Raw genomic sequence first — 115343 nt, 5'->3', positions numbered from 1 at the left:
AATGGCTTCTTCTTAATGCTTGATGATTTCTTGTTAATGCCTTCAGAGTGACTGCTGCGACGCCATTTCCTTACTGATCTTGGTGCGCATGTCCATCAGCCGAATGGCTGATTCACGCAATTCCCGGTCGTGCTCGGTGGTGGGTATCCACTCGGGCACCTCCACCGGAGTGCCATTTTCATCGACAGCGACCATAATGGCGATACAGTGGGTAGTGAGCTGTTTTTCGGTGGTGGTGGGGTCGCCAGCGCGCACTTCAATGCGCAGGTGCATGGAGGTGCGGCCGGTGTAGATTACTTGTGCTTCCACCTCGACCATACTGCCCACCAGTACCGGCTTTACGAAACGCATGCCGCCCACATAGGCAGTAATGCAGTACTTGCCACTCCAGGCGGCGGCACAGCCATAGGCGGCCAAATCGATCCACTTCATCGCCGCCCCGCCGTGGACCTTGCCACCGAAGTTGACATCTTTGGGTTCGGCTAAAAAACGCAGCGTCAAAATTCTCTCGGTGCCTGCCATGGTTAAATCCTCGTTGTTAATGGGGAGAGCGGCGCGCGGATCTTTTATGGCCTCTATTATGGCCGTTATGGTCGCCAGTCTTGTTACCCTCGGGCGGGGAACCGCTGCGGGACCCGATAAGACAGATAATAGGCAATATCGGCGCCGGGGAATAGCCCTTTATCGGGTGCGGCCGGCGCCAGCGTCGGCTTCTGCAGTAAGGATCGGCTGACGGCAGGGCGCTGGAGCAGGGTGGTGATAGCGGCGGCAGTATCAGGCCGCTCTCACCACCGATAGCGAATTATCGCCCCGCCGCTGTAACAAAACCTTCTCAATTGGGTTGTGGCTCTCTATGATCGGCAACTTGTCCACAGTTGTCGCTGATTTCACTATGAGTTCTTTTCTGCAAACCCTGGCGTTCTCTTTTTCCATTACCGGCCCGATCTTTGTGGTGCTGGTGCTGGGTATCTTTCTCAGCCGTCGCCAGATGATCAACGACAACTTTATCGATGTCGGCTCGCGGCTGGTGTTCAATGTGACCCTGCCGGCACTGCTGTTTATCAGTATCAGCCGCACCAGTATCGAGCAGTCGGCCAATTTACCCCTGATCGGTGCGGGCCTGTTGTTGACCGTGGTCGGTTATGTGTTACTGGAACTGTTGGCCGCGAAAACGGTGCAGCCTGCCGCCGATCGGGGGGTGGTGGTGCAGGGTGGCTTCCGCTCCAATATGGGTATTATTGGCCTGGCCTATTGTTTCAACGCCTACGGTGATGCCGGGCTGGCGGGGGCCTCGCTGTATCTGGGGGCGGTCACAATCCTCTATAACGTATTGGCGGTTATCACCCTGAGTCGCTCGTTAAACCGCGATCAGGGACTCGGCCCCACGCTCAGGGGGATTGCGCGCAACCCGCTGATCATTGGTATCCTGCTGGGGGTGCCATTTGCCTGGAGTGGGGTGCAGTTGCCGCAATTGGTGGTGCGCACCGGTGAATATTTTGCCCAGATGACCCTGCCACTGGCGCTGCTCTGCGCCGGGGCGAGCCTGAACTTCCGGGCCATGCGCAGTGACATGAGAAGCGCCTTGATTGCCTCCGCCGGCAAGTTATTGCTGGTGCCACTGCTGACGATTGGGGCAGGTATAGCGCTGGGCTTTCGCGGCCTTGAGCTGGGCATTTTGACCCTGATGACATCGGCGCCCACCGCGGCGGCCAGCTATGTGATGGCGCGCGCCATGGGCGGGAATGCGCCGTTGGCGGCGAATATTGTGGTGATGACGACTCTGGGGTCACTGCTGACCACCAGCCTCACGGTAACGCTGCTGCACGGTCTCGGGTTGATCTAGTGTAGTGCCTCGTATCTGGCCCTTTAGCGACTTGCTGAATGTACACGTTATACGAGGCACTACACTAGGCAGCCTCAGGTTTGTTCAAGCTAACCTGAGGCTGCCACAGCCCGGTCGGGCTGCGCTGCCAGATTGGTGCGAGTTACAGGTCCATCTCGATAACGTCGTCGGGCACCACCAGTTCGCCGGCGGTGAGGCGCACGATCTCCTCGATGCTGACCCCCGGCGCGCGCTCGCGCAGGATAAAGCGGCCGTCTTCGATGTCCAGCAGGGCCAGGTCGGTCAATACCCGCTTGATACAGCCTTTGCCGGTCAGGGGCAGGGTGCATTCCTGCAGTAATTTTGACTCGCCGTGCTTGGAGGCGTGGGTCATGGTGACGATGATATTGTCAGCACCGGCCACCAGGTCCATGGCGCCGCCCATACCCTTGATCAGCTTGCCGGGAATCATATAGGAGGCGATATTGCCCTGGGTGTCCACTTCAAAGGCGCCCAGTACGGTCAGGTCGACGTGGCCACCGCGGATCATGGCGAAGGAGTCGGCGGAGGAAAACAGTGAGGCGCCCGGTGCCATGGTAACCGTTTGCTTGCCGGCGTTGATCAGGTCGGCATCGATCTCGTCCTCGGTGGGAAACGGACCCATACCCAGCAACCCGTTTTCCGACTGCAGCATTACATTGACGCCCGGGGGGATAAAGTTGGCGGCCAGGGTCGGGATACCGATACCGAGGTTGATGTAGTCGCCGTCGCGGAATTCCTGGGCCACGCGCTGGGCCAGTTGATCTCTTGTCAAAGCCATGGTCCGTTCTCCTATTTATTGTTGCGCACGGTGCGCTGTTCGATCACTTTTTCGAAATTGCCCTTGATCAGGCGGTCGACGTAGATACCGGGCAGATGGATTTCATCCGGGTCCAGTTCGCCCACTTCGACAATTTCTTCCACCTCTACCACGGCAATCTTGCCGGCAGTAATGGCCATGGGGTTGAAGTTGCGCGCGGTTTTCCGGAACACCAGGTTGCCGTAGCGATCGGCCTTCCAGGCTTTAGCGATGGCGAAATCGCCCTGGATGGACTCTTCCAGGATATAGTGACGGCCATTAAACTCGCGCACTTCCTTGCCCTCGCCCACGGGAGTACCGTAGCCAGTGGCGGTGTAGAAAGCGGGAATACCGGCACCGCCGGCGCGCATTTTTTCTGCCAGGGTGCCCTGGGGAGTGAGTTCCACTTCCAGTTCGCCGCTCATCATCTGTTCTTCAAACAGCTTGTTTTCGCCGACGTAGGAGGCCACCATTTTCCGGATCTGCTTGTCTACCAGCAGAATGCCGAGCCCGTAGCGATCGGTACCGCAATTATTGGAGACCACGGTCAGGCCAGTGGTGCCCTTGCGCTTGATTTCCTTGATCAGGTTTTCCGGAATACCGCAGAGGCCGAAGCCACCGGCGATAACGGTCATATTGTCTTCGAGGCCGGCCATAGCCTCCTCGTAACTGCCTACTACTTTATCGAACCCGGACATAGTGGTCTCTCCAGTGCTAGCCGATTTGTTATTGGTGGCTGGGCGCTGCCAAGCGCTGCGCAATTAGTGTTTGCCCAGAATGCGCCACTGGCTTATATTTGTCCAATTTAAATAATTTCATTATTAATAAATATTATTCATGAGTTGTAGCTATGAATGTAACAGTCAGGCAGTTACAGATATTTGTCGCGGTGGCGAAGTGCCGCAGCTACGCCGAAGCCTGTGACCTGGTGCACCTGTCGCAGCCGGCATTGAGTATTTCCATCAAGAACCTGGAGGAGGCGCTGGGCGGCAAGCTGTTGCTGCGCACCACGCGCTCGGTGCTGCTGACACCGGAGGGGGAGGAGTTCTACCCCATAGCCCAGCAGTTGTTGTCGGACTGGGACGTATCCCTGGAGGACGCGCGCAATCGCTTCGCCCTGCGCCGCGGCCGGCTGGTGATCGCCGCCATGCCTACCTTCGCCAGCAGCCTGTTGCCGACGATACTGGCGGAGTTTCATCGCCGCTACAGCGGCATCAATGTCACCGTGCAGGATGTGGTGGCTGAGCAGGTGGTGGATATGGTGCGCAACGGTCGAGTGGAGCTGGGCATCAGCTTTGATCCGGGCGAGCTTGAGGACATTCATTTCCAGCCACTGTTCCGGGATAAATTTGTGGCGCTTTTCCCGCCCGGGCACCCGCTGTTGGACAAGGCGCGGATCAAGTGGACCGATTTGCGTGAGTTGTCTTTTATTGCGCTGCAGAGGCCGTCCAGTATTCGTGGCCTGATTCAGCAGACCATGCAGGAGCAGGGCATGAACCTGGCCCCGGAATTTGAAGCCCATCAGCTGGCGGTGGTTGGGCGTATGGTGGTGGAGGGGCTGGGGGTCAGTGTTATCCCGGCCTTGAGCGGCGACCAGATGCGGGAGATGGGGGCCGTATGCCGGCCGATCTACCCGGAAATCAGCCGCCATGTGGGCATCATAAGCCACCGCCGGCGGCCGGTGTCACGGGTGACCGAGGCCATGACGGAGGTCATACTGGGCTGGTCGAAAACGGCGCCGCAGGGCTGAGCGCCGCTGGTTACTGTGTTCAGGCGACCTTGGCGGCTGTGGTTTGGCTGTCCAGGTACTCATCGTAGGTACCCTGAAAGTCCACCAGCTGCTGGTCCTTGATCTCCAGTACCCGGGTCGCCAGGGAAGAGACGAACTGGCGGTCATGACTGACAAAAATCAGGGTGCCGTCATAGAGCTCCAGGGCCTGGTTGAGGGCCTCGATGGCTTCCATGTCCAGGTGGTTGGTGGGCTCATCCATAATCAATACATTGGTATCCAGCATCATCAGCTTGCCAAACAGCAAGCGGTTCTTTTCCCCGCCGGAACAGACCCGGGCCTTTTTGTTGAAATCGTCGGCGCTGAACAGCAGGCGCCCGAGCATGGCGCGCACCATCAGGTCGTCGTGTTTGGGGGTGCGCCACTGTGACATCCAGTCAAACAGACTCAGGTCGCAGTCGAAATCAGCACTGCTGTCCTGGGGGCAGTAGCCGATGGCGGCATTCTCCGACCACTTAATGGTGCCGCTGTTGACCTGCAGGTCGCTGATCAGGCAGCGCAGGAAGGTGGTTTTGCCGACCCCGTTTTCACCGATAACCGCCAGCTTGGCGCCGGCCTCGAGGATCAGGTCGCCGTCGCGGAACAGGGCTTCATTGTCGAAGCCGTGACCCAGGCCTTCCAATACCAGCGCCTGGCGATGCAGCTTTTTGTGCTGTTTCAAGCTGATCGAGGGGGTGGCACGGCTGGAAGACTTGACCTCGTCGAGGACAATTTTGTCCATTTTCTTGGCCCGCGAGCTGGCCTGCTTGGCCTTCGAGGCATTGGCGGAGAAGCGATTGACGAACTGTTGCAACTCTTCCAGTTCGGCACTTTTTTTGGCGTTCTCAGTGAGCAGCTGCTCGCGGATCAGCGACGATGCCGCCATATAATCTTCGTAGTTGCCGGGGTAGATGCGCAACTCGCCGTAGTCGATATCGGCCATATGGGTGCAGACCGAGTTGAGGAAGTGGCGATCGTGGGAAATGATGATCATGGTGCACTTGCGCTGGTTGAGCACCGTTTCCAGCCAGCTGATGGTGTGGATGTCGAGGTTGTTGGTGGGTTCGTCCAGCAGCAGGATGTCCGGATTGGCGAACAAAGCCTGGGCCAGCAACACCCGCAATTTCCAGCCGGGGGCCACTTCCCGCATCAGTCCAAAATGGAACTCTTCCTCGATGCCGGCCTGCAGCAGGATGTCACCGGCCCGGCTCTCGGCGGTGTAGCCATCCATTTCCGCAAATTCAATTTCCAGCGCAGCTACGCGCATACCGTCCTCTTCCGTCATCTCCGCCTTGGCGTAGATACGGTCACGCTCCTGCTTCACTCGCCACAGGGCGACATCGCCCATAATGACAGCGTCGACCACGCTGTAGTTTTCGAAAGCAAACTGGTCCTGGCTCAGCGTGCCGACCTTTTGGCCCGGGGTTATGGAGACGTTACCCGAGGTAGGCTCCAGGGCACCGCTGAGAATCTTCATAAAGGTCGACTTGCCACAGCCGTTGGCGCCGATCAGGCCGTAGCGGTTGCCGTTGCCGAACTTGGCGGAAATGTTTTCGAACAGCGGCTCAGCGCCAAACTGCATGGTGATATTTGCGGTGGTAATCAAGGACGTATTCCCGGGGGCCTGGAGTTAAATGGGGAGGTAAACCAGCAGCACCCTGAAAACGGTATGAAGATGGTTGCAAAGGGGGCGCACTTTAAAGAATTGGCGGGCAAATGTCGAGCCGGTCTGTACGTTAATCGTACAGTGGCGCGGGCCGCCCCCATTACATGATCATACGGGTCCGGTACCGGGTGTGCTGCTCGGTGGCCACGGACTGATCCAGGTTCTGCAGGATTTCATCAATCTCGCGGCTGATGCGCACGGAGTTCTTGATCTGGTCCAGTTTGGGCCAGGTGGCCCGTTGTCCAGCGCGAATCAATTCCTGGATTTCATTTTTCTGGTAGACAAAGCGGGTGTTGCCCCGGGATATACTGGCGCCATCGAGCACAATATTGATATCGCCGACATAGTCCTGGTTGACCAGGTGGTGCAGGGTGGCAAACGCCGGATCGAACAAGCCCAGGGTTACCGGCGATAGCCAGCGACGGGTGGTTTGCAGGGCCTCCTTAAAGGCGACGTTGACCAGGGTGCGAGCGGAGTGGGACAAGCTGCCAGTGCCTGTGCCGGAGTCGGCGGCGAGGAACGGAGTCGCCACTGGATTGATCATACTGACGATATAGTGATTGACGCCGTACATACGGGACAAACGCTTGAACGGCAGGTCCTCAGCCATTGAGCCGTCATACCAGCGGCGGCTTCTCAGGTAGGGTTTGACGCGACCGCGGGAATCCTTGGCCTCCAGCTCAACCGGGTCGAGCAGGCCGGGAATGGAGGAGGATGCTTTTACCGCTGAGCGGATGGTCACGTTGGGCGAGGCAATCGCGTTGAGCAGGCGCGAGCGCTGGTGCCGTTCCACCGGGGCGACGGAGATGTTGATGTAGCGACCGGTGTGCTCGAAGGCCTCCTGGAAGGTCAGGTTATCGACAAAGGAATCAATCACATCGTCGCGCGCGTTTTCAATATCGGCGCGGCCTCTGCCCCGGGCGACGCCGAACACCTCTTTCAAGCTGATGCCCGAGTCCATCTCGTAGCGCTTGTTTATAAAGTAGTCTTTCAGTTCGGCATCGCTGCGAGTGCCGATTTGGGCAGCCATCCAGGCGCCGGCACTGGCGCCAGAGAGGACGTTGGGCAGGATTTCATGTTGCAGCAGGGTGTCGACCACACCGTGGTGGAAGTAGATCAAGCCGGCGCCACCGCTCAAGCTGAGGGCGGAGCGGCCGTAGCAATGGCTGGCCCGGCGGAAGAAAGCCAGTTTGTCATCGGTGTGGATTGCTGACTCGGGCGCATCAGCAATCAGTTTCAGGGCCGTGATAATCAGGTTTACGTAGTTATCAATCAGTGACTTGGTGCCCAGCTTGGACTGGCGGTAGAGCGCCGTTGAGCCCATGCCGCCCATATTGCCGTGAATGCCTTCATTGAGTGCAAACAGCACTTCTTCCAGGTCGCCTTCACTGATCGTGAGCTGCAGGGCTTTGTAGCGCTTCTTGATTTGCCGGGCATCGTACAAGTCACAATGCTCGCGCAGTTTCCACTCTTCCGCACCAGACACACGATCGTGCTGGCAGGCGTACTTGTGCCACTCGCTATAACAGCTGGCGTTGGCCATATTGCGTTCAAGCTGCTTTAGCTTCCAATAACGACCTATAGAATACCTGTTCGCCATTTTGCACCTGCAATATTGCCGGAGAGTCTCCGTGGACCAATATCATGGAATAATCCTGGTACGGAATAACCCTAGTATAGAAGAGGCTCGTTGCGCATGATAGCGGGGCCGGGATTTTTACTTGTGGTGCTGGCCGCACCGGCTTGCCTCCCGTGGGCGAATTCGGGTATACAGGCGAAGGCTGCGTGCCGCCCTGCGCTGAAAGTATAATTGCAGCCGCCGGGGCAAGTATTATTATGGCCCGACCCGAATCTATAATGACTTTATAGACACATATCTATATAGCTACACGAGCACTTCCGCTACTGAGGATATAAATAATGGCCAAACGCGTTTACATGTTCAACGAGGGCAGCAAGGACGACCGCAATTTACTCGGCGGTAAGGGTGCCAATCTCTGTGAAATGACCAACCTGGGCTTGCCGGTACCGTTTGGCTTTGTCATCACCACGCCCACTTGCCGCGAATTCTTTGAGGCCGGTAACCGCTTGCCCAACTTGTTGGAGCAGGAGTACCGGGTGGCGCTGGACCTGGTGGAAAAGAAAATGGGCGCGCGCTTTGGCGACCCGGATAACCCGCTGCTGTTTTCGGTGCGCTCCGGCGCCCCGGTGTCCATGCCAGGCATGATGAACACCATTCTCAACCTCGGCCTTAACGATGAGATTGCCGCCGGGCTGGCACGCAAGACCGACAACCCGCGCTTTGCTTACGATTGCTACCGGCGCTTTATCCAGATGTTCGCCGACGTTGTGCTGGGAGTGGATGGTGAGAAATTTGAGCACGAGATCAGCGCCTACAAGGCCGCCCACAACAAGAAACTTGACGTCGAAATGAGCGCCGAGGACTGGCAGGCCATCATCGCGGCGTTTAAAAAACTCACCAAATTCCCCCAGGACCCCTTCGAGCAGCTGCGGCTGGCGGTGGAAGCGGTGTTTATGTCCTGGCACACGCCGCGGGCCAATGTCTACCGGGAGATGAACAATATACCCGATACCCTCGGCACCGCGGTCAATGTGCAGGCGATGGTATTTGGCAATTTCGGCGACGATTCCGGGTCCGGGGTGGCGTTTACCCGCAACCCCTCCACTGGCGAGCATACGTTCTTTGGCGAGTTCCTGTTCAATGCCGCCGGTGAGGATGTGGTGGCCGGCACCCGCACTCCGGAGCCTATTGAGGCCTTGAAAAGCAAGCTGCCGGAGGTCTATCAGGAACTCTACCAAACCCAGTTGCTGCTGGAAAAACACTACCGCGATATGCAGGACATCGAGTTTACGGTGCAGGAGGGGCGCTTCTATATGTTGCAGACCCGCAGTGGCAAGCGCACCGGGCGGGCCTCCATCAAGATCGCCGTGGACATGGTCAACGAGGGCCTGATCAACGAGAAGGAGGCATTGCTGCGGGTGTCGCCGGAGCATGTGGAGGCTTTCCTGCACCCGATGATCGATCCCCAGGCCAAGACCGATGTGGTTGCCACCGGGCTGCCCGCCAGCCCCGGCGGAGTCAGCGGCCAGGTGGTTTTTTCCGCCGACGAGGCGGTTGAAGTGGCGGCCACAGGCAAGCCCGTGGTGCTGGTGCGGCGGGAAACCACCCCCGAGGATATCCACGGTATGAATGTGGCCGAGGGCATTCTCACCGAGCTGGGCGGTATGACCTCTCACGCAGCGGTGGTGGCGCGGGGCATGGGCGTTTGTGCCATCACCGGTTGTGACGGCCTCAGCATCGACTATGGGGCGGGCACGGCCACCACCCGCGAGGGGGTGGTGATTCGGCGCGGTGACGTCATCACCCTGGACGGCTCGGCCGGGGAAGTGATGCTCGGGGATATCCCCAAGATCGAGGCCAGCGCCAGCGACGATTTCCAAACCTTGCTGTCCTGGGCTGACAAGCACCGCCGGCTCAAGGTGCGGGCCAACGCCGAGACCCGCAAGGACGCGGCCAAAGCGCGCGAGTTGGGCGCCGAGGGCATCGGCCTGTGTCGCACCGAACACATGTTTTTCGAGGCCGAGCGAATCGATGTAATGCGCGCCATGATCCTCTCGGAGTCCCGCGCGGAGCGAGAGCAGTACTTGCAGCAGCTGCTAAAATTCCAGCACGCGGATATGCTGGATCTGTTCCAGGTCATGGACGGCTTGCCGGTAACCATTCGCCTGCTGGACCCACCGCTGCATGAGTTTCTACCCCATACCCTGGAGGATATGGAGTTGCTGGCGGCCAATATAGGTAAGCCGGTGGAGAAAATTCGTGAAATCACCGAGCATCTGAGTGAGGTCAACCCGATGCTGGGCTTCCGTGGCTGCCGCTTGTCGGTGGTCTATCCGGAAATTACCGAGATGCAGGTGCGCGCCATTATCGGTGCGGCGGTGCAGGCGGCAGAGCAGGGCGGGCGACCGCTGCCAGAGATTATGATCCCGCTGGTGGTCAACGTGCGGGAGATTCGCCTGATCACTGAAATTATCGAGCGGGGCATCCGCGAGGTGTTAAAAGAGAAGTCCGTCTCGATTCCCTACAAAATTGGCACCATGATGGAAACCCCGCGCGCCTGCCTGGGTGCTGACCGGTTGGCACCGGCCGTGGAATTTATGAGCTTTGGTACCAACGACCTGACCCAGATGACTTATGGCTTCTCCCGCGATGACGCCGGCAAATTTATCCCCCAGTATCTCAACAAGAAGTTGATCGAGAACGACCCGTTTGTATCGCTTGACCAGCGAGCGGTGGGGCGATTGATGGAAATGGCGGTGAAAGAGTCCAGGGCGCGCAAGCCGGGTATCAAGTACGGTATTTGTGGGGAGCACGGGGGGGATCCGCGCTCCATCCAGTTCTGCCATGATCTCGGTCTTGAGTACGTGTCCTGCAGCCCCTATCGGGTGCCGGTGGCACGTATTGCCGCGGCCCAGGCCAGCGTCGGTAAAGAGTTGGCCAATTAGGCCGGCACTCGCGCAGCGCTGACTGCCTTTTCTGTTGCTGCCTGTTCCTGTGTCGGGGGCGGGCAGTGGCGGCGTCACAGCTAATTCGATTTTACCGATATCTAAATTCTTTATATTCTGATTTTCCGTAACTAAAGCAGGGTGTAACCTGACTCGCAGTTCAGTGGACGCCAGCTAAAAAAGGCGGAATAGGATGACAGGAAACACGTATGGCTGATTTTGATGTATTTAATGGTGATGCCGATGGCATCTGTGCGCTGCTGCAATTGCGCAATGCCGACCCCAGGGAAAGCAAGCTGATAACCGGCGTCAAGCGGGATATCTCCCTGCTCAAGCAAGTCAGTGCCGGGCAGGGCGATCGCGTTACCGTACTGGATATCTCCATGGAGAAAAACCAGGCTGCCCTGGCAGCGACCCTGGAGCAGGGGGCGGAGGTCTTCTATGTGGACCATCATATGCCCGGTGACATACCGGTACACGCCAACCTGCAGGCCATTATTGATGAATCGCCGCAAACCTGCACCAGCCTGCTGGTCAACAAACACCTGGACAATGCCTTTGGCCTGTGGGCAGTGACCGGCGCTTTCGGTGACAACCTGCGCCAGAGTGCACTGGATTTGGCGACTGAACTGGAGGTTGCCGAAGACCTGTTGGTGAAGCTGGAAAACCTGGGTATCTATATCAATTACAACGGTTATGGCAGTGAGTTGCAGGATCTGCACTTTCACCCGCAGGAGCTGTTTACCCTGCTGCGCCCCTACGCCAATCCGCTGGACTTTATGAAGGATGGCAAGGAGACGTTCGAGCGGCTGGAAACCGGCTATCACGAGGATATGGGCAAGGCGGCAGCCATGCGGCCGGAAACCGCAACCGCCAAAACCGCGGTGTTTATGCTGCCCAACGAGCCCTGGTGTCGGCGGGTCAGCGGTGTGTTTGGCAACGCCTTGACCAACGATTTTCCCGAGCGGGCGCACGCCATCATCACGGAAAACAAGGATGGCACTTTTGTGGTCAGCGTGCGGGCAGCACTGAGCAATCGCACCGGCGCCGGCGAGCTGTGCAAGCAGTTTCCCAGCGGCGGTGGACGGGCGGCGGCGGCGGGCATCAACCAGTTGCCCGGCGATCAGATCAGCGCCTTTGTGGATGCCTTTACCAGCTATTATAAGTAGTCGCCTGGTTTCAGCTGGGGAAAGGGCACCTGTAATTTACCGGTGTTTGGGCCAATTTCAGCGAATAAGTTGATTTTGGCCGCAGAGTGTCCGAAGCTCGCTAAAACTTCAAACGTTAGCGAGATTTATGTACGACGAAATTATCAAGCATAAAAACCACCTGCAAGACCAGCTCTGGGTGCAGGACCTGGCCGGTTATTCCCGCGGCCGTCGTTTCCTTATTCATACGCTGCGACTGTTGTATGTGGTGGTGCGGGAGTTGAGCGTTGGGCAGCTAACCCTGCGCGCCATGAGCCTCGTCTACACCACCCTGATCTCTCTGGTGCCGCTGCTGGCGGTGAGCTTTTCGGTGCTGAAAGCCTTTAAGGTGCAGGACCGGGTCGAACCGTTCCTGTTTGAATTTCTCACCCCGTTGGGGGAAAAGGGTGAGGAGATTGGCACCACGATTATCAGCTTTATCGACAATATGAACGTCGGGGTGCTGGGCGCTGTCGGCCTGAGTGTCCTCTTCTATACCGTTATCTCCCTGATTCAAAAGATCGAACAAACCTTCAACTATATCTGGCATATCGGCGATGTCAGGAGCTTTGTGCGGCGCATTGCTGATTACCTGAGCGTGTTGATGATCGGCCCGGTGCTGGTGGTGAGTGCCCTGGCGGTAACGGCTTCGATGGTCAGTTCGACCTTCGTTCAATACCTTATTGCCATAGACCCCTTTGGGGCCCTGTTCTATTACGCCGGCTTGACCGTTCCCTACTTGCTGATCATCACAGCGTTTACCTTTATGTACATGTTTATCCCGAATACCAGCGTGAAAGTGGGGCCGGCACTGACCGGCGCCACGGTGGCAGGTATCCTCTGGAAAACCGCCGGTATGCTGTTCGCCTCTTTTACTGCCGGCTCCACCAAATACGATGCCATCTACTCGGGTTTTGCCATCCTGATTATGTTTATGATCTGGCTGTACCTCAGTTGGTTGATCTTTCTGCTGGGGTCGCAAATTGCTTTTTTTCGCCAGTACCCCGAGTATGTGCGCCCCTCCCGGGGGGCGATCAAATTGAGCAGTCAGCAAAAGGAAAAGCTGGCGCTGATGGCCATGTACTGGATTGGCAAGCACCATTACCAGGGGCATACCCCCTTGACCCTGGCCGAGTTAAGTGCGCACCTGGGCGTGCCGGCGATTATCCTGGCGGAAGTGTTGGATGTGCTGCAGAAGAATAATTTTATCGTTGAAGTGGTTGATCCCGCCGAAAGCTATCTGCCCGCCAAGGATCTGGATGCTATCCTGCTGCGAGAGTTACTGGCGGTGATACGCAGTGCCGGGGATGACAGTATCGTATTTGGGGTTGGTGCCCATTCCCAGGCGCAGACCGATGATGTGCTCTCGCGCCTGGAGCGGGCCTGCAGTGCAGAGCTGGGTGACCTCACGGTCAGGCAGTGGATACAGTAGCGACGGCAGTGTCGTAGCGGTTGCGGCGCCCGAACTGCCTGTTGACAGCTCGGGCGCGGCGAGGGAGCGGCGTCGGCCTTGCCTTTACTTGCCACCCGCCGCGGTAGTGCTGGTATTACTGGTGACGAATAAACCACAGCAACCGCAGGACAAATCGCTGCACCAGCTCCGGCGCCGCATTGATGTCCATTTTCTCGCCGTTGATGACCACTTCGCCGCTTAAGACCACCTCCCCGTTGATGACTTCACCGGCCACCTTGATCAAGCGCAGGGAGTGGTGTAGCGGCGACAGTTTACGGAAGCCGCCATTCAGCTCCAGACGGCTGGCAGCGCTGTCCGAATCGACGATATGCTGGCCGCGAAAGCGCACTTTACCGCTGCTGCGATAGCTGATGGCACCATCGGCGTCGCGGCTGGCATCGTCCAGTTCCATACTGCCCAACTCCTCCGCAGTGGTGTCGTTACTGAGGGCGTCTGCCGGGTCGACGTCACGCACCAGCCGGACTGCGACATCGGACACGGTCACCAGGCCGCTGCTGCGAAATCCCGCCTCCCGCTGGCCGCTGACATTCTTTTGTACGGTGATAACGCCGCCGTAATTGCCGGTATAGACTTTCATGGTGCCGACGGTCGCCGCCTGTGCGCCGGTGACGAGTCCGACCGCCAGGCCGATAGCTAACAGTAATTTTTGCATAATTTTTCTCCGCTTTGGATTTGTTGTTCTGCAGTTTGAATTTGATCTACGCACAAACTCCTCGTGCATTAACTGATAACGCACGAGCTTTAATCCGGTTGACAGGGGAATGGCTCGGTTGCGGAAATGATTCTCAATAATTGGCGGCAAAAATATTTGACTATTTTTATGGCTAAGCGGTAATTATCTATAGAAATGCACCGGGCATTAGTGGTAGTGTGCGAGCGTGCAAGTTTCGTAACAACGAACAAGCAAAACAATCAAAAAGTTTTCTCAAGGAGTCATTAATGAAGTCCATATTTAAAGCACTGCCCATCGCTGCACTGGTTCTTGTTACTGGCTGCGCCAGTAATTCCCAGTTGGAAGCTATCGAAGCGAAAGCAGATCGCGCCCTGAGTGCTGCTGAGCAAGCCAATGCCGCTGCAGCCAGAGCCCAGAGCTCAGCCGACCGCGCTATGCGTGCCGCTGAGTCAGCGCAAGCTACTGCCAACCAGGCCAACGAGAAAGTGGATCGCGCTTTCAAGAAAGCCATGGAAAAGTAAGTAGAGCTTTTAAGGCTCTAGAGCCGGTGGCCTGCTTGGGTCACCGGCTTTTTTTTGCCTGGAATATCGTCGCTGATCGCTGTGGTGGGGCCCGGTGCGCTGCTTGCGAGCGTCGTTTGAGAACGCTGTTTTGGAGCGTTGATTTAAGGCGGTGTTTGAGGGCGTCGTTTGAGAACGTAGCCTGAGAGCGTCACTTGAGGGTGTTGCTTGCAGGCCTTGGATGTCACTATCGCCCAACAGGAAAACTTATTCTCATTTTTCAATGAGTTGGCCCGCAGAGTGCCAAGTTGCGGGCCAGCGACGCAGCACTGCCTGTGCTGCGTCGCTTCCATTAGCCCTCGTCCAGCACCAGGGTTTTGGTCGGTTGCGGGCGCTGCCCCACCAGTGTGGGTAGGCCTGTTTCGGCGGTCACCACCTGGTCCACCTTGTCCCAGTTAATGGTTGTGTCCGGGTAGTCTTTGGTCGCCTGAACCAGGGCCTTGACCGCGGTATTCAGCTTGCCTTCTTCTATTACCGACATGGTTTCCAGGGCTGGATGAATTTCGAGGTAGAGCTTGCCGTTGTGCCAGCCGGTTTTTACGGTCTGGTTGATAATGGTCACCGGCGTGTTATTGGGCACCGCTTTGGTGAGTTGCTCGATGTCCCGCCCGTACATGCGAATGCAGCCGTGGGTAACCTGCATGCCAATGCCGAATTTCTTGTCCGTGCCGTGAATAAAATAGCTGGGGATGCCCAGGCTCAGCAGATAATTACCCAGCGGGTTATTGGGGCCCGGGGGCACGACTTTGGGCAAAATATCGCCGCGCGCTGCGTGCTCCTTGCGGATTGACTCAGGCGGGTACCAGCTGGGGTCCTTGGCTCGGCCCGTGACTCGGGTGCGGGTAAGAGGCGTGCTCCACTCCCGGCGGCCGACGCTGATGGGATAGACATAAACACTGCGGGCGCCCTCGCTTTTTAGCGTCGGGTAGTGATACAGGCGCATTTCCGCCACGTTGATAACGATGCCCTCGCGGGCGACAGTGGGCAGCAGGGTTTGTAGCGGCAGCAGTACCTCGGTGCCCTCACCGGGAAGCCAGGCGTCTACTTCCGGGTTGGCGGAGCGCAGCACGTTGTAACCCAGGTGATGGCGAGCGGCGACGTCAATCAGGGTGTCCGCTGCCGACAGCCTGGCTGTTTGGTTGGCGCCTACCAGGTCATTGCCCGGGGTGGGAAGCGGGTAGTGGGGCACAAAATCTGCCGGGTCAGCCTTGGCAGCTTCTTCGGCAGATGCCTCAGCTGTGCCTTCGGCAGCATTTTGGGCAGTACCTTTTACAGTGGTTTGGCCAGTGGTGCTTTGGTCTTTGGCAGGAGTCGCAGCTTGGACGACAGCCCCCTGGATAACGGTACCCTGAACAGTATTTGAATGGCTGACGGCAGACAATGCCAGCAGGTGAAGTGTCAGCAGTAGCCTTGGCAGCAGGGAGCAGCGTCGTTGCATGGCGCGTAGTTTTAGCATGGTATGGGTCGGATAGTGATTCAGGGCAGGATGTCGATGGGGGTGCCCAGTTCGACGGCGAGCCAGATTTTATCCATTTCCTGGTTGGTGACTGCGATACATCCGTCAGTCCAGTTGAATTGTTGCACGATAGAAGCGGGCAGGGTGGAGTCGTTGGGGAGACCGTGAATCATAATAAAGCCACCCGGGTCGACATCATTCAAAGCTGCTCGCATGGAGTCTTCAGCATTGGGATAGGATATACGGATGGATTTATAAAACTTGCTGTCGGCATTTTTAAAGTCGAGTACGTAACTGCCTTCCGGCGTGCGCTCATCCCCACTGGCCTGCTTGTGTCCGCGGGGCCTGGGGCCAAGGGCAATATTAAATTTCTGGTATGGAATACCATCCTTGATGAGATAGAGGGCTCGTTCCGACTTTTTTACCAATACACGATCGGCCCGGATCGAGGCGTCAGCCAGGCTGGCAGCGGGTAACAGCAGTATCAGTATCAATAAGGATAAAAATGCTTTCATAGGAGTCAACACACAGACCCCTTAAGCATAAAAGACCTGCGCTTCTATGTCTATAGACGGTGGGGTCTATAGATGGTGGGGTCTATAGATGTAGGGGGCTATTGATGTTCGGGCCCTGCAGCTGGACTCACCGCTAGCGCTCAGTGCTCGTGGCGGGTGACCTTGTCCAGTATGCCCATGGCAAAGGCGGAGAGCACAAAGGTGATGTGAATCACCACGTACCAGAGCAATTTGTCATTGTCGATCTGGGGGGCGTTCATAAAGATCTTCAGCAGGTGGATGGAGGAGATGGCCACGATGGAGGCCGCCACCTTGTTTTTCAGGCTGCCGGTATCCAGCTTGCCGAGCCAGTTGAGCTTGTCGGCGTTGTCATCGAGGTCGAGCTGGGAGACGAAGTTTTCGTAGCCGGAAAACATCACCATAATGATGAGGCCGGCCACCAGGGAGATATCCACCAGCGACAGTACCAGCAACACCAGGTCCATTTCCGAGACGCTGAAGATGTTGGGCAGTACGTGCAGCAACTCGGTAAAAAACTTGATGCCCAGTGCCAGCAGGGCGAGGCTCAGCCCCAGGTAGATCGGGGCCAGCAGCCAGCGGGTGGAATACAGGGCGCGTTCAATGATTTTTTCCAGCATAAATCGAGATCCTTAACGTCATCTCCGCCAGGGCGGAATTTACAGGTGTACCAGGGTGAAGTTACTGGCTAAAACCGGGGTTGCGAGTACAGCTTTCGGTTTTCAGGAGCCGGTCAGTGATTGCAGGAACCGGGGCACCAGTTGACTGGCCGGGCCGTACAGGGCCCGGTCAAAATGGGAACCCCGTGCCGACGGCTCCAGGTTTAATTCCACCGCGGTTGCACCGGCGCCCTTGGCAACCTGGAAAAAGCCCGCGGCGGGGTAGACATTGCCAGAAGTACCGATGGAAATAAACAGGTCGCAGTCGCTGAGGGCCTGCTCAATCTCCTCCATATACAGTGGTATTTCCCCAAACCAGACCACGTGGGGGCGCAGGTTGCCCATTTGCCCGCAACAGCTGCAGGCCTGGTCGCTGGCCACCGGTTGCCGGCAGGGGAACAGTCGACCGCTTTTGCGGCAGCGGATTTTCAACAGTTCGCCGTGCATATGCAACAGGTTTCGGGAGCCGGCGCGCTCGTGCAAGTCGTCAATATTCTGGGTGACCAGGGTGAATCTACCTTTCCAGGTGCGCTCAAACTCGGCCAGGGCCAGGTGTGCCGGATTGGGTTTAATGCCGTTCAACAGCTGGGCGCGGCGTTCATTGTAGAAGCGTTGTACCAGTTGCGGGTTGCGCTCGAAGGCCTCCGGGGTAGCGACGTCTTCCACCCGGTGGTTTTCCCACAAGCCGTCCGCGGCGCGAAAGGTGTTGATACCGCTTTCCGCGGATACGCCGGCGCCGGTCAGGACCACGATGTTGTTGTATCGACTCACTTGGCTATTTGTTCCCACTGTCGGAGTTTAACTGCAGCGCATCAGCATGGCGTAGCCGCCATCGTCGGCCAGTTGCAAGTCGGTGGGCAGGGGGATGCGCACCTTGTGGCCGGAGCCCGGTGCCACCTCGATGGCTTCGCCGCGCTTGTTCTGCATGTGTTCCAGGTTGAACTGCAAATTGCCCCGCGGCGTTACCAGTTCCAGCAGGTTGCCGGTTTCAAAGCGATTCTTGACCTCGATATCCAGCCAGCCGCTGTCGGCATCCCAGCCGCTGGCCTCGCCCACAAACTGCTGGTTATTGCTGGGGTTGCCGTCGGCGTAGTTCTGGTATTCGCTCGGTACGTGGCGACGATAGAAGCCCTCGGTATAGCCGCGATTGGCGAGGTGATCCAGTTCTTGCATCAGGTTCATGTCAAAGGGCTTGCCGCTGCTGGCGTTGTCGATGGCGCGTCGATAAACCTGGGCGGTGCGGCCGACGTAGTAGTGCGATTTGGTGCGGCCCTCGATCTTCAGCGAGTGTATGCCCATGTTGACCAGCCGCTCCACGTGTTGCACTGCGCGCAAATCCTTGGAATTCATAATGTAGGTGCCGTGCTCGTCCTCGTAGGCGGGCATATATTCGCCCGGTCGGCTGCGCTCCTGCAACAGCATGGCGATCTCATCTTTGCCGCCGCTGCTTGCCACCTGCGGGTCGAAGTTGCTGACGGCGGCAACCGGCTCCTGTTGCACCGGTATCAGTTCGCCGGTGTCGCTCTCGGTGGCGGCGTGGGCATTGTATTGCCAGCGGCAGGAGTTGGTGCAGGCTCCCTGGTTGGAATCGCGGTGGGTCATATAGCCCGACAGCAGGCAGCGGCCGGAGTAGGCGATGCAGAGGGCGCCGTGGACGAAGACTTCCAGCTCCATTTCCGGGCAGCGCTGGCGGATCTCCTCGATTTCGTCCAGCGACAGTTCGCGCGACAGGATAACGCGTTCGATCCCCTGGCGGTGCCAGAATTTGACCGTGGCGTAGTTGACGGCATTGGCTTGTACCGACAGGTGTATTGCCATCTCCGGCCAGCGTTCGCGCACCAGCATGATCAGCCCCGGGTCGGACATGATCAGCGCATCGGGCTGCATCTCGATCACCGGCTCCAGGTCGCGCAGATAGGTGCGCACCTTGTCGTTGTGGGGGGACAGGTTGCTGGCCAGGTAAAACTTTTTACCCTGGCCATGGGCTTCCTGCACCGCTGCCGCGAGGTTCTCCAGGCGGTTGAATTCGTTGTTGCGTACCCGCAGGCTGTAGCGCGGTTGGCCAGCGTAGACCGCATCGGCGCCGTAGGCAAACGCGTAGCGCATACTCTTGAGGGTGCCGGCGGGGGACAGGAGTTCTGTTGTCATAGAGTGAGCAATTCCGGGTGCAGCGATTTTAAGTGCCAGCCGCACATGACAGCGGCAAAAAACCGACTAATATTAAAAGCGGCATTTTACAGAATTTTGGCGGTTAGATCAGTTAAAGTGTCGCCGGGTGAGCCAGTATCCTCGTGAGCGGGAAATTAATCGATAATATGTCTCAATTGCAATTCGAAAATCTGAAGCTGAAGAAGACGGTAAAGTCCCTGCTGTGGCGCATCGAAGACAACCAGCGTATTGACCGGCACTTCCAGGGGTTTGAGTTCAAGCTGCTCAATAGCAACCGCCTGACGGACTTACTCCAGCTGCTGTTACTGGAGGCGCGGGGCTATTTTGACCTGGCAGACGTGGGCCTGATTTTGGTGGACCGGGACTTCTCCATCCGCGAACTGCTGAGGAGCCTGGGGCTGGGCAGCTACCAGAATCGTTTGCAGTTGCGCAACAGCGATGATTTCGCGTTCTCGCTTTACTCGGGCAAGTATCGAGTGGTGCTGGGGGAGCAGGATGCACTGGCCACCAGTCGCCTGTTCCCGAACCTGAAAAGCCTGGGTTCGGCCGCTCTGTTGCCGCTGATGCGCAACCAGACACTGATCGGCAGCTTGCATTTTGCCAGCCCGCTGCCGAACCGCTTCACCCCCGATAAAGCCTCGGATTTTATGAATCACCTGGCCTCCATTGCCGCGGTTTGCCTCGACAACTGTCTCGCCCACGAGCATTTACAGCGCCACAGCCGCATGGATATGTTGACCCAGGTGAGCAATCGGCTCAACTTTGAAGAGGAATACGCCAAGGAGCTGGAGCGCAGCGAGCGCAGTGATGACCCGCTCAGTTGCATGTTTGTCGATGTCGACCACTTCAAGAAGATCAACGATACCCATGGCCACCAGGCAGGGGATCGATGCCTGAAAGAGGTGGCCGCTGCTATCCGCCAGGAGTTGCGCAAAACCGACATTCTGGCCCGCTATGGTGGCGAGGAGTTTGTGGTGATTCTGCATCGCTGCGAGCACAGCGAAGCCCTGGTTATCGCCGAGCGGGTGCGGGCGGCGGTGGCCAGCCTGGCCATAAATGTTGATGGCCAGCGCAAGGTGCAACCGACGGTTTCAGTCGGGTTGGCCAGCTGGCAGCCGCGGGGTAAGCGCTCGCCAGACCTGGCGCAGTTGGGGCAGCGGCTGTTGAGTTGTGCCGACGCCGCCATGTACACAGCCAAGCGAGACGGGCGCAACCGGGTGGAGTTCAAGCCGTTTGTGCCGGCGCCTGCGGGCGCAGCCGCCAGCCTGGTGTAGGCCGCAAGCTCTCAGGTCTGTACTCGCCGCTCCTGTCCGTGTCCCCGCCAGGCCCTGCGTGGGGCCTTATGCTTGCCAGCACTCCCCTCTGTCAGCCTTCAGGGCGGCAGCAATTGCAACAGGTAGCGGCGTTGCCAGCGCTTGCCGGTCACCCACAAACCATTGAGTTCCTCATCCCAGGCAATACCGTTGAGCACGTTTTCCCGGTTGTGATTCAGTTCCGCCGCCGCCAGTTCTGCCAGGTCCAGCTCCGCCACCACCTCGCCCGTGGTCGGGTGGATGGCAATAAGCCGGGTTTGCTGCCAGATATTGGCCCAGATCAGGTCACCCTGGACGGTCAGGTCGTTGAGTCGGGCAACCGGCCGGCCCTGTTCCGTCACCGTCAGGCGGCGCCGCACTTCGAAGTTGGCCGGGTCGCGCCAGCTCAGCTCGGCGCTGCCGTTGCTCATCACCAGTTGGCCGTCCAGTTGTGCCAGCCCCCAGCCCTCGCCGCGATAGTTGAGGGTGGCTCTATGGGCCAGGGTGATTTTATCAAACAGCAATACCCGGCCGGCTTTCCAGCTCAGGCAGTAGAGATCATCGCGGTGAATGGCAATGCCCTCGGCAAACAGGCGCGCGGGAAACCGGGTGCGGGCGCTGGTGGCGCCGGTCTCGCGCTGGTAGCGGCGGATAAAAGAGCGCCCGTAGAGGCCGCTGCTTTCAATCAGGGCATCGCCATCGACAACCAGTCCCTGGGTAAAACTGCGGGGGTCGTGGGGCAGGGTTTGCAGCAGGCGATAGCTGTATTGCTCGATGGCGGGCCTGGCGCTGGCCGCGGTGGTCCACTGCAGCGCCATTATGAATAGCGCCCATATTAATAGTACTTTTTTCGCCAGTAGTGTTGCAGGCGGCAGTGCTGCTGTGAGGCGCCCGGCCCGTGGGGCAGGGTAAATTCGCGCTGGCTGTGGCCGGGGTGCGGGCGGTGTCATGTTGGCGCTCACAGCCGCCGCCGAATCAGGTTGCGAATCCAGAAGCGGGCCGGGTGCAGGGCGGTCTCCAGGTCGCGCCCCCCCGCACTGGGCTCGGCGCTGATGCGGGCGGCCAGCAGCTCGGCGCACAGGGGGGTGTAAGCCAGCCCGCGGGAGCCGTGGCCGACATTCACATACAGGTTTTCCCACACTGGGCCGCGCAGGGGAATATTGGCGCGGGCATTTTTGCGCAGTAATTGAAACTGCTCCAGGTACTCGGCGAAGCGCGGCACCGGGCCCAGCATCGGCAGGTAATCGGGGGTAGTGCAGCGCAGGGCCGCGCGGCCACCTCGCACGGCCGAGGCCTGCAGTGCCTGGCCCAGCGCGGGTAATTGCCGGGCGAGGGTGGCCAGGTTCTGTTGATGCTCCTCCGGCCGCAGGGCGAGATCCTGGTTGTCCGGGCTAAAGGTCGCGCCGAGGCAGTGCAGCTGTGTCCGCGCCGGGGTCATGTAACCGTCGCCGCAGAGCACGGTTTTGAGATTGGCGGATGCCTCGCTGGCGGCGAGATAGGAGACTTGGCCGCGTATGGGCTTGACCGGTAGCTCGGCAGTTTGGGCAAAGCCCTGGATGGCGTTAGCGGTGCAGAGCACCACCAGGTTGCTTTCCAGGCTGCTTTCGCGGCTGCTTTCCAGGCTGGTCTCCGGGCTCGTTTCCGGGGATGAATTTGCATCCTCCCGGGGAGCGCGGCTCTGGCCCAATTGTATACGCCAGTTGCCGCCCTCGAGCGACTGCAGCGCCAGCACCTCGACACCAGTGCGCACCTCGATATTGGGGTGGCGGGTCAGTTCGTGGCACAGCGCTACCGGGTCGAGCCAGCCGGCATCGGCAAAAAACAGTCCGCTGTGCTCCAGCGGCACGCCACTGGTGGCACTGGCGGCAGTGGCTGACAACGGCGTAAACAGGTCCTGGACGCCGAAGTGCCGGACCAGTTGCGCCTGTAGGCGCTCGCTGTTGTCAGTGTCGGCCAGCTGCAGTACCCCGCAGCGATCGCCAATGGCCGCCGCGCCGCCAGCGCTTGCGGTCCAGAACGGGCGGTAACTGCGCAGGGCGAATTGCAGTGCCAGCAGGTTGAAGTCGGCCAGGGTTTCCGAACGGTGCGACAGCTTGGCGTAGAGTGCCGCCTGGGGGTTGCCCGATCCCTCGCTGGCGAGCCGCGGGTGTCGTTCCAGCAGGGTCACCTGCCAGCCGCGTCGGGCCAGGGCTGCGGCGGTGTGACTGCCGGCCAGGCCGCCACCGACGATCACTGCCTGTCCTGGGGTGGTCGTTGGGGTGGTCGCAAGGTTGGCTGCAGGGTTGGTCGCAGGGCAGGCGGGAGGGTGTTGCTGGCGCTGCTGCGGGGTTTGACTGTGTACCATCCAGGCCAGTGGATAGGGCGAGTTGAAGCTGTTGTGGGGAAACTCGCTCCAGCTCGGCCGGGCAGCGGTTTGCGCCAGGGTGGCGCGCAGCATTTCGCGCTTGCGGCCAAAGCCGGGGACTTTTTCGACCTCAAATCCCTGTTCTTGCAGGCCGCGCCGCACTGCACCAGCGGCGGTAAAAGTGGCCAGGGTGGTGCCCTTCCAGCTCAGTTGCCCGACTAACCGGAACAGTGCCGGCTGCCACATGTCCGGGTTTTTAGCCGGCGCGAAGCCGTCCAGGAACCAGGCGTCCACCGGACGGCGGGGTTGGCAGTAGGCGGGATGGGTAGATTCAAGCAGTTGTTCAAACCCGCTGTGGGCATCGTCAATGATCAGGGTCAGGTTGACCTGGCCGGCGTCGAAGTTGAGCTTGTGAAAGCCGCGATTGAGAACCGCCGGGTAGTGTGCCAACAGCTGCTCGCTGAGCGGTTGCAATTCGGGCCAGAGCCGCAGGGCCTGCTCCAGGTCGGCCCGGGCCAGCGGGTATTTTTCCACCGACAGGAAGTGCAGTCGAGCGTCTGGGGGAGCGCTCTGGCGCCACAGCTGCCAGCAGGCGAGAAAGTTGAGGCCGGTGCCAAAGCCGGTTTCGCCGATAACAAAGGTTGCGCTGCTGGCGAGGCGCTGGAAGCGCTCGGGCAGGTGGTTGTGGGCGAGAAATATAAATCGGCTCTCCGCCAGGCCGTTGTCTCTGGAGAAGTAGACGTCAGCGAAACTGTCGGACAGGGGTTGGCCCTGTTCGTCCCAGCTCAGTTTGGCCCGGGCGGGCAGGCTGCTGTCGCTCATGAGGTGAGGCCGAATTCCTGCAACAGTTGGCTGCACCAGCGGGCGATGCGGTCATCGGTCAGGTCAAACTGGTTTTCATCGTCCACCGCGAGGCCGACAAAATGTTGCTGGTCCGGGGTCAGGGCCTTCGATTGCTCGAATTCGTAACCCTGGTTGGGCCAATAGCCGGCGGCTGTTGCGCCGAGCTTGACCAGCTTGTGGTGCAGATAACCCATGGCGTCCTGGAACCACTCCGGGTAACCGATTTGATCGCCGAGGCCATAAATCGCGACGTGCCGGTGGTGAAAGTCCAGCTCGTCGATTTCATCCCAAATCTCCTCCCAGTCTTCCTGCAGTTCGCCGTAGTCCCAGGTGGGAATACCCATTATCAGAAACTGATAGTACTGGCTGGTGGCCAGCGGCTCATCGTGGATATTGTAAATGTCCACCAGTTCGGGACCGAGCACGGCGCCAATCTTTTCGGCGACCATCTCGGTATAGCAGGTGGAGCTGCCGTAAAACAAACCGATCGGGGCCCTGTTCATTGTGATCTCTCAATAATTGGTTTAAGCATATTTCTTTCTGTTGGCTCTGCGCCGGGCAGGTTTACACCGCGCCGTCAAAGCCCATTTGGCGCCAGGCTTCATAGATGACAACCGCCGCCGCATTGGACAGGTTCATGCTGCGGCTGCCCGGGCGCATGGGGATTCGCAGCACCTGCTCCGGCGGTAACTGCGCCAGCAGCGGCGCCGGCAAGCCCCGGGTCTCCGGCCCGAATACCACGTAATCGCCCGGCCTGAAGCCGGCTTCGCTAAAACGCGCAGTGCCTCTGGTGCTGATGGCGAAGAGCCGCTCGGGTTGGCACTGCTGGATAAATTGCTGCCAGCTGGCGTGCACTTGCATCTCCTGCCACTCTCCGTAGTCGAGTCCGGCCCGGCGCAAGCGCTTGTCGTCCAGGGCGAAGGCGACCGGTTCAATCAGGTGCAAGCGGGCGCCGGTATTGGCGGTCAAGCGAATGATATTACCGGTGTTGGGGGGGATCTCCGGTTCGTACAGAACCACGTTTAATAGTGTCTGCGGCTGGTCAGTTGTCGACTGCGTCATGTGTTCCCGTTCAACCCGGTCTGGAAATGCGCGATTATAAACCAGGGCTGGGCAAATTAGTTCGTTAAACCAGCTAACACCTTGTATTTATTGCCATTGCTGTTGCGCAAGTTGTTTCGCAGGGTCGAGCTGCTGGCACTGCAGCGGGCCGGAATGCACCCCTGGCGGGTGAAAGCGAGGTATAGTGAGGCAGCGCCGGCCGGCGCCAACAGACCAGTGCCCGCGCTTGTTAACCAGTGAGTGTTAACCGGTGAGTGTTAACCAGTGACTGTTAACCAGTAACAGGAGTGAAGGGAGGAGTAGCCGATGCGTCCCAGCCGTATCACCATGAAAGCGACCCATACCCCCGAAGCCATCGCGGAGCGGCTCGATCTCGGCCCCTCGCAGACCTATCTCAAGGACATGGTGTACGGGGCCATTGATGGTACCGTCACCACCTTCGCCATAGTCACCGGTGTCGCTGGTGCCGGCCTAAGCAGCGGGGTGGTGATTGTGCTGGGGCTGGCCAACGTGCTGGCCGACGGCTTCAGTATGGCAGTGAGCAATTACCTGGGCACTCGCTCGGAAAACCAGTATCGCAGCCGTGTGCGCCGGCAGGAGATGGCAGAGGTGGAGACCTATCCGGAGGGTGAGCGGGAAGAGGTGCGGCAATTCTACCAGCGCAAAGGCCTGCAGGGCGACAGCCTGGAGCAGATTGTGGAGGTTATTACGTCGGATAAAAACCTGTGGGTGGATACCATGCTGCAAGAGGAGCACGGCCTGTCGACGGAGGATATCAACCCGCTGATGTCGGCAGCAGTGACTTTTTGTGCGTTTTTATTGGCCGGAATCCTGCCGCTGTTGAGTTTTATTATCAACTGGCTGCTGCCAGGTACTTTTGCGGCGCCGTTCCTGCTGAGTACTGTGGTGACTGTGATTACTTTTGCCGCGGTTGGGGCTATAAAGGGCCGTTACGTCAGCCAAAACCCGCTCTGGTCCGCGCTTGAAACCACCGCGGTCGGCACCATCGCGGCGCTGCTGGCTTATGGCGTCGGCTATTTGCTGCAGGGGTTGGTGGCGCTTTGACGCCAGGCGCGGGGCCGGCAGCGGCCATGATTTTGTCCGCCGCCGGGGGGTTAGTCCGCTACCGGGCTTTCCGTTTCGCGCAGTTCGAAATCGACACCGAGCTCATCGGCAATGGCCTCCAGCTGGTCGGCCAGCAGCTCGATATCCACCGAATCCGGTACCCGCAATAAGCCGTTGGCGGTGAACATGGGGGTGCCGCTCCAGGGCATGCTGGAGCAGCTGGTGTCCAATTCCTCGAGGTTGATGCCGTGGCTGACAAAAGCCTGGGAAATCTCCCGAATTATGCCCGCCCGGTCATTGCCCATCAGGCTGAATTGCATAACTATGGTTCCGGGGCCGTTTTCCGCGCCCGCGGCGGCGGCAGTGGCAACCTGGATGCCGCGCGAACTCTGCAAGTTGCGCAGCGCGGTTTGCAGGGCCTCCAGCTGTTCTTCTGGCACCGATATGTGCAGGATTCCGGCAAACTTGCCCGCCAACTGGCTGAGCCGGCTCTCCAGCCAGTTGCCCTGGTGATCATTGATGGTTTTGGCGAGAGTTTCCACCACGCCGGGCTTGTCGTCGCTGAGAATGCTCAGTACCAGTGATTGGTTCATAGTCGCGGGGCCTTACCAGATTGCTGTATTCGTTATGTGGATTGCTTTGGTTATTGCTAGGGTGGTCATTGTTATTTTGATCATTGCTTTTGTGGTGATTGTTACTGTGATTCCCAGGGTGGGGAATAGTTGCCTTGACTGTTATCCTGATGGCCAGTTTATTATTGCCTTCGGCACCCTGTGGCTGCCAGTATAGGCGCCGCCCTGTGATGATCACAATGGTGAAGATATCAGTTAACTCCCGGGAAGGAAAATATGCAAAATTCTAAAGCACACAAGTCCGCGTCAGGCAGGTATTCTTTTCTCCGCTGTGGATGGGGGGTATTGGGCCTGTTTATGATATCCCTCTCAGCGCTGGCGGGCGCTGCGCCAAATTGTGACCAGCAATTGCTGGCGGCCATCGATAGCCCGCTGCGCTCGCCCCATTTTGCCGCTCGCGACAGCTACCGCCACCCCTGTACAACGCTGGCATTTTTTGGCCTGACGCCCTCCAGCCAGGTGGTGGAAATATGGCCGGGCGGCGGTTGGTACAGTGAAATTCTGGCACCCTACCTGGCACCGGCCGGCAAGTTCTACGCGGCTCACTTTCCAGCGGCGACCGAGGTGCAATATTTCCGCAAGTCGCGGGCCGATTTTGAACAGCGAGTGAGTGCCGAGGCGCAGCTGTTTAACGGCACCCGGATCACCGAGTTTTATCCTCCGAGCGGAGCCGTCGCGGCGCCGGCGGGATCGGCGGATTTTGTGTTGACCTTTCGCAATGTGCACAACTGGATGAAGGCCGGCTTCGCGCCGGCGGCTTTCGAGGATTTCGCGCGCCTGCTCAAGCCCGGTGGCGTGCTGGGGGTGGTGGAGCATCGAGCCAAACCCGGAACCTCGGAACAGCAAATGATCGACTCGGGCTATGTCACCGAGGCGCGGGTGATTGAATTGGCCACTGCCGCCGGCCTTATTCTTGAGGCACGCAGTGAGATCAATGCCAATCCCGCCGACAGCACCGATCACCCGAAAGGGGTGTGGACCTTGCCACCAAGCTTGCGCCTGGGCGATGAGGACCGGGTGAAGTATATGGCAATCGGTGAGAGCGACCGCATGACCCTGAAGTTCAGGAAGCCCGTGTCGGGGAGCGGCTCTTGATCATTCCCCACCAGCAGTTGTCGGCCGCCGCCCTGCAGGGGCTGATCGAAGAGTTTATCACTCGCGAGGGCACCGACTACGGCGATATTGACATGTCGCTGGCGGAAAAAGTGGCGCAAGTGATGGCGCAGGTGCAGCGTGGCGAAGTGGTAGTGGCCTACGACCAGCGCCTGCAAACGGCGACCCTGATGACCCAGGCGGATGCCCGGGCGCTGGAGCGGGAGCAGCGCCAGTCATGAACGCGGCGCCAGAGATTCCCCTGCTGTATAGCGGTCCGCCGCAACCGCAACTGGTGCTCGCCCACGGTGCCGGGGCGCCAATGGACAGCGAATTTATGGAGCGCATGGCAGTCCTGCTGGCAGAGCGGGGCATCGGCGTGGTTCGGTTTGAGTTTCCCTTTATGCGGCGGCGGCGCGAGGAGGGGGGCAAGCGGCCACCGGACCGGCAGCAAGTGTTGCTGGATCACTGGCGCCAGGTAGTGCAGCAAATAGAGGCCCAGCGAGGGGCAGGGCCAGGCCAGCAGCCCCTCTATATTGGCGGTAAATCCCTGGGCGGGCGCATGGCCTCCATGGTGTCCGATGAGCTGGCGGCAGCTGGCCTGGTGTGTCTCGGTTATCCGTTTCACCCGCCGCGCAAACCGGACCGGTTGCGGGTCGAGCATCTCGCCGATTTGGCCACCCCAACCCGCATTTTCCAGGGCACCCGGGACGCCCTTGGGAGCGAGCTGGAAGTGCGGGATTATACGCTGTCAGCGGCCATTGAACTGGTTTGGCTGGCCGACGGCGATCACGACCTGAAGCCGCGGGTGCGATCGGGATTCAGCCAACAGCAACACCTGGCTACTGTGGCAGATCATATTGCCGCATTTATCCAGCGAACATAGCTGTGCCGGCGCGAGATTGGCGGGCGTGGTTAATTTTGCAGCAGGGAAATTTTTTCCTGCTGTTCGAGCAACAGGTTTAACTCGTTCATCATGGCCTTGCGCTCATCAGAGCTGTACCAGGCGAACCAGTCACGCGAGGACTGCCACTTCGAGAGTACGAAACGACGTCGGGAATTGTTGATATCGATAAAGGTCTCACCGTTGATAAAGCCGGGTGCCTGGTAGGCGAGATGCAGGGTGCGCTTGGCGCTCGCTTCGTAGGTGGGCTCCATGTCTTCGGCAATTTGGCGTTCGATTAATACAATGATCATGTGGTGGCTCTGGCCTGAATTTGGTTGAGGCGGTCGATGTTACGCAATTCGCGTACAATCATAAAGTCGCAGCCAGCAACTTTTCGCTGCCGGTGCCGACATGGCCGGCGTCAGTGGACTGTGTCCGACGGTGGCTCGGCGCGACTGATATGCCATTCGGCCAAAGCCATCCAGTCCTTGATCAGGGTGCGCAATACCTGCAGTTGGTCCTGCTCCTGCGCCTTGTTGCGTAAACACTGTTCTCCCAGGCGGGTGAGGGCGTCGACGATTCTGCCGATTGTTTGGGCATTGAGGGTTATGCGAAAATGTTCCCGGGAGTTGCGAGCAGTCAGTTCCTCTGCCGCCAGCTCTGGCAGTTTGGTGCCTTGCAGCTGGTTTTGGATATCCAGTGCCAGGCCAAAATTAGCTTGCCGCAGCAGTTGAAAGGTGAGTTCCAGTGCGCCGCGGCTGAAAACATCCGGGCGAGAACTGAAGCGTGGTCTTTGGTACATTCTGGAATAATCCCGGTTCTGGTTGCCGGTGCTCTGTCACCTGGCGCTTGTAAGTGTAGTAATTCAATACCTAAGTGTAGCAACAGATTTGGTAAATACCCTCTCAGTTTAGTGCCAGGATGTTATGCAGAGCACATTTGACAAAATATTAGACACCAGTGGCCTGCGTTGTCCCGAGCCGGTGATGCTGCTGCACAATGAAATACGCAGATCGAAAGCAGGCGCAACCATCAAGGTAATTGCCACGGATCCATCCACCGAGCGTGACATACCCAGGTTTTGCCAGTTTTTAGGCCATGAGTTGCTGTCGATGTCGCAGCAAGAGGGGCTTTATTGCTACCTTATTCGCAAGGCGTAGCCGCGGTCTGCCGCCAAATTAACGGCGACCGCGTACAGTTGTCGGCACACTGCTTATGGCATTGGCCACCGGTGCCGAGGCTATGGCCTAGACTTCTTCCACCAGGCTGGAAATAGCCGCCAGGGCTTCCGGATCTTCGGCCTTGAGTTTATTGGCAATCTGGTGTTGAAAAAAGTAGCGAAACTCCTGTCGGCTCGGTGCCGGGTACAGGCAGTCATCGCCCGGCAGAACCGGTGTGCTCTTGATTTTCTTGGGGTCGGCCAGCATGCCGCAGAGGGTGCCATCGTAATGCAGGCGCCAACTCACCACTTCGGTCAGGGTGATGGTATGAAAGCCATTGCTGGACAGGACCGCGTGGGTACCGATGGTATCCGGAATTTCCTGCACGACGTCATTGGGGTTCTCGCATTGGAGATCGTAATACTCGGCGGCGGTTTCCAGTTCGACCACTTTGTGAATGGGGCCGTCGAAGAAGATTTCATCGATACCCGGGTCGTAGTAGCCCTCCCACTTGCCGTTCAGCGGGTCCTGGATTTCCGGCGCCGGAACGATATCGTCCAGCCAGGGCACCAGGCCGACAACCTCACCGTTGGCCCTGAGGCCCCAGCAGAGGATTTTCAGGCTGAACAGTTTGTCGGGGTTGGCTTCGTTGGAGTAGAGCATTTCCAAGCCGTCGAGCTCGGGGGAGAGGCGGATGATGCGTTGGTTGTGCAGCTCGGAAAAGGGCTGCCCGGTGAAGAAGTCGATGACGTTAGACGAGTTGTGGCCCGCAGTTGAGGTCTTCATAATACCACCTCCAAGAATGGCCCCGGGTATGGCAGGGTTTGGCAGAATGCCAAGCAGCTGTGTTTACCGATGAGGCGGATGTACTTTTGTACACCTTCACGGCATAAGGTATATCCTGATGTCAAAAAGCACAATACTTTGTGGATTTTTTTTAATAGCGTTTGATTATGAAGAAACCCGAGGGAATGAGACTTGAGTAGTTATTATTTTGCCTACGGCTCCAATATGAATCCCCAGCGCATGCGGGCCAGGCAATTGCAATTCCAGCGGGTTTTGCCCGGTCGCCTGGCCCGAGTGGCGCTGGCGTTTAACAAGCGTGCCTCCGACGCTCCCAATATGTCCTATGCGAATATCGTGCACGCCCCGCAGGGCACCGTGGAAGGTGTGCTCTATGAACTCTCCAGTGCCCGGGAAATCGCTAAAATGGACCCGTTCGAGGGCACGCCCAGGTTTTACAGTCGGGAAATCTACAGTGTGGCGACCGCGGAAGGCGATATCCCGGCCTGGGTGTATGTGGCCAATCGCGCCATGATCGCCGATGATTTGTTGCCCGCGCGCTGGTATGTGGAGCACCTGCTGGCCGGTCGCGAGTTTTTATCAGAGAGTTATTATCAAGATCTCCTGCAGACCCCATGCCGGGAAGAAGTCGAGGCGGCGTGGTGAGCCTGACGGAATCCGAAGCGCCGCCGCGCTGCTTGACACCGGAGCGCCCGCTGCCTGAAGCGATCGCGCCCGAACCGGTCAAGGTGCTGGACGCTGGCGCCATTGAGGCGGCTTTCCAGCAGGTGTTTCTGCAGCGCTACCAGACTGTTTTACAGGGTAATGGTGACGAGCCGTTGTACCTGCCGGCCAGCGGCGACAGCACCTGCCACCGCATTATCTACCGCCACGACTACGCCGCCAGCGCCCTGCACGAAGTGGCGCACTGGTGTGTGGCTGGCGCCCGGCGCCGGCAATTGGAGGATTACGGCTACTGGTATGCGGCCGACGGTCGCAGCAGCACGCAGCAGGCGGAATTTGAGCGAGTGGAAGTCAAGCCGCAGGCCCTTGAGTGGTTGTTCTCCGTTGCGGCCGGGCGGGATTTCAAGGTCAGTGCCGATAACCTGGCGGCGGGATTGGGTCCATCGCTCACTTTCAAGCAGGCGATTTACCAGCAGGTGCTGGCGTTTTGTGGTGCCGGGCTACCGCGGCGAGCGGCCGCGTTTGTGGCGGCGCTGGCGCGCCAATCCGGCGTGGGCGAGCCACTGAACCCGGCTCATTACCGGTTGCACCGGGTATGACGGGCGGCGCTGGCAGTGCTGCGCCGGCCTGTCTGCTGGACGCCTCCATCTTTATATTCCGCTATTACTTTTCCATGCCGGATCACTGGTCCAGTGTCGAGGGGCATGGCACCGGGGCGGTATACGGCTATACGCGGTTTTTGTTGCGCCTGCTGACCGAGCAGCGGCCCCGGCTTATTGCCGCCTGCTTTGATGAGAGTTTGGAGTCCTGCTTTCGCAATGAAATCTACCCCGCCTACAAGAGCAGTCGGGTGCTGCCAGACGAGGCGCTGGCGTTTCAGCTCGCTGCTTGCCAGCAGGTGACCAGGCTGTTGGGCATAGCCAGCTTTGCCAGCGATCGTTACGAGGCGGATGACTTGCTGGGCTCGCTGATGCAGCTGTTGCACCGGGTCGAGCCGGCGACACCGGTGGCGCTGTTGACCCGTGACAAGGACTTGGGCCAGCTGTTGCTGCGGCCACAGGATTGCCTCTGGGATTACGGCACCGCTGGCCGCAATTCCGATAGCCAGCCGCTGTACCGGGAACATATCCACCAGCGTTTTGGTGTCTGGCCGGAACAGCTGGTGGATTACCTGGCACTGGTCGGCGACAGCATCGACGATATCCCGGGGGTGCCGGGGATAGGCGCGAAAACCGCCGGCGCGCTGCTGCAATTTGCCGGCGATATCGAAACCCTGTACCAGCGCCTGGATGAGTTGCCGGCGCAGGGAATACGCGGCGCTAAAAGCCTGGCGACTAAACTGCTGAACTGGCGCGAGCAGGTGGCACTGGCGCAGCGACTGGCGAAAATCGTCACCGATGTGGAATTGCAGGTCGATCCTGCAGAGCTGCGGCGGGGCGGTGCTGAACGGGAGCAGTTCGCCGACTTCTGCCAGCGCATGGGTTTCGGCGGGAGCTTGCTGGCAGGTTTTGATCGGGCCGCGGAGGCTGTATGAACAAATTGAATATTGTCGCTGACGAAAACATTCCCCTGCTGCAAGAGTTCTTCGGCGAGCTCGGCCGTATTCGCACCTATCCCGGTCGCTCAATCTGCGCCGCCCAGGTGCGCGACGCGGATGTATTGTTGGTGCGCTCGGTCACCGCGGTGGGAGCCGAGCTGCTCGACCACAGTGCCGTGCAGTTTGTGGGTACCTGCACCATAGGCACGGATCACCTGGATGTGGACTATCTGCAGCGCCGCGCTATCAGTTGGAGCAGTGCGCCGGGCTGCAACGCCAGGTCGGTGGTCGAATACGTGCTCAGCGCCCTGGCGCGGGTCAAGCCCGACTGGCTCGACGCTGAATTCGGCATTGTCGGTTGCGGTAACGTTGGCGGCTTGTTGTACCGCCAGTTGCGCGCCCTGGGGCTGCCCTGCAAGTGCTATGACCCGCTGCTCACCGGGCAGCAAAACCCCGACCTGGCCAGCCTCGAGCAGGTGCTGGCGGCGCCGGTGATTTGCCTGCACGCGCCGCTGACCACAACCGGGCCCTATCCCAGTTGGCACCTGCTCGATGCCCAGGTTCTGCAGCAGCTGCGACCGGGGACGGTATTGATCAGTGCCGGCCGCGGCGGCGTGATCGATAACCAGGCGTTAAAAAAAGTTTTACAGCGGCGCCGGGATCTTACCGTGGTGCTGGATGTGTGGGAGCCGGAACCGGGCATCGATATCGACCTGTTGCAACTGGTGGATCTCGGTTCACCCCACATTGCGGGCTACAGTTTTGATGGCAAAGTGGCAGGCACCGCCCTGATCTATCAGGCCCTGTGCCGTCACCTGGGGCGCCAGCCGGAAATCACGGTGGAGCAGTTGGCGAACCCGCAGCAGGGTGCATTGGGCGAGATCAAATTGCCCAGCGGTGACCGCCAGGCCCTGCTCAACAGCGCGATTATCGCCGCTTACGATATTTGTGAGGACGACCACAACCTGCGCCAACTGCTGTCCATGACCACCGGGCGGCCGGAATACTTCGATCAGCTGCGCAAAAACTATCGCCAGCGACGGGAATTTAGCCACTACCCCGTCAGTGGTGTGCCGGCCACGACTGAAGGCGCCGCGATCGCCAGGGACCTGGCGTTGCTGGGTTTTCCCGTCGTGGGTTATTTCTAGTGCAACCGCTATAGCGACTCGCGCAACAGAACCATGGTAGATACTCATATGAGCAACAGCGATGGCGATCAATCCATCAGCCCAATTCGCCTGGGACTGATTATCAACCCGTTTGCGGGGGTCGGTGGCCCAGCCGGCCTCAAGGGCAGTGACGACCGGGAACTGGTCGAGCAGGCCCTGGCTGATGGGGCGGAGCTGCGCGCCGGCGCTCGCGCCCGGCGCCTGCTGCAGCGCTTGTTCGAGCGGGTCGGTGATAAGGTGACACTGGTCACCTGTCCGGCGGCGATGGGGCAAACGGTAGCTGAGGAATGTGGTTTTCAGGTGCAGGTGCTGCCCATGGCCAGTGCGACTCATAGCCGCGCCCGGGATACACAGTTGGCGGCCCGACTGATGTTGGCGCAACAGCCGGATTTGTTGCTGTTTGTCGGCGGTGACGGCACCGCGCGGGACATCTGTACGGTGGTGGGCGAACAGCTGCCAGTACTGGGGGTGCCGGCCGGGGTCAAGATGCACTCCGGGGTGTTCGCCATTTCGCCGGAGGCGGCAGCGGAAATCCTGCTGGCGATGATGACTGGCCAGCTGGTGGATTTACGCAGTCGTGAGGTGCGGGATATCGATGAGGCTGCCCTGCGCCGGGGGGTCGTGCAAAGCCGCTGCTTTGGCCAGATGCGGGTGCCCGAGTTCGGTCATTTTGTACAGAGCACCAAGGACGGCGGCCGCGAGGTGGAAGCGCTGGTACTGGAGGATATCGGCGCGGAAGTGCGCGAGCGAATGGTGGCCGATACGCTCTATGTGCTGGGCGCCGGGACGACTACCCGGCCGGTGATGGATGAGCTGGGGCTGCCCTCGACCCTGCTCGGTGTGGATGTGATTTGTAACGAACAGCTGCTGGCCGCGGATGTCTCGGCACCACAACTGGAAATGCTGCTGGCCCGGCACACTGGTGAAGTGGTGGTGGTGGTGTCGGTCACCGGCGGCCAGGGGGCGCTGTTTGGGCGTGGCAATCAGCAGCTGAGTCCACAGGTACTGCGGCGCGCCGGCCGGGATAACGTCTGGGTGTTGGCCACCAAAACCAAGATCAAGCAGTTGCAGGGGCGGCCATTGTTGATGGACAGCAACGATCCGCAGCTGGATCGTGACTGGTGCGGTTATATCGCGGTGATTACCGGCTACCGCGACCAGATATTGTATCCACTGGGGGCGCCGGCCGCAGCCGGGACAGCAGATCTGTGACCCCGGTGCTGGAGCGAACACGGGCGCGGCTGGCAGCGATTGCCGCGCCGGAGAGCAGTGACAGCTGCCGTCTGTTGCACGGTCGCGGGGGCTGTTATCCGGGCTTTGAGCAGGTCACCGTCGATTTTTATCATCCGATTTTACTGGCGACTTTTTTCAAGGCGTCGGCGGAGGCCGATATTGAGGCGCAGATTGTGGCGCAGCTGGCGCAGTTGGCCGAGGTTGAGGGCTTGCAGGGGGTGCTGGTGCAGCGCCGCTATCTGCCGGGGGCGCCACTGCAGTGTGCCTGGGGTGAGTTGCCGCAGCAGGTCTACGCCCGCCGGGCTGGCACGCGCTTCGCCCTGCAGTTCGGCAGCAGCCAGAATTGCGGCTTTTTTCTCGATATGGAACCGGGGCGGCGCTGGCTGGCGGCTCGCGCCGCGGGTAAAAAGGTGCTCAATTTATTTGCCTACACCTGTGCATTTTCCGTGGTGGCGCAACAGGCCGGGGCGGCGGCGGTGGTGAATGTCGATATGAGTCGTGCCGCCCTGGGTCGCGGGCGCGACAACCATCGCCTGAACGGTTTAGGCACCGACAATATCGATTTTTTGCCGCTCAATATACTCAAATCCTGGAGCCGGATTCGGCGTCCGGGCCCCTACCAGATCGCCATCATCGATCCACCGTCATTTCAGCCGGGCAGTTTTGTCGCCGAGCGGGATTACCGCAAATTGGTGCGGCGCTTGCCGGAGTTTATGCAGGCGGGAGGCGAGGTGTTGCTATGCCTGAACTCGCCGGAGCTGGGGGCGGATTTTTTACAGCAGCTGGTGCAGGAGGAGTGCCCCCGGTGCCAGTTTCTGGAGCGCCTGCCCGGCGCAGAAGATTTTCCGGATATCGATGCCCGGCGGCAATTGAAGTTGCTGAGTTTTCGGTTTCAGTGACAGGGTTTTCCCTGGATGGGCGTGCAATGCCTGCAACAAAAACGTCGCCAGCACAAATGTTCTCGCAATAAAACCGGGTGGCCGCTTCGCTAGCTAAAGTCCGGGCGGCAACCGGCACCATGCCGTCGCCGGGCAGCTTTTACCGCCGCCGCTCAGTGGTGGCGCGACTGCAGCAGCAGGTGCTGCATCACCTGGCGAATCTGTTGCGAGGCGCCGGAATTCAGGGCCTGGCGCAGTTGGTGAATGTTGGTCTGCTGGTTTTCCTGCACGGACGTGGGCAGGCTGCGGTCACTAAAGGCGTCCTCGCTGATAAAGGTGGCCCGCGCCGACAGCAGGGTAAAGGCCTTGTGGGTCAAGATGACTTGGTCCAGCCCCTCCTGACGAATGCAGTCCTGGTAGCGAATGTAACCGGACTCCGCCAGCCACAGGGCGGCGCCGAAACAGGATTGATGGCGCTGGCTGTGCAGGCCATATTCATCCGGGGTGTCGGGGCCGCTGATGTCCTCCACCAGCAACATACTTTTGCGCGGAAAGGAACGGTACAGCCACACCAGCATCTTGCCGGCGTCTTTGTAAAAGTCGTCGATATGAATGTCAGTCAGCGTTTGTTCCTCCTGTTCCGGCCATAGGCACTTCCGATCATAGGCACTGCCAAAGCGGCGCTATGGCAGTGCTTCCGGATTGCCAGCTACTGCTGGTAACGGCCGATAAACTCGGCAAATTTGGTTGTCGCGCGCTCCAGTTCGTCCACCCGCGGTAAAAACACCACCCGGAAGTGGTCCGGCTCTTTCCAGTTGAAGGCCGTGCCTTCCACCAGCAGGATTTTGTGCTGCACCAGGAAATCGAGCACCATCTGCCGGTCGTTGTGGATCTTGTGGCGGTCGAGATGAAGGCGCGGGAACAGGTAGAGTGCGCCCTTGGGTTTGACGCAACTGACCCCGGGGATGTCGTTGAATCGGCTCCAGGCCATATCCCGCTGCTCGCGCAAGCGTCCACCGGGCAGAATCAACTCATTGATGCTCTGGTAGCCACCGAGTGCGGTCTGGATGGCGAGCATGGCCGGCACATTGGCGCACAGGCGCATGGACGAGAGCATGTTGAGGCCCTCGATATAGCCCGAGGCCTGGTACTTGGCGCCACTAATGATCATCCAGCCGGAGCGAAACCCGGCCAGCCGGTAGGACTTCGACAGGCCGTTGAAAGTCACACAGAGCACATCGGTGGCGAGCCGGCCCATGGGCACAAACTCGGCGTCGTCGTAGAGGATCTTGCTGTAGATTTCATCGGCAAAAATAATCAGGTTGTGCTGCCGGGCCAGCTCCACGATTTGCTCCAGCAATGCCTGGCTGTAGACCGCCCCGGTGGGGTTGTTGGGGTTGATCAGCACGATGCCGCGAGTGCGACTGTTGATCTTCGATTTGATATCGTCCAGGTCCGGAAACCACTCGGCTTGCTCGTCACACAGGTAGTGCACGGCGGTACCGCCGGCCAGGGTCACCGCTGCGGTCCAGAGCGGGTAATCGGGGGAGGGGATAAGAATCTCGTCGCCGTTGTTGAGCAGCGCCTGCATCGACATGACGATCAGCTCACTGACGCCATTGCCAAGGTAGATATCGTCGATCTCGACATCGGGTATGCGCAGTTGCTGGCACTCTTGCATAATGGCTTTGCGTGCCGAAAACAGGCCGTGAGACTCGCAGTAACCCTGGGCATTGCGCAAGTTGGCGATCACGTCCAGAATGATTTCATCCGGTGCCTCGAAGCCGAACGGCGCCGGATTGCCGATATTGAGCTTCATGATTTTGTGGCCTTCTTCCTCCAGGCGTTGGGAGTAGTCCAGCACCGGGCCGCGAATGTCATAACAGACACCGTGGAGTTTTTCGGATTTATCAATGCGTTGCATTTACATTACCATGCGATCGAGTGGGCAAAAGTGCTGCCGCGTGCTACTTGTTGCAGGGGCCCGAAAAAACGCTGTCGCGGTTAATGACGAGGCGGCCTTGAGCAAGTAAACCAATGGGCGGCATGTTGGTCTGAATTTAAAGCAGCGCCTGCATTATTCTTTGTCGAATGTGGCAGAGGCTTCATATAACGTAAAAAGGAGCGAATTATGGCAGATCAAACACCAAAAAACGATGCCGGCAAAACGGATTTCGAGGCCGCCCTGCAGGATAACGAATACTGGCGCGACAAGCTGACCCCCGAGCAATACCATGTCTGCCGGGAAAAAGGCACCGAGCGTGCCTTTACCGGGGAGTACTGGAATACCACCACGGCGGGTCAATACCAGTGCCGCTGCTGTGGCACCCCGCTGTTTGAATCGGGCACCAAGTTCGACGCCGGCTGCGGCTGGCCCAGTTTTTACCAGCCGCTGGACGAGGCCGCGGTGGCGGAAGAAACCGATACCAGTTTTGGCATGCGGCGCACCGAGGTGATGTGCCAAAAATGCGGCTGTCATTTGGGCCACGTGTTCCCGGATGGCCCCCAGCCTACCGGCCTGCGCTATTGCATTAACTCAGCCTCGATCCTGCTCGATCCGTCCTCCGAAGACTGAGTCGGCGATGCGCAGTTTTCAGTCTGTCTATGCCACTGCGGTGCTGCACAAGGGCAGCGCTCGCGCAGTAGAGGCCGGCCTGCCCGAGGTGCGCACCAGCCAGGAGTTGTGCGAGCTCACCGATGACCGCTATTTGTCGGAGCTGAGTCGACGTATTTTTCGCGCCGGTCTGAAGCACTCCATGGTCGACGCCAAGTGGCCCGCGTTCGAACAGGCGTTTCACGGCTTTGATCCCTGGCGGGTGGCGATGCTGGCGGATGACGAACTGGAAACGCTGGCGCACAACCCGAACATTATCCGGCATTTCGGCAAGATCAAGGCGGTGCGCGCCAATGCCAGCTGGATGTTGGAAGTGAGTAAGCAACACGGCTGCTTTGGCAATTTTATCGCCGCCTGGCCGGGGGAGTCGATCGTCGAGCTGTGGCTATTGCTGAAAAAGCAGGGAGCCCAACTCGGAGGGCAGTCGGCGCCGCGGTTTTTGCGCATGGTGGGCAAGGATACCTTTCTGCTCACCGACGACGTGGTCAGTGTCCTGAAAGCGGAGGCGGTGGTCACTAAGATGCCGACTAGCAAGCGCGACCTGGCGGCGGTGCAGGCCACCTTTAATCGCTGGGCAGAGGAGTCCGGCCGCAGCCTGGCAGCCATCAGCCGAATCGTCTCCTTTACCGCCAATAGTCTGTAGTTACGCCGTTAACCCTGGTTTCACAGTTAATCATTGTTGGCTTTGCAAACCTGGTAGCGCGCCAGCGGGTTGTGATATCAACCCTGGTCCTGTTCGAGGTCGAGGCCCGATTCGCGAACCTCCGGAGAGGCCTGCAGGCGCAGCAGGGACTGGCTGATGTCGGCCAGCTGGCGGCCGTAGTGGCCGTCGCTGTTTTCCTGGCTGAGCAGTTTGTGGGCCAGGGCGTAGTGATGCACCGCGAGTTGCAGCTTGCCCTTGCTCTCGGCCCGGTGGGCGTTGAGCAGGCACTCGTCGACGGTTATCTGCAAGGCCATAATCCTGAGTTCGTTCTCGTACTGTTTCAGCAATGGCTCATCCAGCGCGCCCTTTTGCCGTTGCTGGGTGGCGAGAGTGTGCAAGTCCTGCAGCAGTGCCCTGGCCTCCCTGGCTTTTTGCAGGGAGTCGAGTGGCGTGCGGCGGCTGGCCTGGGGCGGGCGCCTGGCCGCCTCCAGGTATTCACGGTAGAGCGCCAGGTCTTCCTGGTGGGTGTTGTTGGTCTTCTCCAGTTCACACAATTGACGGCTAATGTCCACCAGGGATTGGTGCAGGAAGGTGTTCAGGCCAGTGCTGAGGAAGCCGGGGGGGAAACTGTTGAGCATACGCTTGAAATCGCGGCTGCGGGACGTCAGGGCGGTGATGATCCGCGCTCGCTGTTTGCGCTTGCGGTCCAGGGTTTGCGACACGAAGGCGTAGGCGAGGAAGGCGACTGCGAGGGCGATGATGAGCGCGATGGTGATAGTTGTCGACATTGCTATTGGTTGGTCCAAATGTTTTAGTGAGGCTCGGGCTGGTGCGGCCGAGCAACCGTTCAAACGGTATTGCTGCAGGTGGCTGTGGCTCCTTGCATACTCGCTGGCGTATTTTTGCGGTCGGCACCCACTGAGGATTTCCACGTCATATATGTCAGTATAGCCCCATCTGCAGCTATTGCCTTTATCTCCAATCCCGCACTCCTTGCAGGGCTTTGGAGGGCGCTGCCCGGCCAATTCGGGCCCCCAGCTAAGTGCTTGTTATAAAATATAAAAAAAAATAAAACTCGGTGTTGACAGAGGTGGGCTGTCTCCTTAGAATGCGCCCCGCTTCTGGAGACAACAGGTCGTCAGGAGGTCCAGGGTCCCCTTCGTCTAGAGGCCTAGGACACCGCCCTTTCACGGCGGTAACAGGGGTTCGACTCCCCTAGGGGACGCCATTGCGGGAATAGCTCAGTTGGTAGAGCACAACCTTGCCAAGGTTGGGGTCGCGAGTTCGAGTCTCGTTTCCCGCTCCAAATTATAACTGCCAGATCGGGTTTTGCCTGATCTGGCAGTTTGCGTTTAAAAAGCCGCCGGTTCTCAGTCGGGCGGGTATCGAGTTTCAGCCTTGCTATTGCTTTAGCATCCACTGTTGCCGCAGGCCTCTGCAGCCGCAACCCGTTGGTACACCAGTCGGCGCCCGATGCGGCTCAACTCGCCCGCTCGCCGGGCCGGGTTATTTTCGGCGGTTGTTATTGGGGCTCTCGCTAGTCTCAGCGCGGTAGTCTCAGTAGGAGGCGTCAAAAACCTCGATTGCGACGACAAAATCCGCTCTTGTACGTTGCATATTGCGATTCCGCAATCTATATATAAAGTATCTATCCGAACTGGCGGGGTATGCCTGGTGTGCCGCAGTCGTTCAACCGCAAAATGGACTTTGGCGCTCTCAGTATGACCCACCCCCTAAAACGTCATTATCAATACCTGCTGACCATTTGCCTGGTTGCCCTGGCCTATGTGGCCGCCGTTGGGTTAGGGCGCCTGCTCGCACTCCCCTCCGGGCTGGCATCACCATTTTGGCCGGCGGCGGGCGTTGCCTGGGCGCTATTGTTGCTCAAGGGGCGTCACTATTGGCCCGGCATCTGGTTGGGGGCATTGGTTGGCAATTGGTTGCTGGTTGACGAATCACTGCGCTTCCATTGGAGCGGCGTATTGGTGGCAACCGCTGCAACCCTGCAGGCAATATTGATAACCCTTGTAAGACAGCGCTATTTCTCGGGCTCGCTGCTCAGCTTTCCGTCGGATCGGGCCCTCTGGCTCTTCTTACTGCTGGCGGGGCCGGTAATCTGCCTGACAGGCGCCACGCTGGGACTGGCTGCACTCTACTATTCCGGAGCCATTGTCGAGGGCACACTGTTGGGTCACTGGTTGAGCTGGTGGGCGGGAGATGTACTCGGGGTACTGTTAGTTGGCCCGCTGCTGCTGATGCTGCTGCAGGGGCGGGATACCTATGCCAGCGCCAGCCTACTCAATGACACCATGGAGTTGGCGGCTGTTGCGCACTGGGCATTTGATCCGCGCAGCGGCGTTTACACTTTTAACGATCGCTTTTACGCGCTGTATGGCACCACGGTCGAGCGTGAAGGCGGTTATCAAATGTCTGCCAATACATACATCAAGCGCTTCTGCCACCCGGACGACCGGCCGCGGGTTATGGCAAACCTGGTGGCGTTTACTATTGCTGATTGCTCTGCGGAACCGGGCCAGTTCAGTCATCGGATACTGCGTCCCGACGGTGAGGCCAGGCATATGGTGGTGCGCCGGCAACTGATCAGGAATGGCGCCGGGCAGGTCAGCGCAGTACACGGTGCCAACCAGGACGTTACCGATAGAAAAGTCATTGAAGAGGCGCTGCTGGAAAGCAAGCAAAAAATCAGTGACTTTAATAAAGAGCTCGAGGCTCGGGTCGATCAGCGTACGCTTGAGTTGGAACAGCAACAAGTTTTGAATCGCTTGCTGCTGGAGAACCTGGTCGAAGCAGTTATTGCCTGCGATGAAGACGGCGATGTTTTTTTGTGCAATCAATCGGCGCGGGAGTGGTTTAACCTGGGTGACGATGAGGGCGAGGTAAACGCCGCAAAAATACTCAACCAGTTGCGGGCGCGGAGTGATTCGCGCGAGCCGCCGCAAGTGATGTTGTCCAGGGCCCTGGATGGTGAGAGCGTTAAAGGGCTGGAAGCCAGGCTTGCGGTAGCTGGCAACAAGGTTCGACAAGTTATCGCCAACGCCGCGCCCCTGGTGGATGGTTATGGCTGCCGGCGCGGGGCTGTGCTTACCATGCACGACGTTACCGAGATGCGACTATCGGAACAGGCCATGTACGAAGCGCTGGCGGTACTTGATGCCGCCGATGATGCGGCGTTTATCTTTGATCCGGATTCCCTGCAAATTACCTACGCCAATGAAGGGGCGGTCAGGCAGTTGGGTTACAGCCGGCAGGAGTTGCTGGCGATGACGCCGATGGATATAGAACCGGAGTTTGACTCGTTGGCATTTGCAAAACTGGTCGAACCCTTGTTGCAAAATCGCGGCGGCTCCCGCCATTATTCCAGCCGCAATCGCTGTAAAAATGGCTCGCTGGTGCCGGTAGAAGTCCACTTGCAGTATGTAGCCCCGGTGGGTGGCGCCCCGACTTTTATTTGCCTTGAGAGAGATATCAGTGAGCGACACCAGGCCGAGCAGGAGCTGCGACGCACGTCGGAGGAACTGCGCGCCGCTTACCAAAAAATTGATGACGAACGCAAGCGCCTGGCCGAGCGAGTCGAAGCGCGCACCCGGGAACTGAATGACACCAATCGCCAGTTGCGCGAAGCCAAAGACGAAGCCGAGCGCGCGAACCGGGCGAAATCGACTTTTCTGGCCACTATGAGCCACGAGATTCGCACGCCGATGAACGGGGTAGTGGGCATGATCGATGTGCTGGAACAAACCACGCTCAACCAGCAGCAGCGGGATATGATGCAACTGGTACGGGTGTCGGCATTGTCACTGCTGGATATCATCAATGACATCATGGATATCTCCAAGATCGAAGCCGGGGGCGTCGAGTTGGAAAGGCGCCTGTTTTGTTTGGTCGGCGTGGTGGAAAAGTCCTGCCTGATGATGGATAACCTGGCCACCGCCAAAGGCGTTGAGCTGACCATGTTTGTGGACCCCAGGCTGCCTGCGGGAATTGTCGGTGATGAAGTGCGGCTGCGGCAGATTCTGCTCAACCTGGTAAGCAACGCGGTGAAATTTTCCAGTGAGCAGGAGCACGGCAATGTCACCGTCAGGGCGAGGGCGCTATCGCAAACCGACAAGCAATTGATGTTGGAGTTGCGCGTTGCGGACAACGGCATCGGCATGGACAGTGAAACTCTGGCCGGCCTGTTTGTGGCCTACAAACAGGCGGATGGCTCAACCACCCGGCGTTTCGGCGGTACCGGTTTGGGTTTGGCTATTACCAAACACCTGGTTGATCTTATGGACGGCGATATCACGGTGCAGAGTGCGCCGGGCAGCGGCACTGTTTTCACTGTGGTCTTGCCACTGGCGATTGACGCGACAGCCGCCGAAGCTGCAGTGGAACCGCGTCTGTCGCTGGATTTGACGACTTCCTGCCTGGTGGTTGGCGGCCTCTCCAGTATGGCCGAAGACCTGGCTGCCTACCTCAATCACGCCGGTGCCACGGTGGTTCGTTGCGATGATCTGGCGGAGGCCAGCGCGCAGTTGCAGCGCTTGGGGCAAGGACAGTATATCTGTGTAATCGATACCGAAGATGAGTCCCCCCTGCCCAGTGAAGTGCGCCAGGCGCTGCGCAGGCAAAACGGGGTTGAGCTGCGCTTTGTGGTAATTGGTCGCGGTCCCCGGCGCAGCCCGCGGATCATCGAGGCGGACTATGTGGCGCTGGATGGCAATGTGTTGCGGCGCAGTGTGCTGCTGGGTGCAATAGCCTGCGTCAGCGGTCAGCCGGGGGCGGCAAATGCGGCAAGCGCAAAGCCCGCTATACCTGCCGTGGTTGCACCGGGCAGGGCTGAAGCCCTGAGCAAAGGCAGCCTGATTCTGGTGGCCGAAGACAATGAGATCAACCAAAAGGTGATTGTGCGGCAGCTGGAAATACTGGGCTATGCCGCCGATATCGCAGTCAACGGTGAGCGGGCGCTGGAATTGTGGCGCAGCGGTAATTACGCGCTGTTATTGACCGATTTGCACATGCCAGAGATGGATGGTTACCAGTTGACCAGGGTCATTCGGGCCGAGGAAAAGGTCGGGGCACATATGCCCATAATTATTCTGACCGCTGACAAAATACAGGGCAATCTCGACAAGTACATGGCACTGGGCATGGACGACTGCCTGGACAAGCCGGTGCGATTGGATGATCTGCAGGCGACGCTACAAAAATGGATGCCTGCGGAGGTGGACGAGTGCGAGCAAGCTGACACCGCCCGGGTCGAGCGGGAGCCGGCAGCGCTGCCGGTTGATATTGCCGAGTTGACGCTGTTAATAGGCGATGATTCGGATGACATTTACGAGTTTCTGCAGGATTTTTTGCGCTACGGCAGCAACGCGGTGGCGGAGATAGAGCTGGCTTACCAGCGCCAGGACATCGACAAAATCAAAGGCATAGCGCACAAGATCAAGTCATCTGCTCGAGCCGTTGGTGCTCTGCGCCTGGCGGAGTCGTTCGAGTCGATCGAGGTAATCGCCAATACCGGTAGCGCCCATAGCCTGGCGCCAGAGGTGGCCGCATGCAAGGCGGAGATGGCACGTGTGGCGACTTATATCAGGGCCCGGTAATCGGGATTGAAGGGTGTCCATCCATAAATCGCAGGTTCTGGTGGGAGCGAACCCACACAGCGGTGGAAAGTAATAAATAGTGTAAATATTCTCATCTGCGACTGGTTAGTCGTTTTGGCTGGACTACACTAATACGAGGCAAGCTGTCGCACGGCCAGGGGTAGCAGTCTGTGAAAAATATTCGGTGAAATTGCAGTCATTAGCAAAAAGGTCTGTGGCGTCTGAGGAAATGGCTGTTTGAATATATCTGTTCACAATACGGGCGATACACCCTGCAGGCGTGTGTTATTGAGCGGCTGTGGAGTGGTGGGGTTACCCAATAATTAGAGTACAGGTCTGTTAGCATGTTGATATCGGATCGCCGCATTCAGGTTGTCACATTACTGTGGCAGTTGTACAAGAGTCGGAGATTGGCACTGCAGGGTGGCGCGAGCTGGTCGCGTTGCCGGGTGCACACAAAACTGGCGATGCTGCTGTTCTCGCTGAGCGCCACCGTCTCTGCGGGTGAGTTTGACTATTCAACCCGCGACTTGCTGGATTTGAGCCTGGAAGAGTTGGCCAGCCTGGAGATCAGTTCAGTCTCCAAAAAGCCGGAAAAACTGTCTTCGGTGGCGGCCTCGGTTTTCGTTATTACCGCAGACGATATTCGCCGCAGCGGCGCGGTGAGTCTGCCTGAGGCGCTGCGCCTGGCGCCCAACCTGCAAGTGGCGCGGATCGACGCCAGTCGCTACGCTATCAGCGCCCGGGGTTTCAATTCTACCGCGGCCAATAAACTGCAAGTACTTATTGACGGTCGGATTGCCTATACGCCGCTATTTTCCGGGGTGTTCTGGGACGCGCAGGATGTGGTGCTGGCCGACGTCGAACGCATCGAAGTTGTGAGCGGGCCGGCGGCGGTGATCTGGGGCAGCAATGCTGTCAACGGTGTTATCAATGTAATCACCCGTGGGGCGGCAGCAAGCCGGGGTGATTTGCTGGTGCTGGGGGCGGGTAACCTGGAGCAGCAGTTGGTTGTGCGGCATGGCGGGGCGCTGGCCGCAGGTGGCGACTATAGGGTATATGCCAAACTGTTCAATGGCGAGGAGTCGCAATTTGCCGATGGCGCCGCTGCGGGTGATGACTGGCACCGGGCCCAGCTGGGCTTCCGGGTGGACATGGAAGTGGCAGGCCAGCTTACCTTGCAAGGCGATGTGTACGACGGCCGGGAGCAGCAGCTGGACGCGGACAACATCGAAATTCAGGGCGTCAACCTGTTGAGTCGCTGGCAATCGGAGCTTGAAAATAACTCCCGTTTGCAGCTGCAAGCCTATTACGATCACACTGAGAGGGATCAGCCTGGTGTGTTTGCCGAAACGCTGGATATTCTCGATCTGGAATTGCAACAGCAAATCGAATTGGGCGCAGCGCACGACATAGTCTGGGGCGTCAATTATCGCGCCGCCTGGGACGACGTCAGCAGCAGCCCTGTGCTGGCGTTTCTGCCGGCGCGCCGAAAGCTGGAGTGGAGCAGCCTGTTTGTTCGTGATGAAATCAGCTTGCAGGAAAACCTGAGACTCTCGCTCGGGGTTCGGTTGGAATACAACACTTACACCCACCTGGAAGTTATGCCTAATGTGCGCCTGGCCTGGGAGGTGACGGCGGACAATTTACTGTGGGCATCGGCAGCGCAGGCATTGCGCTCACCGTCGCGGCTGGACCGGGATGCGTTTGCGCCACGGGAGGACCCCCGCTTGCTGGGGGGGCCGGAGTTTGAGTCTGAGCGGCTCAACTCGGTGGAGGCCGGTTATCGCGGTTTGCTGTTACCCAATTTAACCTGTTCAGTGACCGCTTTCTATCATCAGTACGACGATATTCGCTCATTGGAACCGGTCGGCTCCGGCCAGCTGGTGTTTGCCAATGGTCTCGAGGCGGACAGCTACGGGCTGGAATTCTGGGGTGAATACCAGCCGCGTGCACACTGGCGGCTGAGCGCGGGCGGTACCTTGCTGCGGGAAGACGTGCGCATGAAAGCGGGCAGCGCGGATTTGAACGGCGGCAGGGGCGAAGTCAACGATCCTTCCCATCAGTGGTTCCTGCGCTCAAGCATGGATCTCGGTGACAACTTTCAACTCGACCTGAGCCTGCGCCATGTGGCGCAGTTGGCGACCTTCGCCGTGCCGGCCTATAACAGTTTCGACGCCAATTTTGCCTGGTACCCGACCGATGGCACCCGGGTGTCCCTGTCGATGCGCAACCTGTTTGATTCGCAGCGGCCTGAGTTTGGCAATGCAGTTATGCGCAGTGAAATAGAACGCAGCGTCTATGTACAACTATCGCAGAAATTTTAAACCGATGCTGGAGCGAATTTTATTCGCCATTTCAGCGCGCGGACGGCCGCGGCTGCTGGAGTGGTTGTTGGTGAGCTTGCTGCTGGTACCGGCCGTGACTGCAGTTGCTGCGAGTGGCACTGATGCGACCGCGGCAACGCGCCTGAAGGCGGCGTTTTTGTACAAGTTTTGCATCTACGTGGAATGGCCGGCGGCCAGCTTTGCCGATGCCAGTGCGCCGCTGGTTATCGGGGTGGCGGCCGAAAAGCGTGTCGCCGGGGAATTGGAACAGGTTGTGGTAGGGCGTCGGATTAATGGGCGCGAAGTCCAGGTGCGGCGGATCAAGTCCGGGGATGATATCGACGGCATTCATTTGTTGTTCCTGGGCCAGGCGGCCCTGGCCGCTGAGCCGGATTGGTGGAGTCGGGTACAGAACAAGCCGGTATTAGTGGTGGCCGACAGTGCGGCGGAACTGACCCCGGGTATCGGCATAAACTTTGTGCCGGAAGATGCCCGCCTGCGCTTTGATGTGGATCTGGTTGTCGCTGCCGAGCAGGGTTTGAGTATCAGTTCGCAATTGTTGCTGGTGGCCCGCCGCATCAGGAAGGTCGAGTGAAACCGAAGCGTTTTGTCACCGGATCCATTCGGCAGAAGTTGACCAAGGGGGTGATACTTATCACCCTTGCGGCGCTGTTTATTTCCGGGCTGATAAATACCTATTATGACCTGACGGACTATCGTGAACGGGTTTTGCAGGACCTCACTACCCAGGCAGACCTGATTGGCCAGGCCAGCGTTGCCACGCTGCAGTTCGATGACCCCAAGGTGGCTGGTGAGCGGCTGGCGCTGCTGACACTGCGGCCGCAAATTAAAGCGGCACGACTTTACACCCCCGGTGCAACCCTGTTCGCCGAATATACTGCCGCCGGCGTACCTGCGAATGCCGTATTTAAGTTGCCCGCCGATGGTGAATTGGAAGTGGGCAGGGAGCAGATATTGCTGCTGCAGCCAATCCTGTTTAATGGGGAGGAGGTGGGCAGTATATACATGGCGGCAGAGTATCAGTTCTTGCCGCGGCTAGTGCGCGATCTGGGCATTGTGCTCGGGGTCGCAGCGCTGGCCTTGATTGTATCGATGCTGATGTTGCGCTGGATCCAGTCGCGGGTAACCGAGCCTATACTACGCGTCACGGAATTGGCGCAGCAGGTGGTGAGGCAGCGCGATTACAGTCTGCGCGCCGAAAAAACCACAGATGATGAAACCGGATACCTGGTGGATGCTTTCAATAGTATGCTTGAGGAAATCGGTAGCCGCACCCGTGAACTGGAAAACTCCTATAGTCGTTTGTCCAGTGAAATTCAGGAGCGCCGTGATGCCGAGCAGGCGCTGCGCGACAGTGAGTTGCGTTATCGGACCCTGGTCACTACCCTGACCACCGTGGTCTGGCGGGCTAATGCCAAAGGCGAATTTATCAGCAAGCAATCCTCCTGGGAGAATTATACCGGCCAGGTGGCGGAACAATACCTGGGGCTGGAATGGCTGAACGCATTTCATCCGGACGATTTGCCCGAGCTCAAACACTATTGGAAGGTCGCCGCCGATGCGGCTCATGAATTTGAGGTTGAATTACGCTTGTGGCATGGCGAAAGCGAGGACTACCGACACGTCAGTGTGCGCGCGGTACCGCTGCTGGCGCACGAAGGTATTCCGCTGGATTGGATGGGAACTATAGAAGATGTGCACGAGCGGGTGCTGGCACAACAAGAGATCAGCCAATTGAACGCCGATCTTGAACGGCGGGTGATGGAGCGAACCCTGGAGCTGGAAAACGCCAACAAGGAACTGGAGGCCTTCAGTTACTCGGTCTCCCACGATTTGCGCTCGCCGCTGCGCTCCATCGATGGATTCGCCCTGGCACTGCTGGAAGATTATAACGACAAACTGGATAGCACCGGGCAAGATTATCTCGCCAGGGTGCGCGCGGCGGCCCAGCGCATGGGGATGCTTATTGATGACATGCTGAAATTGGCCCGTGTCACGCGCGCCGATTTCAATTCCACCAAGCTGGACTTGACCGGGATGGCGAACGAGGTCCTCCAGGATTTGCGGGACAAAGACCCGCAACGCCAACTGGATGTGCAGGTGCAGGCCGATTTGACCGCCAATGGTGATGAGCGTTTACTGCGTATTGCGCTGGAAAACCTGTTTAACAACGCCTGGAAATATACGGGCAAGTGCGAGCGCGCGCGGATTGAGTTTGGTGCCTGTAATATTGACAATGCGGGGGTGTTCTATATTAAGGACAATGGCGCCGGCTTTGACATGAACCACGCCGGGCGCTTGTTTGGCGCGTTTCAGCGCCTGCACGACGCGCGCGATTTTCCCGGTACGGGGGTGGGGTTGGCCACGGTGCAGCGTATAATTCGCCGTCACGGCGGCCACATCTGGGCTGAGGCGAAAGTGGGCCGGGGTGCAGTGTTTTATTTTACGTTATCGCCAAAGGAGAAGGCTATTGAATACTAATCCGATATTGCTTGTGGAGGATAACCCCGACGATGAAGCGTTGGCGCTGCGAGCCTTTAAAAAAAGCGGCATGACCAATGAGATAGTGGTGGCGCGTGATGGGATTGAAGCACTGGACTATCTGTTCGGAAAAGATAGCTACGCGGGGCGAAATATACAGCAGTTACCGGCGGTGATGCTGCTGGATTTGCAATTGCCGAAAATCGATGGCCTGGAAGTATTGAAGCAGTTGCGGGCCAATCCGGTGACCAAAAAATTGCCGGTAGTGATCCTGACATCCTCCAAACACGAAGAGGATTTGATCAGGGGTTACGATCTCGGCGCTAACAGCTATGTGCGCAAGCCGGTAGATTTCAACGAGTTTGTAACGGCCGTGGGTCACCTTGGAATGTACTGGCTGTTGTTGAACGAGCTGCCATATTAGCCCTCCAGGATTGGCTGGTTTCTCGAATAGCGTAAATAAGCGTGACTGATGTAGGGGAAGGTATTTTGAATAAAATCCCATTGCGATCGTTGATCATTGAAGACAATGAAGACGATGTTTTAATGCTGGTGCGGCACCTGCAAAAAATCGGCTATGAGCCCGATTACACCACTCTCGACCGGGAGGAGGATCTGCAGCAGGCGCTGGCTAACTCACCCGGTGAATGGCAGATGATTTTTGCCGATTACACCATGCCGTCGTTTTCCGGCCTGGCGGCGTTGCAGATTGTGCGCCAGCAGGACCAGGATGTGCCGTTTATCTTTGTGTCGGGGACCATGGGGGAAGACAAGGCGGTCGAAACCATCAGGATGGGGGCCCAGGATTATATTGTCAAAGGCAACCTGGAGCGCCTGTCAGTGGCGGTACCCCGGGAACTGGCGTCGGCGCAGGACCGTATTTTACGCAAGGATGTGGAGGCCAGGCTGCGCTTCAATTCGCTGTTCGACAGCCTGACCGGGCTGCCAAACTACGCGCACTTTGTCAGTCTGCTGGACAAGGCCATTAAGAAAGCTGCGCAACAGGACACGATGGTGGGGGTCATTACTGTCCAGGTGGATCGCTACCAGGAAACGGTGGATAACTTCGGGGTGGAGGCGGGCAATGAATTGTTGCGCCAGGTGACTCGCGGTTTAAAAGAGCGAATGCGCAACGGCGTGGTGGTCGCCCGTATTCCACGCGATGAATTTGCCATTATTGTGCCCGACGTAGAGTTCCAGAGTGAACTGGTGGAGAAGGTCAAAAAAATCAGCACTTATACGAGTGAGCCGATCAAGCTGTGGGGCTACGATATTGACATCAGTTCAAGCATTGGGGTCAGTATATACCCGCTGCACGGTGACTCGATTGATACTCTCTATCAAAACGCCAACCTGACCATGCGCAAGGTGAGCAAGGCCGGGGGCAAATCGTTCAAGTTTTTCTCATCGGCCATCGCCCGGGAGGCCCAGGAGCGGCTCAATATCGAAAACGACCTGCGCAGTGCCATTAATCGCCAGGACTTCAGTCTCTATTTTCAGCCCCAGGTGGATATCCTGACCGGACGGGTACACTGCCTGGAAACCTTCCTGCGCTGGAATCGCAAGGGGCACGGGGAACTGTTGCCTGAACAGTTTATACATGTAGCCGAGGAGACCGGCCTGATCCTGCCGCTGGGTGAGTGGCTGTTGAAGGAAGCGCTGCGGCAGTTCAAACACTGGCGGGTTGCCTATGGCGCGGTCCTGGACGCGCGCATTGCGGTCAAGCTTTCAGCCTACCAGCTGCGCCAGAAAAACCTCTGTGGGTGGATAGAGAAAGTGTTGCGGGAAGTCGGCCTGGAAAGCAGCTGCCTGGTATTGGAAATTGCCGACGACAGCATGGCACAAAACCCCAACATGGTATGCGAGGCAATGAACAAGCTGCATCAATTGGGTATATCCGTTTGCCTGGATAATTTCGGTACTGGTAAATTCACTTTTAACAGTTTCAGAAATACCCAAATCGATACCATAAAACTCGATCCGCAGTTTATCCGCGAAGTTCCCGGTAATCTCATTGATACAGCGCTGGTGCAGAGTATGCTGTCGCTGGCTTCGAACCTGAATATAGCGGCGGTGATCAAAGGGGTGGAAACTGCTGAGCAGCTCAACTTCGTGCGCAACCAGGGCTGCCAGCTGGTGCAAGGCTATTATTTTCAGCAGCCGCTGCCGGCGGAAGATATGGGGGCAATTCTCACCGCTCACAAGCCTTATGCAGCGCGATTGTTTTAACTGTGACCGGGCATACGAGACGGCGTTGAGGAGTAACATTTGACTGGATACCATGCTGCCCGCGATATAGAAACTGCGAGTCGGGTAAGCCTGCAGGGGGGCATAGGGGCGAGGCTGAGCATCGTTCGCTGGTGTGCGCTCGGGGTGACGAGGCTGTGCGATGGAGAAGCGGTCTATGGATGACCACAAAGACTTCAGGATTCTGGTGATCGACGATGAAGCCTTTATGCTCAAGTTGATCGGTAAAGCTTTGCACAGGCTGGGTTATTCACAGGTGTTTACCTGCAGTGGCGGCCAGTCCGGGCTGGATTTTATCAAGTCTGCGCCGTCGCCGCCGCAATTGGTGTTGCTGGACCTCAATATGCCGCAAATGGATGGCATTGAGTTTATCCGTCACCTGGCGGATGCTAACTTTACCGGCAGTATCATTCTCATCAGTGGCGAGGATGAGCGCACTTTGCAGTCGGTGGAAAAGTTGCTGACCAGCAGCAGGATTACGGTGCTCGGTTACCTGGTCAAGCCGGTCAAGCCCGCTGCCCTGAAGCTGCTTATTGAACGCTGGCGGCCGTTTGTCTCCGCTCGCCAGCAGAGCTCAATAAAAACCTATTCCGTCGAGTCTGTCAGCCGGGCCATCCATAACGCCGAGCTGGTCAATTACTACCAGCCCAAGGTCCAGGTTGCCAGCGGTGAGATCGTCGGGGTGGAAACGCTGGTGCGGTGGCAGCATCCTGCCGACGGACTGATTTATCCCGACCGGTTTGTCCCGCTTGCAGAGAACAATAATCTTATCGACGAGTTGAGCTATGCCATCATCAGGCAGGCATTAGGTGATCTCGGTGGTTGGCAATTGGCCGGATTGAGCCTGCCAGTGTCGATCAACCTCTCTATGGAGAACCTGAAAAACCTGGACTTTGCCGATGCCGTGTTTGAACTGATCGCCCAGGCGGGGCAATCCGCCGAGGACATTACCCTGGAGGTCACTGAAAGTCGCCTGGTGCAGAGTATCAAGGTTGCCCTCGATATACTCACGCGCTTCAAATTGAAACGCGTCAACCTGTCTATTGATGACTTTGGTACCGGCCACTCGTCCCTGTCCCAGCTGCGGGATTTTCCGTTTGATGAGCTCAAGGTAGACAGGGGGTTTGTCCACGGCGCCTGGGCCAATAAAAAACTGCATGCGATCTACAGTGCCAGCCTGGGCTTGGCCAGGCAGCTGGAGATGACCATCGTTGCTGAAGGGGTGGAGGATCTGGACGACTGGAATCTGCTGCGGCAGTCCGGTTGCGATCAGGCCCAGGGCTACTTTATTGCCAGGCCCATGCCGGCGCAGGACGTTCCGGCGTGGGTTGCAGACTGGGAAATTCGCCGGCGCGAGCTGGTCGCCCAAGCGTCAGAGTAGGCGCCGGCGCGCTTGTCGGCTCGGGTCTTGCCCCTCCAGCCTCCAAGGCTTTTAATTTACCCCCGGCACTGCTTGCGGGCTGGCCATGAGCGGCAGCGGCCATTATGCTGGCAGGCTTGGCCCAAGGTGCTAACTAATTACCGCCGGCGACTGCTGCCTGGCGCGCAGTTGGCGAGCAGCGGCAGAAGTTTAATTTCAGAAGTGTAAAGTAACCAGGGGTAGTTTACATGTCGATAGCCCTGTCTATCCGCAATTTACAGAAAACCTACGACGACGGCTTCGAGGCGCTAAAAGGCATTGACCTGGAGGTCAAACAAGGGGATTTTTTCGCCCTGCTCGGGCCCAACGGTGCGGGAAAATCCACCACTATTGGCATTATCTGCTCGCTGGTGCGCAAGTCGGCCGGGTCCGTATCGATTTTTGGCCACGATATCGATACCGATTTCCCCAGTGCCAAACGCGAGTTGGGGGTTGTGCCCCAGGAGTTCAATTTCTCGCAGTTTGAGACGGTGGGTAGTATTGTCGCCAACCAGGCCGGTTATTACGGCTTGAAGAAATCACTGGCTGAGCAGCGGGCAGAAAAATACTTGCGCCAGCTGGGCCTGTGGGACAAACGCGACAACAAGGCGCTGATGCTGTCCGGCGGCATGAAGCGACGCCTGATGATCGCCCGGGCGCTGGTGCACGAACCCAAATTGTTGATCCTGGATGAGCCCACGGCGGGTGTGGATATTGAGTTGCGCCGTTCCATGTGGACATTTCTGCGCGAGATCAACGCTCGCGGCACCACCATCATTCTGACCACCCACTATTTGGAAGAAGCGGAAATGCTCTGTCGCAATGTGGCGATTATTGACCAGGGCTCGATCGTGGAGAATACCAGCGTAAAAGGCTTGCTCAAGACCCTCAACAAGGAAATATTTGTGCTCGATACCCGCGAGTCCCTGGCTGCCGCACCGGCTGTCGGTGGCTACCAGCTTAAATTGGTGGAGGAGCACAGCATCGAGGTCGAGGTGGAGAAAGGGCGCTCCCTCAACGAGTTGTTTGCCACGCTCACCGAGGCGGGTATTCATGTGGTCAGTATGCGCAACAAAACCAACCGCCTGGAAGAGCTGTTTGTGTCCCGCATCCAGAACAAGAGTGCGGACGCCGTAGTGACCGAGGGGGATGCTGCATGACCCCCCAGGAGCAATGGATCGCCTTCTGCACCATCGTGGGCAAGGAGATACGGCGCTTTATGCGCATCTGGGTGCAAACGCTGGTGCCGCCGGTAATCACCATGTCGCTGTACTTTGTCATCTTCGGGCAGTTGATCGGCTCCCGCATCGGCACCATGGCGGGTTTCAGTTACATGGAGTTTGTGGTGCCGGGCCTGATTATGATGTCAGTGTTGACCAACGCCTACTCCAATGTGGTGTCGTCTTTTTACAGCGCCAAATTCCAGCGCAGTATTGAGGAGCTGCTGGTGTCGCCGACCCCCAATTACGTGATTTTAAACGGCTTTGTTATCGGTGGTGTCTGCCGCGGGCTGGCGGTGGGCCTGATCGTCACCCTGGTATCGCTGTTTTTTACCGATTTGCACATTCACAGTTTGCCGGTCATGGTGCTGATTGTGTTGATGACTTCGATCCTGTTTTCCCTGATGGGCTTTGTCAACGCGGTGTTCGCCAATTCCTTTGATGATATTTCCATTATCCCCACCTTTGTCCTGACGCCGCTGACCTATCTGGGCGGGGTGTTTTACTCGATCAGTTTGCTGCCCGAATTCTGGCAGGGGGTTTCCCAGCTAAACCCGGTACTGTATATGGTCAATGCGTTTCGCTACGGCGTGCTGGGGGTGACCGATATCAATGTCGGGCTGGCGTTTGTCGGGGTGGCGATATTTATTATCGTGCTCTATGCGGTGTGTCTGTACCTGCTCAGCAGTGGCAAGCGTTTGCGGGCCTGAGCTATGCAGGTATGTGTCCTTAAAAATACCCTTGAGTCGGGTTAAGCTTTGGTAACAGGAGAGCAACAATGACAGGCACAGATAAACCCCACGGTACCCTGCTGGGAGAGCCCACCGAGTACCGCTCAGAGTACGATGCAACTCTGTTGCAACCCATCCCCCGGCAGCAGTCCCGGGCGACATTGGGCATCGAGACGGAAAAGCTGCCGTTTAAGGGGGTGGATATCTGGACGGCCTATGAAGTCTCCTGGCTGGACAACAGTGGCAAGCCACAGGTGGCGGTCGCCGATTTCGAGTTTCCCGCCAATAGCCCGGCCATCGTCGAGTCCAAGTCCTTCAAGTTGTATTTGAACTCCTTTAACCAGACCCGCTTCAGTAGTGTTCACAGTGTGGTTGAGGTGCTGGAGCAGGACCTGTCAGCGGCCGCCGGTGCGCCGGTGATGGTAGGCTTGCATACGCTGCACAGCGCCACGCAGCGGGGCCTGGGGCATTTCGCCGGTGAGTCCATCGACCAGGAGGCGGTGACCATAGACTGCTACAGCCCCAACCCCGAGTTGCTGCGCTTGAACAAGCCCGAACGGTTTGTAACCGAGACCCTCTACAGTGACCTGCTGAAAACCAATTGTCCGGTGACCGGCCAGCCGGACTGGGGCAGCGTCATGATTCACTACCGGGGGGCAGAGATTAATCGCGGCTCACTGTTGAAATATATTGTGTCGTTTCGGCAGCACCAGGACTTTCACGAACACTGCGTCGAGCGCATGTTTATGGATATCCGCCAGTATTGCCAAACGGCGAAATTAACCGTCTATGCGCGCTATACCCGCCGCGGAGGGCTGGATATTAACCCCTACCGCTCGGATATGCCGGATGACCCCGAAAGCGTGCGACTGGTGCGGCTGGCACGACAGTGAGCCGCGCTAGAATTTTTGCTTCAGGGCCTTGGCGGCGTCTTCCAGCAGTTTGATCGCCTTGTCGCGATCGTAGTTGCGAACCTTGTCGGTATCCAGGTGGATAGAGAATCCGTCCAGGTTGTGTTCGAAGAAATTATTGTTGACCCCCATATCCTTGCGCAGCCCCATCACCTGGTAGACCTTGATGGGGTGGGAAAAGCCCTTGACGCTGATCTCGCCCTTGCAGCGGCACATAATGGTGTCCCGGCACAGTGACCAGGTCTCGTGGCTGAGCAGTATTTCCCCGGGGGCAGCCGCCGATTCCAGCCGGCTGGCCAGGTTGACGTGGGTGCCGAGCACCGTGTAGTCGAGGTGGTGGGAGGTGCCAAAGGTACCGACGGTGCAGTAACCAGTGTTGATGCCCATGCGGATCTCCAGTGGCCGTTCGACGCCCTGGTTGACCCATTCACGCTGCAGGCTCTTCATGCGCTTGCGCATAGCGATGGCCATGGAGACGCAGCGGATGCTGTCATTCTTGATACCCTGGCTGTTGAAATCGCCGAAAATCACCATCAGGCCGTCGCCGATAAACTTGTCGATGGTGCCGCCATACTGGCTGACTATTTTCGACATCTCACTGAGGTAGGTGTTGAGCAGGCCGGTCAGGGTCTCCGCCTCCAGCTCCTCCGACAGTTGGCTAAAATCCTTGATGTCAGAGAAAAATACGGTCAACCGCTTGCGGTCGGTCTGCAGGGATTTGTCCTTGTCCTCGTTGATGGCCGCCCAGACCGTGGGGCTGATATAGCGTGACAGCTTGTAGGCCTTGACCTTGTAATTGATGGTTTCCTGGACCGATTTCTGGTGGCGCCGGCGCAGGTCGCTGATTTGGGCGTAGGTGTACCAGGCGGACACACAAAAATAGGTGGACAGCCCGATCAGGCTGGAAATACTGATCTCCAGCTGGGTGGCCAGCACCCAGCGGGGGTTGTGGACGATCAAACTGACGAATATACCCACGCACAGGGCCGCATTGTCCAGGGCCCACTTCTTGCCTCCGCCGTGGAGCAGGGCGTTGAACTGGATCATGGTCACGAACAGGGCGCAGGGCAGCAGGCTGAAGTCAGCCAGCCCCAGCACGAAGCCGATCAGGCCGGCATCCATATGGCCGAGCCGGGTGGCAACCAGCTGTTGGCGCTCTTCCGGGGCGCGCTGAATCAGGCGATAGGCCACATAGACGTAAATAAAGATAAACGCCATGGTGCCAAGGCGAAGGTAGTTAACAGGGTCGAACGAATTGAAAGATGCCAGAGTGCCAGCCGCGGCAATGCAGATTAGGGCTCTGAAATAGTACTGCGACCGAGCCGAGTCAGGGTTGATTGCCACGTCGTCTGTCATCGTACTCAAAATCAATAGTCGGGTTGCTGCCGGCAAGTTCGGTCCGTTTGACCTGGAAATGCCCTCCTCTTCAGAGCGGCCCAGGAGAGATCAGGTCAGAGCTGGTCTGCGCGAGCGACTTCTGGCGTTTGGAAATAGTGCTTTGAATGAGCTGGATTATCCAATAATTAAGCTTATATAACCAGTGGCACGATTATTGGCTTTTCATGCGCAGCGCCAGGTATTTGTTTTCCAGGTCGATATATTGCTGCTGGAGCTGCTCAAACTGCTTGTTGGCGGGGTTGGCGCCGCTGTCTTTGTCGCTGCGGGCCAGGGTTTGCAGTTGTTTCAGCAGGTGGTCATTTTCCTGCTGTAATCTCCGGACAGACTCGCTGAGTTTACTGTGCTCGGCCTTGAGTGCCTTGGCTTCACTGAGGATTTGGGCGCTTTCCCGGTTGCTCAGTTCCGTCTCATCGAGCCGGGTTTGCAGCTGGGCGAGGCGGGCATTGGCGCCTTTCAGCTCCAATTCCATGTTTTGTATGCAGGCCCTGGATTCGTCCACATAGTTCAGTTGATCTTGCAGCTGCCCTTTAAGATCCTTGATGACGGCGTCTTTTTCCAGGTTGGAATAGGCCCTGGCCAGGCGCTGCTGGAGCTCGGTGATCAATTGATGTTGGCTGGCGGCCACCGCCTTGAGACGCTGGATTTCCACCGAGGGGTGCGGGCCCTGGGCCGCACTGGTGCTGGCCGTGTCTGCGCTGGCAGCGGCCGGGCTGGGGGCAGGCTCCTCGGCCGGTTTGGCTGCGACTGGAGGCTGCTCGGGGTTTTGCAGGTTGGCACCGAAATCGTTGTAGGAGTTCTGGTAAGCCTGCAGGATTTGGTCAAATTGCTCCTGCTTGCCAATACCTTCCACCTCAAACCCCTGCAGCTCCTGCTGGTGGGCCTTGGCCTGCTGTTGTACCGACTCCCATTTGTCTTCCAGTTCGAAAAACAGGGTTTTGAACTTCTCCAGGTTGGCGACCCGCTGCTGGCTGTTGGCCAGGGCCTGCTGCAGCTCAGCCAACTCGGCCTCGGAGATGCCGTCAACGGCCTCCTGAGCGGGCGCCTCAGCCCGATAAAAATCCATGAGGCGCTGCAATTTGATCTGCAGAATTCCCCAGTTTGGCTCGCCTGTCTGTTCGCTGCCCAGACAGGCCTCTTTTTCGCTGTTTAGATAGGCGTGGCGCAAAGACGCGACCTGGCGTGGGGCGGGCGCTTTATTGCCAAGGTCGAGGGCGATGTCCTGGTCCGGTTGCAGTGATAAATGGTGCTTTTTGGTGGCGCTGAGCTGCTCTTCCAGGTGCTCCGGGTAGCTGCTGGTGGTGGGCTGCTGTGCCTCCAGATCCTTGCAGCGTTTGCGTGATTTCTTCAGCTCCCGCAGGGCAAGTTGCAACTTTTCCCGCAGGCCGCCGGCAATATTTTTAAGATTATGAGCGTAGTAGAGCAGGAAGCCGCAGAGCAGTAACAGTACTCCCAGTACCTCTGCAGCGCCGAAGACTATCCAATTGGAAACCTGCATCAAGAGTAAACCTCAGGTGAAACGTGTGTGTTGTTTTGGAGCAGAAATAGCTGGAACAAATGAGATCGAGCAAGTTTTTCTGGCTGATCGTCTATGCGTGGGGCAGTATCAGCGTAAAGCCCGGGCAAGTCGAAAATCACCCGGGGATTATGGTACAAAAGAGTGCGGTTTGCGAGTATGTCAGGGCGGGAAGTGGCGGTTAGCTGCGCCGCGTGGAAATAGGCGCCGAATGTGGGTAAAATTTTTGTTTAATTCAATTAAAGGTAACTTATGCAAGCCTTGGACTTACTGCTAAACAGGGTGTCATGCGGCAAATTGCAATCTCCGGCGCCAAACGCAGAGCAGCGCCAATTGCTGTATCGGGCAGCCATGCGCGCGGCCGATCACGCCAGTCTGCAACCCTGGCGTTTTCTCGAAATCGAGGGGGCGGGGCTCGATAGCCTGGGCGAGTTGTTTGTAAAAGCGGCAGTTAATGACAACCCGCAACTGGCTGAAGTCGACCGGGCCCGGTTGCTGCGTAAACCCCTGCGGGCGCCATTGATAGTGGTCGCCATTGCCCGCTACACGCCGCACCCTAAAGTGCCGGAGTGGGAGCAGACCGTGGCGGCCGGTTGCGCCACCCAGAATTTGATCAACGCGGCCTACGCCCAAGGTATAGGCGCCTATTGGCGCACCGGCGCCAACGCCGAGCACCCGCTGGTTTGCCAGGGGCTGGGCCTGCAACAGGGTGAGAAAATTATCGGTTTTGTTTACCTCGGAACCCCCTCCATCCCCCTGCGAACTGCCCCCGAAGCCAACCTCGATGCATTTGTTCAATCCTGGCCTGCGATCTAGCATTGCCTTTCGCTATTCATTTGTGTAGAGTACCGCCCTCGCTGGAGCTGACGCCCTCGCAAGTGTGTGTTTTTTATACATTTGTTGCGAAAGGCGGGAGAAGTTTTCAGCCGTAGCTCAGAGTTGGAGAGTTACGCGATATTGACACGCTAGCGTAGGCGTGCGGTTATAAGACTCGCATAGAAAGCGGGCGGTTAGATACGCAATTATTTGGTGAGGTGTCCGAGTGGTCGAGCCGCAGGCAGCTCCGCAGGAGATTACGAGCACGCTAGCGTAGGCGTGCGGTTATAAGACTCGCATAGAAAGCGGGCGGTTAGATACGCAATAATTTGGTGAGGTGTCCGAGTGGTCGAGCCGCAGGCAGCTCCGCAGGAGATTACGAGCACGCTAGCGTAGGCGTGCGGTTATAAGACTCGCATAGAAAGCGGGCGGTTAGATACGCAATAATTTGGTGAGGTGTCCGAGTGGTCGAAGGAGCACGCCTGGAAAGTGTGTAAGTCGCAAGGCTTCGAGGGTTCGAATCCCTCCCTCACCGCCAAATAAAAAAAGCCCGGCAATCGCCGGGCTTTTTTTATTTGTGGGCGAGGGGGATTTGGATGAGAACCCCGTTCGACAAGTTGCACTGCAACTTGGACCGCCGCAGGCGCGCGCAGCGCGAAAGGGTCGCGCAGCGGCGCTTTCGGTCTATCCCTCCCGGAAATAGAGGTAATACATCGTTTTCTATCGGCAATCGCCGGGCTTTTTTTATTTGTGGGCGAGGGGGATTTGGATGAGAACCCCGTTCGACAAGTTGCACTGCAACTTGGACCGCCGCAGGCGCGCGCAGCGCGAAAGGGTCGCGCAGCGGCGCTTTCGGTCTATCCCTCCCGGAAATACAGGTAAAACATCGTTTTCTGCCGGCAATCGCCGGGCTTTTTTTATTTGTGGGCGAGGGAAATCTGCTGGCTAGCGCCGGTGGGCGACAATGGGGTAAAAATTTGCTAACTTTAGTGTTGGCAGGCGACGGTTGTTTCGAATATGTCGAAACATGGTTAATGGACTAAGCCTTCCGCCGCGGCAACTTATAAAAATGCGTTTTAAAGCTGCGTGCGGGCATATGGCCGCAAGCAGAGGAAGGCATTCACAATAATATGAGCACTGGCGAAAACGATCGCGAAACACTTCGACTAGCGGCGCTGCACCGCTACGCTATCCTTGACACCCCGAAAGAAGCTGTCTACGACGACATAACCCGCCTGGCGGCGCAGGTTTGCCAAACGCCCATTGCCCTTATATCGCTGCTGGATGAGACCCGGCAGTGGTTCAAGAGTCGGTTGGGGATTGATGTGGACGAGACTCCGCGGGATATTGCCTTCTGCAACCACGCCATCCGCGGCAGTGAATTGTTTGAAGTGCCCGATGCGTTGCAAGACCCGCGCTTTACCCATAATCCACTGGTCACCGGGCCACCGGATATTCGCTACTATGCCGGCGTACCCCTGGCGACCCCTGACGGGTACAATCTCGGCACCCTGTGCGTTATCGATCGTAAATCCCGGCAGCTGACAGTGTCCCAAAGTGCTGCGCTGGAGGCCCTGGCGCGCCAGGTGGTAACGCAGTTGGAATTGCGCCTGTCGCTGGAGGAGACCGAAGCCGCCCGGCGGCAGCTGGCGGCAGAGATTGAGCGCCGCAATCAAATGGCGGAGGCACAGCGCCTGGCGGAGCGTTTTATGGGCGAAACCATTGACGCCTTGCCCGATCACATCGCCATAGTCGATGCCGATGGAACCATTGTGCATGTCAATAACGCCTGGAATAACTTCGCCGACAGCAACAATGGCGGGGTGTTAGCGGTGGGTATGGGCAAGGGCACCAATTATTTACAGGTCTGCGATCGTGCCAGTATCAATGGTGAGCAACAGGCGGCGGAGTTCGCGCGCGAATTGCGGCGTGCCCTGGCAGGTCATAGCAACCCCGACTTCGCTCTGGAATATCCCTGTCATGCGCCCGGCAAAAAGCGCTGGTTTATCGCACGCATCGCCGCCTTTCACGACAGCGCCGGCATTTTTGCTGTGATTTCCCACCAGAATATTACCCAGCGCAAACTGGCAGAAAAGGCCGTTCTGGATAGCAACAAGACGCTCGAGGCGCGGGTAGAGTCCCGCACCCATGAGCTCTCCCAGGCTTACGCATCGCTGCAGGCCAGCGAAGAGAAGTTTCGCTCTATTTTTGAGAATTCCGCAGTAGGTTTTGCGATTTCCACGCCGGTCGGTGAAATAACCCAGACCAACCAGGCATTTCGAAGCTTTTTTGGCCCGTCTGAGTCGGCAGCAACCAGTCTGCACTTGAGTTCAATTATCCACCCCGATGACCTGGAAGAATTGCAGGGCCTGAGGCAGCTGGTACTGAAGGGGCAGATTCCCGGCTTCGTGCGGGAGATTCGCTTTTTACGCCCGGATCGAGAGCTTATCTGGATGCATATCAGTGTCGCCGCAATCCGCGACTCCAGCGGCACGCCGCAGAACACCATGGCGCTGGTGCAAAACATTACCCATCACAAACAAGCTGAATACGAGCGTGACAGCTTTTTTGAGTTGTCCGTCGATATGTTTTGCCTGGTCGACTTCAATGGCAGAGTGCATCGTATTAACCCTGCCTGCAGCCGTATCCTGGGCTATTCGGAACAGGAACTGTTGGGTATGGACTACGTCGACCTGATTTATCCTGAGGACCGCCAGCAAGCGCGAGCGACATTGTCGAACCTGATGCAGAACAATTTGGACGAGTTGAGCTACCTGGAAGTACGAATGCAGAAAAAAGGCGGCGAGCCCTGCATTATCCGCTGGAGCGCTGTGCCCTGGATGAACGAAAACCTGATTATCGCGGTGGGCCGGGATATGACCAGGATTCGCGATAATGAACGGGCCCTGCGCGCCCTGGCGGAGCGCTTGCAGGGTATTCGCGAGGAGGAGCGTACCCGTATCTCCCGTGAAATACACGACGAGTTGGGGCAAATGCTGACCGCCCTGAAGATGGATTTGACGCTTTTGGCGCGGGATGCTGAAGGGCCGGATGGTGACTTTAATCGGCAGGCTCTGCAGGAGGAATTATCCGCCGTAGTTGATTTGGTCAATGCAACCCTGCGCTCGGTGCGACGGATAGCCCAGGAGTTGCGGCCGGAAATTCTCGACGCTCTCGGCTTGGTACCAGCGATTCGCTGGCAGGCCAGGGACCTGCAGGAGCGCACCCGCCTCAATATTGATATTGAGGCCGACCAGGAACCGCAGAATTTGACTGCCAGGCAGAGTACCGAGCTGTTTCGTATCGTCCAGGAAGCGCTCACCAACGTGATCCGCCATGCCAATGCCAACAATGCAAACATAACAGTAAGCTGCTCCAGCGAGGAGACGGTTCTTACCGTCGCCGATGATGGTTGCGGTTATAATCGGTCCGCAACCAGTGCCCCGTCGTTGGGTATACTGGGCATGCGCGAACGGGCAGCCAGTATTGGCGCCAGTTTCGCTATCCGCGGCGAGCCCGGCAGTGGTACTACCCTGACGGTTCGTCTGCCGGCGGCAGTGTCATCCGCCAACGATCAAAAATAGCGAAGAGCAGTGCTCTCAGGCAAAAAACAGTACTCATAGTAAACGTCAGTACCAAGAACGTAGTAGTAATAGGAGTCCAGATGATACGGCTACTGATTGCCGACGATCACTCCCTGATTCGCGAAGGCCTGCGCAAGGTGTTCAGTCGCGAGGCGGGAATGGAGTTGGTGGCTGAGGCTTGCGATGCGGCTGAAGCGGTGGCATTGGTGCGCGCACACGATATTGATGTGGCCATTCTTGACCTGAACATGCCCGGCCGCAGCGGCCTCGATGCCATCGCCGCCATTCACGCCATCAAGCCGAAGTTGCCTATACTCATTCTCAGCATGATTCAGCAGCGGGATATTGCCCTGCGGGTTTTCAAGGCTGGTGGGGTGGGCTTTGTTTCCAAGGAAAGCGCTGCGGAGGAGATAGTGACCGCGGTCCGGCAGGCGGCGGCAGGCAAGAAATACGTCAGCGCTGCGGTAGCCGAACAGCTGGCTGAAGGCCTTGGCATGCAAGCCGAGGGCTTGCCCCACGACGCCCTCTCCGACCGCGAGTTGATGGTGCTGAGACTGATTGCATCGGGCCAGGGCACGCGCAACATCGCTGAGCAATTGTCTCTCAGCGTCAATACCATAGCCACCTACCGGCGTCGCATTATGGAAAAGCTCGGCTTGCGCTCCGATGTTGAAATTGCGCGTTACGCCATCAAGCACCAGCTCAGCGACTGACGCCTGACCCCAGCGGTATATGTCCCACCTGATCAGCCCGTGTCACGGATTCTGTGACAACACGGTTCCTCTTTCTGTGACACACACTACATACCAGCCGCGATACACGCCAGGCGGGCGCCAGCGTATTCTCTTCTGCAATGATCAACAAAGCAGAGAGATTACGGTGATGGTTAAAGTTCATATTGCGGAGGATTCCGATATTATTCGTCGCCGTCTGGTGCATCTGGTGAAAGAGGTGGACGGGGTTTGCAGTGTGCTGGAGTCGGACAATTACGCCAGTACCCTGGCCATGATCCAGAGTGAGGAGCCACAAGTTCTGGTGCTCGACCTGTTTATGCCGGGCGGTACGGGTATCGACGTACTGAATGAGTTGCGAGGAATGGAACAATCGCCCCGGGTGATCGTATTGACCGCCTCCGCCGATATCGATTTTCAAATTCGCTGCCTGGAAGCAGGCGCCGACTACTTCTTCTCCAAAACCGCGGACTTTTTGCAAGCCATCGAGGTGGTGAGAGAGTTGGTGTCCGTGAGCCACTGCAGCCACTGCGAGGAGTAACGACGTCATGGAGACTAATCTGGCGCGGTATAGTGTGCGCGGCTTTGGCCTCGCGATTGATGATTTTGGCACCGACTTTGCCAGCATGGCGCAGCTGGGGCGGGTGGCTTTTACCGAGATCAAGATTGACCGCAGTTTTATCCGCAATATGCACCAGACACGGGAGGCGCGCACCATCGTTGAATCAACCATTGATATCGCCCGGCGGCTGGGTATTGTTGCGGTGGCCGAAGTCGTGGAAACCGGTGCCGACTGGTTGGCTTTGCGCAAAGCCGGGTGCCCCATGGTACAGGGGAACTACGTGTCCAGGCCGCTACCCCGGCAGAAATTTATCGAGTTCTGCGAGACCCGGAAGTAAGGTCGTGAATACTTTATGGGTATTGCGCACAAGATCGCCAGCCTGTGCTGGCAGCGCCCGGGTTCGAGGGAATCCGGGAGCTGGTCGCGGGCAACGGCGGCAGCTTTTGCGGTCAGTTTCACCCGGCGCTGCGCTGGTTGTCCTGGTGGGTATGTGCTGGCTGCTGGTCAGCGGGGGAGCAAATGCCAGCGCTGCCTGGTGGTCGCTCACCGCAGCGGGTTCATATTTGCCTTTGCTGATGCTGGCGCTTTTGGGGGCAGGGCTGCCGTTGCTCTATATGCTGCGCTCGACGGTCCGCAACCGCGCCGACCGCAGCTATGGCAGTTCAGGGAGCCAGACCAGCCACGCGGTGGAAATGGCCAACACCAGGCTGGAGCAAGAAGCGCAACAGCGAACACTGGAGTTGGCAGACAATGAACGCCGCTACCGGGACTTGTTTGACCACAATCCCATGCCCATGTGGACCTGCGATACGCAGGCTGGCCGCTTCACCGCTGTCAACAACGCAGCCATTGAGCTCTACGGGTACACGCGCGAAGAATACATGGCAATGAACATTGCCGAGCTCTTTGTGGCGGAGGGCGAATGGTGGGGCGCGCACAACCCGGCGGGCGAATTCGGCACCGGTGTGCAGGAGAAGATGTGCTTGCGCAATAAAAATGGTTCGGAAGCTGTCGCTACTCTGTACATCAGCGAGGTGCTGAACAGTGACAAGCCGGTGTGCATTGTGCAGGGGCATGATATCACCGAGCGGGTGCAGGCTGAGGTTGAGTTGCACCGGCAGCAGGAACTGGCCCGGCACCTGCTGGAAAACCTGGCTGAAGGGGTGGTTGCTTGCGATGAAAATGGGCGCTTGGTTTTATTTAATCAGGCCGCCCGGGAATGGCACGGGCTGGATCCGGCCAGGGTCGCCCCGGACCAATGGTCGGATTTTTACGATTTGTATGAGGCCGATGGTGTCACCCCGTTAAGTGAAGAGCGGATACCCCTGATGCGAGCATTTCGCGGCGAATGCGTACGCGGCGTCGAGATAAGCATCGTGCGCAAGGGGCACAGGCCGAGGTATGTGCTGGCCAGTGGTGAGCCCCTCTATGATGCCGGGGGCAACAAAATGGGGGCCGCGGTCGAAAGCGAACGCGCCAGCCTGGCCTTGCGGGTTGAGGAGCGTACTGCCGAGCTGACCGCGACCAACCGGCAGTTGGCCGAGGCGAAAGCCCAGGTTGAGACAGCGTTACAAGCCAAGAGCGCCTTTCTGGCGATGATGAGCCATGAGGTTCGCACGCCGATGAACGGTGTGTTGGGCATGATCGACGAGCTGGCCCAGACGCCGCTGGAGGATGACCAGGTGCAGGTGGTCGGTACGATTCGGGACTCGTCGCTGTCGCTGCTGCGGATCATTGATAATGTGCTGGATTTCTCCAGAATTGAGGCCGGTCACATGGAGCTCGAGCGGGCCGTGGTGAACGTGCCCGAACTGGTCGAAGGCGTCTGTGACGCGTTGGCGTCGACGGCAGAGGAGGGCGGAGTGGTGCTCAATTTGTTTGTTGATCCCACTCTGCCGCGGCAAGTATGGTCGGACCCCACCCGGTTGCGGCAGGTGCTTTTCAACCTGGTCGGTAACGCAGTGAAGTTTTGCAGCTGGCCGGTAAAGCACAGGGGGCGGGTGGATATCAGTGTCGAGAGGGACTCCAACACTCGCAGAAACCTGGTCTTCTGCATCAGGGATAACGGGGTTGGCATCGCGCCGGAAGCCATGCCCGAGCTGTTTAACGCCTTTACCCAGGCAGACGCCTCTACCACCCGGCGCTTCGGAGGTGCCGGTCTCGGTCTCGCCATTTGCAAGCACCTGGCGGAATTGCTCGGTGGGGGTATCCAGGTACAGAGTGAGGAGGGCTCAGGGTCGACCTTTACCGTGATTTTGCCGCTGCAGGCCGCAGCGGATACGGCCCCAAATTCCGCGCTGGACCTGAACCAACTGGATTGCATCCTGGTCGGCCGCGATGGGGACTGTAACCGTACTTTGGTGACTTATCTCACCCACGCTGGCGCGCGTGTGCACCAGGTGCTGGATGCAAGCGAGGTGCGCAGCTGTATTGGCAAGAGCTTAAGCCGCCCGGCGGTGGAGATTCACTATTCCGGCCTGGTTGGCGACGGGGCGGAGGCTGCCGTCGCGGCGCAAGCCGCGGCAGGGAGTGGGTTGCTACCCAGTGGTGAGCGCGAGGCTTGCGCCGACCTGCGGCGCCTGGTGATCACTCGCGGCCGGCGCCATAATGCCAGGCTGCAGTCCAGCGATTGTGTGTTGCTGGAAGACTATTTTATTCGCCGCAGCAGCTTGTTGCAGGCAGTGGCGGTTGCTGCCGGTCGCAGTTCACCCATTCAGGAACGCCCGAGCACAGGGAGGTGATGGCCATTTGACTAGGCTCCGTGCAGCTGCAACTGCCAAATAACGGTACTGAGCTGGAGCAGGAGGGCTCGTTAGTTGCTGTGGCGGCGGGTGATCCATCCGGGAATAGGGGGGCTTAATTAGCGGTGCAGGGTCGTGGAAGAGCAGATTGCCGGTCTGGTGGAGGTTAAGAACTAGGTTGGACCCATTTAGACGCTTGCTGTGGATCAGTTCCCATTCCTTTCAATAGCCAATTTGTTTACAAAACAATCAAAACCGGCCCCGAGACATTAAGTCGCTGAAAGGATTGGATTTTTATCGAAAAAAGGCCTTGACTCATCAATACCTCATCCCTATTATACGCGCCTCGACATAACGCACTCGTAGCTCAGCTGGATAGAGTACTCGGCTACGAACCGAGCGGTCGGAGGTTCGAATCCTCCCGAGTGCGCCATACAAACGAAAAAGCCCGGCCTAGTGCCGGGCTTTTTCGTTTGTATGGCGCACTCGCGGGGTGAGAGCCTCCCCATATTTAAAACCGATGTTCAACACCCGCCGACAACAGATATATCGCCGCTTCGCCAGCAGGGGAGAATTCGATGCCACTAAAATGTTCAACTTCAGCGCGTAAACTCCAATTTCCAAAATTCTTCCGGACCCCAACACCGAGGAAAAAATCGCTACCTGTTTCCTCAGTCGAGACTGACATCAAATCACACTGACTAACTCCCAAGCCCGACAGGATGCCCCCGGAGGCCAGGCCGGCCTGCGTCTTAACATCAGATTTCCAGTGGGAAATTCCTATTTTTGCGAAAAAAGAGAACGCAGAAATAGATTCCTTGGTGTGAGCTAATAGGGAGAGCCCAAACGCCGACGTATCAAAGTGTTCACTGACGCAATCAATGCCATTGAACGTGCCAAGCAAGGGAAGCGTAAACGTACTTTCTGAGGTTCGATTGGCAATTCGCTCGAAGCTACCCAAATCTACATACATTATTTCAGCATCAAGATATTCATTGATTCGATACCCGGCGAACAGTTTCAAGGAAGTTTCTGTATTATTGAAGTCGATACTGTCTTCAATAGTCCTGAAGTTCCTGCCAGTCGCGGTAAAATTTGCACCATTGTGATTTGCCACCTGGATAAACGTAGCCTCTGAAAACTTGTCCACATCGGCCATGCTAAAGCCGGCGCTAACGCCCACGTAAAACCTTTCCTGCTCCGCGCTCGCAGAGTTAGGCAGACTAAAAACAAAAAATGTTAAGGAAGTAAGTGCGGATATCAAGTAGCTCGAGATAGCGCTCCGATAACTGGATAGGGTAGTGTTGCTGGTAATCATTTTTTGGTTCCTCCTGAAGCCCGCCTGTCACGCACAAAGTCACATTAGTTGTAATCAGCTTGTGCGTGTTAAACGCGGCATTTCCGTCGCGCGAGTAAGTGCGTCCCGAAAACCATCGGCCAGCTGCTTTTCGTCGTTCTGGTTTCTATCTCATAGGCAACCCCTCAAAAACAAGTCAACAGGAACATACCGCCATTTTAATCCTTTCTACCGTTTTGCATTACGAATGGATGCTGATAAAAGTATTTGCTGTTAATAACCAAACTGCATTGCATTTAATGGGGACGGAGTCCTCTTTATCGCTCTTTATCGCAAAAGCAAGGCCTCCAGCTCCGCGCCGGCTTCACCCGTGTAGACCGCAAGCTTTTGCAGGTGTGGTAGTGTTTCGCGGCAACCGATAAAGCCAAAGTTCATGGTGTCGGCATAACTCTCGCAGGTAATATTTAACGCCATACCGTGAGTGGCGATTGAAACCGGGTACACCGCTTGCAGGCGGCCGCCGCGAAAATAGCGGGGTTCCGTTGGACCCATGACATTGGAAATGACCAGGTTGGCGGTAATGGGCAGTTGGCTTTCATTACCGGCAAGTGCCCTTAACGTCTGAATGCCCAGCGGCGATAACAGCAGACCGCTATAGGCCAGGATTGCTGGCGCGGTCATGCCTTCCAGTTGCAATTTGGCGCTGCGGGTGGATTCGATAATCGCGGCCAAGCGCTCTTGCGGGTCGGCGATGTGGGTGGCCAGGGAGGCCAGCATCGCCCCCACCTGGTTGCCGCCGCCGGGGTCTCCCGCGGGACGTATATTGACCGGTACAAAGGCGATCAGGGGTTTGTCCGGCAGGGCATCAATATCCAGCAGGTATTTGCGCAAGCCGCCGGCGCTAAGAGCCATAACAATATCGTTTAATTTGCAACCGGCGGCCTTGGCCATGGCCTTGAGGGTGGGCATGGAAAACTGCTGGGTTGTAAAACGGCGGCCGTGGCTGGTGGGGCGGTTGAGAATACAATTTGGCGCCTCGAAGGAAGAGATCACCTGCCCGCGTTTGGCTTTTGGCGTGCCGAGCTTGGCGATTGCTTTGGTCAGGGATTTGGTGGTGTTCCACTGGGTCTCAACATCGGTGAGCAGGTTTTTGAGCTTTTTTAGCGCACCCTGGGCGATTTGCTCTGGCGGTGGTTGGTCGAGCGGTTGAAGGTCGAAAATAAACGGGGTTTTGATATCGGCGGTGGGTGACAGGCCGCGCTCGAGCAAGCGCAATGCGGTGTAGCCATCGACCAGTGCGTGATGAAATTTCCAGTAGACTGCGTAACGGCCGCCTTCCAGCCCTTCGATAAAATGGAATTCCCAAAGTGGGCGGGAGAAATCCAGCGGATTGCTGTGCAAGCGCGACACCAGTATGCCCAGTTCTCGCTCGTCACCTGGATAGGGCAGGGCCGAGCGGCGTACATGGTAGTCGATTTCAATACTATCCACAGCGACCCAACTCTGGCGTGGATGCTTCAACAGGTTCGGGTGGCTGAGCTTCTGGTTCCAGGGCGGCTGTATATCGACGCACTGGCGCACCTCATCCATAAGTGTCCGGAAAAAGTCCTTCGGTGCATCTGCGGGCAGGGCAAATTCGTAGAGTCCCCCGACGTGCATCATGCTGTCGCGCGACTCGGCAAACAGGAATATTGAGTCGAGTACTGACAGGCGCTTGCGGGCGGGTTTTGGCTTGGTGTCTGGCATCGCTTTGGAACTCCAGTAGTTATTTTCACGCTGCAGCGTGCCTTAACGGATGCTGCACCAAAGCATAATGACAAGCCAGCGGATTTTCACAAGGGCTGTTCAGTGTCTAAAGGGGACGGAGGGATTAAAATTTAACCAGTTCTGGCCCTGCTGTCCTTCAGCCGCGTCGAGAAATACAAGGGAGTTAGAAAATACTTAAAGCAGTTATGCAACCTGATCGCTGGTTTTGACTGCCCTTCTGATGTAGTGGGACAAAAATATTAGCTTTGTTTCATTGGCGTGGTACTGGAAATGGTGTGGATGTGAGCGCTGCCAGCCTAGCAGATTTACAGCCCTAATATTTTCCCGGCCCCCAGGGAAAGAAGATGATCCAGAGCCTGCTGGTTAAAAAATAATCCCTCCGTCCCCTTTACCGGTTTGTAGCAGGCGGTTGCCGAGGTCGATGGTGTCGGCGCAATCAATCTTGCCGATTGGAGACAGGTTGATGGCCAAGGGTAATGGGGGGTGGCGGTGCTGTATGTGCTGGTGGAACTGGCGCCAGAGGTCGGCGATGTGCGCCTTGGAGCGTTCCAGGGTGTCCGCCCTGTCGCACAGCAATTCGTCCACCACCGCTGGCGTCAGGGTTACCCCCAGCCGCTGCAGAAAGCGGATGCTGCAGGCCGATTGGACTGGACAAAAGCTGAGGTAAAAAAGCGAGTTGCTGGTGTCTACTGCCGCGTCTTGCAGTTGCCGGGAAAGCGCCAGCAACTCATCCAGCTGGTAGACGATTTGGGTGGAGAAGAAGTCGACTCCCGACGCTATTTTGGCACGGACCCGCTGCGCCTCGTTGGCTCGGGAGGGAATGCAGATATTGCCAATCCGGGCCTCGCGCCCGGCAAACAGACGTCGCGCAATGCGATTGGCTTCGGTCACCGATGGCCCGGGGTATTGTATGGTGCTGCTTTCACCGCCCACCAGGATAAAGTGGCGGATGCCAAATTGGCACCAGGATTCTTCCAACCACTGCTCCAGTTGCTGTGCCGGCTGGTAGGCCACCACATGATTGAGGATACAAGGCACGGCGCAGGCGTCGCTGATATGGGCGGCAAATTCACGGATAGGTACCCGGGCCTCGCAGGGAGTAAGCGGGTGTGCACTGCCAGTGCGGTGCTTCTCGGTGTGAATTTCAGGGATGTTTACCGCCTCCAGTCCAAGGCCTGCCTGGGCGCGGCGGATGTAGGCAACGGCTTCATCCAGACCACCGCGACCGCTGCTGAGCAGTGGTGGTGCGATTTCCAAAACCAGCTTGGCATTGGCCATTGCAGGGCTCTCTTAGGGCGCAGTTGCGACGGCTGCGCAGGCCTGATAATAAGGTCGCAGCGTGCAGTCGTGGCGCGTATGCGTGGCACGGACTTACCGGCACCTTATTCAGCGCGGATATTTATTGTGTCTGGCGTGAATAGCACTTACTTAAGTTGCGAATGATCCAGCTTGCCATCCCTGCGTAGGGGGATCCAGTGTTTTGGGATGCATAAAACGCAAGCCCCTGAGCCCCCTGGATTCCCGCCTGCGCGGGAATGACTGTCTAAAGTAAGTACCATTCGTGTCTGGCGTTTGTCTTCCATACTAAATTACAAATGCCAGAACGTAAAATCTATTGCACCCGCGCTAGGCGGATGGGGCAGCAGGGTGGTGCCGGCGCTGCTATTGGTATTTCCGCCTGCGCAGGATTATGCTGGGGACAGAAGCAGAAACAGAACCGGATTCAGGCGCTCGATTGCAGCGCCAGTTGTGGGTTCAATCCTGGAGTGTCGATTCAAGTCCCAAATGTGGAAATAGGGCAGCGCTTGGATTTAGGCCCGGAATGTCGATTCAGGTCGGGATTGTCGATTCAGGTCGGGGTTATCAATTCAGGTCGGGATTGTCGATTCAGGTCTGGATTGTCAATTCAGGTCGAGAATGCCAATTCAGGTCCGGATTGTTGATATCGGTCCTGAGCTTCGATATTGGTACGAAGTGTTAGTATAGGTCGGCGGTTTCGAGACAAGGTTCGCCAGTTGTATTCGGTTTTGTCCGCCGCCTGCCATTCATCCGAGAGGTGAGATGCTATGGCTTGCCTTGTTATTGCAGTGCCCGTCCGCGCAGCGCGGCTATTGATCGCATCGCTGTCAGTCACCTTGCTGCCGTTTTTCATCGCGCAGTTGGGCGGGGGTATTTACGCCTCGCTTTGTGCCTCCCATCCTGCTACTACCGCGCCCTGGTCCTTTTCTACCGCCTGGGCCGAGCCCGATCGCCATGCCGAGCGTGCGCGCATGGTGCGCGAATTGCAGCAGCACGGCAGCGGCGAGACCCTGGTCACCGACCCGCGGGTGCTGGCGGCCATGGCCGCAGTACCCCGGCACCAGTTTGTGCCAGCCTCAGAGGCCAGCCGCGCCTACGCTGACCGACCGCTGGCCATCGGTATGGGGCAGACCATTTCCCAGCCGTATATTGTTGCGCTTATGACTCAGTTGGCCGCCGTGGAGCCCGGCATGAAGGTACTGGAGGTGGGCACCGGTTCCGGTTACCAGGCGGCGATCCTGGCCCAGTTGACCGACCATGTGTACAGCATCGAGATTATCGTGCCGCTGGCGGTTGCCGCCCAGCAGCGCTTCGCCCGTTTGGGGCTCAGCCGGATCGTAGCCCGGGAGGGTGACGGTTACTTTGGTTGGCAGGGGCAGGGTTGGCAGGGGCAGGGTTGGCAGGGGCAGGATTGGCCAAGCAAGGGTTGGCCGGAAAAGGGTTGGCCGAAGCAAGATGGGCCGGAACAGGGTGGGCCGGAACAGGGTGGGCCGGAACAGGGTTGGTCCGAGCAAGTTTCCTTTGATCGTATCCTGGTGACGGCCGCCGCCCGCCATATTCCGCCGCCACTGTTGCAACAACTCAAGCCCGGTGGCCGCATGGTTATCCCCGTCGGTCCCAAATGGGGTAGCCAGCGACTGTTGCTGGTGCTCAAGGATGACGAGGGTAAGGTCAGCACCCGCAGCCTGCTGCCGGTGGTCTTTGTGCCGCTGACCGGCGGGCGCTAGCTTGTGGCCGCGACGCAAGGCCCGCGCAAGCTCGAATTGCTGGCGTTGGGATTGCTGTCGGCCACCTTGTTGGCTTACCAACTGTGGCTGACCCGGGTCATTGCCATACAGCACTGGCACCACCTGGCAGCGTTGGTTATCGCGCTGGCGCTGCTCGGCTTTGGCGTGGCCGGAGTGCTGCTTAGCCTGTACTCTGATAACGCCCGCCGCCGCTATCGGATTTGGCTGCACCATTCGGCGTTGGCGACTGCCGTCGCCCTGGCGGCAGGCATTGCCCTGGCCAGTCGCTTGCCCCTCAATATGCTGGCCTTGCCTTGGCAGTGGCAGCAGGTGGCCTGGTTACTGCTCTACGCGGTTTGCCTGGTGCCGGTGTTTTTCTGCGGAGCCCTGTTCGTGACTGTGTGTTTTGTGCGCTGGCCGCGGCAGGCGGGCCGCATCTACGCCGTGGATTTGCTCGCCGCGGCCGCTGGCGCACTGCTGATTTTGCCATTGATCGACTGGCTGGGCCTGCGCCCGAGCCTGGGCTTGCTGTTGCTCTTGCCACTGCTGGCAGCGCTGCTGCTGGGCGCTGGCCACTTCTCCGGTCGCCGCCGGCTGGCCAGTATACTGGCCGGCGTGCTGGCCGTGGCGCTGGTGGCGACGGTGCCCATAGCACCCGCCCAATACAAGGCGCAGGCGCAGCGCTTGCTGGAGCGCGACAGCCGTGTGCTGCTGCAGCGAGATGGTTTGTCGCAACAGTATGTGGTACTGGACACGCCCGCCTTGCACGATGCGCCGGGCTTGAGCCTAAGTAGCAGTTACCAGGCGCCGCGCCAGTGGCAACTGCTCAGTAACGGCGACAACCCGGTGCCACTGCTGTTGGCGCCGCTGCCACCGGCGCAGTTCTATCAACAGTTGCTCGGCTATGCGCCCTATGTGCTGCGGCCCGGGGCGGAACGGGCGCTGCAACTGGAGGTGGACACGCTTTGGCAGAGCTGGATCAGTGCGGGCGCCGGGGTGCGCTCGCTGCACATGGTCTGTGCCAACGGTGAAGTGATTGCCCTGTTGCGCGAGTTACGACAGCGCCAGGGCGGGGGTATCTATCCGGCTGCCCTGGAATTACAGCAAATAGCACCGCGGCGCTATCTGGCCGCTGCTGGCCCCGGCTTCGATGTGATCGCGCTGGCGGTAGCCAGTCCGGAAGCGGGTATGGCGGCGACCCAGGAGAATTACCTGTTGACCAGGGAGGGACTTGGGGCCGCCTTTGACCGCCTCCAGCCCGGCGGGGTACTGGCTATCGATCTGCAGCTGCACAGCCTGCCGCGGGAACTGCTGAAACTGGTTAACACCGTCGCCGCGATATTACAGCAGCGGCAACTGCCGGCCACCGATCACCTCGCCATTGTCCGCGACTGGCGCAACGCGGTGTTACTGGTCAGCAGTACTGCGATTGACGCCGCAGGTCGGGCGCGCCTGCGCAGTTGGTCGCAGCAGCACCAATTTGACCTGGCGGCACTGCCCGGCCTGGCGGAGGAGGACAGTAACCGCTTCCACCAGTTGAGCGAAAATTATTACCAGCCGCTGCAGCGCTTGCTGGCCGGAGCAAGCCTGAATGATGGCGAGCACGAGTCCCTGTTCGAGCTGCGCCCGGCCACGGATAAGCGGCCATTTTTTTTCCACTTTATGCGCTGGTCGACACTGGCGCAATGGCTGCACTCGGGGGACGACTTCTGGCGTGCCCAGCTGGACTGGGGTTATCTGCTGGCGTTTGCGGCGCTGTTTGTGGGAGCGGTGCTGGCCATCGGTCTGCTGCTGTTGCCCCTGTGGTTGGGTCGGCGTCGGTCGCTGCCGCCGTATCGGGTCGCAGGCTACTTTGCCGCTATCGGGCTCGGCTTTATGTTTGTGGAAATAGGCCTGTTGCAGCAGGCCACACTGTTGCTCGATGCCACCGCGGTGAGTATGAGCGCGGTGTTGGCGGCGCTGCTGACCGGTGCCGGTTGCGGCAGTTTGCTGCAGCAGCGCTGGCACCCGTCCGACCGTGTGGTGCGCCGCCTGTTGGTGGCAGTAGCCTTGCTGGCGCCGCTTACTTTGCCCCTGCTGCAGGGGTTGTTTGGGCTGGCGGCACAATGGCCACTGGCGGGGCGAGTGCTGCTTGCGGTGCTACCCCTGTTGCTGCTCGCGGTACTCATGGGGTTCGCGCTGCCCCACGGGTTAGCGCGGCTGGCGGCAGCGCCGGCGGCCAGCATCGCCTGGGTCTGGGCGCTGAATGGTTTCAGCAGTGTACTGGGCGCCGTGGGAGCCAGCCTGATCGCCGTGCATTGGGGGTTGCCGGCACTTATACTGGTCGCCAGCGGCTGTTACCTGGGCGCGACACTGGCCCTGGCGCAGTGGCGCTAGCGGCCCCGTTGAGCCTGCATCGAGAGGTTAAAAAATCAATGACGCTGTTGTTCCAATGACCCCGTTATTCCGGTTCGGGATTGTCGCGCTAGCGCTTGTCCTGGTAGCGGGCAGTGGCGGTTATTGGCTGGGCAAACGTGCCGGCCGCGACGGGCCAGCCGCCTCAGCGGTGGCAGAGGTGCAGTTGCAAACGCCTGCGCCAGCGGCCGCCGCGGCGCGCCCGGCCGTGGCCCCGGATTCCTGCGCCCGGCCCGGCCCTGGCCCGGTGCAGCTGCTGCTGTGCATGCGCGACAGTGTCCGCAACGGCAATATCCCGGCCCTGATTGAAGTGCTGGGGCCTGCTCTGGCCAGTGTGGAGGCCGGCAGGGTGCCGCTCGCGTCCCTGGCGGATGTGCTGGCCGAGGCAAACCATCTGCCGCTCGACTTTCTGTTCCACTATATCGAAGCGGAAATAGACCCCCGCAAAATTGAACTCGCCAGCCAGTTATTGCAGCAGTTGTTGCAGCGGCGGACTAGCGCGCAGATGGGCGCTACCGACATCGAGTGGCTCATCGACAATGTCAATCGCCTGTTGTGGTTAACCCCGAACCAGATCCGCCTCAACCTGTGGTTGGCAAACCTGTACTTGCAGCAGGGGCAGTTTGACGAGGCCCGCTACCACGCCCTGATTGCCGTCGATGCGCCGGAGTATCGGGAAGCGGCGGGAAAAATTCTGCAAAAACTGGCACTGGGGAGCAAACCATCCAGCGATGTGGATCTGCAGGTGGTCGGCAACCAGTATTTTATCGCCGCCCGTATCGATGGCGCGCCGGCGCGCCTGTTGCTCGACACCGGTGCATCTATCAGCGGTGTCACCCGGGCTTTTATCGAGCACCACGGTATTGATACCGGGCCGACTGAGGTGGTGCAGTTAAACACAGCCGGCGGGGTCAGGGAGGCGCGCAGCTTCCAGGTCAAACGGCTGGCGTTTGGGCAGTTGGTGTTTGCCGAGCAGCCGATGGTGATCTTTATGGACGCTCAATTTGAGACCTTCGATGGCGTGCTGGGCCTGGATGTGCTGCGCCAGGCGGATTTTTACATCGACGAAAAGGCGGCGAAATTGCGTATTTTTTAAAATCTGCCTGCAGTTTTTGTCGCCGCAGCGCCAGGGTTTTTTAGCGCATAGAAATTGTTTTTAGGCGTATAGTATTTGGTTAGAGGCAGTGCCATGGCCCACAAGGGCGGGCACCCTCTGTGTAACCAGGGTTAACAGCCAGCGGGGACGCGCACAGTTATGAGCAAAATAATCAACGCCAAGTCTCGATTTGTATTACGCCGCGACCCGGTTCGCCTGCGCCAGCAACTGGACGAGGCGGAGAACTATGCCCAGTGGCTGGAGCTGGCCCACTGTCACGACATGGCCTACGGCCTGGACCAGTGGCAGCAGGAAGAAAGCAGCGACCTGTACGACCATGTCACTATTCGCAGCCGCCTGGAGCGGTTGCGCAAGGCCCGCGCCGAGCTCGATAACCACGGTTTGCTGTTCGCCCTGAACGAGGGCATACACGGCAATATGGCGGGTATGGGCAACCCGCGCTTGTACGGCGTGGCTAAAGCGGGCACCAAGCAGCTGATTATCGATTACGTCGATGAAATTGTGGCGGCGCTCAACTACCTCGCCAGCGGCCAGGCCAGCGATATCTCCACGGCGGAAAAAATCGATTTCTTTGAGCGGGCCAGCCACTGTTATGGCCGTACCGCGCTGATGATGAGTGGTGCCGGTACCCTGTTGTATTTTCACCTCGGCGTCATCAAGGCCCTGTGGGAAAACGATGCCCTGCCGCAAGTCATTTCCGGTTCCAGTGGCGGGGCTTTTGTTACCGGGCTGCTGGGTACTCACACCGACGCGGAAATTGAAAAACTGTTTTCGCCTGCCCATTTGCTGGAGGAAATCCACCTCGAGGTCAACCTCTGGCATCGGATAACCGCGCTGCGACCGCGCCAGATTGAGCTCGCAGAGGTGGTCAAAAGTGTCGAGCGGCTGCTGCCGGACCTGACCTTTGAGGAGGCGTTCAAGTTGACCGGCCGGCACATCAATATTTCCGTCGCGGCCAGCGAAGCCCATCAAACCTCGCGCCTGCTCAATGCCATTACCTCACCCAATGTGATGATTCGGGAAGCGGTATTGGCCTCCTGTGCCGTGCCGGGCTTTTACCCGCCAGTTGCACTGGCGGCAAAAAATGCAGCGGGGCAACGGCAAGCTTACCTGCCAGATCGCAAGTGGGTGGACGGCTCGGTGAGTGATGATTTGCCGAGCAAGCGGCTGTCGCGGCTCTTTGGCGTCAACCACTATATTGTCAGCCAGATCAACCCGCTGGCGTCGCCGTTTATTTTTGATACCCACAAGTATCGGCCACTGGTCTCGACCCTGTTGAATTCAGGCCAGAAGGTATCGAAAGAGGTGATCTGTTCCGCCGCATCCCTGTTCGCTGACCTGGTATCGCCGCAATCCAAGCTGGGCAACCTGACGCGCATTGTCACCTCGGTGATTCGCCAGGAGTACACCGGTGACATCAATATCTTTCCGCCGTCGCGCTTTTCCAATCCATTCCGCTTGCTGTCGCAGCGTAGCGAAGCAGAGATTATGCAACTGGTGCGCGCCGGCGAGCAATCCACCTGGCCGAAGATTGAAATGATTCGCACCCAAACCCGGGTCAGCCGGACCCTGGACCGCATCCTGCCGCGCTTGCAGGCCCAGGGCCAGGCCGAGGCCTAGCCGCTGCCGGGAGAGAGCAGTCACAGGTCGCGGCTGCGTATCCGTGGTTCAGGTGGGGCGGGGCTTGCGTGTGGTCCTGGCGCTGGCGACGGCGGTCAGCGGGTCGTCGGGCCAATGGTGTTTGGGGTAGCGGCCTTTCATTTCTTTTTTCACTTCCAGATAACTGCTCTGCCAAAACCCGGCCAGGTCCTGGGTTACCTGCAGTGGTCGCTGCGCCGGTGATAACAAATGCACCAGTAATTTGATCTGGCCGTTGGCGATGGCCGGTGTCTCCCGGCAGCCGAACATCTCTTGCAGCTTAACCGCCAGTACCGGCGGGTTGTGAGTGTAATCAATGCGGATGTTAGAGCCGGAGGGCACAGTAATGCGCTCCGGTGCCAGCTCTTGCAAGCGCTGTGGCAGGGGCCAGGGCAAGCGTGCGGCGAGTATGGCCGCCAGGTCGAGGCGGCTAAAGTCGCCCAGTTGGGTGATCGGCTCCAGGTAGGGGCCGAGCCAGTCTGGCAGCGAGTCCAGCAGACCCTGATCGCTGAAGTCGGGCCAGGGTTGGCCGGCGTCGATTTGGCTTTGGCGCAGCAGCTCTATCCGCTGGCGCCACTGTTGCAGCGCTTCGCTCCAGGGTAACAGTGCCAGGCCGCGCTTGCGCACCAGCTCCACCAAAATGGCCTGTTTGTCCTCTGCGGGTACCCTGCTCAAGGGCTCGCTGGACCAGACCAGGGCGCCGACGCGGCGCTGTTGTTCGGCCACCAGCTTCTCGGTTTGCGTGTGCCACTGGACCACGCTGTGGCTGCTGACCAGGTCGGCCAGTGGGCCGCTAAATAACGCCGGATCGAGGCTGGCGGCCAGGTAGATGCGGTCGGTCGGCTGGCCCTCGCGGCTGCCGGCCTGGGCGATCGCCAGCCAGGTGTGTTTTTGCAGCGGATCCACGTCGGCGAAGGCGGCGGCGCGGCCGTTGCTGAGCTGGTAGGTACGACTGTTGTCCTGCCCGGAGGTGCGGCGCCGGGCGATGCGGTCGGGGTAGGCACAGGCAAGCAACATACCGATCTGGTATTCGCTGGGTACCCCATGCGACGTCTCGGCTCCGCTGTCCTTTACCGGCTCACTGCTTTTGGCGGGCTTGTGGTTGTTGGCGGCGCTCAGCAACTGGGCAAACTGGCGCTGCTGCTGGCGCAAGCGCTGCAGGGCTCCCTGCTGGTCTCGCTGCCCGCGCCGCTCGCCGCGCAGCAGGTCCAGTCGCAGCTGTATATCGGCGCCGCCGCCAGTGCTGATATCCCTGTCACTGAGCAGCGCCGCCAGTTCCGTTGCCAGTGTGCCCAATCCCAGTTTTTGCCCGATCAGCAGCATGTGCGCCAGGCGCGGGTGCAGGGGCAGTTGGCTCATGGCTTCGCCGTGCCCGGTCAAACGCCAGTGTGTGTCTGTCGCAGGGATTTCTGTCGCAGGGATTGCTGTAGCGGCTGTCTTGGCGGTAGTCGCCGGGACTGCTTGCACAGCTCCCAGCCGCTGTAACAGGTCGAGTGCCTGCTGGTAGGGTGCCGCTGCCGGCGGGTCCAGCCAGCGCAATTCCTGCGGCTGCTCGACTCCCCAGCGCAGCAGCTGCAGGGCCAGAGGTGCCAGGTCCGCCTGGAGGATCTCCGGCGCGGTAAACGGCCGCAATTGCTGTTGCTGAGAGTCGCTCCAGAGCCGATAGCAAACCCCTTCTTCGAGGCGCCCGGCGCGACCGCAGCGCTGGGTGGCGGCGGCCCGGGACAGCTGCCGGGTGTGCAGTCTCGACATGCCGCTGCTGGGGTCAAAGGCCGGCAGCCTGGCCAGGCCGCTGTCAATCACTACCCGCACACCTTCAATGGTGAGGCTGGTTTCGGCGATGCTGGTGGCCAGTACGATCTTGCGGCTGCCGGCGGCGGCCGGCGCGATAGCCTGGCGTTGGGCGTTGAGCGGCATATCGCCGTAGAGCGGGGTGATGTGAATATTGGTGTCCGCCTGCAAGTGTTGCTGCAAGCGCTGTTGCACGGCGCGGATTTCTGCCTGGCCGGGCAGAAACACCAGCAGGCTGCCTGGCTCGTCGGCCAGTGCCTGCAGTACGCTAGTCACTACCCGATCAGCGATCCGCTCGCCGGGCCGGTAGGGCGAGCCGTAGCGGATCTGCACCGGAAACATGCGCCCCTCGCTGCTGACCACAGGGGCCGGTTCAGCGCCGTCATTGGCCAGCAATTGGCTGATCCCGGCGCCGTCGAGGGTGGCTGACATAAGCAGCAGTTTCAGCGGTTGTGGGCGCAGGTCGCCAAACAATTCCCGCCCTTGCAACGCCAGCGCCAGGCCCAGGTCGGCGTCGAGGCTGCGCTCGTGAAATTCATCAAAGATCAGCACGCTGACCGCTTCCAGGGCCGGGTCCTGTTGCAGCAAGCGGGTAAGAATACCTTCCGTAATGACCTCGATACGCGTGGCCTGGCTGACGCGAGTATCCATGCGCATGCGGTAGCCGACGGTCTGGCCCACCGGCTCGCCCAGCAACTCGGCCATGCGTTCGGCAGCGCTGCGGGCCGCCAGGCGACGCGGCTCCAGCATCATTATTTTGCCGTTTAACTGCCGCTGCTGTAGCCATTCCAGCAGCACCAGCGGCACCAGGCTGGTCTTGCCGGCCCCCGGAGGGGCTTCCAGTACCACTTCATCGCGCCGGTCCAGTTGCTGGCAGAGTTCCGGCAAGATGGCCTGCACCGGCAGCTCCGGGAGAGCCAGGGAGTCGAGCTTTACAGGTTTAATAATGATGTCCGTTGCTTGAGACTGTTTGGCGCAAGTCTACACAGCAGAGCGGGCTTTATGCCAGCGCCAGGTGGGTGCAGACAAGCAGGCAGTGCACCTCTTGCGCCTTTTGCATCGTATTCATTTCACCGTTATGGTTAGCTTGCATATAATAAATTGAAAGACTCTATCAGCTACGGTAGCAACCACTATGCTCAGCGATACAGAAAACAAGAATCCCCTGCGCCACGGATACCTGCTGCACGATGTCTCCAGGTTGCGCCGCACGGTGTTTGACCAGCACATGAAACCCCGCGGAATTACCCGTTCGCAGTGGTGGGTGTTGACCAACCTTGCGCGTCACAAGGACAAGGAGTTGACCCAGGTAGAGCTGGCTCGCTTGCTGGATGTTGGCAAGGTCACCATCGGCGGGTTGCTTGACCGGCTGGATGAAAATGGTTTTATCGTGCGCACTGCCCACCAGAGCGATCGGCGCTCCAAGCGTATAGCGGTGTCGAAAAAAGGCCGTAAATTGCTGGATGAAATTGAGTCCATGGCATTGGAGCTGAATAATGAAAGCATGCAGGGCGTCACCGAGGAGCAATACGACACACTGGTTGAGGTGCTGTCCATCATCAAGAAAAACCTGATGGCCATGGATTCGAGCCAAGCCAAAGGCAGTTAATGACCTGGCCACTGTTGATCCTGCGCGGCGAGCCTAAAGGAGTTGATTTGTCGCGAGCCTGATAATTGGTTACGAGCACGGTGGGAGGCGCTGGTTTAGAGGGATGACTTAAAGTTTAAGTGGCGCCGGCAGGATGTGGCTGCTAGCCAGCAGCCTGCTTTGGCGCAGGTCTGCTGGTTTTTTGATCGCCAAGGTGGCCGTCGAGTAAAGTATTTAACCCTTGCCGCGGGTCGCGGTAGCATTGGGTTTGGCATTGACCTCGATAAACTCAATGATCATGCCGGCCACATCTTTCTTGGTAGCCTCTTCAATGCCCTCCAGTCCGGGGGACGAGTTGACCTCCATGATCAAGGGGCCGCGGGAGGAGCGCAGCAAGTCCACACCACAGACGTTTAAGCCCATAATCTCGGCCGCCTTGACCGCGGCGGCCTTTTCTTCCTTGGTCAGTTGCACCAATTCCGCCGAGCCGCCCCGGTGCAGGTTGGAGCGAAACTCACCGGCAGGTGCGGTGCGCTGCATGGCAGCGATGACTTCACCGCCGACCACGAAGCAGCGAATATCGCTGCCGCCGGCTTCCTTGATAAACTCCTGAATGAGGATGTTACTTTTTACCCCCATAAAGGCCTCGATAACACTCTCGGCGGCTTTTTTGGTTTCAGCGAGTACCACTCCGATGCCCTGGGTACCTTCCAGCAGCTTGATCACCAGCGGCGCGCCGCCCACTTCGCGGATCAGGCCGGAGACATCGTCGGGGGAGTTGGCAAAGGCGGTGACGGGGATGCCTACACCCTTGCGCGACAGTAACTGGATGGAGCGCAGCTTGTCCCGGGAGCGACTGATCGCGACGGATTCGTTGACGCAGTAGATGCCCATCATTTCGAATTGACGCACCACGGCAGTGCCGTAAAAGGTCACCGAGGAGCCGATGCGGGGGATGACCGCGTCGAAATCACCTTTATTAAACTCCTCGTCTTTGTAGTGGATCGAGGGGTTGTCGGTACCCATATCCATAAAGCAGCGGATATGGTCAATGACCCGTACTTCATGGCCGCGCTTTTTGGCGGCTTCAACCAGTCGAGCGGTGGAATAGAGCTTGCGATTTCTGGACAGAATGGCTATTTTCATATCGTTTCCTCATGAGAAACTGTGCTTGTTAGATTGAATTCTGTAATAAAGCGTTATATATGTTTTTATTGTTATTCGGCCGTGGGGAGGAGCGGTAGAGCGGGTTGTTGCGCGCGACGGTCGACGCCAGTTGCACCCCCTGGGGACGCACCATCGGGAGATGTGTTCGTCTGGGGATGTCTCTGGATGTTAGCATGATTATTGGTGGTGAGGCCAAGCGGGATTCTTGCGGTTGTTGATTCTGGTCAAACCTGCTCTGAAGGAAGTGTCGGGCATTTCCCGTTAGCGGGTATGGGCACTGGTTATTTTCCCCGAGCGGCGACGGTAATATTCCGATGGTGTTGTACATTGTTTTGTTCGGGCCCCTGGTCGTAGCGCTGCTGGTCTACCTGTTGGGCAAAATTCGCACAGCGCGAAAGCGAAGTCGACGCCAGCGCTTGTTGTCAGCTCCTGTTTCGGATGCCTGGCGCCAGATCCTGGCCGCGGAGTTCGGGCTCTATCGGCGCCTGCCAGCGGCCCTGCAGCGGAAACTGCTAGGGCACATCAACGTCTTCCTGAATGAAAAAATCCTGGTGGGCTGCAATGGCATGGAGATTACCGAACAGGTAAGGGTGCTGATCGCAGCCCAGGCCTGTCTGCTGATTTTAAACAAGCCCGGCGATTACTATCCGGGGTTCCAAACCATACTGGTTTATCCGGAAACCTATGTGACTCGGGTCACGCGACGGGATGGGGCATTGCATTCGGAATCGCTCGATGTGCGCGCCGGGGAATCCTGGCAGCGCGGTCCGGTGGTGCTGGCCTGGAATGAAGTGCTGCAGGGGGCTCGTGACAGTCGCGATGGCCACAATGTGGTGATACACGAGTTTGCCCATAAGCTGGATGAACAAAATTCTGCCATGGACGGGCTGCCGGTTCTCTCCAGCGCCGCTCAGTATCAATCCTGGGCACAGGTATTCAGTGAAGTCTATAAGGTTCAACAGCAGAAACTGATCGATGACGAGGAGGATGTGATCGACAGTTACGCCGCTACGTCGGCGGCGGAATTTTTTGCGGTGGTTACGGAAACCTTTTTTGAAAAGCCCGCACAACTGCAAGCGGCGCACCCGCAGTTGTATGGGCAGTTGCAACAGTTCTACCAGTTGGATCCGCTGCAGTGGGAGCCGCCGGACTAGGCCCGGCCGACCCTGACGGGCAGTCTGCTGGTACAGGAGAACAAGCAAGCGCAGCGGGTGCGCTATAGCGGTAAATGCCCCTAAGGTTTGCTTAGCGCTGGTAGAGTCCAACCAGCCGGTTCATGCCGATAACGTGGGGTTCGATCTTTTCCAGCAGCTCCCACATGCTCAGCCCCGGCGGCAGTTTTACGTCTTTATCGAGGGCCAGCAGGGAAAAAAAGTAGTGGTGATCGCCGTGGCCCGGAGGGGGCATCGGGCCGCCGTAACCGCTCTCGCCAAAGTCGTTTTTGCCGGCGGTGCCAATAGTGCTGTTTTCTTCCAGCGAGCTGGTGGAGGCGGGAATGTTGTACAGCACCCAGTGGACAAAACCGTAGCTGCCGGGGGAAACCAGCGGCGCGTCCGGATCGTGACAGATGATGGCAAACGCCTTGCTGCCTTCCGGTGCCTCGGTCCACGACAGTTGTGGCGAGGTATTTTCACCTTCCATAGTGCATCGCTTGGGGATGGCCTGGCCCGCCTGAAATGACGCGGATGTTAGCTGCATAGGTGATAGTGCGAATCCCATGGGTATGTTCCTTGTTCAGGTGCCTGTTAATTTCGCTGGCTATTCTGGCATTGTGGTCACGGTGATTGCAACACTGTCGCTCGCCAGCGCCCGCGATCAGCCAATCAGATACAGTCTCACTCAGGCAAATGAATAGCCAGGCAACAGTCTGCGGGTTGTGGCAAATTCAGCGGGCGCTCTGTTCGGGGCGACTGTATTTTTGTAGCATGGCGCCTGCAATCGTCCTCCATTTGTCATTATCGCTGAACCAGGGAGTTACCGGCTTGGGCAATCAACCTTCGAACAATCAACCTCCAAAAAATCAACCTGCGCATAAGAAAAAGGCGTTGGACGCCAGTGCTTGTCCCTGCGGCAGTGGTAAGGTTTTTGCCCGCTGCTGCGGTCGCTTTCTATCGGGCCAACAACTAGCCAAAACCCCCGAGCAGTTGATGCGCTCGCGCTTTACCGCCTTTGCCCTCGGCGGTTATGGCGACTACCTGTTGGCGAGCTGGTTTCCGGCCACAGCGCGGGGCTTGTCGGCACTGGAGTTGTCGGAACGGAGCGCGGATTGGCAGCGTCTCGAGGTGATCGCCAGGTCGCAACAGGGGGATGAAGGGACCGTGGAGTTCAAGGCCTGGTTTCGCCCCAAGGGCAAATCGGAGGCGCTGGAAGCAATGCACGAAGTGTCTGAATTCAGGCGCTTGCAAGGGCGCTGGCTGTATGTGGGTGGGCGCGTGACTTGAGTTTTCCTGCCTTGCGCGCCGCTGCTGCAGGCCCAGCTTTGGTGAGGCCTGGTTGGGGCAGAACTTGTTGAGTAGAGCGCGTAGCCATACCTGCGGAGTTAATGTGCTGGAAGAGATTTTCACAATAAGGCACAGCACAGGAATCGGATGACAATTTGCCAAAATTGATCCGCCCCAAAGGGGCGCCATCTGGTCGGATGGGTAGCCAGAAAAGGGACAGTAATTTTTTTGCCGGCCCGCTGAAAAGTGGCTGGCAGCAGTGCTAATTGGCGCGCATAATGAGCTGACGCTCAATCTATTGAGATTCGCCCATGGGCGCTATCCGGTCGGTCTTTTTGTTCCTTCTCTGTGGCTTATTGCTGGCCTGCGCCCAGTCGCCGGCACCGCTGGCCTACCCAACAGGCTGGTATGCGCCGGTGCCCGCCGACAGCGACAATTGCGCTGTGCCGGAGGGTTTGTTTAGCAACCTGGGGGCCAGTAGTGACCCCGACTTTCCCGCTCCCAAGCTGGCCTCGATTTTGTTCGAGGAGCAACTGGCGGGCCTGCCAGTGGAAAGCATCCGCATTCGCCTCAGTCCGGACCGGCAGTACCTGGTGTTTAATGGCGTCTTGGCCGGCGTAATGCTGGAACAGCAGAAATACCAGAAAACCATCGGCCTCAGCGCCGGCGATTGCGAAAAATCCTGGCAGGGGGAGAGCGATTCCGGTGTGGTAGGCGCGACCATGCGCACCGAGGCACTGCTCTACACCGGCGGCGTGCTGATGCCTCTCAGTCAAAAATACCGCTACAAATTGCAATTGCTGCAGGACGGCGCCCTGCTGCTGCACCTGCAGGTGCGCGAAAAGATCCTTGGCGCCATGATTCTGCCCCTGTCGTTCAACGAGGAGTACTGGCTGCGTTACGACGCGGTAGACGCTGCTGCGGCACTGTCATCAGAGCAGGGACCGCCGGAGCTAATACAGCCTGAGCCAATAACACCAGAGTCGTAAACTTTGTATCCGGAGCCGCAACAGTGAGCAACCTGATTCCCGTTACCAAACAGTACGCCGGGGCAAAGCTACGGCCACCGCTGGTTATGCGATCGCCAAAGGTTTTGTTGTCTATAGCACTGCTGTTAATTCTGGGCGGCTGCGTAAACGAGCAGACCGTAACCATGCGACCTGACTACGCTTATCCGCAGAACCTGGTCTCACTCTGTGGCCAGACGCGCGAGCTGACGATCGCCAATCGGGGTGAATTTGAATCCTCCAGCTGGGATGCCCACGGCAAATCCCGTTTGCTGTTGAGCTCTCAATTGTTACCGCAGGAGCCGGCCCAACAGCGCCGCTACCAGCACCTGCGTATCGCCGTAACGCCGGCGCCCGCGCTGACAGTTAGCGGCTTTGACAGCTATGGGCAGGTGCACACCCAGACCTTTGCCCAGGACAATATTCACTGCGATGAGGACGGGGAAATGCTGTTGAGCTTTCCATCCTCCAGTTATTATTTGTGGGCCTCGGTGGGCAGTAAAAGCAAAGTGCTGGCGCTCTGGACCAATAACGCCGGCGGCCTGGTGCTGCACAATCGCTGGCACGAAGAGATGCGCGGTATTGTCGGTGGCAGCATCAGCGGCGATGCCTGGGCGACCTTTGCAGCCTTCGATAGCGCTGCTGCAGCGGCGGGCAGCGTTGTAACCACCGCACACGGTTCGTCGACGTCGCAAAGTTCGCCTGCAGCGCAAAACTTGTCCTTATCACAAACTACGGCCGCCGGGGAGGCTACTGACTGCGCCAATCTCAGCGGTGACTATGGCGTCAAGTCGGAAGTGGTGCACCTGGACGGCAGCCTGGCCTACCGGCAAGCACTGGAGCAGTTCTTCCGGGTGGAAATAATCGGTGAGCATCCGGTCAATCAGGACAAGATCAAGGGCGATCGCCTGCGGGTGCGGCAGGATCTTATAGCCAATACCCTGGCGCTGGAGTTGTACGACGGCGACGAACAACTGGTAAGTCGTCAATTCGAGTCGTCCGAGCTCAGCTGTGAGGCGGGCAGGTGGCAAGTCAAGGGGGCCAAGAAAATGGCCTCTGCCTGGTTGCTGTTGATCGCCAGCGGCGGTGTGAGGTGGGAAAACCTCACCCTGTGGCGGGATCATAACGGTGACCTGCTGGTGGAGGGCACCCACAAGAGTCGCAGCGCCCTGTTCCTGATTCCCGTGGGCGATACCCGCACCCTGTTTATGGCATTCCCGCAATATGGCCTGGCGGAGGATTTGTAGTGTCCTGTTCGGTAAACTGGTTGTAGTGATTTCGCGGCGGTTTATTGCTTGGGCCTGGCACAGCGATAAACCGGAACGGGCTTCGGGGGAGACAGTGCAACAACAGGTGCGAAAAAATCAGCTCAATAACATCGCTCGAATTTCCGGTGCGGTTGTGAAGGTTGCGGCGCACGTGTCGTTGCAGCTAAGGCGCTGCCCCGGTTATCGGCTGGTCGAGGTCAGGGCGTGAGCCTGAACGAATGGTTGCCGCCGGAACTGGCGCCGGGTGTCGGCCTGCTGTTGCTGGCACTGTCGGCGTTTGCCTCCATGATTACCGCCAGTATTGGTGCCGGTGGCGGGGTGTTGACGATTATCGCGCTGTCACTGTGCTTGCCGGCCGCGGCCATAATTCCGGTGCACGGCTTTATCCAGCTGGGGTCCAACGGCGGTCGCTGCTTGATGACCCTGGCGGAGGTCGACCGCCGCTGCCTGGCCTGGTTTGTGCCGGGCGTGTTGCTGGGCGCCGGCCTGGCAACCGTTCTGCTGGTGCAGTTGCCGGCTGCGGTCTGGCAGTTGGCCATTGCTTTGTTCGTGCTCTACCTCTGCTGGGGCCCGGCCCTGCCGCCGGTGGTCACCGGGCCCAGGGGGATTGTCCTGACGTCTACCGCCACCAGCTTCCTGACCATGTTCGTTGGTGCCACCGGACCGCTGGTGGCCGGATTTTTAAAACACCTGCTGCGCGAACGGCAGCGACTGGTGGCAACCATGGCGGCGGTGATGGTGCTGCAACACGGCTTCAAGGCACTGGTGTTTGGCGCCGCCGGTTTTAATTTCCTGCCCTGGCTGGGGTTTATCGGCGCCATGATCGGCTGCGGTGCGCTGGGTACCTGGGCCGGCTTGCACCTGTTGCGCAAAATGGATAACCAGCGTTTCTACCAGGTGTTTAATATTCTGCTTAGTGTGCTGGCGCTACGCTTGCTGTGGCAGTCCATGCAGGGGTTCGGGCTGGTGTGAGTCCAGGCAGCGCAGCGCTCGGCGAAGCGTCGCCGCTTGTGGGCTGCTAGCAGGCAATTTACAGGCTTTGCAACGCTTGCAGTGCCCGCTTTTGGCCGCGTTGATTACCCTGCTGCCGGTATAGGTTGGCGGCCTGTTGCAGCGCCTTTTTTGCCGCCTGCGTAGCCCGTTGCTGGGCGTGCACAACCCCCAGGTTGAAGTAGGCTTCGGCGTCACCGGGTTGCAATTCGATGGCACGTTGATAGTCCTGAATGGCGCCCGCCGGGTCACCGGCGCGCTGGCGGGCGTTGCCGCGCTTGAAGTAGGCGGCGGCCATACCCGGCTGCAGGCGCAGGGCCTGGTCAAAATCCGCTATTGAGCCGCGATCATCCCCCAGCCGCTCCGAGCGCAATAGGCCGCGGTAGTAATAGGCGGCGGCGTAGTTGGGGTCGAGCATAAAGGCGCGGGTGCAATCGTTGAGCGCCGCGCGCACGTCGTCTACGCGGGCGTAGCCCAGGCAGCGGTTGAAGTGCGCCGTGGCCAGTTTGGGGTCCTGCTGGATAGCCTCCGACCAGGCCTGGATAGCCTGCTCAGTGTTGCCCTTTGACCAGAAGTGGTTGCCGACTTCCAACCACTCTTCGGCAGTGGGCTGGGCCTGTGCCAGCGCACTGGTCAGCAGCGCGCCGCAGAGCAATTTACCAGTCAAGCTTCTCATGGTGGTACCTCCTGTTGTGGTTGTGGTTGCTTGTGCGGCTGTGCCGGAAGGGTGCCGAGAGCGATAAATGCGGCCCAGTAATAGGGATCCTGGTATTTTGCCTGCAGTGCCAACTGGGCCTGGCGCAGGGCTGCCGCGGGCTCGTGACCGGCGAGGTAATGCCGGTAAAACGCCACCATCAGCTCCCGGGTATGCGCATCGGGAACTTTCCATAAACTGGCCAGTAAGTGGCGCGCGCCCGCGGCCAGAAACGCCCGTGACAAACCCTGGACACCGTCGCCGCCGAGTCGACCCTGGGCGGTGTCGCAGGCACTCAATACCACCAGTTCTGCCGCCAGCGGAATATCAACGATCTCGCCGGGGGTGAGCCAGCCATCATGGTCACTGCCCGGTGCCAGTGCCAACATCCCGGGTGCGCTGCCCGGTGGCGCGCCGGCCAGGGTTCCCAGCACCCCGTGGGTGGCCAGGTGAACGATGGCGGCTGTGCCCAGGCGGCGGCGGACCGCGCTTTCGTCCGCGGCGGCACCTAGCAGTGGTCGAACACCGAGCAGGCGGGCGATTTCCCGGGCCTCCTGTTCCGCACCTGGCAGTGGGTTGAGGGAGGGGGACGGCATCAGCGGATTACCCACCACCAGCGCCTTGTCGGTTGTGGTGCGGTCGGGACGGGATTGCAGGGCGACCGTCAGCGAAGGCGCGTAGTACAAATTGTAGGACTGCAGCAGTGGCCGGTCAGCGCCGAGCAGGGCAAAGGGCAGCAAGTACAGCGGGCCGTGGGGCACGATCAATAGATTGGCGTCGTTGGTGGCGGGCAGAGATTCAGCGATCGGCTCGATCAGCAGGCGGCTCAAGTGAGCTATTGGATCGCGTTGTTGTTCAGCTTCAAAGGCGCGGTCGTCGCCCGCTTGCGGGGCCGCCGAACGGGCGGAAACGCCAATATACAAGCGCGCGTCGGAGACCAGGTCAAAGGCGGCTTCGGGCAAGAGGACTTTGCGAAAATGCAGCTGGCCACGCGCGTCGATCACCCAGATCAGCGCCGCCCCGCCGGCTTGCTGCTGGCCGCTGACTGGCGGCAATAGCTGCGCCGGCAGCAGGGTGTAGACCAGCGCCACGGTCCCTCGTTGGCGCAGTTGCTGAGCCAGCTCGGCGCTGTCTTTGGGCCGGTCGTTGGGCATCAATTGCCGGCGCTGCAGCAGCCGCGCGAACGCTCGCGCCCGGCCGCGCTCGGACACAGCTAATGCTTCCCCGTAGCGGCGCTGTTCTGTGAGTGCGAACTGGAGCAGCAAATAGGCATCCTGCTGGGCATCCAGCACCCCGCTCAGCAACAGGTCGTCCGCGTCGGCTTGCTCCAGTTCCGCCTCCAGCTGTGACAGGGTCGGTTGCAGGATATCGATCGCGGCAGCGTAGTCGGATTGTTGCACCTGCAAGCGACCCAGGTGCACCCGGCCGAGCACTATGCCACGGCGGTAGTTCGCCCCCTCGGCAAAGGAGATGGCCTTGCGGTAGGCCGCCACTGCGTCGCGGTATTGCTGCTGTCGCTCCAGCACCGTGCCCAGGTTGAGCCAGGCGCGGCTGTGAAAATCGGTCTGCGCCGCCGGTTCCGTGGCCAGGTCCTGGCGTATCAGCTCGGCCGCCTGCTGCAGCTTGCCCTGCTGTGCCAGCACCAGGGCCAGGTTGCTTCTGGCACGGGTGCGGCGCAGCTGGTCCTGGTGGCGGCTGGCCAGGCTTGCCGCCGCTGAGTATTTTGCCGCCGCCTGTGGCAGCTCTCCCATCTGGTACAGCGCGCTACCGGCCCCATTCAGCGCTTGCAGGGCGTCGATGTAATGGCCGCCGCTACCCACCAGTTGCTGGCAGCGATTGAAGTAGTCCAGCGCCTGGGGGTAGGCGTGCAAGCCATAATAGGCAGCACCAATTTTGCAGTGGGCAACCGCCTCCTGGGCGCGGGCACGCACCTTGCGCGCCAACTGAATGGCGTCCTGAAACGCGTTGATGGCATCCAGGTGGGCGCCAGTGTCACTGTAGAGGTCACCCAGGTTGAACAGGGCAGAGCCTTGGGCGCTGAGGTTATTGACGGCCCTGGCCCGGTCGAGCATGGCCTGCCAGTTGGCCCCAGCCTCTGACCAGAGGCCCTGTTGCCGGGCAGTTTTACCCAGCTGGAACAGGGCGATCAGCTCGTCTTCCGGGTGGGCTGAGTCCAGCGCGGCGGCGTGCAATTGCCGGAACGCCCGGGTCGCGGCCGCAAAGTCAGCGGCGTCGCGGCTGGCTTCCCCCAGCTTGAGCAGCAGGTAGCGCTTGCCCTCGGCTGACAGCGTATCGGCACAGCTGAGTGCCTGTTGCAGGGACTGGGCCGCGGCGGCGGGTTGGTCGAGGCGCAAATAGGTAATGCCGATGTTTTGCAGGACGATGCACTGGCGCTGGTGATTGCCGCTGCGCTGAAACAGCGGCAGGGCGGTGTGCAGCAAATCGAGGCCCTGTTGATAGTGACCCTGTTGCAGGGCATCTAGCCCCTGGTTCAGCAGTGCGTCCGCCTGTTGGTGGTTGTTGGCGGCTGCGCTGATGGTGGTGTGCGTCAGCAGCACGATACCGATGAGACAGAGCAGTCGCCGGGTAAAAGCGGTTGCCGGACGACCGCTTCCGCCTTGTTGCCGCAGCGGCCTCCTAGGAGGCGGCGTCCATATCTCCATCGCGCCTGCTCCGGGCGGATTTGCCAAATATACCCGGGCCCAGCACTGCACCGAGTGCGGCAATGGCAAAAGTAACCGCCTCACCCACCTGGGCTACCGGCTCAAAACCCACCACGTTGACACCCACCGCGTAGAGCACGGCGGCGATCATCCCGGTGGCGACTCCGGTCACGGTGCTGTTGAGCCAGTGGGCGCGACCACCCCGGGTAGCGAGGGCGCCGATAAAGCCACCCAGTATTACCGCCAGCAAAAATGTCCACGGGAGGGCAAAGGTGACGTTGGCACTGGTGGTGGTAAAGGGCGAGCCGCCGGCCTCTATGCTGGCCTGGCCCAGTCCGGCGGAGCGCAGTGTGGTGGTGGCAAAGCCCTGGGCGTTGAGTACCAGGATGGGCTGTTGGAAGCGGCCGTGATCGGTGCCCAGGCTGATGGTCATGCCCTCCGGTTCACGCAGGCCGACGGCGTTTACGGTCAGTTGGGTGGTTTCCAGGCCCATGCCGAGAATGCGGGTCGGGTTGAGGGACAGCTGCAGGGAAGGGCGGCGCACTGGCAGTTCCACTTCGCTGCCGGTAGCGTCGTCACCGGCCAGCAGGATGCGCACACTGGCCGGCTCGGTGGGAGCGTTGTCGAATACGTCCACCGTTTTAAACAGGGCCGAGCGGTCGAACTGCATGCTCTGGGGAGAAATGCTGCGCAAGCTGTCGGAGGCCACGTCGATCATAAAAGGCGCCGCCAGTGGCCGCCGCAGGCGCGGCTCACTTTCATCCACCACCCCGATCGACAGCCGCGCGCTGAACTGACGCTTGCCTTCGTCGTACTGCAGCGCATTGAGAACCCGGACTATAGGACGCAAGGTCCACAGTTGGTCCGGCTCGCGCTCGGATTTGGGCATTAACACCCGGTATTGGGATTGCCAGACCGTTGCCCCCGCCTGTTCGACCACGCTGGGTTTGGCGTCGACCCTTTCGACCAGTACCGCTTTGCTGGTAACCAGGCTGTTGAAATTATCCGCGGTGACTCTTTGCAAACTGCTCGATGCACTGGCGGTGGTGCCAGGTTTGGTGAGCACGTGCAGCTCGCGGGATTTGATGCTTTCAGCGGTCAGTGCGGGGGAAGGTTCAGGGGCCCGTTCAGCGGAGATGGCAGTGGCGGTTTCAGTGGCGAGTTGAGTAGTGCGCTCGGTGCTGAGTTCGAGGCGCTTGATGGGCGCAGCTTCGAGTCTCGACGTTGCCGCGGCCGTGCCTTCCGCCAGGCAGAAGCTCAGCAATGCAATCGCAGCCAGCGGGATTCGCCGGCGATGTGAACGGTGTTCACCTGCCATACGCGCTCCCGGATTAAAGGGATGTAATCAGAGAATATACCCGCGGTGCGGTGGCGAGCAAGGGGCGGCCATCGGGGCAGGGCAGGTTGGCGCTTAATGCTTCCTGATTATGCCTGTGAATAAGCCAATTGTCGGTGGTAGCCGGCATTTATCTTTTTGTCTACGTGGGGGCCAGCTTGTAACCCGGCCTGGCTCCGGGGGCTTGTTTTCAAGATTTTCATTGGGATGGTTAAACCCCTTGGTTATTGCAAGTGGCAATGGCCGAGGTCGCGCAGCTGACGCGCTTAAACCCTTCCCTGGGTCGCTCGACTGCCGACATCCATGTCGGCAGACGGTCAGCCGCGCAACCTCGCCCATTGCCACCCCAACCTCCGCGCCCATCCATGACGACTTCTCAACAGTATCCCTGCTGTCGAGGGTTTTGAAAGCAAGCTCCCGAAGCCAGACCTGCCAAAGTGCCAGCGGCACTACACTAATCCAGCAACAGAATCTGGCCTTTGCAGTGGGCGAATAAAAACGATAATTGTTGGGGGGTAAGGCCGGCCAATTTGCTTCTTGGAATCAGGACCAGGCTCGATTCGGTCAGGTACAGGGAACGCAACCAGAGCGGGTCGCTGGTGGTTACCTGTTGCACGCCCGGGCGGATGCCCAGCTGTTGTAATGCCCGCACGACTTCGATCGGCGCAGTACCTTCACACAGTAGGATCAGGCGGGAGGCCAGGTGGTTGTTGCAGAGGCGCTGGGCCAGTTTGATGGCTTCCTCCGCCTGCGCTGATGCGTCGTAGTAAACCAGTACCTGGTCCAGTCGCTGGCGCGCGGGGGATTGAGCGCGGTATTGACCGCGGGCCTGGTACTGCCATTGAGCACTGACCCAATTGTGCTGCCTGGGGAAAAACAGGATGTCGGACGCCGGTTGGGCAAAGGCGCTTTCAATCAGTTCGCCGGTGAGGGTGGTAAAGGTGACGCTGATCTTGTTGCGCTGGCAAACATCGTTCAACAGCCGCTGTACGTCGTTGGCGCTCTTGCGGTTGAGGCGGGCCAGGTCGGCCTGGTGCAGGCTGCGCTCCTGGGCAGAAAAGCGGTTGATCTCAAAGGCAAAGGGCAGGTTGGCGGCTTCCAGGGTGCGCGAGTTGGCCACGAACAAACCGCTCAAGGAGGCATTCAAATACTTGGCCAGGATGGCGGTGAAAGTCAGGTTGTCACTGCTCACCGGTTCCGTATCCAGCGGGATCAGAATGGTTCGTTTACGTTTTTCCGCTGTCATTGCCGGCTCCCTCTGAGTGGGCTGAGAACTTGCGACCCAATTCGATCCATTGATCGATCTGGGCCACAACCTTGCCGTTGATCGACGCCGGCGGGTAGGCACCATTGCCGTCCGGTGCGCCGGCCTCTGTGTCCATCAGCAGGCTCATGGCGGCGTCGATATCACTGACTGCATGGATATGGAATTTGCCCTCCGCCACCGCGTCGATAACCCGCTGTTCGAGCATCAGGTGTTGCACGTTGGCAGCCGGCATCACCACACCGTGCTCGCCGTTCAGGCCGCGGGCCTGGCAAATATCAAAGAAGCCCTCGATTTTCTGGTTGATACCGCCGATTGCCTGCACCTGGCCATGCTGGTTGACGGAGCCGGTTACCGCCAGTGATTGCTTGATGGGAATGGCGGCAATGGCCGATAGCAGCGCGGTGATTTCCGCAATTGTAGCACTGTCGCCGTCGACGCCACCGTAGGACTGTTCGAACACCAGACTGGCGGAGATGGGCAGGGGGCGGTTGCGGGCAAAGCGGCTGGCGATAAAAGAACTGAGAATCATCACCCCCTTGGAGTGGATGTTGCCGCCCAGCTTTACCTCTTTTTCGATGTCCAGCACCTTGCCACTGCCGAGCCGCGCCCGGGCGGTGATACGCGTCGGCCGGCCAAACGCGAACTCGCCCAATTGGTACACGGACAAGCCATTGATCTGGCCCACTTTGGCCCCGCTGGTGTCCACCAATTGAATTTCCCGGAGAATACTCTCGCCGGTTTTTTCCCGGAATTGGCTGAGCCGGGCATCCGCGGCGGTGATGGCACTCTGCACGTGGCGGGCGCTGACCACGGCGGCCTCATCGCGGCCGGCAAAGTAATCGCTTTCAAACAGCAAATCGGTCAGGCCGTTCAGGCTCAACGACAGCTTGCTGGCGTCTTCCAGCTTGCGCGAGCCCTGCTCGATGACCCGCGCTACGGCACTGCTGTCGAAGGGGCGGGTGCCTTTGCGTGCCTGCAGAGCGGCGATAAGCCGGGCGTAGCTGAAATTGTTGTCCGGGTTGCGCTCCACATCCTCGGACAGGTCGGCCGGTACTTTAAACAGGGTACGGAAATCCGGATCGTGGGCCTGCAGCAGGTAGTAGATCATCCGGTCCCCCAGCAAAACAACCTTTAAATCCAGCGGCACCGGCTCCGGTTCCAGCGACTTGGTGCTGACCAGGCTGAGAATCTGGTCGGCGGATTCGATCTTCGCTTGCCGCGCTTGCAGGGCGCGCTTTAACGCCTCCCAGGAAAACGGGTGGCTGAGCAGTTTCAGGGCGTCCAGCAACAGGTAGCCGCCATTGGCGCGGTGCAGGGCGCCCGGGCGAATCAGCATAAAGTTGGTGGTGAGCGCTCCATACTGGGCCTCGTGTTCGACCCGTCCGATCAGGTTGGTCAGGGACGGATTATTCTCATACACCACTGGCGCACCTTCTAAACCGGAGCGGTCGACCAGCACGTTCACCAGGTACATGGGGAAGGATTTGACCAGGTTTTTCTGGTTCTCAGGACTGCCGGAGTGGTCCTCTTCCCTGAAGGCATCGACGTTATCGATCACATCCTTTTTGACATTGCCGAGGAAGTGCATCACTTCCGGCAGGTCGGAATACTTGCTTTCCAAATCGCGGAATATCAGGTTGACGGCATTTTCGGTGAAATCGCGATTGAGGTTTTTCAGGCGACTGCGGCTCTCTTTCATCAGCGCCGGTAAATTGAGCACGATTTGTTTCAGGTCTTCCTTGAGACTGGAGATAGTTTTCTTGATGCGCTCCTGTTCGTCATCGGGCAGGGCATCGAATTCGGTGGGGGTGAGAATCTTGTCCTCGGCGATGGGCGCCAGGGTATAACCGGAGGGGGTTTGCACCAGGGCGACGCTGTGCTCGCGAGCCTTTTCGGCCAGCTCCTGGAAGGCGTTTTGCTCCTTCTCGCTGTACTCCTCGTTTAACTCGCTGAGCCTGGCCTTGTACTCGGTGCTTTGAAACACACCGGGAATGGCAATCAGGATATCTTCGACGCAGTGCTCCATATCTTTCTGCAATTGGCAGGCTTTGCCCGGTGGCAATTGCAGTACCCGCGGCCGCTGCGGCGCGTCAAAATTGTTGATGTAACACCAGTCGCAGGGCAGTTCACCATCTTTGGCATGGCGCTGCAGGAAGTCATCCACCATTTCGTGCTTGCCGATACCGGTGGGGCCAAGTACAAAGATATTGTAGCCTTCGTGGTGGATATCGACACCAAAACGCAGGGCTTCAACCGCCCGCGACTGGCCAAAAAAGTTGTCCAGGTGTTCCAGCTCGGATGTATCGTTGAAAGCCAGGTCGGCCGGGTCGCATTTGTTGCAGAGCTGCGCGGGCGCCAGCGCCATGGAAGAGTTTGAGTTATTCACTATTTCCCTCCGGCGTACCAGGTGAATTCTTGCTGATCACTTGCTTACACAAGTAACAACATAACCCCGGTGATGTCAATGAATGCTTAGCGGCGGCCAACGGACGGCGGGCCCGCGCGAGTGGGTATTCGTGCTGGGGTGCGTGCAGGTTAGGTGCTGCTATTGGTGCTTAAAGTTGTATTGCCGTTAACAGTTTCATTGTCTCCCGCCAGCGCCTACTATGGCTTGATTCGGATCAAGGAAAAGGGCGCCAGAACGAGTGAGCACCGTACCCATCGGCTTCGGCTGCGATAACCATGAGTTGGCGCTCTATATCGCCAACCGCCCACCTGTGGATGATTACCCGACACTGGACCATTTGCGACCGCTGGCCGCTGGCGAGTTGCAGCATATCGTCAGTCATACCAGCAATCACTGGCGCAAGGTATTCAATGTCTACGCCAAGTTCCTGTTCGCCCTGGCGCCGCCGCAAGTGCTGGCCGCCGGCAGTTGGCAGCAGTACCGGGACCGCTCCCTGTTACAGTTGGGCTGCACCGAGGCGCTGTTGTTCAGCGCGCCGGATTTCAGCCGGCCGGGCACGGTGCATATCGTCGCCGGCAAAACTTACGGGGCACAATTGGATCTGCCGCCGCTGCAGTGGCTGGATAGTCATTTTGCCGTAAATGTCGAGCAGCGATTAGTGGTCTGTCCCTATCCGGATTATCGCCAACTGAGTAACGAGCGCATCGACCGGTTGGTAGAGTTGGTGAAAGCATTTTCGCCGTGAATGACAAGCCGATATCACCGTGGGAAGTGCGCCCCAACAGACCGAGCGCAAGTTTGAGACATCTTTCGCGCCACTGCACCTGGACAGCGGGTTGGTGTACTCACATTCAAGTTCAGCGCGACGGCGCGGTGGGTGCACCCCTCCAGACCGAGCGCAGGTTCGCAGCATCTTTTCGCGCTCCCGGAAACTCGCTAGCGCTCAAACATCCGTACGCGAAAACCCGAAAAGATGCTGCGAACCTAAACGCGCTCTGATTGGTCTGGAGGGGTACACCCACCACACCTTGACCGAGCATTTTTGCAGCCTGATGGTTGGTGTACTGTTTCCTAAACTTAAATAATCGATGCTCGTCCAGAAGTTCGTTTTTAGTCTTTCCCGCGTAGGCGGGAATCCATAGATTTTAATCGGTTACTAGATCCCTGAACTCTAGGCCGCCGTCTACACGAAAATGATAAAAAGCAGTGTTTATGGATGTGCACGAATTAAGTTGATCCAATACATTGTCACGGGTATTTTTCTTCTGAATGCATGTGGAGTTACATGTAGATGATTTGTTAGCGGTAATATTCTGGCTTTAGCTGATTTCTCGTCTCAAGTTGTTATGCTCCACTGAATGCTATTTCTTTAAATAGCAAACCACGATGACCAACACATCCAATTTATTCCGACAATACCTGTGCTTTTCCACTAAAACCCGCAACGATGCTCGGTCAAGGCTCGGTGGGTGTGCCCCCCAGACCAATCAGGTCGCGTTTAGGCTCTCCGCGCTTTTCGGGTTTTCGCGGACGGATGTTTGAGCGCTAGCGACCATTCAGAAGTTAATAAAAGGGCGGGAGCGCGAAAAGCGCGGAGAGCCTGCGGCCGGTCTGGGGGGCACACCCACCGGGCCGCAGCGCTACACCCTCAGCGCTACACCCTCAGCACAACACCCTCAGCACTACACTCACAACGCAACATAGCCAAACCACATTCCCAAAGCATCGGCGTTCAATCCTGGCCATCCAGCGCAGTAGAAGAAAGGGCGTGTTCCAAAACCGCTGCAGCGAGATCCGGGCTGCTGCCGAAATAGGGCAGTAGCCTCACGGTTACAGTTGGCATGGCCTCCATCACTTCGGCCACCTGCGCTGGAATGTCTTTTTCGACGTGACGGCCGCAATTGAAAAACAATGGGTAGACGTCTATCTGCTTGATATTTGCAGGCAGGGCCTGGCAGGCCTGGAGCAAGGTGGGAGGCGCCTGCTCCAGCAGGGCTGGTTTGGTGAGGGCGTAGGCGCTGTTTTGCGCCGCGATGCGCTCAACCAGAGTGAAGAACTCCTCATTGGCGGCGACGCGGCGGCTGCCGTGGGCAATAACGACCAGGGCTTTGTGTTCAGGCGGCAGGTTCATTGGCAGTTCCGAGTAAACGATGATGGGCGGGCAGTGTGTTGGGACGCCGATTCATGCGGGTCGACACATAGTGTTCATTGAATACGTTGAAATAGTCCAATAAGGTTTCACTGGCATGGGATTGGTTGGCGGCGCGCAGGCACAGGGCCGCCGCTTCCGCGGTGGACAGGTGGTGGTCGGCGCTGGCCTGGCGCAGCTGGTAATTGCCGCTGACCGGTTGCTGGTCAGCGACCACCGCGTCCAGGTCGAGAGCGGGGATGCCCCGCAGCCAGCTGGCCTTGGCGGCCATTTTACTGGCTTGCTTCCAGGTTCCGTCGAGCAACAAAAATGTCAGGGTGCGGCTATCGTCGTGCAAATCGGCCGGGCTGGCAAGTGGCCGCGGTTGCTCGGGGCGCGGCGGAAACACCAGCACGCATTGGCGTGCGGGGTCGGCTAATAACTGCAGCAGCTCGGCGTCCGGTTCGGTGCGGCTCCACAAATAGGCGTGACACTGGCTGGGCAGGGTATCGGCGATCAGGCGGCCGGTGTTGGTGGGTTTGAAGACTTCGTCGCGGTGCATGATCAATACAAATTCGACCCGGCTACTCACCGGCGTGCGCCACCGGCAGATGCAGGTTTGCAGGCCCAGCAGGCAGCCCTGGCAGCGCTGCAAGGCGATGCCGCGGGCGTTGAACTTGCGGGTCGAACTGGCCTGGCACCGGCTGCGCAAGCTATCCACCGCGTGGGGCGGGTGCGGTGTCGGCATCAGGGTTGCACCACAGCGGAGTTCAAGGGTAGCAGCAGCTTCTCGAACGAGCGCGGCGCCACGTATTGCATCAACTCTTTGGCCTCGCTGTTGTGAGTGATATCCAAACCTTTTTCCGGATACAAAAAGTGGGTTTCCTCGTCATCCACCACAACCTGTTTCGCCGGGGGGCCGAAGCGGGCCACTATTGTGTCTGTGTCCAGCTGCGCCGCCGGAATCAGGGTTACGCTGGCGATGGGCCACTGCTGAATGCGCGCCAGGTCCGACTCGTTCAGTAAAAACTTGCGCGAGCCGGAACTGGTGTAGCTGGCAACGCTGGCAGCGGCTTGCATTTTTTCCAGCTCGGCCTGCTCGGCGGCAACGCCCAGGATCAGTTTGGCCTTGAGGGGGCCGGTCTTGAAATGACTGTAATAGATCTCCAGGCCGCTGCGGTCCTGCTGGTCGCTGATAATGCCCAGCTCGTGATCCTCGCCCAGCAATTGCAGGGCGGCGGCTACCGTGGTGGTCTCCAGTTGCAGGCCGAACACACTGGAGGTACCGTCGGCGTGAGTTTCGATTTCCCAGGGCAGGGGCATCGACTGCGGCGGAGGAGATTGTTCCGAGTCAGGTTGCAAAAGCCAATAGCCGGCAATGCACACGATTGCCAGCAGTAGAAGCTGGGTAAAGGTCTTGTTCATGGTTGCTCAGCGTTTGTCTTTCGGTGCGGAATTCGCTGCGGAATTGCGGGCCTTGAAATTTTGTTTGCGCGACTTTTTCTGGTTGGCCTTTTCGGCCTGCAATTGCGCCACTTCAAGTTCTTCGCCGGCGATCATCCCGGGTGTCTCCAAGCTGATATTGCCCAGGGTACCGGAGCGCAGATCGTTGATCAGCAGCTCGCAAATTTTATGCAGGTTGACCCTGCCACCGCTGCCCAGGGCGCCGCGGCGCAGTGCCGCCTGCTCCAGGAATTCCAGTTCGGTAGCCCCCAGTTGCTCCAGCTGAAAGCGCTGCTGCAGCAGTTCCGGGTAGTGCTGGAGCAGATACTCGGCGACAAAGAAACCCACATCATCGTACTCCATGGCGGTATCCTTGATGGCGCCAGTGGCGGCGAGGCGGTAGCCGCTCTTGGGGTTTTCCACCTTGGGCCAGAGAATGCCCGGGGTATCGAGCAGGACGATACCACTGCCGAGATTGATTTTTTGTTGCGCCTTGGTCACTGCCGGTTCGTTGCCGGTTTTGGCGATGGTCCGGCCTGCGAGGATATTGATCAGGGTGGATTTGCCGACATTGGGAATGCCCACAATCATGGTGTTGATGCTTTTGAAGCTGGCGTCCCGGGCCGGTAGCATTTTGCGACACAATTCGATAAGTTGCTTCATCTTGCCCGGTTCGGTCGAGGTTATGGCCAGGGTTTTCACCCCTTTCTCCCGCTCCAGGTAGTCTTGCCAGAGGGCCGTGACCTCGGGGTCGGCCAGGTCGCTTTTGCTCAGCACCTTGATGCAGGGTTTGTCGCCGCGCAACTTGGCAATAGCGGGGTTTTCACTGGAATAGGGGATGCGGGCGTCCAGGACCTCGATCAACAGATCGACCTGGGGCAGTACCTCCAGCATTTGTTTGCGGGCCTTGTGCATGTGGCCCGGATACCATTGAATGGCCATGGGTAGAGGTGCCTGTATAAAGAGCGAGTGGGAGCGCATTGTAATGGTCTGTGGCGTTAATGTTAAGGAATCTGCCCCCCGGGCGGCGGACAAGCTCGTCGGCAACCGGTATGGGGTGGCAGCCGGCCGAGGCAATTGCAGCAACCGGCCGCGCAAGCAGGGTTGAAAGGTGTGAATGACAAACAGGCAAGAGCTGGCTATGCGGTGCCGGTAGGGGTGGGGCTGGCAGAGTACGAGATCAAAAAGAGCCGCTTTCACGCCCGTGCCGCACTGGCCGGCAGCCGTGACCAGGCGCTGGAGGTTTTGCAAGCCGCGCGCCAGGCCTGGCCCGATGCCCGCCACCACTGCTGGGCCTATGTGATTGGCAACCCCCGGTCCCCCTCTGCGGTGGCCTCATCTGACGATGGCGAGCCTGGCGGCACCGCCGGGCGGCCCATTCTCAATGTGCTGCAGCACAAGCAGGTGGGGGATATCATGCTGGTGGTGAGTCGCTATTTTGGCGGGGTCAAGCTGGGGGCGGGTGGACTTGTGAGAGCCTATAGCCAAGCGGCGCAGGCGGCCATGGAGCAACTGCTGCTGGCACAGAATCAGCCACAGGCCCGTTGCCAGCTGCAGGGCAGTTACGCGCTGGAGCAACCGCTGCGCCACTGGCTGCAGCAGCACGATGGTGAAGTGCTCGAGGTTGATTACAGCGACGTGATCCTTTGCCGGGTTCTCCTGCCCGATCAGTATCTGGGCGAACTGCAGCAATTTGCCCGGTTGCACGGGGCGCTGCTGCAGATAAGTGCTTGAGCTGGCACAGTTTCGTTTGAACGGCGGCCCGATAGCCGCCATACTTTGCAGGTTGTCCCAATCCACTTTAATTAATATTTCTTGTAAACAGGACCCAGCATGCAAATCAGTGCCGATAAAGTCGTTTCCTTCCACTACCGTCTGCGTGAAGAGGGCGGTGAAGTTTTTGAAGATTCCCAGGAAGACGGTCCAGTGCTGTATTTGCACGGTCATGGCGGCATGTTGCCAGGGCTGGAAGAGGCACTGGAAGGCAAGTCCGAAGGCGAAAGCTTCGATGTTACCCTGAGTCCGGAAAAAGGCTACGGGCAGCGCAAGGAAGGTGCAGTGCAGCGGGTCGCGAAAAAGCACCTGCTCACCAAGGGCAAAATAACCCCGGGCATGGTCGTACAATTGAGCACCGAGCACGGTCCCCAGGAGGCCACCGTCATCAAGGTTGGCCTGAAAACCCTGGATATCGACGGCAACCACCCGCTGGCGGGCAAGTCGCTGGCCTTTAGCGTGGATGTGCTCGAGGTGCGCGATGCCACCGCCGAAGAGATCTCTCACGGTCACGCCCACGGCGCCGGCGGGCACCATCACTAGAGCAGTCACAAACTGCCGCCGCTAGTGGCTGCCGGGTTATGGTAAAGCGCTATTTTTTGATATCCCTGGGCTGGTTCAGTGTGGTGCTGGGAGTAATTGGTATTTTCCTGCCAATTTTGCCCACCACGCCGTTTATCTTGCTGGCGGCCTGGTGCTTTGCCCGCTCCAGTGACCGTTTCCATCACTGGCTGCGCAACCACAAGCGGCTGGGGTTGATAGTGCGCTCCTGGGAGGACGGCCAGGGCATACCCCTCAAGGTGCGCAACCGGGTGTTGCTGTTACTCTGGTTTAGCATGTTATCGTCGTCCCTGATTATCGGTCGCGCCTGGGCAGCCATAGGGCTGGTGCTGATCGGCAGCTGTGTCAGTTGGTATTTGCTGAGTTTGCCGCTGCTGGAAGAGAGCGCTGAGTCGGGTGGGAACGCTGAATCGACTGGCAACGCCGAGCTGGACAAGAGGTCAGAGCCGGACACTGCAGGCACGGGTCCGGGCACACCCACCGGCGCAGGAAAAACTGCCGATGGAGGTAAACCCAAGTGACTATCGACAGTGGCAGCAGTACTAACACCGATTCCAACAGGGAAAAGAACAGCGGCACTCACAGTACCTGTGTAGACGTAACTGTCCGCAGCAGTGGCGCCAGTGACGAGGCCGCTGGCGAGAAGTCTCTGCGCTTTATCCCCCTGCGCCGCGGCGACCTGGTGGAACTGTGTTTACGCCAGGGCGCCCCGGATAAACTGTGGGCCACGGATTTTCGTCACTTTGCCACCCTGCTCAACAGCCTGCTGCACTACGAGTTCCACGCCCTGCAGGAAAGCTTCAAACGGGCCTATGCCGCCCACGATCCCAACGCCGATACCCGCTTCCTGACCCAGTTGCCGGCGGACGCAGGCGAGCCGTCCCTGGAAGACTTGCTGGCCCAGGTGCTGGACAAGGCCAATTACGAAAAATTGACCGAAACCGACCTGCAGCAGGCGCTGCAAGAATCCTCGCTGTTTAAAATCCGCCTGCAGGTAGACTTTGACGATTTCGACGAAGTGCTGCTGTTTTGCCGCGGTGCCAGTCGCCGCCAGGAGACCATTCAAAGCTGGTTCGGGCTGCGCAAACAAGTGGTGTCGTTTATCAACTACGACCGGGTGGTGGTCTACCTCAAATTCAAACCACAGCTGCAGGCAGAGAAACCCCTCTGCCGGCCGGGCTCGACCCTGCTCAAGCTCTTCCAGGACGTGCCCAAGGCCGACCTGGAAATGCTGTTTCCCAACACCCAGGTGCGGATGCGCCTGCGCGACAAACTGATGATTGGTGTACCGGCCGCGGTGGGCGGCGGCATCGTCGTATCCACCAAACTGGGCGGTTCACTGATCCTGCTGGCCTCCCTGGCGGGCTACTGGCTCGGGGCGTCTGACCAGCCGGTGCAACTGGACAAGGCCGCACTGCTGGCACTTATGGCCGGATTGGGCGCGCTGGGAGTGCACTTCTGGAAGCAGTTCAACAACTTCAAGAACCGCAAACTGCGCTTTATCCAGACCCTGACCCAAAACCTCTACTTCAAAAACCTGGATAACAACGCCGGTGTCTTTTACCGCTTGCTCGACGAAGCCGAGGAAGAAGAGGGCAAAGAAGCGCTGCTGGCCTATTACTTTCTCAGCCAATCCACCCATCCGCTCAGCGCCCAGGAGTTGGATCAGCATATTGAGAAGTGGCTGCACGGTATCCTCGACAGTGCGGTGGATTTTGAAATTGACGATGCCCTGCAGAAACTGTTGCGCTTCGGGCTTGTCCAAGGCGATGCCGAGAGCGGTTACAGTGCGGTGGACTTGCCCGCTGCGTTAAAAATCCTGGACCAGCGCTGGGACGGATTGTTTCCCTACGCAGGGCAATGATCACTGAGCTAAAGCCACACCCAATTACGATCGAAGCCAAACATCCCCCAACTGGCAATATGGTAGGTCTGGGTTCGGGGGCTTGCTTTCAAGACCCTCGACAGCATGGATGCTGTCGTGGAGCCCCCACGGACGGGTGCACGGCGAGTCTTGAAAGCAAGCCCCCGGAGCCAGGCCGGGAAAAGCGCTAATGCTACCAGGACGACAAGTCTACTATCACCGACAGCTGGCTTATTCATAGCGGTGATATGGGAATTTGAAACCACAGCCAAAACCCTAATCCCGACCCTTACCGTAAGGAAGGCGCCGGGTAGTGCCAGACCGACAACTCTGGCCACTGTTAACAAAGGAGTGAACATCCATGCAAAAAGCACGCTTATTAATCTTTATCGCACTGGCCGGTGCACTGGCGGCCGGTTGGGCCCACGCCGACAGCCAGCCCGAGCAATTGCGCCTGATCAGCAGCTCAGCCACAGGCACAGTGGAAGCGACGCCAGATATCGCCATTATGAGCGGTCGCATCATTGAGGAGAGCCAGGAGGCAGAGGAGGCGATACGCCTGGCCCAGCGCAAACTGGATACCGTGATTCGCTACCTCAAACAGCAGCGCATCAACCCCGACGACATCCGCGCCGCCCAAGTGTTGGTGGCCCCCAAATGGCACTACCCGCGCAACCAGCCGCGCCAGCTGAGTGGCTACGAGGCCAGTGCCAACTTTACCATCAAGCTGCGCGATGTAGGGTTATTGGCCAATCTTTATGGTGGCCTGATCAACGCCGGCGCCGGTGAATTACAGCCGACCCAGTTTGATTTCAGCAATCGCGACGCGCTGGAACTGGACGCCATAGCGGCGGCAGTGCAAAGGGCTCGGGAAAAAGCGCTGGCGGCGCTGCGCCCGCTGGGTAACAAAGTGGGCGAAGTTCAGAACCTGAATATCAACACCCACTGGCAGCCAGCGCCAATCATGCGCCGGGAAGCGGTCGCCATGATGGGGGTGGCCAGTGATGCCGGTGCGGCGGAGGTCAATATTGGCAATCACACCATTGAAGCACAGGTGAATGCGTCATTTCGGATAGAGTAGGTTTACTTGGGGTAAAACAACTCGCCCGCGGAATGCGGGCGGGATCACTGCAGCGACTGATCGGCGTGGATCAGTACTGCGATTCGGGCAGGTGCACGGTAAAGCCTTCCATGTCATCAGTAACCACCAACTGGCAACTCAGGCGACTGTTGTCGCGGGGCTCCAGCACGGCTTCCAGTAGATCCTTTTCCAGCTCAGTGGCCGCAGGCACTTTGTCAATGCAGCTCTCGTCTACGTAGCAATGACAAGTGGCACAGGCACAGGCACCGCCGCACTCAGCCAGAATGGCATCGATCATGTTGTCGACTGCACCCTGCATGATGCTGTCGCCGGAGGCAACCTCGATTTCGTGATGATTACCGTTTGCTTCAATATAGTTGATAAGTGGCATGGATGACCCCGTTTTCAAATTTGGCGGAATTCTACACCAAATTCGCCAGGCAGTGATAATCCCGTTAACAAATATTGACCCTATATGGAGGCGAATGTCGCACCTGGGCGAGCCGCAGAGGCTGTCGGGCTGCAAGGTGGCCGGGGTATGGTGTTAAAATGGCGCACAATCGCATTTCCCAAGAGGTGAAATATGGGTGAGTTGCCCGCAGGCATTTATCGCCATTACAAGGGCCGGGAATACCAGGTTTTTGAAGTGGCCCGGCACAGTGAAACAGAGGAAGCACTGGTGGTTTATCGCTGCCTGTACGGCGACTACAGCTGGTGGGTCAGGCCCCTGCAGATGTTTACCGAGCAGGTAGACGTGGACGGGGTCAGGCAGCCCCGTTTTACCTATGTGCGGCCGGCTGGCGCGGAGGAGTCCGCTGCTGGCGCAGGTCTAACATCAGGCGACCAGACAGTGCGGCAGGTTGGCGATGGCGACTGAGTGCGCCGAGTCACAAGCCCAGCGGGACCAGTACTGGATGGGGCGAGCGCTGCAACTGGCGCAGCGGGCTGAGCAGCTCGGGGAAGTGCCGGTGGGTGCGCTGCTGGTGCTGGACGACAAGCTTATTGGGGAAGGCTGGAACCAGCCCATCAGCGGCTGTGATCCCACCGCACACGCGGAAATCGTGGCACTGCGCCAGGCCGCGCGCAATCTCAACAATTACCGGGTGCCGGGGGCTACACTGTACGTCACCATTGAGCCCTGCACCATGTGCGCAGGCGCCCTGATTCACAGTCGTGTGGCGAGAGTGGTGTTTGCCGCAGCGGAACCCAAGGCGGGTGCGGTAATCAGCAGTCAGCAAAATCTGTTTCAGCAGGACAACCTGAATCATCGTATCGACTTTGAGCACGGTGTCTGTGAGGCGGAGGCAGTGGCGATGATCCAGGCGTTCTTCCAGCGCCGGCGACAGGAGCGCAGGGCGCAAAAGTTGGCGGCGCGATCTGCCCAGGCACCCTGACGGGGCCACTCCTGACGGGACTACTCCTGACGGGACTACTCCTCACGGGACTACCCCTCACGGGACTGCTAAAGTACCGTGGTGGACTGCTCGGCCTGGGCCTGCTCGTTGGCGGTGGCGGGCACCTCGTCCAGCTCATTCATCCGGTCGCGGGAGGAGGCAAACTTGCTCTGCTTGATCTGCTGGTGCCAGGCGATGGTGTTGAAGAAGTTGCGGATATTGCGGACGTAGGAAACCGGCTCGTGACCGCGGGCATAGCCGTGCTTCAAGGTGCTGTAGTACTTGCGCTTGGTGAGCAGGGGTAAATGTTTCTTTACGTCGTCCCAAAGGTTGGGGTCGCCGCCGTGGCGCTGCGTCAATACCCGTGCGTCTTCCAGGTGGCCAAAGCCGATATTGTACGCAGCCAGGGCCATCCATTGGCGGCTCTTGCCCACGATGCTGGCGGGCAGGCGATCGTAGATCTTGCGGTAGTATTTGGCGCCACCGTAAATGCTCTGTTCAGGGTCAATGCGGTTGGTGATCCCCATTTCCGCCGCCGTCGCCTGGGTCAGCATCATCAGGCCACGAACGCCGGTGTAGGACTTGGCGCGTGGGTTCCAGTGTGACTCCTGATAGCTGATTGCCGCCAGCAAGCGCCAGTCGAGATCGTACTTTTCCGCGGCACCCTGCAGGTGCTCCTGCCAGCGTGGCAAGCGGGTCTCCAAGCGCCGGGCGAAGGTAAGGGCGCTGCCGGTATCCATGCTGTTGAGGCGACCGTAGTGCCGATCGTGGATTTGGGCCAGCTTACCTTCGTCCCGGGCCTGGGCGATAAACTCATTGGCGAGGTCGTACAAGCTGTTGTCGGTCGAGCGGGGGAAGGCCCAGGCCAATTGCTGCGGCTCCGAGACATCGAAAGCAACCTGGGCCATGGGGTAGAGCGAGCGGTTCAGTTTATAAGCGTTTGAATCGACGATGGTGATGTCGATGTCGCCGTTGTGCACCATTTCAATCAGTTCGACCATTTCCACATTGGATTGCTCGTGCCAACGCAACTGCGGATGCTCCTTCTGCAGCTGGCGCAGGGTTTCCACGTGGGCGCTGTCGGAGATAACCAGGATGGTCTTGTCGTACAGGTCTGCAATGTCGGCGGGGCGATTAGAGCCGGCCCGGTAAACAAGCTGCTGGGTGACCTCCATATAGGGGGCGGAAAAACGCACTTTTTTGCGGCGCTCTTCGGTTACTGTGAGGCCGGCGGCCCCCAGCTGGCCACGCTCAGTGCCGACTGCGTCGAGCAGGCTGCCCAGGTGCTCCACTTCGGAAATTTTCAGCTCTACGCCGAGGTATTGGGCGAACTCATGGGCCAGGGTGTACTCGTAGCCGTCCAGCCCGTTGGGGCCTTCGTAGTAGGTGGTGGGGCCATTGCGGGACAGAATGGTCAGCTCGCCCTGGGCTAAGACGAGTTCGAGGACGGTGGGGGGTTGGCTGCGGGTGAGCAATAAGACCGCACCGATCACAGATGCAAGCAGGCCCAGCTGCAGGAGCCGTGTGACCTTGTGCCTGGATACTTGCATCCTTTGCTCCGGTGAGGTGGCTGATCGCGAGGGAGGCTGGTAGTAGTTGCCGCCAGATTAACCGCGCCAGTGTTTGCGCTAACCAGGGTTTGATCAGCGGTTCAAAATTTCAGTCGCCCGCCTGTAATAACCTGCAATAAACAGTCGTTCACGGCGACAGAGAAAGCAGCGCTGTTTGGCCCTCCCTTACAGTACAATAATTCACCAATTTTACCCGTTTCAGCCGTTCCCGGATAGCTTGCCAGGGTCGATATTTTGTGGTAGTGCGCGCCAAAATGGGGTGAGTTGAATGGGGTTGCCGCGAGCCGGTCTGCCTCAGCGGGGGTGTTTGACTGCGGATCAGGGCCAGCGGCAGCGCCTCATGACTCTATATAGCTGTAAGCCTTTTCTATATCCAGTACAATGGCGGCCATTTTTCGAGAGGGCGCTTTTCGCCTTCAAATATTCTTGCAAGAAAGAGGTTCTAATCCATTATGCTGACCCTCCGTGGCGCGCCGGCACTGTCTGAATTTGGCTCCGAAAAACTGCTCCGAACCTTACAAAATGTTGACCCGACGGTCACCGCTGTATACGCAGAATATGTGCATTTTGCCGAGCTCGACGGCAAGTTGACCCGTGCCGAGCAGGCACTGCTGAAGCAACTGCTGGTCTACGGCCCCAAGGCCAAAGCGAAAAAGGCCAGCGGCGAGCTGTTTTTGGTGGTGCCGCGGCCGGGAACAATCTCTCCCTGGTCTTCCAAGGCCACCGATATTGCCCGCAACGCTGGCTTGCAAAAGGTGCAGCGGCTGGAGCGTGGCGTTGCCTACTATGTGCAAGGCGGCACGGGTGTTAACAGCGGTGCCGGGCGCCAGCGGCTGGCTGCACAGCTGCACGACCGCATGATCGAAGCGGTGTACAGCGAGCTCGAGGCCGCGGCACAACTGTTTCGCCATGAGCAGCCGCGCCCGCAGACCGATGTCGACATCCTGGCCGGTGGGCGCGACGCCCTGGTGGCGGCCAACACCAGTCTCGGGCTGGCCCTGGCGGAGGATGAAATCGACTATCTGCTGGAAAGCTTCCAGGAGCTCGGCCGCAACCCGGTGGATGTGGAACTGATGATGTTTGCCCAGGCCAACTCGGAGCACTGCCGCCACAAGATTTTCAATGCCAGCTGGACCCTGGACGGTGAAGAACAGCCCCATTCGCTATTTGGCATGATCAAGAACACCTATGAGCAGGGCGGCGACAATGTGTTGTCGGCCTATGCGGACAACGCCTCGGTCATCGCCGGCAGCAAGGCGGGGCGCTTTTACCCCGATCCAATCACCCGCAGTTACGGCTATCAGCAGGAAGACATTCATATCCTGATGAAAGTGGAGACCCACAACCACCCCACCGCCATCGCGCCTTTCCCCGGGGCCGGCACCGGCGCGGGGGGAGAAATTCGCGACGAGGGTGCGGTGGGGCGTGGCTCCAAGCCGAAGGTGGGGCTGACCGGCTTTACCGTCTCCAACTTGCAAATCCCCGACTATATCCAGCCCTGGGAGCAGGACTACGGCAAGCCCGAGCGCATCGTCACACCGCTGGACATAATGATCGAGGGCCCCATCGGCGGCGCTGCCTTTAATAACGAATTTGGCCGCCCCAATATCTGCGGCTATTTCCGCAGCTTTGAAATGGACTTTGATGGCGAGCGCCGCGGCTACCACAAGCCGATTATGCTGGCCGGCGGTTACGGCAATATCAAGGCCGAGCACGTGGCCCAGCACGAGTTTGCTCCCGGTGCCAAACTGGTGGCCCTGGGCGGTCCGGCCATGTTGATCGGTCTCGGTGGTGGTGCGGCCTCGTCCATGACCTCCGGTACCTCCAGTGAAGACCTCGATTTTGCCTCGGTGCAGCGCCAGAACCCGGAAATTGAGCGGCGCTGCCAGGAAGTGATCGACCAGTGCTGGCAGATGGGGGAGCAGAACCCCATTGCCTTTATTCACGATGTGGGCGCCGGTGGTTTCTCCAACGCCTTTCCCGAGCTGGCCAAGGATGGGGGCTGTGGCGCCTATTTTGAGCTGCGCAATATCAATAACGACGAGCCCGGCATGAGCCCGCTGGAAATCTGGTGCAACGAGGCCCAGGAGCGCTATGTGATGGCGATTCAGCCCCAGGATTTGCCCAGGTTCGAGGCCATTTGCCAGCGTGAACGCTGCCCCTATGCGGTGGTCGGCGATGCCACCAGTGACAAGCAGATTGTGCTTAATGACACCCACTTCGATACCCGGCCGGTGGATCTGCCCATGTCGGTGCTGTTCGGTAAACCGCCGAAAATGCATCGCACCGGTGACAAGCGTGAATACCAGACCCAGCCATTTATCACCACGGGGCTGTCACTGTACGACGCCGCCGAGCGGGTCATTCGCCACCCGGCGGTGGCCAGCAAGAGTTTCCTGATCACCATCGGCGATCGCTCGGTCACCGGTCAGGTGGTACGCGACCAGTTTGTCGGCCCCTGGCAGGTGCCGGTGGCGGATTGTGCCGTCACCACCCAGGCCTACGATACCTACGCTGGCGAAGCCATGAGCCTGGGTGAGCGCACGCCGCTGGCCCTGCTCGACGCACCGGCATCGGGCCGGATGGCCATCGGCGAGGCGATTACCAATATCGCCGCCACCCGCATCGGTGCCCTGGCTGACGTCAAGTTGTCGGCCAACTGGATGTGTGCGGCCGGCCACCCGGGTGAGGATGAAAAACTTTATCGCACCGTAGAGGCGGTGGGCATGGAGTTGTGCCCGGAGTTGGGGATTACCATTCCGGTGGGCAAGGATTCCATGTCCATGCGCACTGCCTGGCAGGACGATGGCGAGGACAAGGCGGTCACTGCCCCCTTGTCGCTGGTGATCACCGCCTTCGCACCGGTGCTGGATGTGCGCAAGACGGTTACTCCGCAACTGCGCACTGATAAAGGCTCAACCGACCTGTTGCTGGTTGATCTCGGCCAAGGCAGAAACCGGCTCGGCGGCTCCATTCTGGCCCAGGTTTACCAGCAGATGGGCAATGAGCCGGCTGACCTGGAAAATGCCGGCGCCCTGAAAGGCTTTTTCAACGCCATGCAGGCCTGTTTGCAGGCCGATGAAATACTGGCCTATCACGACCGCAGCGACGGCGGCCTGTTCACCACGGTGGCGGAAATGGCATTTGCCGGTCACTGCGGTGTCGACATCAATATCGACGGGCTTGGCGACGATGCCCTGGCGGTGCTGTTCAATGAGGAGTTGGGTGCAGTCATTCAAACCTCCCGCGCTAACACGGCCGCGGTCACTGAGCGCTTTGCCGCCGAGGGCATCCCGGTATTTCCGCTGGGCTGGCTCAACAGCCACGACACCCTGCGGGTGGAAGCCAACGGCAATGTGATCTTCGAGGAGTCGCGCGGTGAGCTGCAGCGCTTCTGGAGTGAAACCAGTTACCGCATCGCCGCGCTGCGGGACAACGAGGCCTGTGCCAAGGCGGAATTCGAGCAGATTACCCGGGTCAACCCGGGGCTGTCGGTACAGCTGAGCTTCGATCCCAATGAGGATGTGGCCGCACCCTATATCAACACCGGGGTGCGACCGAAATTGGCGGTGCTGCGCGAGCAGGGGGTGAACGGCCACGTGGAAATGGCGGCCGCGTTTGACCGCGCGGGTTTCGAGGCGGTGGATGTGCATATGAGCGACATCTTGCAGGGCCGCACTGGTCTCGACCAGTTTAAAGGGCTGGTTGCCTGTGGCGGTTTCTCCTACGGGGATGTGCTCGGTGCTGGCGAAGGCTGGGCCAAGACCATACTGTTTAACAGCCAGGCGCGGGACGAATTCACTGCCTTCTTCCACCGTGACGACACCTTCAGTCTGGGTGTCTGTAATGGCTGCCAGATGATGTCCAACCTGAAGAGCCTGGTGCCGGGAGCGGAGCACTGGCCGCATTTTGTGCGCAACACGTCCGAGCAGTTTGAAGCGCGTTTCAGCCTGGTGGGCATTGAAGAGTCGCCGTCGGTGCTGTTTAGCGGTATGGCCGGCACGGTTATGCCAGTGGCGGTGGCCCACGGCGAGGGGCGGGCGGAATTTGCCAGCGATGAGGCGCTGGACAGCTGTCATCGCAGCGGCCTCACCAGCATGCGCTATCTGGACAACCACGGTAAATACACCATTGATTACCCGGCCAACCCGAACGGGTCACCCCGGGGTATCACCAGTGTCACCTCCACCGACGGCCGCGCCACCATTATGATGCCGCACCCGGAGCGGGTCTTCCGCGCGGTCAATAACTCCTGGCACCCGGATGAGTGGCAGGAGGACAGCGGCTGGATGCGCATGTTCCGCAATGCGCGGGTGTTTGTGGGCTAGTTGGGTCGCAGCGGTAGAGGCCTGCCGCTGCCCCCAGGAGGGGCCAGGCAGGCGCAGGAGGCCGCTGGCGGTGCCATTGCTGGTAGTTTCTGTGTTAGACTGCCGCGCTTTTACGCAACTGGATGAAAACAATGGCAGACGCATTTACAACCCTTGAACAACAAGCAAGTTACGGCATCGGTCGCCAAATGGGCGATCAGCTGGCCAACGCGCCTTTTGAAGGCTTTACCAAAGAGGCCGCATTGGCGGGTTTTACCGACGCGCTGGGAGGCAAGGATTTCCAGGTGCAGCCAGCCGAAATCAATGCCGCATTCCAGGAAATCCAGGCGCGTATGCAGGCGGCTGAAGCGGGCAAGGCCGAGGCTATGTCGGCTGAAGGCCAGGCGTTCCTGGCGGAAAACGCCAAGCGTGACGAAGTCACTGTGACCGAATCCGGTTTGCAATTTGAAGTATTGGTAGAAGGCACTGGTGCCAAGCCCAGCGCCAGTTCTACTGTGCGAACTCACTACCACGGCACCCTGATTGACGGCACTGTGTTTGACAGTTCTGTCGAGCGCGGCCAGCCAGCCGAATTCCCGGTCAACGGCGTGATCGCCGGCTGGACTGAAGCCCTGCAAATGATGCCTGTTGGCTCCAAGTGGAAGCTGGCCATCCCCCACGATCTCGCCTACGGCGAGCGCGGCGCCGGCGGTGCCATCGCTCCTTACACCACGCTGGTGTTTGAAGTCGAGCTGCTGGATATCCTCTAGGCAGCCAGGGTAGTGGCTGGTATACGGTTCTTTAGCGGCTTGCTGAATGTACACTTTATACAAGGCACTACCCATGTCACTGCAGCTGGCCGCCCGGCTGGCTGCAGCGCGTTAATAAGCTGCGGGCTGATTGATGCGCTTGCGCCGCCTGTGAGCCGTCGCCTCCGCCCTTAATTAATTGCGGGCCGGATTACTCTCCTCTTATTAGTTTTCTTTTTTCCCCACCTTAATCCGTCTACTCCTGCAGGGTGCTGCTGCAGCCGCAAAAGCCTGTTCAAGACCTGATTCCTCCTGGTTTATTTGCCGATCAGCCGACCCTTAAAGGGAAAGCGGCGTCAATAATTTGGAATTACCCGCCTTGAACTGGCAAATGTTGCTCTAGGCGCCAAAATTTTCTCGCAAATGTGGCGCGAATTTGATTATATAGCCTGATAAAAAGCGCTGGTTGCCGGAAAAGCTGTACTTGTTCCCGTTTACTGTGAGTGGGCTATTTGTATTTCGGTGTCGAGCTCGTCTACTTTACGGATACTGACGCCACCGGTGTCGGGGTATCGACGATATATGAATACAGCGGACGTAATAAAATACATCGGCTTCACCCTTGTTGCGACCGTCGTGTATGTGGCCGTTGCCATGGTCGGTACCAGTTTCGCCATCCCTCCGGGTAACGTGACACCCTATTATCCAGCGGCCGGGCTGGCGTTCGGGGCCTTCCTGTGGTGTGGGAAAAAGGTGATTCCGGCCCTGTTTCTCGGCGGTTTCCTTGGCAATCTGCTAGCTATTACACCCAACGAGTTCGATGCCAGTGTGGTTGCGGCGACGCTGGCGATCGGCGCGGGTGAGGTGCTCGCCAGTGTCATTGCCGCAGCGGCGCTGCGGCGCTATTGCAAAGTGAGTGAAGTGCTCGATGCCCCGCGGAATGTGTTGGCGCTGTTTCTGGTGGCTATGTGCTGGCTGGTCAGCCCGTCAGTTGGGGTCACTGCCCTGGCGCAACAAGGGTTGTTGCCGTGGCCGCAGTATGGTTATGCCTGGTTGACCTGGTGGCTGGGCGAT

The 115343-nt window shown here is 58.8% G+C and carries 98 protein-coding genes and 4 tRNA genes (1 of these 102 cut by a window edge); 61 read left to right on the top strand and 41 right to left on the bottom strand.

Features of this window, described 5'->3' with window-relative positions; translation table 11 throughout:
* Window positions 1–42 precede the first annotated feature (42 nt).
* On the bottom strand, window positions 43–522 hold the full coding sequence (locus tag G8764_RS03300) for an acyl-CoA thioesterase (RefSeq protein WP_166161802.1): 480 nt from the start codon (window positions 520–522) through the stop codon (window positions 43–45).
* Window positions 523–892: 370 nt separating this feature from the next.
* Here G8764_RS03300 and G8764_RS03295 point away from each other — a divergent pair, with 370 nt between their 5' ends.
* A complete protein-coding gene (locus G8764_RS03295; protein WP_166161800.1) occupies window positions 893–1843 on the top strand; it encodes an AEC family transporter in 951 nt (316 codons plus the stop codon).
* A 142-nt stretch (window positions 1844–1985) separates the two neighbouring features.
* On the opposite strand, the gene G8764_RS03290 is transcribed toward G8764_RS03295, so the two are convergent.
* On the bottom strand, window positions 1986–2642 hold the full coding sequence (locus G8764_RS03290; protein ID WP_166161798.1) for a CoA transferase subunit B: 657 nt from the start codon (window positions 2640–2642) through the stop codon (window positions 1986–1988).
* A gap of 11 nt (window positions 2643–2653) precedes the next feature.
* Window positions 2654–3358 (bottom strand): CoA transferase subunit A, encoded by a 705-nt coding sequence (locus tag G8764_RS03285; RefSeq protein WP_166161796.1) that lies wholly within the window; start codon window positions 3356–3358, stop codon window positions 2654–2656.
* Window positions 3359–3510: 152 nt separating this feature from the next.
* Between G8764_RS03285 and G8764_RS03280 the strand changes: the two genes are divergently transcribed.
* Window positions 3511–4410, top strand: coding sequence for a LysR family transcriptional regulator (locus tag G8764_RS03280; RefSeq protein ID WP_166161794.1), 900 nt, complete (start codon window positions 3511–3513; stop codon window positions 4408–4410).
* 19 nt (window positions 4411–4429) lie between these two features.
* On the opposite strand, the gene G8764_RS03275 is transcribed toward G8764_RS03280, so the two are convergent.
* Together G8764_RS03275 and G8764_RS03270 are read right to left on the bottom strand one after the other, a co-directional pair.
* Window positions 4430–6034, bottom strand: a complete 1605-nt coding sequence (locus G8764_RS03275; protein ID WP_166161792.1) for an ABC-F family ATPase — start codon at window positions 6032–6034, stop codon at window positions 4430–4432.
* A 160-nt stretch (window positions 6035–6194) separates the two neighbouring features.
* Window positions 6195–7694, bottom strand: a complete 1500-nt coding sequence (locus G8764_RS03270) for a patatin-like phospholipase family protein (protein ID WP_279538394.1) — start codon at window positions 7692–7694, stop codon at window positions 6195–6197.
* Between the two features lie 320 nt (window positions 7695–8014).
* Between G8764_RS03270 and ppdK the strand changes: the two genes are divergently transcribed.
* The 3 genes from ppdK (at window position 8015) to G8764_RS03255 (ending at window position 13240) form a co-directional block, all read left to right on the top strand.
* A complete protein-coding gene (gene ppdK, locus G8764_RS03265; protein WP_166161788.1) occupies window positions 8015–10621 on the top strand; it encodes a pyruvate, phosphate dikinase in 2607 nt (868 codons plus the stop codon).
* 209 nt (window positions 10622–10830) lie between these two features.
* Complete coding sequence (locus tag G8764_RS03260) at window positions 10831–11790, top strand: DHH family phosphoesterase (protein ID WP_166161786.1); 960 nt, start codon at window positions 10831–10833, stop codon at window positions 11788–11790.
* Between the two features lie 127 nt (window positions 11791–11917).
* Entirely contained in the window at window positions 11918–13240 is a 1323-nt protein-coding gene (locus G8764_RS03255; protein ID WP_166161784.1) for a YihY/virulence factor BrkB family protein, read from the top strand.
* A gap of 115 nt (window positions 13241–13355) precedes the next feature.
* On the opposite strand, the gene G8764_RS03250 is transcribed toward G8764_RS03255, so the two are convergent.
* On the bottom strand, window positions 13356–13934 hold the full coding sequence (locus G8764_RS03250) for a hypothetical protein (RefSeq protein WP_166161782.1): 579 nt from the start codon (window positions 13932–13934) through the stop codon (window positions 13356–13358).
* Window positions 13935–14221: 287 nt separating this feature from the next.
* Here G8764_RS03250 and G8764_RS03245 point away from each other — a divergent pair, with 287 nt between their 5' ends.
* Window positions 14222–14476 (top strand): Lpp/OprI family alanine-zipper lipoprotein, encoded by a 255-nt coding sequence (locus tag G8764_RS03245; protein WP_166161780.1) that lies wholly within the window; start codon window positions 14222–14224, stop codon window positions 14474–14476.
* Window positions 14477–14807: 331 nt separating this feature from the next.
* On the opposite strand, the gene G8764_RS03240 is transcribed toward G8764_RS03245, so the two are convergent.
* The 5 genes from G8764_RS03240 to trhP form a co-directional block, all read right to left on the bottom strand.
* Window positions 14808–15971, bottom strand: a complete 1164-nt coding sequence (locus tag G8764_RS03240) for a L,D-transpeptidase family protein (RefSeq protein WP_166161778.1) — start codon at window positions 15969–15971, stop codon at window positions 14808–14810.
* Between the two features lie 20 nt (window positions 15972–15991).
* Window positions 15992–16486, bottom strand: coding sequence for a L,D-transpeptidase family protein (locus G8764_RS03235; RefSeq protein ID WP_166161776.1), 495 nt, complete (start codon window positions 16484–16486; stop codon window positions 15992–15994).
* 140 nt (window positions 16487–16626) lie between these two features.
* Window positions 16627–17124 (bottom strand): TIGR00645 family protein, encoded by a 498-nt coding sequence (locus G8764_RS03230; protein WP_243748537.1) that lies wholly within the window; start codon window positions 17122–17124, stop codon window positions 16627–16629.
* Between the two features lie 102 nt (window positions 17125–17226).
* Complete coding sequence (cobB, locus tag G8764_RS03225; protein ID WP_166161774.1) at window positions 17227–17934, bottom strand: Sir2 family NAD+-dependent deacetylase; 708 nt, start codon at window positions 17932–17934, stop codon at window positions 17227–17229.
* Window positions 17935–17961: 27 nt separating this feature from the next.
* On the bottom strand, window positions 17962–19311 hold the full coding sequence (trhP, locus tag G8764_RS03220) for a prephenate-dependent tRNA uridine(34) hydroxylase TrhP (protein ID WP_166161772.1): 1350 nt from the start codon (window positions 19309–19311) through the stop codon (window positions 17962–17964).
* Between the two features lie 167 nt (window positions 19312–19478).
* Between trhP and G8764_RS03215 the strand changes: the two genes are divergently transcribed.
* Complete coding sequence (locus G8764_RS03215; RefSeq protein ID WP_166161770.1) at window positions 19479–20606, top strand: GGDEF domain-containing protein; 1128 nt, start codon at window positions 19479–19481, stop codon at window positions 20604–20606.
* Between the two features lie 98 nt (window positions 20607–20704).
* Here the strand turns inward: G8764_RS03215 and G8764_RS03210 are convergent, their stop codons facing one another.
* The 4 genes from G8764_RS03210 to trmL all read right to left on the bottom strand — a co-directional run bounded on the left by G8764_RS03210 (window position 20705) and on the right by trmL (window position 24873).
* Complete coding sequence (locus tag G8764_RS03210) at window positions 20705–21442, bottom strand: glutaminyl-peptide cyclotransferase (RefSeq protein ID WP_166161768.1); 738 nt, start codon at window positions 21440–21442, stop codon at window positions 20705–20707.
* Between the two features lie 140 nt (window positions 21443–21582).
* Entirely contained in the window at window positions 21583–23790 is a 2208-nt protein-coding gene (mnmC1, locus tag G8764_RS03205; RefSeq protein WP_166161765.1) for an FAD-dependent 5-carboxymethylaminomethyl-2-thiouridine(34) oxidoreductase MnmC1, read from the bottom strand.
* Window positions 23787–24314, bottom strand: coding sequence for a flavodoxin FldB (gene fldB / locus G8764_RS03200; protein WP_166161763.1), 528 nt, complete (start codon window positions 24312–24314; stop codon window positions 23787–23789). The genes mnmC1 and fldB overlap by 4 nt, the downstream gene beginning before the upstream one ends.
* A 61-nt stretch (window positions 24315–24375) precedes the next feature.
* A complete protein-coding gene (gene trmL, locus G8764_RS03195; protein ID WP_166161761.1) occupies window positions 24376–24873 on the bottom strand; it encodes a tRNA (uridine(34)/cytosine(34)/5-carboxymethylaminomethyluridine(34)-2'-O)-methyltransferase TrmL in 498 nt (165 codons plus the stop codon).
* Window positions 24874–25179: 306 nt separating this feature from the next.
* Here trmL and G8764_RS03190 point away from each other — a divergent pair, with 306 nt between their 5' ends.
* Window positions 25180–25938 (top strand): VIT1/CCC1 transporter family protein, encoded by a 759-nt coding sequence (locus tag G8764_RS03190; RefSeq protein WP_166161759.1) that lies wholly within the window; start codon window positions 25180–25182, stop codon window positions 25936–25938.
* A gap of 50 nt (window positions 25939–25988) precedes the next feature.
* On the opposite strand, the gene G8764_RS03185 is transcribed toward G8764_RS03190, so the two are convergent.
* On the bottom strand, window positions 25989–26531 hold the full coding sequence (locus G8764_RS03185) for a glycine cleavage system transcriptional repressor (RefSeq protein WP_166161757.1): 543 nt from the start codon (window positions 26529–26531) through the stop codon (window positions 25989–25991).
* A 336-nt stretch (window positions 26532–26867) separates the two neighbouring features.
* On the opposite strand from G8764_RS03185, the gene G8764_RS03180 reads away from it, so the two are divergent.
* Genes G8764_RS03180 through G8764_RS03170 form a run of 3 tightly spaced genes read left to right on the top strand, consistent with a single transcriptional unit; the run spans window position 26868 to window position 28548 of the window.
* A complete protein-coding gene (locus G8764_RS03180; protein ID WP_243748536.1) occupies window positions 26868–27665 on the top strand; it encodes a class I SAM-dependent methyltransferase in 798 nt (265 codons plus the stop codon).
* Entirely contained in the window at window positions 27662–27904 is a 243-nt protein-coding gene (locus G8764_RS03175; protein WP_166161753.1) for a YheU family protein, read from the top strand. Before G8764_RS03180 ends, G8764_RS03175 begins: the two co-directional genes overlap by 4 nt.
* A complete protein-coding gene (locus tag G8764_RS03170) occupies window positions 27901–28548 on the top strand; it encodes an alpha/beta family hydrolase (RefSeq protein WP_166161751.1) in 648 nt (215 codons plus the stop codon). Before G8764_RS03175 ends, G8764_RS03170 begins: the two co-directional genes overlap by 4 nt.
* A gap of 29 nt (window positions 28549–28577) precedes the next feature.
* Here the strand turns inward: G8764_RS03170 and G8764_RS03165 are convergent, their stop codons facing one another.
* Together G8764_RS03165 and G8764_RS03160 are read right to left on the bottom strand one after the other, a co-directional pair.
* Window positions 28578–28859 carry an antibiotic biosynthesis monooxygenase family protein gene (locus G8764_RS03165; RefSeq protein ID WP_166161749.1) on the bottom strand — a complete coding sequence of 94 codons (282 nt, stop codon included), beginning with the start codon at window positions 28857–28859 and terminating at the stop codon, window positions 28578–28580.
* A gap of 110 nt (window positions 28860–28969) precedes the next feature.
* Window positions 28970–29350 carry a hypothetical protein gene (locus G8764_RS03160; RefSeq protein WP_166161747.1) on the bottom strand — a complete coding sequence of 127 codons (381 nt, stop codon included), beginning with the start codon at window positions 29348–29350 and terminating at the stop codon, window positions 28970–28972.
* 124 nt (window positions 29351–29474) lie between these two features.
* Here G8764_RS03160 and tusA point away from each other — a divergent pair, with 124 nt between their 5' ends.
* A complete protein-coding gene (tusA, locus tag G8764_RS03155) occupies window positions 29475–29708 on the top strand; it encodes a sulfurtransferase TusA (protein WP_166161744.1) in 234 nt (77 codons plus the stop codon).
* Window positions 29709–29795: 87 nt separating this feature from the next.
* Here tusA and G8764_RS03150 read toward each other — a convergent pair whose 3' ends face one another.
* Entirely contained in the window at window positions 29796–30494 is a 699-nt protein-coding gene (locus tag G8764_RS03150) for a hypothetical protein (protein ID WP_166161742.1), read from the bottom strand.
* Window positions 30495–30686: 192 nt separating this feature from the next.
* Here G8764_RS03150 and G8764_RS03145 point away from each other — a divergent pair, with 192 nt between their 5' ends.
* Genes G8764_RS03145 through G8764_RS03120 form a run of 6 tightly spaced genes read left to right on the top strand, consistent with a single transcriptional unit; the run spans window position 30687 to window position 36013 of the window.
* On the top strand, window positions 30687–31157 hold the full coding sequence (locus G8764_RS03145) for a gamma-glutamylcyclotransferase family protein (protein WP_207951643.1): 471 nt from the start codon (window positions 30687–30689) through the stop codon (window positions 31155–31157).
* Window positions 31127–31774, top strand: coding sequence for an elongation factor P hydroxylase (locus tag G8764_RS03140; protein WP_166161740.1), 648 nt, complete (start codon window positions 31127–31129; stop codon window positions 31772–31774). The genes G8764_RS03145 and G8764_RS03140 overlap by 31 nt, the downstream gene beginning before the upstream one ends.
* Window positions 31771–32709 (top strand): 5'-3' exonuclease, encoded by a 939-nt coding sequence (locus G8764_RS03135; RefSeq protein WP_166161738.1) that lies wholly within the window; start codon window positions 31771–31773, stop codon window positions 32707–32709. Before G8764_RS03140 ends, G8764_RS03135 begins: the two co-directional genes overlap by 4 nt.
* Window positions 32706–33860 (top strand): 4-phosphoerythronate dehydrogenase, encoded by a 1155-nt coding sequence (locus G8764_RS03130; RefSeq protein WP_243748535.1) that lies wholly within the window; start codon window positions 32706–32708, stop codon window positions 33858–33860. Before G8764_RS03135 ends, G8764_RS03130 begins: the two co-directional genes overlap by 4 nt.
* Window positions 33861–33908: 48 nt before the next feature.
* The gene (locus tag G8764_RS03125) at window positions 33909–35093 is read left to right on the top strand and encodes an ATP-NAD kinase family protein (RefSeq protein WP_166161736.1); all 1185 of its coding nucleotides are present in this window, start codon (window positions 33909–33911) and stop codon (window positions 35091–35093) included.
* Window positions 35090–36013: a class I SAM-dependent methyltransferase gene (locus G8764_RS03120; RefSeq protein ID WP_166161734.1), complete on the top strand. Its 924-nt coding sequence runs from the start codon at window positions 35090–35092 to the stop codon at window positions 36011–36013. The genes G8764_RS03125 and G8764_RS03120 overlap by 4 nt, the downstream gene beginning before the upstream one ends.
* Before the next feature lie 152 nt (window positions 36014–36165).
* Here the strand turns inward: G8764_RS03120 and G8764_RS03115 are convergent, their stop codons facing one another.
* Window positions 36166–36570: a hypothetical protein gene (locus G8764_RS03115; RefSeq protein ID WP_243748534.1), complete on the bottom strand. Its 405-nt coding sequence runs from the start codon at window positions 36568–36570 to the stop codon at window positions 36166–36168.
* 131 nt (window positions 36571–36701) lie between these two features.
* Window positions 36702–37916: a pyridoxal phosphate-dependent aminotransferase gene (locus tag G8764_RS03110; protein WP_166161731.1), complete on the bottom strand. Its 1215-nt coding sequence runs from the start codon at window positions 37914–37916 to the stop codon at window positions 36702–36704.
* Window positions 37917–38123: 207 nt separating this feature from the next.
* Between G8764_RS03110 and msrB the strand changes: the two genes are divergently transcribed.
* Window positions 38124–38567 (top strand): peptide-methionine (R)-S-oxide reductase MsrB, encoded by a 444-nt coding sequence (gene msrB, locus G8764_RS03105; RefSeq protein WP_166161729.1) that lies wholly within the window; start codon window positions 38124–38126, stop codon window positions 38565–38567.
* Between the two features lie 7 nt (window positions 38568–38574).
* The gene (locus G8764_RS03100; RefSeq protein ID WP_166161727.1) at window positions 38575–39249 is read left to right on the top strand and encodes a DNA-3-methyladenine glycosylase I; all 675 of its coding nucleotides are present in this window, start codon (window positions 38575–38577) and stop codon (window positions 39247–39249) included.
* 77 nt (window positions 39250–39326) lie between these two features.
* Here G8764_RS03100 and G8764_RS03095 read toward each other — a convergent pair whose 3' ends face one another.
* Window positions 39327–40037 carry a hypothetical protein gene (locus G8764_RS03095; protein ID WP_166161724.1) on the bottom strand — a complete coding sequence of 237 codons (711 nt, stop codon included), beginning with the start codon at window positions 40035–40037 and terminating at the stop codon, window positions 39327–39329.
* Between the two features lie 364 nt (window positions 40038–40401).
* On the opposite strand from G8764_RS03095, the gene G8764_RS03090 reads away from it, so the two are divergent.
* From G8764_RS03090 to queF, 12 genes are all read left to right on the top strand, one after another.
* Window positions 40402–40477 (top strand) — tRNA-Glu (locus G8764_RS03090).
* Between the two features lie 2 nt (window positions 40478–40479).
* A tRNA-Gly gene (locus G8764_RS03085) sits at window positions 40480–40555 on the top strand.
* 415 nt (window positions 40556–40970) lie between these two features.
* A complete protein-coding gene (locus tag G8764_RS03080; RefSeq protein ID WP_166161722.1) occupies window positions 40971–44858 on the top strand; it encodes a PAS domain S-box protein in 3888 nt (1295 codons plus the stop codon).
* Window positions 44859–45202: 344 nt separating this feature from the next.
* Window positions 45203–47185 carry a TOL_0244 family TonB-dependent receptor gene (locus G8764_RS03075; protein ID WP_166161720.1) on the top strand — a complete coding sequence of 661 codons (1983 nt, stop codon included), beginning with the start codon at window positions 45203–45205 and terminating at the stop codon, window positions 47183–47185.
* Entirely contained in the window at window positions 47160–47780 is a 621-nt protein-coding gene (locus G8764_RS03070) for a TOL_0243 family YfiR-like periplasmic protein (RefSeq protein WP_166161718.1), read from the top strand. Before G8764_RS03075 ends, G8764_RS03070 begins: the two co-directional genes overlap by 26 nt.
* Window positions 47777–49687, top strand: a complete 1911-nt coding sequence (locus tag G8764_RS03065; RefSeq protein ID WP_166161716.1) for a sensor histidine kinase, YfiR-like protein-associated — start codon at window positions 47777–47779, stop codon at window positions 49685–49687. Before G8764_RS03070 ends, G8764_RS03065 begins: the two co-directional genes overlap by 4 nt.
* Window positions 49677–50111: a response regulator gene (locus G8764_RS03060; protein ID WP_166161714.1), complete on the top strand. Its 435-nt coding sequence runs from the start codon at window positions 49677–49679 to the stop codon at window positions 50109–50111. The genes G8764_RS03065 and G8764_RS03060 overlap by 11 nt, the downstream gene beginning before the upstream one ends.
* Before the next feature lie 65 nt (window positions 50112–50176).
* Entirely contained in the window at window positions 50177–51916 is a 1740-nt protein-coding gene (locus G8764_RS03055) for an EAL domain-containing response regulator (protein WP_166161712.1), read from the top strand.
* Window positions 51917–52091: 175 nt separating this feature from the next.
* Complete coding sequence (locus tag G8764_RS03050) at window positions 52092–53315, top strand: EAL domain-containing response regulator (RefSeq protein ID WP_166161710.1); 1224 nt, start codon at window positions 52092–52094, stop codon at window positions 53313–53315.
* A 227-nt stretch (window positions 53316–53542) separates the two neighbouring features.
* The gene (locus G8764_RS03045; protein ID WP_166161708.1) at window positions 53543–54493 is read left to right on the top strand and encodes an ABC transporter ATP-binding protein; all 951 of its coding nucleotides are present in this window, start codon (window positions 53543–53545) and stop codon (window positions 54491–54493) included.
* Window positions 54490–55263, top strand: a complete 774-nt coding sequence (locus G8764_RS03040) for an ABC transporter permease (protein ID WP_166161706.1) — start codon at window positions 54490–54492, stop codon at window positions 55261–55263. Before G8764_RS03045 ends, G8764_RS03040 begins: the two co-directional genes overlap by 4 nt.
* Window positions 55264–55331: 68 nt before the next feature.
* Window positions 55332–56177 (top strand): NADPH-dependent 7-cyano-7-deazaguanine reductase QueF, encoded by an 846-nt coding sequence (queF, locus tag G8764_RS03035; protein WP_166161704.1) that lies wholly within the window; start codon window positions 55332–55334, stop codon window positions 56175–56177.
* Window positions 56178–56183: 6 nt separating this feature from the next.
* Here the strand turns inward: queF and G8764_RS03030 are convergent, their stop codons facing one another.
* A complete protein-coding gene (locus tag G8764_RS03030; RefSeq protein ID WP_166162993.1) occupies window positions 56184–57551 on the bottom strand; it encodes an adenylate/guanylate cyclase domain-containing protein in 1368 nt (455 codons plus the stop codon).
* A gap of 193 nt (window positions 57552–57744) precedes the next feature.
* The gene (locus G8764_RS03025; protein ID WP_166161703.1) at window positions 57745–59088 is read right to left on the bottom strand and encodes a coiled-coil domain-containing protein; all 1344 of its coding nucleotides are present in this window, start codon (window positions 59086–59088) and stop codon (window positions 57745–57747) included.
* 270 nt (window positions 59089–59358) lie between these two features.
* On the opposite strand from G8764_RS03025, the gene G8764_RS03020 reads away from it, so the two are divergent.
* The 8 genes from G8764_RS03020 to G8764_RS02985 all read left to right on the top strand — a co-directional run bounded on the left by G8764_RS03020 (window position 59359) and on the right by G8764_RS02985 (window position 67973).
* Window positions 59359–59922 carry a nitroreductase family protein gene (locus tag G8764_RS03020; protein WP_166161701.1) on the top strand — a complete coding sequence of 188 codons (564 nt, stop codon included), beginning with the start codon at window positions 59359–59361 and terminating at the stop codon, window positions 59920–59922.
* A 450-nt stretch (window positions 59923–60372) separates the two neighbouring features.
* Window positions 60373–60460, top strand: a tRNA-Ser gene (locus G8764_RS03015).
* Window positions 60461–61052: 592 nt separating this feature from the next.
* Entirely contained in the window at window positions 61053–63506 is a 2454-nt protein-coding gene (locus G8764_RS03010; protein WP_166161699.1) for a PAS domain S-box protein, read from the top strand.
* A gap of 80 nt (window positions 63507–63586) precedes the next feature.
* Window positions 63587–64219: a response regulator gene (locus G8764_RS03005; RefSeq protein WP_166161697.1), complete on the top strand. Its 633-nt coding sequence runs from the start codon at window positions 63587–63589 to the stop codon at window positions 64217–64219.
* A gap of 169 nt (window positions 64220–64388) precedes the next feature.
* Window positions 64389–64778: a response regulator gene (locus G8764_RS03000; RefSeq protein ID WP_166161695.1), complete on the top strand. Its 390-nt coding sequence runs from the start codon at window positions 64389–64391 to the stop codon at window positions 64776–64778.
* A gap of 7 nt (window positions 64779–64785) precedes the next feature.
* The gene (locus tag G8764_RS02995) at window positions 64786–65136 is read left to right on the top strand and encodes an EAL domain-containing protein (protein WP_166161693.1); all 351 of its coding nucleotides are present in this window, start codon (window positions 64786–64788) and stop codon (window positions 65134–65136) included.
* Between the two features lie 106 nt (window positions 65137–65242).
* The gene (locus tag G8764_RS02990) at window positions 65243–67540 is read left to right on the top strand and encodes a PAS domain-containing sensor histidine kinase (protein WP_166161691.1); all 2298 of its coding nucleotides are present in this window, start codon (window positions 65243–65245) and stop codon (window positions 67538–67540) included.
* A 356-nt stretch (window positions 67541–67896) separates the two neighbouring features.
* A tRNA-Arg gene (locus tag G8764_RS02985) sits at window positions 67897–67973 on the top strand.
* Window positions 67974–68051: 78 nt separating this feature from the next.
* Here the strand turns inward: G8764_RS02985 and G8764_RS02980 are convergent.
* From G8764_RS02980 to G8764_RS02970, 3 genes are all read right to left on the bottom strand, one after another.
* A complete protein-coding gene (locus tag G8764_RS02980) occupies window positions 68052–68858 on the bottom strand; it encodes an outer membrane beta-barrel protein (protein ID WP_166161689.1) in 807 nt (268 codons plus the stop codon).
* Between the two features lie 306 nt (window positions 68859–69164).
* Window positions 69165–70583: a WS/DGAT/MGAT family O-acyltransferase gene (locus G8764_RS02975; protein ID WP_166161687.1), complete on the bottom strand. Its 1419-nt coding sequence runs from the start codon at window positions 70581–70583 to the stop codon at window positions 69165–69167.
* Between the two features lie 384 nt (window positions 70584–70967).
* Complete coding sequence (locus G8764_RS02970; protein ID WP_166161685.1) at window positions 70968–71882, bottom strand: methylenetetrahydrofolate reductase; 915 nt, start codon at window positions 71880–71882, stop codon at window positions 70968–70970.
* Window positions 71883–72670: 788 nt separating this feature from the next.
* Between G8764_RS02970 and G8764_RS02965 the strand changes: the two genes are divergently transcribed.
* The 4 genes from G8764_RS02965 to G8764_RS02950 all read left to right on the top strand — a co-directional run bounded on the left by G8764_RS02965 (window position 72671) and on the right by G8764_RS02950 (window position 78761).
* Window positions 72671–73630, top strand: a complete 960-nt coding sequence (locus G8764_RS02965; RefSeq protein ID WP_207951642.1) for a protein-L-isoaspartate O-methyltransferase family protein — start codon at window positions 72671–72673, stop codon at window positions 73628–73630.
* A gap of 3 nt (window positions 73631–73633) precedes the next feature.
* A complete protein-coding gene (locus tag G8764_RS02960; RefSeq protein ID WP_166161683.1) occupies window positions 73634–76006 on the top strand; it encodes a polyamine aminopropyltransferase in 2373 nt (790 codons plus the stop codon).
* A gap of 55 nt (window positions 76007–76061) precedes the next feature.
* Window positions 76062–77120, top strand: a complete 1059-nt coding sequence (locus G8764_RS02955; RefSeq protein ID WP_166161681.1) for a retropepsin-like aspartic protease family protein — start codon at window positions 76062–76064, stop codon at window positions 77118–77120.
* Window positions 77121–77279: 159 nt separating this feature from the next.
* Entirely contained in the window at window positions 77280–78761 is a 1482-nt protein-coding gene (locus tag G8764_RS02950; protein WP_243748532.1) for a DUF3336 domain-containing protein, read from the top strand.
* A 48-nt stretch (window positions 78762–78809) separates the two neighbouring features.
* On the opposite strand, the gene hrpB is transcribed toward G8764_RS02950, so the two are convergent.
* Complete coding sequence (gene hrpB / locus G8764_RS02945; RefSeq protein WP_341806313.1) at window positions 78810–81521, bottom strand: ATP-dependent helicase HrpB; 2712 nt, start codon at window positions 81519–81521, stop codon at window positions 78810–78812.
* Window positions 81522–81705: 184 nt separating this feature from the next.
* Between hrpB and G8764_RS02940 the strand changes: the two genes are divergently transcribed.
* Window positions 81706–82179, top strand: coding sequence for a MarR family winged helix-turn-helix transcriptional regulator (locus G8764_RS02940; RefSeq protein WP_166161679.1), 474 nt, complete (start codon window positions 81706–81708; stop codon window positions 82177–82179).
* 213 nt (window positions 82180–82392) lie between these two features.
* Here G8764_RS02940 and rimK read toward each other — a convergent pair whose 3' ends face one another.
* Complete coding sequence (gene rimK / locus G8764_RS02935) at window positions 82393–83304, bottom strand: 30S ribosomal protein S6--L-glutamate ligase (RefSeq protein ID WP_166161677.1); 912 nt, start codon at window positions 83302–83304, stop codon at window positions 82393–82395.
* 335 nt (window positions 83305–83639) lie between these two features.
* Here rimK and G8764_RS02930 point away from each other — a divergent pair, with 335 nt between their 5' ends.
* Window positions 83640–84479: a M90 family metallopeptidase gene (locus tag G8764_RS02930; RefSeq protein WP_166161675.1), complete on the top strand. Its 840-nt coding sequence runs from the start codon at window positions 83640–83642 to the stop codon at window positions 84477–84479.
* A gap of 91 nt (window positions 84480–84570) precedes the next feature.
* Here the strand turns inward: G8764_RS02930 and G8764_RS02925 are convergent, their stop codons facing one another.
* The gene (locus G8764_RS02925; RefSeq protein WP_166161673.1) at window positions 84571–85044 is read right to left on the bottom strand and encodes a YbhB/YbcL family Raf kinase inhibitor-like protein; all 474 of its coding nucleotides are present in this window, start codon (window positions 85042–85044) and stop codon (window positions 84571–84573) included.
* A 326-nt stretch (window positions 85045–85370) separates the two neighbouring features.
* Here G8764_RS02925 and G8764_RS02920 point away from each other — a divergent pair, with 326 nt between their 5' ends.
* From G8764_RS02920 to G8764_RS02905, 4 genes are all read left to right on the top strand, one after another.
* Window positions 85371–85766: a YchJ family protein gene (locus G8764_RS02920; RefSeq protein ID WP_207951641.1), complete on the top strand. Its 396-nt coding sequence runs from the start codon at window positions 85371–85373 to the stop codon at window positions 85764–85766.
* A 311-nt stretch (window positions 85767–86077) separates the two neighbouring features.
* Window positions 86078–86755, top strand: a complete 678-nt coding sequence (locus tag G8764_RS02915) for a hypothetical protein (RefSeq protein WP_166161669.1) — start codon at window positions 86078–86080, stop codon at window positions 86753–86755.
* Window positions 86756–86919: 164 nt separating this feature from the next.
* Window positions 86920–88020, top strand: a complete 1101-nt coding sequence (locus tag G8764_RS02910; RefSeq protein ID WP_166161667.1) for a hypothetical protein — start codon at window positions 86920–86922, stop codon at window positions 88018–88020.
* A gap of 225 nt (window positions 88021–88245) precedes the next feature.
* Window positions 88246–89013, top strand: a complete 768-nt coding sequence (locus G8764_RS02905; RefSeq protein WP_207951640.1) for a TSUP family transporter — start codon at window positions 88246–88248, stop codon at window positions 89011–89013.
* 58 nt (window positions 89014–89071) lie between these two features.
* Here G8764_RS02905 and G8764_RS02900 read toward each other — a convergent pair whose 3' ends face one another.
* The 5 genes from G8764_RS02900 to G8764_RS02880 all read right to left on the bottom strand — a co-directional run bounded on the left by G8764_RS02900 (window position 89072) and on the right by G8764_RS02880 (window position 97377).
* Window positions 89072–89707, bottom strand: coding sequence for a tetratricopeptide repeat protein (locus G8764_RS02900; protein ID WP_166161665.1), 636 nt, complete (start codon window positions 89705–89707; stop codon window positions 89072–89074).
* Window positions 89704–92388: a CHAT domain-containing protein gene (locus G8764_RS02895; RefSeq protein WP_166161663.1), complete on the bottom strand. Its 2685-nt coding sequence runs from the start codon at window positions 92386–92388 to the stop codon at window positions 89704–89706. Before G8764_RS02895 ends, G8764_RS02900 begins: the two co-directional genes overlap by 4 nt.
* Window positions 92363–93706, bottom strand: a complete 1344-nt coding sequence (locus tag G8764_RS02890) for a TIGR04086 family membrane protein (protein WP_166161661.1) — start codon at window positions 93704–93706, stop codon at window positions 92363–92365. Before G8764_RS02890 ends, G8764_RS02895 begins: the two co-directional genes overlap by 26 nt.
* Before the next feature lie 472 nt (window positions 93707–94178).
* Window positions 94179–94970, bottom strand: coding sequence for a hypothetical protein (locus tag G8764_RS02885; protein ID WP_166161659.1), 792 nt, complete (start codon window positions 94968–94970; stop codon window positions 94179–94181).
* Window positions 94951–97377: an AAA family ATPase gene (locus tag G8764_RS02880; protein ID WP_207951639.1), complete on the bottom strand. Its 2427-nt coding sequence runs from the start codon at window positions 97375–97377 to the stop codon at window positions 94951–94953. Before G8764_RS02880 ends, G8764_RS02885 begins: the two co-directional genes overlap by 20 nt.
* A gap of 259 nt (window positions 97378–97636) precedes the next feature.
* Between G8764_RS02880 and G8764_RS02875 the strand changes: the two genes are divergently transcribed.
* Window positions 97637–98143 (top strand): DUF6942 family protein, encoded by a 507-nt coding sequence (locus G8764_RS02875; protein ID WP_166161657.1) that lies wholly within the window; start codon window positions 97637–97639, stop codon window positions 98141–98143.
* 987 nt (window positions 98144–99130) lie between these two features.
* Here the strand turns inward: G8764_RS02875 and G8764_RS02870 are convergent.
* From G8764_RS02870 to ylqF, 4 genes are read right to left on the bottom strand one after another with little or no spacing between them, the layout of a single operon-like run.
* On the bottom strand, window positions 99131–99529 hold the full coding sequence (locus G8764_RS02870) for a sirohydrochlorin chelatase (RefSeq protein ID WP_166161655.1): 399 nt from the start codon (window positions 99527–99529) through the stop codon (window positions 99131–99133).
* Complete coding sequence (locus G8764_RS02865; protein ID WP_166161653.1) at window positions 99513–100274, bottom strand: tRNA-uridine aminocarboxypropyltransferase; 762 nt, start codon at window positions 100272–100274, stop codon at window positions 99513–99515. Before G8764_RS02865 ends, G8764_RS02870 begins: the two co-directional genes overlap by 17 nt.
* Entirely contained in the window at window positions 100274–100951 is a 678-nt protein-coding gene (locus tag G8764_RS02860) for a hypothetical protein (RefSeq protein WP_166161651.1), read from the bottom strand. Before G8764_RS02860 ends, G8764_RS02865 begins: the two co-directional genes overlap by 1 nt.
* 6 nt (window positions 100952–100957) lie before the next feature.
* Entirely contained in the window at window positions 100958–101911 is a 954-nt protein-coding gene (gene ylqF / locus G8764_RS02855) for a ribosome biogenesis GTPase YlqF (protein WP_166161649.1), read from the bottom strand.
* A 171-nt stretch (window positions 101912–102082) separates the two neighbouring features.
* On the opposite strand from ylqF, the gene G8764_RS02850 reads away from it, so the two are divergent.
* From G8764_RS02850 to G8764_RS02830, 5 genes are all read left to right on the top strand, one after another.
* Window positions 102083–102703 (top strand): IMPACT family protein, encoded by a 621-nt coding sequence (locus G8764_RS02850; protein ID WP_341806282.1) that lies wholly within the window; start codon window positions 102083–102085, stop codon window positions 102701–102703.
* A gap of 99 nt (window positions 102704–102802) precedes the next feature.
* Window positions 102803–103285 carry an FKBP-type peptidyl-prolyl cis-trans isomerase gene (locus tag G8764_RS02845; protein WP_166161647.1) on the top strand — a complete coding sequence of 161 codons (483 nt, stop codon included), beginning with the start codon at window positions 102803–102805 and terminating at the stop codon, window positions 103283–103285.
* A gap of 38 nt (window positions 103286–103323) precedes the next feature.
* Window positions 103324–103824, top strand: a complete 501-nt coding sequence (locus tag G8764_RS02840; protein WP_166161645.1) for a YbaN family protein — start codon at window positions 103324–103326, stop codon at window positions 103822–103824.
* On the top strand, window positions 103821–105167 hold the full coding sequence (locus tag G8764_RS02835; RefSeq protein WP_207951638.1) for a DUF3754 domain-containing protein: 1347 nt from the start codon (window positions 103821–103823) through the stop codon (window positions 105165–105167). Before G8764_RS02840 ends, G8764_RS02835 begins: the two co-directional genes overlap by 4 nt.
* A 361-nt stretch (window positions 105168–105528) precedes the next feature.
* Entirely contained in the window at window positions 105529–106248 is a 720-nt protein-coding gene (locus tag G8764_RS02830) for an SIMPL domain-containing protein (RefSeq protein WP_166161643.1), read from the top strand.
* A gap of 70 nt (window positions 106249–106318) precedes the next feature.
* Here G8764_RS02830 and G8764_RS02825 read toward each other — a convergent pair whose 3' ends face one another.
* Window positions 106319–106639 (bottom strand): 2Fe-2S iron-sulfur cluster-binding protein, encoded by a 321-nt coding sequence (locus G8764_RS02825; RefSeq protein WP_166161641.1) that lies wholly within the window; start codon window positions 106637–106639, stop codon window positions 106319–106321.
* Window positions 106640–106831: 192 nt separating this feature from the next.
* On the opposite strand from G8764_RS02825, the gene G8764_RS02820 reads away from it, so the two are divergent.
* Window positions 106832–107125 (top strand): DUF1653 domain-containing protein, encoded by a 294-nt coding sequence (locus G8764_RS02820; RefSeq protein ID WP_166161639.1) that lies wholly within the window; start codon window positions 106832–106834, stop codon window positions 107123–107125.
* Window positions 107115–107642, top strand: a complete 528-nt coding sequence (gene tadA, locus G8764_RS02815) for a tRNA adenosine(34) deaminase TadA (RefSeq protein WP_166161637.1) — start codon at window positions 107115–107117, stop codon at window positions 107640–107642. Before G8764_RS02820 ends, tadA begins: the two co-directional genes overlap by 11 nt.
* Before the next feature lie 68 nt (window positions 107643–107710).
* On the opposite strand, the gene mltF is transcribed toward tadA, so the two are convergent.
* Window positions 107711–109192, bottom strand: coding sequence for a membrane-bound lytic murein transglycosylase MltF (gene mltF, locus G8764_RS02810; RefSeq protein WP_166161635.1), 1482 nt, complete (start codon window positions 109190–109192; stop codon window positions 107711–107713).
* 473 nt (window positions 109193–109665) lie between these two features.
* Between mltF and purL the strand changes: the two genes are divergently transcribed.
* The 3 genes from purL to G8764_RS02795 all read left to right on the top strand — a co-directional run.
* Window positions 109666–113541 carry a phosphoribosylformylglycinamidine synthase gene (gene purL, locus G8764_RS02805; RefSeq protein WP_166161633.1) on the top strand — a complete coding sequence of 1292 codons (3876 nt, stop codon included), beginning with the start codon at window positions 109666–109668 and terminating at the stop codon, window positions 113539–113541.
* A 131-nt stretch (window positions 113542–113672) separates the two neighbouring features.
* Window positions 113673–114290, top strand: coding sequence for a BamJ family beta-barrel-assembly machinery protein (gene bamJ / locus G8764_RS02800; RefSeq protein WP_166161631.1), 618 nt, complete (start codon window positions 113673–113675; stop codon window positions 114288–114290).
* Between the two features lie 561 nt (window positions 114291–114851).
* On the top strand, window positions 114852–115343 hold the 5' end (the start) of the coding sequence (locus G8764_RS02795; RefSeq protein WP_166161629.1) for a GGDEF domain-containing protein. Its footprint extends 903 nt past the window's final position; the window shows 492 of its 1395 coding nt (coding positions 1–492); the start codon lies at window positions 114852–114854; the stop codon falls past the right edge of the window.

The organism is Pseudomaricurvus alcaniphilus (genome assembly GCF_011440395.1).
GTDB classification, from domain to species: Bacteria; Pseudomonadota; Gammaproteobacteria; order Pseudomonadales; family Cellvibrionaceae; genus Pseudomaricurvus; species Pseudomaricurvus alcaniphilus.
Note: the sequence above shows the minus strand (reverse complement) of the source record. Positions and strands in the feature narration are given on the sequence as shown.

Excerpts from the sequence above, each read along its gene's own strand:
- G8764_RS03300 (WP_166161802.1), bottom strand. The coding sequence starts at position 522 with ATGGCAGGCACCGAGAGAATTTTGACGCTGCGTTTTTTAGCCGAACCC.
- G8764_RS03295 (WP_166161800.1), top strand. The coding sequence starts at position 893 with ATGAGTTCTTTTCTGCAAACCCTGGCGTTCTCTTTTTCCATTACCGGC.
- G8764_RS03290 (WP_166161798.1), bottom strand. The coding sequence starts at position 2,642 with ATGGCTTTGACAAGAGATCAACTGGCCCAGCGCGTGGCCCAGGAATTC.
- G8764_RS03285 (WP_166161796.1), bottom strand. The coding sequence starts at position 3,358 with ATGTCCGGGTTCGATAAAGTAGTAGGCAGTTACGAGGAGGCTATGGCC.
- G8764_RS03280 (WP_166161794.1), top strand. The coding sequence starts at position 3,511 with ATGAATGTAACAGTCAGGCAGTTACAGATATTTGTCGCGGTGGCGAAG.
- G8764_RS03270 (WP_279538394.1), bottom strand. The coding sequence starts at position 7,694 with ATGGCGAACAGGTATTCTATAGGTCGTTATTGGAAGCTAAAGCAGCTT.
- ppdK (WP_166161788.1), top strand. The coding sequence starts at position 8,015 with ATGGCCAAACGCGTTTACATGTTCAACGAGGGCAGCAAGGACGACCGC.
- G8764_RS03260 (WP_166161786.1), top strand. The coding sequence starts at position 10,831 with ATGGCTGATTTTGATGTATTTAATGGTGATGCCGATGGCATCTGTGCG.
- G8764_RS03255 (WP_166161784.1), top strand. The coding sequence starts at position 11,918 with ATGTACGACGAAATTATCAAGCATAAAAACCACCTGCAAGACCAGCTC.
- G8764_RS03250 (WP_166161782.1), bottom strand. The coding sequence starts at position 13,934 with ATGCAAAAATTACTGTTAGCTATCGGCCTGGCGGTCGGACTCGTCACC.
- G8764_RS03245 (WP_166161780.1), top strand. The coding sequence starts at position 14,222 with ATGAAGTCCATATTTAAAGCACTGCCCATCGCTGCACTGGTTCTTGTT.
- G8764_RS03240 (WP_166161778.1), bottom strand. The coding sequence starts at position 15,971 with ATGCTAAAACTACGCGCCATGCAACGACGCTGCTCCCTGCTGCCAAGG.
- G8764_RS03235 (WP_166161776.1), bottom strand. The coding sequence starts at position 16,486 with ATGAAAGCATTTTTATCCTTATTGATACTGATACTGCTGTTACCCGCT.
- G8764_RS03230 (WP_243748537.1), bottom strand. The coding sequence starts at position 17,124 with ATGCTGGAAAAAATCATTGAACGCGCCCTGTATTCCACCCGCTGGCTG.
- trhP (WP_166161772.1), bottom strand. The coding sequence starts at position 19,311 with ATGACAACAGAACTCCTGTCCCCCGCCGGCACCCTCAAGAGTATGCGC.
- G8764_RS03215 (WP_166161770.1), top strand. The coding sequence starts at position 19,479 with ATGTCTCAATTGCAATTCGAAAATCTGAAGCTGAAGAAGACGGTAAAG.
- G8764_RS03210 (WP_166161768.1), bottom strand. The coding sequence starts at position 21,442 with ATGGCGCTGCAGTGGACCACCGCGGCCAGCGCCAGGCCCGCCATCGAG.
- mnmC1 (WP_166161765.1), bottom strand. The coding sequence starts at position 23,790 with ATGAGCGACAGCAGCCTGCCCGCCCGGGCCAAACTGAGCTGGGACGAA.
- fldB (WP_166161763.1), bottom strand. The coding sequence starts at position 24,314 with ATGAACAGGGCCCCGATCGGTTTGTTTTACGGCAGCTCCACCTGCTAT.
- trmL (WP_166161761.1), bottom strand. The coding sequence starts at position 24,873 with ATGACGCAGTCGACAACTGACCAGCCGCAGACACTATTAAACGTGGTT.
- G8764_RS03190 (WP_166161759.1), top strand. The coding sequence starts at position 25,180 with ATGCGTCCCAGCCGTATCACCATGAAAGCGACCCATACCCCCGAAGCC.
- G8764_RS03185 (WP_166161757.1), bottom strand. The coding sequence starts at position 26,531 with ATGAACCAATCACTGGTACTGAGCATTCTCAGCGACGACAAGCCCGGC.
- G8764_RS03180 (WP_243748536.1), top strand. The coding sequence starts at position 26,868 with ATGATATCCCTCTCAGCGCTGGCGGGCGCTGCGCCAAATTGTGACCAG.
- G8764_RS03170 (WP_166161751.1), top strand. The coding sequence starts at position 27,901 with ATGAACGCGGCGCCAGAGATTCCCCTGCTGTATAGCGGTCCGCCGCAA.
- G8764_RS03165 (WP_166161749.1), bottom strand. The coding sequence starts at position 28,859 with ATGATCATTGTATTAATCGAACGCCAAATTGCCGAAGACATGGAGCCC.
- G8764_RS03160 (WP_166161747.1), bottom strand. The coding sequence starts at position 29,350 with ATGTACCAAAGACCACGCTTCAGTTCTCGCCCGGATGTTTTCAGCCGC.
- tusA (WP_166161744.1), top strand. The coding sequence starts at position 29,475 with ATGCAGAGCACATTTGACAAAATATTAGACACCAGTGGCCTGCGTTGT.
- G8764_RS03150 (WP_166161742.1), bottom strand. The coding sequence starts at position 30,494 with ATGAAGACCTCAACTGCGGGCCACAACTCGTCTAACGTCATCGACTTC.
- G8764_RS03140 (WP_166161740.1), top strand. The coding sequence starts at position 31,127 with ATGCCGGGAAGAAGTCGAGGCGGCGTGGTGAGCCTGACGGAATCCGAA.
- G8764_RS03135 (WP_166161738.1), top strand. The coding sequence starts at position 31,771 with ATGACGGGCGGCGCTGGCAGTGCTGCGCCGGCCTGTCTGCTGGACGCC.
- G8764_RS03130 (WP_243748535.1), top strand. The coding sequence starts at position 32,706 with ATGAACAAATTGAATATTGTCGCTGACGAAAACATTCCCCTGCTGCAA.
- G8764_RS03125 (WP_166161736.1), top strand. The coding sequence starts at position 33,909 with ATGAGCAACAGCGATGGCGATCAATCCATCAGCCCAATTCGCCTGGGA.
- G8764_RS03115 (WP_243748534.1), bottom strand. The coding sequence starts at position 36,570 with ATGCTGGTGTGGCTGTACCGTTCCTTTCCGCGCAAAAGTATGTTGCTG.
- G8764_RS03110 (WP_166161731.1), bottom strand. The coding sequence starts at position 37,916 with ATGCAACGCATTGATAAATCCGAAAAACTCCACGGTGTCTGTTATGAC.
- msrB (WP_166161729.1), top strand. The coding sequence starts at position 38,124 with ATGGCAGATCAAACACCAAAAAACGATGCCGGCAAAACGGATTTCGAG.
- G8764_RS03100 (WP_166161727.1), top strand. The coding sequence starts at position 38,575 with ATGCGCAGTTTTCAGTCTGTCTATGCCACTGCGGTGCTGCACAAGGGC.
- G8764_RS03095 (WP_166161724.1), bottom strand. The coding sequence starts at position 40,037 with ATGTCGACAACTATCACCATCGCGCTCATCATCGCCCTCGCAGTCGCC.
- G8764_RS03080 (WP_166161722.1), top strand. The coding sequence starts at position 40,971 with ATGACCCACCCCCTAAAACGTCATTATCAATACCTGCTGACCATTTGC.
- G8764_RS03075 (WP_166161720.1), top strand. The coding sequence starts at position 45,203 with ATGTTGATATCGGATCGCCGCATTCAGGTTGTCACATTACTGTGGCAG.
- G8764_RS03070 (WP_166161718.1), top strand. The coding sequence starts at position 47,160 with ATGTACAACTATCGCAGAAATTTTAAACCGATGCTGGAGCGAATTTTA.
- G8764_RS03050 (WP_166161710.1), top strand. The coding sequence starts at position 52,092 with ATGGATGACCACAAAGACTTCAGGATTCTGGTGATCGACGATGAAGCC.
- G8764_RS03045 (WP_166161708.1), top strand. The coding sequence starts at position 53,543 with ATGTCGATAGCCCTGTCTATCCGCAATTTACAGAAAACCTACGACGAC.
- G8764_RS03040 (WP_166161706.1), top strand. The coding sequence starts at position 54,490 with ATGACCCCCCAGGAGCAATGGATCGCCTTCTGCACCATCGTGGGCAAG.
- queF (WP_166161704.1), top strand. The coding sequence starts at position 55,332 with ATGACAGGCACAGATAAACCCCACGGTACCCTGCTGGGAGAGCCCACC.
- G8764_RS03030 (WP_166162993.1), bottom strand. The coding sequence starts at position 57,551 with ATGACAGACGACGTGGCAATCAACCCTGACTCGGCTCGGTCGCAGTAC.
- G8764_RS03025 (WP_166161703.1), bottom strand. The coding sequence starts at position 59,088 with ATGCAGGTTTCCAATTGGATAGTCTTCGGCGCTGCAGAGGTACTGGGA.
- G8764_RS03020 (WP_166161701.1), top strand. The coding sequence starts at position 59,359 with ATGCAAGCCTTGGACTTACTGCTAAACAGGGTGTCATGCGGCAAATTG.
- G8764_RS03010 (WP_166161699.1), top strand. The coding sequence starts at position 61,053 with ATGAGCACTGGCGAAAACGATCGCGAAACACTTCGACTAGCGGCGCTG.
- G8764_RS03005 (WP_166161697.1), top strand. The coding sequence starts at position 63,587 with ATGATACGGCTACTGATTGCCGACGATCACTCCCTGATTCGCGAAGGC.
- G8764_RS03000 (WP_166161695.1), top strand. The coding sequence starts at position 64,389 with ATGGTTAAAGTTCATATTGCGGAGGATTCCGATATTATTCGTCGCCGT.
- G8764_RS02995 (WP_166161693.1), top strand. The coding sequence starts at position 64,786 with ATGGAGACTAATCTGGCGCGGTATAGTGTGCGCGGCTTTGGCCTCGCG.
- G8764_RS02980 (WP_166161689.1), bottom strand. The coding sequence starts at position 68,858 with ATGATTACCAGCAACACTACCCTATCCAGTTATCGGAGCGCTATCTCG.
- G8764_RS02975 (WP_166161687.1), bottom strand. The coding sequence starts at position 70,583 with ATGCCAGACACCAAGCCAAAACCCGCCCGCAAGCGCCTGTCAGTACTC.
- G8764_RS02970 (WP_166161685.1), bottom strand. The coding sequence starts at position 71,882 with ATGGCCAATGCCAAGCTGGTTTTGGAAATCGCACCACCACTGCTCAGC.
- G8764_RS02965 (WP_207951642.1), top strand. The coding sequence starts at position 72,671 with ATGGCTTGCCTTGTTATTGCAGTGCCCGTCCGCGCAGCGCGGCTATTG.
- G8764_RS02955 (WP_166161681.1), top strand. The coding sequence starts at position 76,062 with ATGACCCCGTTATTCCGGTTCGGGATTGTCGCGCTAGCGCTTGTCCTG.
- G8764_RS02950 (WP_243748532.1), top strand. The coding sequence starts at position 77,280 with ATGAGCAAAATAATCAACGCCAAGTCTCGATTTGTATTACGCCGCGAC.
- G8764_RS02940 (WP_166161679.1), top strand. The coding sequence starts at position 81,706 with ATGCTCAGCGATACAGAAAACAAGAATCCCCTGCGCCACGGATACCTG.
- rimK (WP_166161677.1), bottom strand. The coding sequence starts at position 83,304 with ATGAAAATAGCCATTCTGTCCAGAAATCGCAAGCTCTATTCCACCGCT.
- G8764_RS02930 (WP_166161675.1), top strand. The coding sequence starts at position 83,640 with ATGGTGTTGTACATTGTTTTGTTCGGGCCCCTGGTCGTAGCGCTGCTG.
- G8764_RS02925 (WP_166161673.1), bottom strand. The coding sequence starts at position 85,044 with ATGGGATTCGCACTATCACCTATGCAGCTAACATCCGCGTCATTTCAG.
- G8764_RS02915 (WP_166161669.1), top strand. The coding sequence starts at position 86,078 with ATGGGCGCTATCCGGTCGGTCTTTTTGTTCCTTCTCTGTGGCTTATTG.
- G8764_RS02910 (WP_166161667.1), top strand. The coding sequence starts at position 86,920 with ATGCGACCTGACTACGCTTATCCGCAGAACCTGGTCTCACTCTGTGGC.
- G8764_RS02900 (WP_166161665.1), bottom strand. The coding sequence starts at position 89,707 with ATGAGAAGCTTGACTGGTAAATTGCTCTGCGGCGCGCTGCTGACCAGT.
- G8764_RS02895 (WP_166161663.1), bottom strand. The coding sequence starts at position 92,388 with ATGGAGATATGGACGCCGCCTCCTAGGAGGCCGCTGCGGCAACAAGGC.
- G8764_RS02890 (WP_166161661.1), bottom strand. The coding sequence starts at position 93,706 with ATGGCAGGTGAACACCGTTCACATCGCCGGCGAATCCCGCTGGCTGCG.
- G8764_RS02885 (WP_166161659.1), bottom strand. The coding sequence starts at position 94,970 with ATGACAGCGGAAAAACGTAAACGAACCATTCTGATCCCGCTGGATACG.
- G8764_RS02870 (WP_166161655.1), bottom strand. The coding sequence starts at position 99,529 with ATGAACCTGCCGCCTGAACACAAAGCCCTGGTCGTTATTGCCCACGGC.
- G8764_RS02865 (WP_166161653.1), bottom strand. The coding sequence starts at position 100,274 with ATGCCGACACCGCACCCGCCCCACGCGGTGGATAGCTTGCGCAGCCGG.
- G8764_RS02860 (WP_166161651.1), bottom strand. The coding sequence starts at position 100,951 with ATGAACAAGACCTTTACCCAGCTTCTACTGCTGGCAATCGTGTGCATT.
- ylqF (WP_166161649.1), bottom strand. The coding sequence starts at position 101,911 with ATGGCCATTCAATGGTATCCGGGCCACATGCACAAGGCCCGCAAACAA.
- G8764_RS02845 (WP_166161647.1), top strand. The coding sequence starts at position 102,803 with ATGCAAATCAGTGCCGATAAAGTCGTTTCCTTCCACTACCGTCTGCGT.
- G8764_RS02840 (WP_166161645.1), top strand. The coding sequence starts at position 103,324 with ATGGTAAAGCGCTATTTTTTGATATCCCTGGGCTGGTTCAGTGTGGTG.
- G8764_RS02830 (WP_166161643.1), top strand. The coding sequence starts at position 105,529 with ATGCAAAAAGCACGCTTATTAATCTTTATCGCACTGGCCGGTGCACTG.
- G8764_RS02825 (WP_166161641.1), bottom strand. The coding sequence starts at position 106,639 with ATGCCACTTATCAACTATATTGAAGCAAACGGTAATCATCACGAAATC.
- G8764_RS02820 (WP_166161639.1), top strand. The coding sequence starts at position 106,832 with ATGGGTGAGTTGCCCGCAGGCATTTATCGCCATTACAAGGGCCGGGAA.
- tadA (WP_166161637.1), top strand. The coding sequence starts at position 107,115 with ATGGCGACTGAGTGCGCCGAGTCACAAGCCCAGCGGGACCAGTACTGG.
- mltF (WP_166161635.1), bottom strand. The coding sequence starts at position 109,192 with ATGCAAGTATCCAGGCACAAGGTCACACGGCTCCTGCAGCTGGGCCTG.
- purL (WP_166161633.1), top strand. The coding sequence starts at position 109,666 with ATGCTGACCCTCCGTGGCGCGCCGGCACTGTCTGAATTTGGCTCCGAA.
- bamJ (WP_166161631.1), top strand. The coding sequence starts at position 113,673 with ATGGCAGACGCATTTACAACCCTTGAACAACAAGCAAGTTACGGCATC.